The sequence below is a fragment of the Flavobacterium microcysteis genome (assembly GCF_006385255.1).
GTDB classification, from domain to species: domain Bacteria; phylum Bacteroidota; class Bacteroidia; order Flavobacteriales; family Flavobacteriaceae; genus Flavobacterium; species Flavobacterium microcysteis.
Genome location: NZ_VFJE01000055.1, coordinates 461374 through 547989, shown reverse-complemented (window position 1 = coordinate 547989; position 86616 = coordinate 461374). Strand labels below are relative to the sequence as shown.

The window sequence follows — 86616 nt, the reverse complement described above, 5'->3', positions numbered from 1 at the left end:
GTGCAAAAGTAAAAAACCTTTTTGATTCTCGCAAATTTATTTTTGGAAATTTTTATCCCCCTTCAAAATCCGCTTCCTGTCAGTATTTACCTATGAACTTCGCCTTTATTGCGGGTGCAAAAGTAGCACCTTTTTCCGCTTTCGCAAACTTTATCATAACTTTTTTTTGAAGTTTTTCGCAAGACGCTGGAAAACAAGCTTATGCAGGCGAACTTTTTTGAGCCTTTTTGATGGCTCAATCTCCGAAGCCTGTAAAATCAAGGAAAAGATATTGATGGGTGGGCCAATTCTAATAGAAAACCACATGAATTTACATACATATATATAGGTATATGGGCGAAATCTGGATAAATTTTATCAGGGAACAATAAAAAAGGCAGCTTTAAACAGCTGCCTTCTTCTATTCTTGGTTATAAGAAACCTATTATGTTTTAGATTTTGCTACTTTCTCATTCCATGATTTGGCTAATTCCTGATAATTGATACTGATGCCTGGGTTTTGTTTTGGAAGTCGGCCCTCTTCAAAAGCCCTTACTAATATAGTTTCAATTAAAAAATCTTCTGGTACACTATAAGGACTGTATTGTGTTTTTAAATTTATGCTAAAAACACGAGCGGTCTTATTGGCCCAAAATGCCTTCCACCCGCTTTTTTGCTCTTTAATAAGGTCAAAGGTTGTTGAACCCGTTTGTCTATGGATAAGCTTTACCAGAATTTGACCGTCTCTTCTTGATAATTTCTTGAGTTGTCCTTCAAATTCATTCTCGAGATATTTCTCTACAATCTTAAAGTACTTCTTCTTTTCTTTCTCCGTCTTTAATTTTGCCATTCCTTTTTCCAGCGCAACTAATCTATCCGCTGCTGCTTTTGCAAAAGGATATACTCTTTGCACTCTTCTTTGCAAAACCAAGAAGTTCTTTTTGCTTTCCTCATCAATCTCTCCTTTTAATATAAGTACTTCATCAAGCTGAACAACTTTTATTGTATCAGGCTCGTTTAAGTACTCATCATTTTTATCAACCTGCGCTTGTAACGCATTTGACAAAAGAAACAGGAGGAAGAAATAGTTTATAGCTTTCATTAAGTTTGATTTGTTGTGTAAAATTATATAATATATGGATAACTGTAATTTCAAATTTATATTTTAGCAAAAAATAATCATATGGCATCAAAATCTATACTAAAGAAGTCTTCTCTTGACTTTTTGGAAAACTACCTTAATAATGCATCGCCTACCGGATATGAATCCAGCGGTCAAAAAATCTGGATGGACTATCTAAAACCATACGTTGATACTTTTATTACGGATACCTATGGAACTGCTGTCGGAATCATCAACCCTGAAGCAGACTATAAGGTCGTAATCGAAGGTCATGCTGATGAAATTTCATGGTATGTCAATTATATTACTGATAACGGTTTAATTTATGTAATTCGCAATGGTGGTTCTGACCACATGATTGCTCCTTCAAAACGTGTCAATATTCATACCAAAAACGGAATTGTTAAAGGCGTTTTTGGCTGGCCGGCAATCCATACCCGAAATCGCGGGAAAGAAGAAGGCGCAAGAATCGACAATATTTTCATTGACTGCGGATGCGAAACAAAAGAAGAGGTTGAAAAGCTTGGCGTTCATGTTGGCTGTGTCATTACCTATCCTGATGATTTTATGGTATTGAACGAAAACAAATTTGTTTGTCGGGCGATTGACAATCGAATTGGCGGCTTTATGATTGCTGAAGTAGCACGACTGCTTCATGAAAACAAAAAGAAACTGCCTTTCGGATTGTATATTACTAATTCTGTTCAGGAAGAAGTAGGCTTACGTGGTGCAGAAATGATTACCAAAACAATCCGACCTAATGTTGCAATTGTTACCGATGTTTGCCACGATTCGACTACACCAATGATTGACAAAAAAATTGAAGGTGATACTCAAATAGGAAAAGGGCCTGTTGTAACTTATGCTCCAGCTGTTCAAAACAATCTTAGAGAATTAATCCTGGATACGGCTGAAGAAAAGAAAATCCCTTTCCAAAGATTAGCTTCTTCAAGAGTTACCGGAACTGATACGGATGCTTTTGCATACAGTAACGGTGGTGTTGCTTCTGCATTAATTTCTTTACCACTCCGTTATATGCATACTACTGTAGAAATGGTTCATCGTGATGACGTAGAAAATGTAATAAAGCTTATTTATGAATCCTTGCTTAAAATTAAGGACAAAGAAACGTTTACCTACTTCAGCAAATAACACCTTTATATTATATAAAACAAAAAGTCCCGCTATTGATGAGATAGCGGGACTTTATTTTGATTGATGATTTCTTAAGCTTTTTTATGGGCTTTTATAGCTTCTGCAGCGTCTGTAGCATTTGAAAGCTCAGCATGTTTTAATGCTGTAAATCCTTTTTCATCTTTTGTGTTTACTTTCGCTCCGCTTTCTAAAAGCAATTTCACGATTTCAACCTTGTTGTAACGTGCAGCAAACATTAATGGAGTCATTCCGTTTGAAGTAGCGTTTACGTCTGTACCGAACTCTATCATTCTTTTTACAGTTTCAACGTCACCTTTAGCGATAGCCTGACATAAAGGACTTACGTTTTTAGCTTTTACAACAACAGTGTTTTCTGTTAGGGAATTAGTGTTAGCTGCGATAGCAACATTTCCAAATGCAAGTAATGCAATTCCTAAATAAACGATTGATTTTTTCATGATGATTGTGTTTTAAATTATTTTTTGATTTGATTGTTAATTAATAGACGACCGATTTTTTCTTTTGTTACAGTATTTTATTTTTCTAACATAACTTTAACATTTAAAGGCTGATACACTTGTCATTTTACACACTACAAAGAACAAAAAAACCACGCAAAGCGTGGTTATCAGAGAATTATGATTATGTTAGATTATTTACTTAAAAATTCGAGTACATTTTTTTCGATACGCTCGTTAATGTTGGATATGTCTGCTTTAAAAAATTCCTCTCTTAAAATATTCTCATAAAGTTCGATATATCTTTCTGAAACCGATTCCACATATTCTTCTGTCATTTCAGGAATCTGCTGTCCTTCTTTGCCTTGAAAACCATTTGCAATAAGCCATTGTCTTACGAATTCTTTTGACAGCTGTTTTTGTGACTCGCCTCTCTCTTGTCTTTCTTCGTAACCCTCTTTATAAAAATATCTTGAAGAATCTGGTGTATTAATTTCATCAATCAGGACAATTTTCCCTTCTTTGGTTTTACCAAACTCATATTTAGTATCCACCAGAATCAAACCTCTATCTGCAGCAATCTCAGTACCTTTATTATAAAGTACTCTGGTATAATTTTCCAATACTTCATAATCTTCTTTAGATACAATTCCATTTTCTAAAATTGCCTCTCTGGAAATATCTTCATCGTGTTCTCCATTATCCGCCTTAGTTGTTGGCGTAATAATCGGTTCCGGGAATTTATCATTCTCTTTCATACCATCAGGCATTGCAACCCCACAGATTTCTCTTTTGCCAGCAGCATATTCTCTTGCAGCATGACCAGACAAATAACCACGAATGACCATTTCGACTTTAAATGGTTCACAAAGATGGCCAATTGCTACATTTGGATCTGGTGATGCAATCAACCAGTTTGGTACAAGATGTGAAGTCATTTCCATAAATCGGGTTGCAATCTGGTTTAGGATTTGCCCTTTGTATGGAATTCCTTTTGGTAATACCACATCAAAAGCCGAAAGCCTATCAGTAGCAATCATTACCAAAAGCTCGTCATTAATATTGTATACTTCACGGACTTTTCCTCTGTAGACGGATTTTTGCTTCGGAAAATTAAAATTGGTAGTCGTTATTGTGTTGTTCATTTTATGGTTGTTGTGTTGTTGTTTGTAAAGATGCAAAAGTAATTCGTTTGGCAGAGATACACAAAAGAAAAGGCTCGAAATAATACCTATAATTGGTACTTCCGAGCCTTACTCATTTTATTGTTTTGTTTTAAAACTGCGATCTTATTTTTTTATAATCTTATAGGTTTCGGTAGTAATATCTGTATTTATCTTAACTAAATAGGTTCCCGGAGCAAGGTCAGAAACATCAACTTGTTCTTTTTCTAATTTGCTTTGTTTAATTACTTCTTGTCCTAGCATATTATAAATAGCAACATTAGAAACATCTTTTAGCCCTGATATGTTTAGCATATCAGCAACTGGGTTAGGAAATAATTTTATCTCATCCTGTTGCAAATTATCAACTCCTAATGCCGGAGGTGTAACCGTGAAGTTTGTAACATCAAAATCTAAATTATCAGGAAGTGACCAAACTCCCACTCCTATATATATGGTCTGGTTGGCCTGAAGATTAGTAGCAGAAACAGAAAGTGTCGCCGGATTGGTAATGCCGGCTGCGTAAGCCCCTGAAAGACAACCTGAAATAGAGGTACCGTTACAATCTGTAAATGCCATTATCCCCATATAGCTTTGTCTGATACGGATTTCAAAAAAAATAGATTCTCCCGCCGTTGCTCCCGTCGTATACGAAAATAAATAATCGTCACCAGCTGAATCAAATACTTGATTCCAACAGGTAGAATTGGTCCCTAAAGTACTGCTAATTCCTCCTGTTCCCTGACAATCAATTGACTGAGTAACCCACGCCGCAGGGCTACCGGCACCGGCACCAGGCGTTGTAACATTTGAAACAGTATAACCATTCGTAATTGCTACAGCATTGGTACAGGAGTGTTGCGCATAAGAAGCCAACGCTCCCAGAAAAAACATAAAAAGTAATAAAGTAATTTTTTTCATAATATGAGGGTTTAAATATTATGTATCAAATGTAACAAATTATGCTTTACCGTAATAAAAAACAAAAAAGCAATACACTTATTTGCGTATTGCTTTGCTTTTTTGTTAAAATATCACTCTTATATCTTAATCGTGATTTTCAATTTTCTTATAGGCATCAATTACTTTCTTAACTAATCTGTGACGAACAATATCTTTATCATCAAGATAAATGATTCCTATACCGTCGACATCTTTTAATATCAACAAGGCTTCTTTTAATCCGGAAATTGTTCTTCTTGGCAAATCGACCTGTCCTGGATCACCCGTAATCATGAATTTGGCATTTTTCCCCATACGTGTCAGGAACATCTTCATCTGTGAATGTGTCGTATTCTGAGCTTCATCGAGAATTACAAATGCATTGTCAAGTGTACGCCCACGCATAAAAGCCAAAGGCGCAATTTGTATGATTCCTTTTGTGATATAGTCTTCCAGTTTTTCATTTGGTAGCATATCCCGAAGCGCATCATACAAAGGCTGCATGTAAGGATCCAGCTTTTCTTTCATATCGCCAGGAAGGAATCCTAAGTTCTCGCCAGCTTCTACAGCCGGACGCGTAAGGATAATTCTTTTGACCTGTTTCTCTTTTAATGCCTTTACTGCCATTGCTACACCTGTATAGGTTTTTCCTGTTCCGGCAGGACCTACGGCAAAAACCATATCGTTTTTGTTTACGTTATCTACAAGCAGCTGCTGATTTGGCGTCATTGCCTTGATTATCTTTCCGCCAACGCCATGCACAAGAATTTTATCATGGTCACCCATTCTTTCAATCTGTTGGACGCCACCTTCAATAACTCTTTCAATAACGTTATCATCAATATTGTTATATCGGGAGAAATGGAGCATCAGACGCTGGAAGCGATTTTCGAACTCGTCTAAAACTTCTTTTTCTCCAAAAGCTTTAATCGTAGTTCCTCTGGCAACAATTTTTAATTTAGGGTAGTATTTCCTAATAGTTTCAAGATGAGAGTCTTGAGCGCCCCAAAAATCTTTTGGAGCAATATCTACTAATTCGATGGTTCTTTCGTTCAAAAGCTATAGTATTAAATTAAAAATTATCTGGCTATTTTGTTAGCTTTGCATATCTCAAATTTAATAAAAATTTAGGCGCACTGGCGTTAATGTTATAAACAATTTTATGTCAATAATTACCCTCACGACCGATTTTGGATACAAAGACCACTTTGTCGGTTCTTTAAAGGGTAAAATTTATTCTGAATATCCTGAAGCCAGGATTGTGGACATCTCACATGAAATTGACTTGTTTAATGTTTCCGAGGCCAGTTATATGATTGGCTCCTCCTATCAGAGCTTTCCAAAAGGTACTGTACATATTATAGGTGTAGATTCAGAACTGCATCCCGAAACGCAGCATATTGCAATGCAATGGAACGACCAGTACTTTATTTGTGCTGATAATGGCATATTGAGCCTGTTGATTCAAAAAATCATTCCACAGAAAATTGTTTCGATTAATATACACGACCGACTGGGTATCAATGCTACGGCTATGGACGTTTTTGTAACCGTGGCCTGCCACCTGGCAAGAGGCGGATTGCTTAATGTTATCGGAAAAGAGATTACTAAAATAAAAGAAGTCACAGAACTGCAAGCTGTGGTCAGTCAAGATAACAGTAGCATAAAAGGCTATGCTATCTATATTGATCATTTTGGCAATGTGGTAACCAATATTTCCAAGCAGCTTTTCACTAAAGTTGGGAAAGGAAGAAAATATGAAGTAAACTTTAAGAATTATAAGTTACGAACTATACTTCCTAATTATTCTTCGATTGTTAATTTTGAGCAGAATTCCATCAAATTTTACGAAGGAAAAGAATTGGCTCTTTTCAACGAAGCTGGTTTTTTGGAAATTGCGATATACCGCAGCAACCCTAATTCTGTTGGTGGCGCTTCGAGTTTATTGGGTTTAAAGTACCGTGATTTTGTCAGTATTAATTTTATTTAGCTTTATATGTGGCTTTATGCTGTAGGCAGTAAGCTTTACGCACTAGAAAAATCATAAATCATAAATCTTAAATCTTAAATCACATATCACAAAACTATGTTTGTACGAATTGTAAAATTGTCTTTCCACGAAGAAAACATTCCCGCTTTTTTAGAAAATTTCGAATTAATGAAAGAAAAAATACGAAATGCGCCTGGAAATCGTTTTCTAGAATTGTACCAGGACAAAAACAACAAGAGTATTTTTTTTACTTATAGTTATTGGGAAACCGAAGAGGATTTAGAAAACTATAGAAAATCTGCCCTTTTTGATAGCATCTGGACATTTACCAAAAAATTATTTAATGACAAGCCTGAGGCTTGGAGTGTGGATAAGCTTGCGACGCTTGAATGATTTGGGATCTATGATTTAGGATTTTAGATTTTAGATCTATGATTTTAGATTTGGGATTTTAGATCTTTATTTGGATTTTAGAATTTTGGAGTTATGATTTAAGATTTTAGATTTTTGGTGTAACTTGCCCCGTTATCGAAGAATCAGAAATCAGAAATCAGAAATCAGAAATCAGAAATCAGAAATCAGAAATCAGAAATCAGAAATCAGAAATCAGAAATCAGAAATCAGAAATCAGAAATCAGAAATCAACTATCCACTAAACACTATCAACTATAAACTATTAGATGAAATCAATTTTACTACGAGAAATCAAATCCTTTTTCGGTTCGCCGATTGGTTATTTGGTGATTGCAATTTTTCTGTTGCTCAACGGACTTTTCCTTTGGGTTTTTGAAGGCGATTTTAATATTCCTAATTCGGGATTTGCTGATTTGAGTCCGTTTTTCACATTAGCTCCCTGGATTTTGATTTTCCTTATTCCAGCTGTAACGATGAGAAGCTTTTCGGATGAGAAAAAACAAGGAACGATTGAATTGCTTTTTACAAAGCCATTGGGTATCTGGGAAATCATTAATGGCAAGTTCTTGGGTGCTTTCCTTTTGATCGTAATAGCTATCATTCCTACTCTTATATATGTAATGGTTATTTCCAATCTTGGAAATCCGGAAGGAAATTTAGATTTTGGAAGTACATTAGGTTCGTATTTTGGATTGCTATTCCTGATTGCTTCGTATACTGCTATAGGAATTTTTACTTCGACTCTTTCTGAAAACCAAATTGTGGCATTTATACTTTCGGTGCTTTTATGCTTTGTATTTTACTTTGGTTTTGACGGTATTTCAACCTATGCGGGTGAATTTGACCTTATCGTTTCTTCTATAGGTATGGACTATCATTTTAAAAGTATGAGCCGTGGTGTTTTGGACACACGAGACATTCTTTATTTTATAAGTATTACGGTGTTGTTTTTATCTCTTACAGCTTTTAAGCTTAAATCTTTAAAATCCTAATGAAAGCCTCTAAGAAAAAAAGTCCGAAACAGCTAGGCATTATTATCCTTGCCTTAATTGCAGTAAACATTGCCGGAAATTTCTTTTTTAAGCGTTTCGACCTTACAAAAGATAAACGTTATACTTTGTCGAAGAGTACGCTTGACATGATCAAGAAAGTCGACAAGCCACTTTATATTGACGTATTTCTTGATGGACAGTTTCCGCCTGAATTCAAACGTCTTCAGGGAGAAACCAGACAGATGCTTGAAGAATTCAGAGCCTATAACTCCAACATCATCTTTAATTTTACGGATCCGTTAGCCGATGAATCCAAAGCAGAGCAATTTGTATCTGAATTGGCAGGACTTGGCTTCACTCCTACTAACATCCAAAGCAATAAAAACGGAAAAAAATCCATGATACAGGTTTTTCCGTGGGCCATTGCAAATTATGGTACCAAATCGGTACGTGTTCCTTTATTGGTTAATAATTTTGGAAACAATGCCGATGAAAATATTAGCAAGTCTGTACAATTGCTTGAATTTGCATTTACAGATGCGCTTACAAAACTAGCCGTAACCGAAAAGAAAAAGATTGCCGTATTGAAAGGAAACGGTGAGCTTAATGACAAATACCTGGCTGATTATGTTCTTAATTTAAAAGAGTATTATCTGATTGGAGAATTCAATCTGGATTCGCTTGCCAACGACCCAAACAAAACCATGCAGAATCTGGCTCATTTTGATGCGGCGATTATTGCGAAACCAACTGAAGCTTTTACTGATTCTGAAAAGTATATTCTTGACCAATATATTATGAATGGCGGCAAGACGCTATGGCTTATTGATAAGGTAGCGGCCGATATTGACAACCTTCAAAATGAATCGCAGTCGGCTATGGCTTTACCAATGGAACTGAATCTTGATGATATGTTCTTTAAATATGGTATCCGAATCAATTATAATCTTGTAGAAGATTTACTGTCGACACCTATTACGGCCCGTTCTGAAAAAGGCGACTTCCCTATTGACTGGCTGTATTCCCCAATCATAAAATCAGGTGAAAACCATCCAATTAATAAAAACATCAACTTGGTTAAGCTAGAATTTGCCAACCAGATTGATACCTTAAAGAACAACATCAAAAAAACAGTACTTCTTAAAAGCTCGCCTCAATCTAAAGTTGTGGGAACTCCTATAGAAATTAGCCTGCATCAGTTTATGGACGAGCTGAATGAAGCTGAATATTCCAAAGGAAACCAAACATTAGGCGTGTTGCTGGAAGGTAAATTTACATCTGCTTTTAAAAACCGTGTGAAGCCATTTAAAGCGAATCAAGCTACTGACGAAGGAAAAGACAACAAAATGATTGTGATTGCTGATGGCGATATTATCAATTATACGTATGTCAACAAAAAACCTTTACAGAACGGAATAGACCAATGGACACAGCAAGTATATGGTAATAAAGATTTCCTGATGAATTCGATGAACTACTTGTTGGATGATACAGGACTTATCAACATAAGAGGTAAAAATGTAGAGCTTCCATTACTAAATGAGAAAAAGGTTTCTGAGAATTATACCTTTACCCAATTCCTAACTGTTGGATTACCAATCCTCATTCTCGCTATTTTCGGATTAGTGTTTACCTACCTTAGAAAGCGGGCTTATAGCAAATAATGTTAATAAATTGGTTTTGTTTTAGAATTAGTTTAAGATATATTTGTGCAATGTAAAATATTTGTAGTTTTACAATCCTTATTAAATAAAAGACGAAAATGAAGTTTATAGTATCGAGTTCCTACTTATTAAAACAACTGCAAGTTTTAGGAAGCGTTATCAATAGCAGCAATACTTTGCCAATTCTGGATAATTTCCTTTTTGAATTGGACAACAAACAATTGACCGTTTCTGCATCCGATTTGGAAACCACAATGTCTGCTACTTTAGAAATTGATTCTACAAGTACCGGAAGCGTTGCTGTTCCTGCAAAACTGCTTTTGGAAATCTTAAAGACTTTCCCGGAGCAACCGCTTACTTTTACTGTAGAGGAAAACAGTACTATTGAAATCAGTTCTAATTCTGGGAAATATGCATTAGCATACGCACCAGGCGAAGAATTCCCGAAATCTGTAAATCTTGATGATCCGTCTTCTACTATAGTTCCTGCCGGAGTTTTGGCTACTGCTGTAAGCAAAACTATTTTTGCTGCCGGAAATGACGATTTACGTCCTGTAATGTCTGGAGTATTTTTCCAATTCTCACCAGAAGGACTTACGTTTGTGGCTACTGATGCTCACAAATTGGTAAAATATGCCAGAACCGATGTAAAAGCATCTCAGGTAGCTGATTTTATCATGCCAAAGAAACCTTTGACTATTTTAAAGAATATCCTGGGAACTTCTGAAGCTGAAGTTAAGATTGAATACAACGACTCAAACGCTACGTTTTCTTTTGACAACTACGTTTTGACATGCCGATTGATTGACGGGAAATATCCTAATTATGAAGCTGTAATTCCAAAAGAAAATCCAAACAAGCTAATGATTGACCGTTCACAATTCCAGAGTTCGGTTCGTCGTGTTGCTATTTTCTCGAATAAGACAACTCACCAGATCCGTTTAAAAATTGCCGGAGCTGAATTGAATATTTCTGCTGAAGATATTGATTACTCAAACAAGGCAGAAGAACGTTTGACGTGCGATTATCAAGGAGATGATATGCAGATTGGCTTTAACTCACGTTTCTTAACTGAAATGTTGACCAATCTTCAATCAGACGAAATCATGCTGGAAATGTCATTACCAAACAGAGCAGGTATCCTGACTCCTGTTGACGGGCTTGAAGATGGCGAGACAGTTACGATGCTTGTTATGCCGGTAATGCTTAATAATTAAAACTTTTTCCATGGGTCGCTCTATCATCAAAATATTTCCTTTCCTGGCTATATTCCTATTGCTGTCTTGTTCTAATGACGATGGCAGAAAATTGGGCGAAAATGGTTTTACTTTTAATGGCGGATTCCACGTATTGAATAACTCTTTTGTTACAGATGAGAATATTGTGGATGAAACTCCAAGTCCGATTTCTATCGTGCTTTCCAATGTAAATCTAAACGATTCTACTGCAGTATCTAACATCAGCAAGATTTATTTTGATTTCAATGGTGTAAATCTGGAAGCCGGAACAATTACAGATATTCCTAATTATTCTATACAAACTGGCGGTGCCTATGTACAGAATGCAGATGATGAGAATTATACCTATGTTGATGGTACTTTCTTGCTAAAAAGCTCTGAAGCGGGACTTACCGCTACTGAAAAAACGGTTACAATTAATTCTGTAACAGAAAACAAAGTCGATTTGACTTTCCAATTTACCCGAGCAGATGGGCAAATTTTCAGCGGAAAGTATAACGGATTATTTACTGACTTGAGCAGTACTGAATAAGCTATAACCAACCCTTTATACCAAAGTGCCGTAGTCTCTCTCTGAGCTACGGCTTTTTTTATAATTTATAGTTGATAATGGTTAGTTGATAGTGGTTTGACTATATAGTTGATAGTTTATAATGGTTAGTAGATAGTTGTAAGTGACTAATATGAAATTTTTGCACTAAATAAAAAGTTTACAAAAGTTTACTTTCAATGACTTACTCTCTTACATACAAAATATATAAACTTAGCACCTCTATAATGGATAGTTGATAATGGTTAGTGGCTAGTTGTAAGTGACTAAATATAAAGTTTTGCACTAAATAAAAAATTTACTTTCAATGACTTACTCTCTTACATACAAAAAGCATAAACTTAGCGCCTTAGAACCTTAGCAACTTAGTACCTTTTTGAATAAACTTAGCACCTCAGAACCTTAGTACCTTAGCAACTTTACTTATTACTAATCCTAATCAATTTCTTATTCACAAATTCTTCAATTCCCAGTTCCGAAAGTTCCCGACCATAACCGGAACGTTTAGTTCCGCCAAAAGGTAGATCTGGGCGTGATGCTACATGTTCGTTTATAAAAATCATTCCTGTTTCGATTTGACTTGCTACTTCAACGGCTCTTTCGATATTTTCGCTGAAAACAGAACCGCCTAATCCAAATGTGGAATCATTTGCCAAGGCTATTGCTTCTTTTTCGTCTTTTACTTTATAGAATGAGGCGACAGGTCCAAAGATCTCTTCGTGATAGGCAACCATACCAGGTTTGATATCTGTTAGTATAGTCGGTTCATAAAAAGCACCTTCCCTATCGATTCTTTTACCACCAAGCACTACTTTAGCTCCTGACTTTACGGTATCGTTTACCTGTTTTTCGATTTTCTGTGCTGCGTCTTCGCTGCTTAATGGTCCGACTTCGGTTTCCCTTTCCATAGGGTCACCTACTTTTAGTCCGGTGATTTTTTCTTTGAATTTTTCAAGAAATTCATCTGCAATTTTTCCAACAGCTATAATCCTTTTAGAGGAAGTACAGGCTTGCCCCATATTACCGAATCGTCCTTTTACAGCACTTTTTACCGCTTTTTCTATATCGGCGTCTTCCAAGATGATAAACGGATCACTACCTCCCAATTCCAAAACTGATTTTTTTAAATTTTTTCCGGCTGCTTCAGCGAGGCTTGCTCCTGCCTTTTCACTTCCGGTAAGAGACAATCCTACAATTCTTGGGTCCTCTGCTAACTTGGCTATTCTTGAACTAGAAAGAAATAAGTTTGTATAAATTCCATCTTCTGCTCCTGCTTCTCTAAAAATTTCTTCAATGGCAGCGGCACATTGTGGTACGTTAGAAGCATGTTTGACCATAATTACATTACCAGCCATAATATTTGGTGCAGCAACTCTTGCTACTTGATTGTATGGGTAATTCCAGGGTTCAACAGCAAGTATGATTCCTATTGGCGTATAACGCACAAAGGCTTTTCCGTCTTTTATTTCTATGGGTTTGTCTTCTAGAAAGTCTGCGGCATTTTTCGCATAATATTCATAAACCGAAGCACACATTTCAACTTCCGCTTCACTTTGGGCAATCAGTTTTCCCATTTCAAGCGTAATCAGCCTTGCCAGTTCTTCTTTTCTTTTTCTGTAGAGAGCAGCAACTTTCATTAGAAGTTCCGCTCGTTCTTTTATAGCAACAGTTTTCCATTTCTGATAGGTCTTATCTGCCTGAGCAATTTTCTTCTCCACCGTTTCTACGGAAAACTCTTCAAAGGATTTGATTTCTTTATTATTATAGGGATTGATTGTCTTAATAGCCATTTTAAAATATTTTAGGAGTATATGGTTTATGCTTTACAAGCCGTTTTCGTGAAGTGCCAACATTGGGATTTCAATTTTATAGGAGATTTTTTGGGTAAGGCTGGATGTAAAAAGATCTTCCCAGAATCCTCTTTTTTCAGTAAGCATGGTCAATAGGTCGATATGCTGGTTATTAATAAAGTCCTGGATGGTTTCTTTGACATCGTCATGAGGAATAACAAAAAACTGAACCGGCCAGGCGCTGCATCTTTGCTCCCATGTTTTTATTTCTTCATCTGATAGCGAAGTAAATGATTTTTTGACATACAAGCTTTTTATCGTAGCATCAAATTTCAAAGCAATTTCGACCAAGCGCTCTAAGGCTTCAAAATCCTTTTCTCTATACAAGTTAGTAAAAGCAATCGTTTTGATTTTTTTGTATTTAGCTTCTATAGGAATGCTTAATACAGGAGCGGTCAACGAAGTAATCGCCTCTCCAGCCTGCGAACCAAAAATTGAATCAAACCAACCTGAAACGCCGCTTGTTCCCATGACCACCAAACTGATATTGTGCTCCTGCACTACATCTTGCATCGCATACGTCAGGTCGCCTGATTTGAGCAAATGCGATATTTGGATATGTCCCATTCCGTTATTCGCAGCAATCTCTTTTAAATGCGGAATATAGTCCTTGAAATGCGACATCTGCTGTATTTCGAGCGTATCGTACATTTCTTTAAAATTAATCGGGATTTCAGCTCCGTCAATAATTGGCATATCAAAAGTGTGAAGCAGTATAATTTCTGCTTCCAGCGAATCTGCCATTTTCAGCGCATATAGAAAAGCGTTGTCTGCGATTTCGGAAAAGTCGGTTGGAAAAAGGATTCGTTTCATTTTTCAGTTGTTTTGTACATATAAAGTTACAAAAAAGTACCGCCTAAAGAAAATCGCAGAAGTAAGTTTGCTTTTATTTAACATACGCCTTGCCTTTTTGCTCATAGGAACTTTACTCCTATCTTTGCACAAAATATACATTATGGTTTCACAAGATACTATCGTTGCCTTAGCTACTCCATCTGGAGCTGGAGCAATTGCAATTATCAGGGTTTCAGGAAAAGATGCCTTAACTATTGCTGCATCCGTGTTTGAGTCGGTTTCAGGAAAAGATCTCCTGAAACAGAAGACGCATACCATCCATTTGGGACATATAGTCGATGGTGCGAAAGTATACGACCAGGTATTGCTTTCTATTTTTAAAGGCCCAAATTCTTATACAGGTGAAAACGTGGTGGAGATTTCATGTCACGGCTCGACTTACATCCAACAGCAAATTATCCAGCTATTGCTTCGCAAAGGATGCAAAATGGCGGAGCCAGGCGAATTTACGCTTAGGGCTTTTATCAATGGTAAACTGGATCTTTCGCAAGCAGAGGCTGTAGCCGATTTGATCGCTTCAGAAAACGAGGCTTCACACCAGATTGCCATGCAACAAATGAGAGGCGGCTTTTCTAATGAAATTGCCAAACTTCGTGAAGAGCTGTTGAATTTTGCTTCTCTTATCGAATTGGAATTGGATTTTGCCGAAGAAGATGTGGAATTTGCAGATAGGACACAGTTTTATGATTTACTGGAGCGTATCGAATTTGTATTAAAAAGACTGATTGATTCGTTTGCCGTGGGCAATGTTATCAAAAACGGAATTCCTGTTGCTATTGTGGGCGAGCCAAACGTTGGGAAATCTACGCTTCTGAATGCTTTATTGAATGAAGAACGTGCTATCGTTTCAGAAATAGCTGGAACAACCCGTGATACGATTGAAGATGAGTTGGTTATTAACGGTATCAGCTTCCGATTCATAGATACTGCCGGAATCCGTGAGACTAAAGATGTTGTAGAAAGTATCGGTATCAAAAAGACCTTTGAAAAAATAGAACAGGCGCAGGTTGTTGTTTATCTTTTGGACAGCTCTCAGATTTCTGATTTAAGATTTGAGATTTCTGATAAGCTGCAAAATGTGAAAGTTGAAGTTGAAAAAATAAGAAATCAGTTTCCGCTAAAGCCTTTGATTATTATTGGGAATAAAGCCGATACACTTAGTGAGACTCAAATCCAAAATCTCAAATCAGAAATCCCTGAAATCCTTTTAATTTCAGCTAAAGAAAACACCAATATCGAAGCGTTAAAAAACCAGCTTCTTTCTTTTGTAAATACGGGTGCTTTGCGAAACAATGAAACGATTGTGACTAATACAAGGCATTATGATTCGTTATTAAAAGCGTTGGAAGAAATACAGAAAGTAAAATTTGGACTTCAATCCAGTATTTCAAGTGATTTAATGGCTATTGATATTCGACAGGCTTTGTATTATTTTGGTGAGATAACTGGCCAGGTCACTAATGATGAATTATTGGGGAATATTTTTGCGAATTTTTGTATCGGGAAGTAACTATTTTAGCATATTTAAAATAGTGTGAATAGTATTGCAAAAGTGAATTAATATCTTAAATTATTTGGTAAAACTAAATACAAAATATCTGATAAATAATTATAGACTTCAAATAATAATGAAATGAGAGATACAAATACACCTTTATTTTCTTTATTAAAAGAAAAGTCAGAACTGAAAAGACAAATTAAAATTGTAAAGCAGAGAATTGATAGTCAAAAAAATCAAATAGAAATACAGACCGAAAGAGCAAAAAATGGTTTAACAAATACGTTAGCATTTGAACAAACGGAACTTCCAAAGTTTTTATCTGAATTATTAAATCTTGAAAAACAATTAGAAGATTTAAAAATTGATATTAATAAAACAGAAACCCAATCAAATAAAACATCTCAACAATCTGACAAAACCACAAGTGAATTAGTTCCACATAATACTAATGATAAAGACGAAGATGGTTTTCCAATCAATGCGCTTGGCTCACAAATCTGTTTACTTGACGGTAATGGAAATATATTTATACCCTTACATAGCAACTTTTTTATTACAATTCAAGAAAACGCTGGAATCAAATTTAGCCCCAAAGATAAATTAGAAGTGAATTTTGCAGTTGATACTTTAGTAAATATATTAACTCGTGATTTTTACAAAAAACTCGAAGGCTACTCTACATTAGACTTAACAGACGAATACAAAAAAGCAAACAATGTAAGGACCAAAGAGCCATTAAAAATACTGCATGTTCAAATGTATTTTGATTGGATTAACAAATGGTTAAAATACTTTGGTAATGTTTTTAATTTTGAATTTAAACTATTATTCTACTCAAAATATAAAGAGAAAATCAAAAATGACATCTTGTCTTTAGAAACTGGTTTAAAGGAAATTAACGCTCCAAAAAGTCATATTGATTTTACAAAAAGATGGATTGAAGAAACTGAGAAAAACATTGAATTAGAAACTAAAGCGAAAGAAAGAAGAGTTGAAGCAACAAAACAGATACATGACGAAAATGCTAACAATGGACACCAAACTAACATTATTATAAAAAATGATCATCTGATTAATTTAATTGATTTAAGTAATCACATAACAAAAAAAGAAGATTGCCCTGAATTTGACAGATTCTTGATGCATTTTCAAGAAAATAAATATTTAATAATTAATACTGATTACAAAATATACTCTCCTGGTATTTCCTACCTATTCTCTACAAAAAACATAAAAGCAAAAAATCTTGAAATAAAAGAAGATTTTTTATTAGATAGTAAACCATACTTTGAAACATTTATCAATGCATTCAAAGAAGGAGAAAAGTATTTTCAAGATAAATTTGAAGTTTCAAAAGAAATACTCTACGGTAATAATTCAAAAACTTTTGTTGCCGATATTCATCAAAACTATTATCATATAACACATTCCAACAGCTTTATTGGTTGGGCTGGAGTTATTCATTCAAACCCAACATTAATTTCCCATAAAATAATAAAAAAATATGGCTACTATTCAGGGATTTTGAGTAGAGCCGATGTTTTTATTTCAGAATATCCAAATGTTTTTTCAGATTTTCATAAATGCGATGATAAAGAGGAAAGTATTAATCAACCTACTATTTCAAAACCAACAAGAGAAGAAGATATTCAAACAATTAAAGAAATTTTAAAACCTTTAAGCGGTTACTGGAAAAGAAACCTGATTTTAAATCAAAATGATTTTTCAAATTTAATTGAATATTCATTGCATATTATGAAAAATAATTGCCTACCAAATAAAACTAAACAATTTCCAAATACTGGTACTTCAATAGAATTTATTCGAAAAACAATACATCTTGTTTATTTACATTTAGGAAAAAAAAACAAACCTTGCTTTGTTTCTTTAATACATCTTTTCAAGCAATTAGATAAAACAGATGAAAAAACAACCAATAGTAAATTTTCCGCATACACTGGGAACTATGAAGCCGATGTGCAGACCATGATTACTTATTAAATGGTTATTTTGGTTATTATTAGTAACCTACTACTTACCTATCAATAACCAAATTCTTTTGCGATATAATTTTAAAATATATCACAATGGAAACATCAAAGCTTACGCAATCACAAAACGTAATTGCAGATCTAAAAAACGAAGCTCAAATAACAAAAAAACTTTTAGTTCAAAAAAAGGGGGCTCAACCAGAAACAGGCATTGCTTTAAAGACAAAAAATGTTATAGAACTAATAGCATTTGTAAAACAATCAAAATATATTGATGTAAAAGAACATCCAAATATTTGCAAAAACTTTGGTTTGCCTTACTTGAAATATATTTTTCAAAATGAGTACAGGAATAGGTTTTTTGAGTACTTGAAAGAAAATACTACCACTATTGCAACCGTTTCAAAAGCAACTGAAATACCACATAAGTATTTATGTGAATGTAAAGCATATTACGAGAAAAAAGGGATGCTAAAAGTAGTTGCTTTTGGAAAATGTCCAACCACAGGTTCAAAAAATGTTCAATTTGTTTCTACAAATTCTTTAATGTTTTACAGTTATATTCATAAATATGAATCAAATCAATTAATGTTATTTCAACAAAACGAATATTGAAATAGTTAGAATGTAAAAGCAATTAGTAATTTTCTTTAGGTCTAATCATTGTATTGATTATAATTTTTAATCGTTTAATCAAACGTAAAAAAAATCATACATCTGAAAATCGTATTTTTTTATTGATTATCTTTATTGGTATCGAAGAACTTTGAATACTAATTCTTGGTTAGTAGTAATCTAAACTGAAAAGTATGCTTTCAACTTTATCTCGAAAAATGTTACTATGCCTTACAGGGCTTTTCTTAAGCTTCTTTCTCCTCATTCATTTTCTGGGTAACCTCCAACTGTTTTTACCACAGGAACAGGCGCATCTTCAATTCAATGCCTATTCCCACTTTCTGTCAGGAAATATCCTTATTAAATTAGTTTCCTACGTACTGTATGTAAGTATTATCCTCCATGCAGTCGACGGACTGATTATTACCTTAAAAAACAAAAAGGCAGGCGGAAACTACCAAAAGGAAAATCGAGGTAGGGCGAGCAAATGGTATTCAAGAAATATGGGAGTTTTAGGTACACTGATTTTAATTTTCCTTGTCATCCATTTTCAAAATTTCTGGTATGTCTACAAATTTGGAAATCCGCCTTTGGATGCCAATGGAAATAAAGACTTATATATAATAGTAGTGACTGTTTTCCAGGAATGGTGGTATGTCCTTATTTATGCCGTCTCGATGATTGCTTTATGTTATCATTTGATTCACGGGATTCACAGTGCCATCCGGACTTTGGGATTGTATCATCCGAAGTTTGTAAGATGGTTCCAAAGAGTCGGTATCGCCTATTCCGTTATCATCAGTATAGGATTTGCGTTGATGCCTATTTACATATTCTTCACTTACCGCTAAATTGAAATCCTATGGTTTTAAATTCAAAAATACCCGAAGGCCCTTTAGAAAAAAAATGGGAGAACTATAAAAAAACAGCAAAACTTGTAAATCCTGCCAACCGAAAAAAACTGGATGTCATCGTTGTTGGTACAGGACTAGCTGGAAGTTCCATTGCCGCCTCATTGGGAGAAATGGGTTATAATGTAAAATCATTTTGCTTTCAGGACAGTCCGAGAAGGGCGCATTCTGTTGCCGCACAAGGTGGCGTGAATGCTGCAAAAAACTACAAAAACGACGGTGACAGTGTGTACCGAATGTTTGTTGACACGTTGAAAGGCGGAGATTTCAGAGCACGGGAAGCCAATGTGTATCGAATGGCGGAGTGTTCTCTGAACCTGATTGATCAGGCGGTTGCACAAGGTGTTCCTTTTGGACGAGAATACGGCGGTTATCTCAACAACCGTTCTTTTGGTGGTGTTCAGGTAAGCCGTACTTTTTATGCCAGAGGACAAACCGGACAACAATTGCTATTGGGGGCTTACCAGGCTTTGATGAGACAAGTGGGTAAGAAAAGCGTCCAGCTGTTTTCAAGACACGAAATGCTTGATCTGGTTGTTATTGACGGAAAAGCAAGAGGAATTATTGTCAGGAATCTGGATACAGGAGAAATTGAACGACATGCCGCACACGCCGTAGTTTTGGCTACCGGTGGTTATGGCAAAATATATTATTTGTCAACTCTGGCTATGGGATGCAATGGCTCTGCTATCTGGAGAGCACATAAAAAAGGTGCACTAATGGCATCACCAAGCTGGATACAGGTACACCCTACTTCCCTGCCCCAGTCTGGCGATTATCAGTCAAAATTAACGCTGATGTCTGAATCGTTACGAAATGACGGACGGATATGGGTTCCTGCCAATGAAAACGAAAACAGAAAAGCAAATGATATTCCTGATGAGGAAAGAGATTATTATCTGGAAAGAAGATATCCGGCGTTTGGAAATTTAGCACCAAGAGATATTTCTTCAAGAGCAGCGAAGGAAAGAATTGATGCGGGTTTCGGAATCGGCCCGTTAAAAAATGCGGTTTATCTTGATTTTTCCAAGGCCATTAGAGAACAGGGGAAAGAAAAGATTCAGGAGAAATATGGAAATCTTTTTGATATGTATCTTAAGATTACCGGATATGATGCGTATCAGGAACCGATGATGATCTCTCCTTCTGCGCACTTTTCAATGGGCGGACTTTGGGTGGATTATGAATTGATGACGACCATTCCGGGGCTATTTGCCTTGGGAGAAGCCAATTTTGCAGACCATGGAGCCAATCGACTGGGTGCCAACTCATTATTACAGGCTTCTGTCGATGGCTATTTTATCGCTCCTTACACCATAGCAAATTATCTATCCAACGAAATTCATACCGGAAAAATAGCTACCGCGAATTCAGAATTTGAAAAAGCTGAAAATCATGTGAAGCAGCAAATTGAAAACTTTATCACTATCAAAGGGACAAAGACGGTAGATTACTTCCACAAAACTTTGGGAAAATTGCTTTATGATTATTGTGGACTGGCACGGAATGAAGAAGGATTAAAATATGCTATCCAAGAAATCAGGAAACTGAAACAGGAATTTTATAAAGATGTGAAAGTTTCGGGACAAGGAGATGCAATGAATAGCGAGCTCGAAAAGGCTGGCCGTGTTGCAGACTACTTTGAAATTGGCGAACTGATGTGTTACGATGCATTAACCCGGAATGAATCCTGTGGCGCCCATTTTCGTGAGGAATTTCAAACTCCTGATGGAGAAGCATTACGGAACGATGAAGAATTTCAATTTATTTCTGCCTGGAATTGGACGGGTGAAAATAAGGAACCGGAGCTCGTCAAAGAACCATTGATTTTTGAAGAAATAAAGCCTACGGTAAGAAGTTACAAATAAGAAAAAACACAGAAATTATGGATTTACACCTGAAAATATGGAGACAGAAAGACCATCAAAGTGAAGGGAAACTGATAAATTATGATCTTACTGAACTTAATCCCCATATGTCATTTCTGGAAATGCTGGATACTTTGAATGAAAAACTGATTCTTGAAGGCGATGAACCCGTAGAATTTGATCACGATTGCCGTGAGGGAATTTGTGGGCAATGTGGGATGATGATTAACGGTATCGCACACGGTCCTTTGAAGCAGACAACCACCTGCCAGCTTCACCTACGTTCTTTTAAAGACGGTGAAACGATTTTAATAGAACCTTTTCGGGCAGAGGCTTTTCCTGTCAAAAAAGACCTTAAGGTTGACCGATCGGCATTTGACCGAATTATTTCTTCCGGTGGGTTTGTATCCATAAACACAGGTCAGGCTCCAGATGCTACTGCCGTTGCTGTTACTCACCAGACTGCGGAAGAAGCATTTGATGCCGCAGCATGCATTGGTTGTGGGGCTTGCGTAGCTACCTGTAAAAATGCAAGCGCAGCCTTATTTACATCTGCAAAAATTTCTCATATGGTTACGCTTCCGCAAGGGAAAGAAGAACGTAACGAACGTGTTTTGAATATGGTACGTCAAATGGATGCTGAGCACTTCGGACACTGCTCTAATACAGAAGCTTGTGAAGTCGAATGTCCGCAGGGTATCTCTATTTTGAATATTGCAAGAATGAATTATGAATATAACAGAGCTTTGTTTTTCAAGAAAAAATAAATGTTGATACTAATTTTAGAAATATTAAAATTCTGGCACAAATTGTGTAATTGAATATTTACCTAATCAATTACTTTATGAAGCTCCTTTACCTCTTTTCTGCACTTTTGTGCCTTAATTTATCAACTGCCCAAACTATTAAAACCCTAAATAAGGGCAAGGTTGTCCAAAAGAATTATAATGTCAGCGTTCCTTACAAAGATATTAATGGTCTTGTAATAGTGGAGGCTGTTATTAAAGGTAAAACCTATAATTTTATTGTTGATACCGGAGCCCTGAGTGCCATTTCGCAAGAACTGTATAATGAATTGGGACTACAATCGGATAATAATGGGCTGGATGTTGGCGATTCCAGCAACCTAAGACAGAATATGAAGCTCGTAACACTGCCACCTGTTCAGGTAGGCGATATTACCTTTACAGATGTCCCTGCTGTGGTTACCGATAGCAGTTTCTTTTTAGAATGCCTTGGAATTGACGGATTTATTGGCAGCAATATGATGCGCAACAGCATTGTGAAATTTTCATATAAGGATAAGACGGTAAGTTTTACAGATAAACTAAAAAACTTTAGTACTGATAAAAAGAAAAATGCCCATTTATTAAAGGACAAAACACAAAGTAATCCTTACTTAAAGATTGGCATAAAAAATAATAATATTGACGCAAGTGAAACCATCTTGTTCGATTCTGGAATGGTTGGGCTATATGATTTGTCATTAGCTGTTTATGAAAATGCTTTGTCTCAAAAGCTTGATCTTTTTTCTGTAGTATATCAGGCTAAGGGAGCCTTTTCACTAGGCATACATGGTGTTGAAAGTCAAAAAGAACATTTCATGCTATCGATGCCTGAACTAAATTTTGCAGGAGTTAGCTTTAAAAATATTACCGCAACAACTACCAGCGACACAAAATCAAGAATAGGAAGCAAAATATTATCCTATGGAGATGTTGTAGTTGATTATCCTGGCAGGCAACTCTATTTCAATCCTTACCAGGATGACGCAATAGATCTGACCGAAAAGAACTGGCCTGTGCAACCTGTAATCAAAGACGATAAATTTGTTGTTGGTATAGTCTGGGATGCTGCATTGAATGACAGAATTAATGAAGGAGATGAAATACTACAATTTGGGGAATTTAATTTTTCAGATATGAATCCCTGCGAATCATTCAAATTGAATAGGAAACCTCAGACGGATACCGCTGTAATGGTGCTGAAAGACATAAAAACCGGTGAAATTAAAAACGTAGAGCTGGTTAAAAAATAAGTTTATCAGCTTCTTTATTTTGTAAATAATTATGAAAACAAAAACCAACCCATTAGAGGTTGGTTTTTTTATATTAACTATCATAGATTTATTGCACCGTTCTTAAATCAATGTCAATTCGCAATTAAACTCCTTGAATTTTAATTCCGTATTTCTGATTTCTTCTTCATTTTCCGAACTTTTTAAAAACAGCGGTTTGTAAATGACATATTTATCGTCAATTTTTTCATAAGATTCGTCCATTTTCTTTTTAACGGTATGAAGGTATTTTACAGCTTCCTCCTTATCTATGTTTTTTAGTTGCTGAATCAAATCAATAACTGCTTCTTCATCATTCCCTCTAGTTTCAAGAAACAACGAATAGTTTTTTCGGTTTCCAATAGATACATTTTGAGAGGCAAGAAATGTACGTACTTCATCATTCGATGCTAAGTTCATTGGAGTAGCTCCGCCGAATGTTTTGGTTTCGTAATGAGGAACATCTAACGTTTGGTTTAAAAACGCACCTTTGTCAGCCAACAGTTTCAGACATTCGAGATTTCCCTTCAAGCTTGCCTCGAAAACAGCCGACCATTTGTGGTAATTGGGATTGAATTCAGGCGCATTTTTAACCGATTTCTGTTTTAGCAGGTGCTTCAACATGTTCGGATCTTCCGCAAACTTGGAAAGTTCAGTAGCTTCATGAATTAAAATTTCTGTTCCAAAAATAGCACCAGCATCCAACAACAGGTCGATAGTTTTCTTAATTTTAGGTTGATAATCTTTAGCATAATTATTACCATACCAGCCATGGTATCCATCCAACATTTTTGTCAATGGGGAATAACCATTTTTGTTTTTGGTATTTACATTCGCACCTCGATTGATTAATAAGTTGCAATTTTCCGGAAGATTATTGGTTTCAAAAATGGGTGTATTGTCATAATTATCTTTGATTTCGACATCCATTCCTTGATCGAGTAAAAATTCAATGAATTCAATATTATTGCCTTGCCCTGCAGCTTTGTGAAGGACAGAATCGTGATATTTATCCCTGAAATTCAAGTCAGCCCCATGATTGATGAGTAGCTTACAAATCTCAATTTTTTTAGCACTGTTAGACAGATAAACCAATTCAAGCAATGGCACAAATCCGTATTCACAAGCTTGATTGACAGTATTCAGGTTTTTTAAAATTTTCTTAACTGTTGAAACATTGCCGCTTTTGATAGCATCATTTAAATCACCAATCAATGCTGATTCGTCTTTTTCATTATTTTTAAAAACAACCTCTTTAATTGACTCTTGAAAATCTGCATTGCCCCAATTTGCTTCTGCATATTGAACAATCAATGCTTCCACACTTGGATCTATGGTGTAATATTCATCACTCAATTCATTGTGTAATTTTTTTAGCTTTTTATCAAAACCACTCACATAAGCGTAATCACCATAAAATGAGGTTTTGTGCTTATCCGTTTGATGAATAAAATCAATGAATTTTTGGACGATTTCCCTACCCTTTTCACTTTTGATATTTTGAAGAACTTCTATCATATAATCAGTATTGAACCCTTCTCCAAAGTTGGAAAAAAGCTGTTCAATACCTCCGTTTTTAATTTCTCCATCAATTCGCATGGCCAACCAGATTGTACGGGCAATTTCATTCTGTTCTATAAACCGGCTGGAAGAAAGGCCAATTTGATTGTGCATGTATTCAAACAACGGAAAAATGTCCGAAATTGAATAGATAGCTAATTTTTGATTGGAAGTAGAATTCATTTAATTCTTGTTTTATTTGTTAGTTTTAAGGTTTGTCCTAAGCTTAGAAGGCACATTATTTCGTACACCCTATCTTTTTCAATTAAGATAATTGCATTTACTTATCTGCGAAAACAATTTCAATATCCAACCGCTCGAATATAAAACCTGTCAGCTTGTTTTCTTCAATGGCATTTTTTACGTTTTCGTTACAGATTAAACCAATACCAAAAGCAGGAGTCATATCAAAGTATTCCTTTATTTTTAAAACCGTTGGCGTTAAATCCCAACCAACCTCACCTTTCTCATCTTTTTCATCGTATAGCTTTCTAAACTTAACTTTGTAATCTTCAGAGTCATCTATCGGTATTATTTCACCCGTTTTTTCAATGATATCATTATATTCAATAAATGTCGATTTTTTAAAGTCGATTTTACTTTTTGCTCCATATTCATACCAAAGAAAACTATATGGATGAGGCGTTCCTTTTCTAAAAATAGTCATGGGATGAAAATTGCCATTTATCGTAAAGGGGTTCAAAATCTGATGGCATTTTTCACTGATGAACAGGCCGCTCGAAACAATAACAAAATTGTTAGAAACTAAATCTGAAAGTCTCGAATTATAATGCAATACAAACTGATTGAGCTCTGGAACGTCGTCTTCCGTTTTCCACTGGCTTATTTTTCCCCATTGTGACGCTCTTGCTTCATGGAAAGGAATTTTTAATTCTTTTACCTGAGGATATCGACCAATTACCTTTGAATCGGTTTCTTGCGTTATTCTAAAATATTTCATTCTGTGCCTTACTAATGGTAAATCATTTTATTTTTCTTTTGTTGTATCTAAACATATACTTCTATTTCTCTTTATTAAACCAATGACTCCCTATCTCCAGGAATTCATTTCATAATTTGAAAAGTTTATTTTCATATCTTCTATCCGGTTTTCAAGGGATTTAATTCCTGTACTTAAATATTTTTCCTTTTCAGACTCGCTCAACGTATACAGTATATCAAATCCCGGATTTGGTTTAGGAATTGGAACAGATAATGTGATACTATTGTTTTCTTCATAAACATAATAATGCCAATCTTTTTTTTCTATTAGTTTCTTAGTGTTCATTATAAAACAATTACTTTTTATTCATACTATTGATACTCTTTGTAAACAACTTCTATAACTTTTTGTTTTTCAAAATCATTGCATTCATAAATGACACTTTCAGGTCTTAGTGTGTGTTGTTTATTTTCATTTATTTCTCTATATGTTTTCTTGTGGCTTATACATCCAGTTAAAATTAAAGGCTCCACATTTAGGACAGTTTATATACTCTCCTTTCAAATTATCAAAATTGCAACGATTGCAATGTCCAGTTTTTTCGTTTATATGCAATACAATATATTTTGCATCATGTAGACTAAGCATATGCTGTTCTCTTAGATACATCATGCCCTTCATAGGATTGTTTTTTACCATTTCAGAGAGTTTGTCTTTTTCTGAGGTACTAAAATCCGGGCGTTCGATTCCTTCTTTTGGAAGGCATTTTGGGCATTGTATTTTCATTGGGGAATTATTTTCTATCTTAAAAATTGTTCTATAAATTGTTTTATTTTGTTCATACTATTTTAGTCTTCCCAAAATTCTTGTCCTTTTTTATCAATATATCCCCATTTTGAGTTTCCCGGAATATAATAGTCAACGCCCCATCGTTCATGAACAAATGGATTAACATCCGGCATGTCGGTTACTACTTTTGCAATATCATATTCATAATTAAATCCGAAGTAGTATTCTTTGTTGTAGAGTCTTTGTCCGCTACTATCAATATGATAAAACGCTTTGGAGTTTTTTGCAACCATAGATGTTCCTTCATCAAACTCGCTGGCAGAAAAATAACTGGCTTCAAAAATTACATTTCCATCCCTGTCTTTAAATCCAAAGTACCTGTCTTTTTCAAATTTTATCAGTTCTTGATTTTTCTTAAGCTTTCGGTTTCTATCATCAGAATAAGGGCGCCCTATTTCATTCCAAACCGCATTAAGATCGTCAAATTTGGGTTCAACAACAATTTCGCCTTTTGAATTTATAGCGCCATAACAATGGTTTGGAAAACAAACAATACACTTGTCATCTTGAAAACCATTTGCTGTTAGTGCCTGAAGTGTAAAGACACTTTCGCCAAAGCGATTTATAAATAAACAATTATCCGTTGATTGTCTTTCTTCCCCATTTTTATCATCAATAATCAGTACCGATATTTCTTTTTTGGTAAATGGAAATACGCTGTCTGCAAGTGGTGATATCTGTTTTCCGTTTGTGTTGATCCAACAGCGTTTATCAGCAATTTTCACTAGAGCCAGATCAAAATTTTCTTCGCTAAATGGATAGATTACATCATCATAAATACAGTCAATAAGTATAGCCTTCTCAGCATTTGAAAAGCCCCATTTGTCGATTTTTCTATAAGGTATAGGATATTTCATTATTCGTTACTATCGATTGTTTTACAAACTGATAATTATGTGCGGGTATTCGTAAACACATAGCACAATACAGCTATTTATGATCTCCAATAATTTCAGCCAACAGATCTATTTTACGCCACTTTTTCAGGGCTTTCTTCGAAATATTTTGTGGTACTGGAGTACGGTCGTTGCTGAAATGGGTGAAATTTGAGATAAAATCTTCCAAACTGTCAATTTCATCCTCAAAAGTTTCGAGAAAAGATTCGGAACTTAAAAGATCTATGATCGCAATATAAGCTTCATCGTTAAGTCGGTATTCGTCGGTAATGTCGATAATTGCATCAAGTAGTTCCTGATTGTTGTCAAAGTCATCGTCAGCGGTAGCGATAAGCCTTAACACTTCTGTAGATGGTGATTTATAGTCTTTATTTTCTACCATTTGTTTAATTTCCAATACGCAGGAAAGTTCAAAAGGCACATTGTTATTGTATTCGCCTTCAAAGCCCAATTCTTCAATTATGCCTCTCCAGTGTACATAGACTTTGTTGTTTTCAATTTTTTCAAAGGTGATTTCATTGTCCTTGATACCGTTGTGTCTAAACATATAAAAGGTAAACAGATGTTCATCGGTCACATAGTCATAGGCGTCTTTTATATGGATTGTTTTACCAACAAGCGATTGCAAATTGCCCTGCGTAGCCATCATCTGCTCGCAACGAATATTCCCGCTATGATTCCCTTCTATAAAAGGAGCCTCATCACTTTGTATCCAAATATCCCAGACGGTACAAACGGGTTCTAAATCTTCTTGGTTGTATTCTTTTATGAACGATTTCTCAGTATTGATAGGAAATATATAGTCTTTGATTTTTAGGGTATTCATTGGATTGGTTTTTTCAAATGTAGAGAAAAATCGGTTCGGATGACTAAATGAAAGATTTTTTCTACAGAATTATATATTCAAAAAGTAGTTATTAATCGATACTATTTTACCTGAGTTACTGTCTTATCAATTATAGCTATAAAAAACAACAAACAAAAATGATACTTGTTAACAGTTTGAACAATTTACTACAAAAATTATCCTATTTTTGATTTTCTAAAAACGTAACAACCAAAAAAAACTACCACCTTACTGATGTTTACTATCAAATCTTCTCAATTTATAAAACGAATTTTTCTTATACTCTTTTTAGCCAACCTATCCAATGGTTTTTCACAAAACAAAGCAGTAGACAGCTTACAGACCTATACAAAAAAAGATACGATAAGGGTTAAATTATTAAATGCAGCAGCTCTTAAAATAATGAGGACTGATGCTGATAAAGCATTACAGTTATATAAAGAATCGGAACAACTCTCTGAAGCCTTACAGTATAAAAAAGGAAAAGCCTATAGCTTACTGATGTCGGGTAGAACCTATTCAGGAAAAGGAGATTATCAAACTGCCATTAGTTATTTTAAGAATTCCATGGAGGTTTACGAGGATTTAAAGATTAAAGTAAGTGTTGCCAATTGTAATTTGAACATTGGTATGGCTTATTACGATCTGACTGATTATCCAAAAGCTTTGGAATATCTTAAAACTGCCACAGAACTTAGTGAACAATCCGGTAAATTAAAAGTGGCCTCAAACGCTTTGATGATTATTGCCATGATTCATAATACTCAGGGAGATTATGACAAAAGCCTTGACTATTATAAAAAAACAATAGTAATTGATGAAAAGTTAGGAGATCGAAAAGGACTTGCTATTACTTATATCAATTTGGCAAATCTTTATAAACAGCAAAACCAACCCACTCTTGCTTTAGAATACTATAATAAGTCCATAGAAATCAGCAAACAATTTAATGATGAATATAGCATTGCTTCCAATTTAAACAACATTGGTACGATGTATCAGGAAATGGAAAATAATAAAGTCGCTCTTTCTTATTTATATAAATCATTAGCCATCTTTGAAAAGCTAAAAAAAGAGAAACAGGTTATGGGTTGCTTAAGCAACATCGGTATTATCCTTATGACGGAAAAAAATCCTAAAGCCTTAGCAATATTTAAGAAAGGATTAAAACTAAGCCAGGAAGCAAATGAAACCTTTGCCGTTGCTTTTTTCAATAACAATATTGGAGCTTATTACTTTATGGTTGAAAACTATGATGAATCGCTCCGTCATTATGAAAAAGCAATAAAAACATATAAGCAGATCGGAGCTCAGCGGGAACTGTCTAACAGTTATTTGAATATGGGCAGGATTTATTTTGCTAAAAAGGAATATGATAAAGCAATGCAGTTTGCCAAAGAAGGAAGTGATATTGCCAATGAACTCAAACTCCTGAGCTTGCAAACGGATTACTCTCTTTTATTTTCAAAAATCTATTATGCTATCAAAGAGTATAAGTTGGCCTATGAAAGCGGACAAGAACATAAAGAACTAAACGACAGCCTGTACAAAAAAGAAACTTTTGATAAGCTCGCAGAAATCAAATACGAATATGCTTATAAAGACACCTTAACTACGGCAAAGAAAAGTGTGAACACCTTAAAGAAAACAGTAGCCGTTTCTCAATTACAAAAAAAATGGCTGATTGCCGGCTTTATAGGTCTTCTGATTGTTTTGGGTTTCCTAGTTGCTTTATTAAAAATCAGACGAGTAAAAATGCAGAACCAACAACTACTGTTAGAACAGAAGTTACTAATCACACAAATGAACCCGCATTTTATATTCAATTCCATACAAAACATCAGAAGTTTGATTAACAACAGACAAAATGATGAAGCAGTAAATTATCTGGGTAAGTTTTCTAAACTAACCCGACAAATTCTTGAACACTCCAATCAGAATTATATTTCATTAGCTGAAGAGGTTGAAATGCTTGAAAACTATCTCACTATACAGCAACTTTTGTATGAAAACAAATTCATTTTCAATATCCGTATAGAAGATAGCATGGATACCGAATCCATATTTTTACCACCTATGTTGGCGCAGCCTTATATTGAAAACGCCATCAAACACGGGTTAAGCAATACAACAGAAAACGGAAAAATTGATGTCCATTATTATTTAAAGGATGAAAAACTCTATTTTGAAGTAACCGATAACGGTAAAGGATTTGGTTCTGATGAGAAAGTCAGCAATCACAAATCACTGGCCATGACCATCACAAAAGAGCGTTTGACGTTCTATACTAAAAACAAAGATTTCGTGGTGCAAACTAATAATGTAATCGCTTCTGATGGAAGTATCGAAGGCGCCAAAGTCGCTTTTGAAGTTCCTTACATTTATGAAAGCTAAAGTGATACTTACTATAAACTGCTAAAAAGGTAATATAAAAAACCAGTTAAAGTATTTTAACTGGTTTTTTATTTTTGTTGGTTGGGCTATATGTATCTATCAATTGATTATTTTTACTTCCGTTTTTTAATCACATCCCTCAAATTTATGTTAAATTACAAGCATTTAGCACCTTTTCTACTCCTTCTCTTTATCGGCTTTCCTGTTTATTCTCAGAATAAAACAATTGATTCTTTAGAAACGATATTGGCTAATCCCAAAATTAGTGATACAACACGTATTAATACCATTATTGCGGGTATGGATAACACAATTATGTTGAGTAAAGCACATGTGGCCTACTTCAATCAGTTACCTCCTGTTTTTACTAAAGGATTGGCAATGCCCAAACTTCACCCAAAAGTAAAGCGAAAATACCAATTTGCTGCAGGTGTGTATTACTACAATACCGCAAAAAAAGAAACAAGTGAGGGCAACAAAAATGCGCCAATGCACTTTGATGAAGCTATAAAGTATTGGAAAGAATCCAAAGACTATAAGCCTATGGCATTAGCGATAGTTGGTAAAGGTGCGTACTACCGCCATATTGCTGACTGGCCCAATACGTTCAAATACTTTTTTGAAGCCTTAAAATTCTACGAGAGCATTAATAATGAAAGCGGAATATCAACCGTAAATATGGAAATAGGAACCGCTTGTATAGCTCAGCAGGACTGGAATAAAGCTATTGTTCATCTAAAAAAAGCATTGCCCTATTATGATGTCCCAGAGTCAGAATTAAGAAAATCAGACCGCCATAGTTTAGCGGTAATTCATAATAATATAGGCACATCTTATACCCGTCTTAAAAACTTTACCGAAGCCCATAACAGTTTTTTAAAAGCATACTACTATATCAAAAAGAATAAAGATCCTCAGGCAGAATCGATAATTTTAGTACAATTGGCCCAATCCTCCAGTGAATTGGGAAAACTAGCTGAGTCGGAAGATTATTTAAAAAGAGCCTTAGATTTATGTAATGATGATATTTCAAAACAAGGAGTATATGGGAGTGCTGCACGCATTAATTACAAAAATAAAAACTATGATAAGGCTGCGGAGTATGGTGAATTGAGCTACAGCCTGGCAAAAAAAAATAAAAACATCAATTCGCAGTCCGGTATCACCTCCTTGCTATACAAAATTTATAAAGAAAGCGGACAGTATGAAAAAGCATTAAAAATGCATGAAGCCAATATTGTAATAAAAGATTCTACAAATTTAGAAGCCTCAAAAAACGAATTGGCGCAACAAGAACTCAAATACCAGTTTGAGAAAAAAGAACTGCAACAAAAAATAATCCAGCAAAAGAAAGTAACAGCCGTCGAGCTCGAAGCCCAAAAGAAAATGGCACTGGAAACCTCAAAAAACACATTAGCCCGACAACAGTTAGTATATGATTTTGAAAAAAAACAGCTAAACCAGAAACTCGCTCAGGAAAAAAATGTAGCTGCCATCAAACTAAGTTCTGAAAAGAAAACAGCCGCCATCAAACTAAGTTCAGAAAAGAAAACGGCCGTTAAAAATAACTGGCTGATTGCCGTTTCTTCTGTATTCCTTCTTTCGTTGCTGGGTGCTTATTTCTACTACCGAAACAATAAACAGAAACAAGCCATTACGGTTCTGGAAAAAAACCAAATCAAACAAAAGCTACTTATCACTCAGATGAACCCGCATTTTATATTCAATTCGATTCAGAACATCAGAAGCCTGATTAATAACAGACAAAATGATGAAGCAGTGAACTATTTGGGCAAGTTTTCTAAACTGACAAGACAAATACTTGAAAACTCCAACCAGAACTATATTTCATTGGCTGAAGAAGTTGAAATGCTTGAGAATTACCTCGCCATACAGCAACTTTTATATGAAAACAAATTCAATTTCAATATCCGTATAGAAGAAAGCATTGATACTGAATCCATATTTTTACCACCAATGCTGGCTCAGCCCTACATTGAAAACGCCATCAAACATGGATTAAGTAACACAACAGAAAATGGCAAAATTGATATTCACTATTATCTGAAAGAAGAAAAACTCTATTTTGAAGTAACCGATAACGGTAAAGGATTTGGCACAGATGAGAAAGTCAGCAATCACAAATCACTAGCCATGACTATTACCAAAGAACGCTTGGTTTCTTACACAAAAAATAAAGATTTTATAGTGCAAACCAATAATGTAATCGCTTCAGACGGAAGTATTGAAGGAGCTAAAGTTGCTTTTGAGGTTCCTTATATTTATGAGAGTTAAGATAATATAAACTCCTAAGTAGGATAATTTAAAAAACCAGTTAAACTATTTTAACTGGTTTTTATTTTTTTTGATGGTTTTGATTATGTGAAAATTGGAAAATATATTCAATTACGACTAGCCTTTATAATTATATTAATTTAATGAATTTAATACCTCATTGCATTTTATAATACTTAACTACATATTGTAGCTTTTGAGATAAAAAAGTCGATTTTGTCAAATAAATGATAACGAAAAAAATCATAAAATAGATCTATTAAAAACCTCATATTGTCAGAAGAGTTATAAATATATTTTTAAAATTATAAGATTTGAGTTACATTAGCACAAACATTTGTACTAATGTAATTTTATATTAGACCTAAAATACAAAAAATCAATTAGATTGATTATAAAATGAATAAACTAAAAGCAGTTGATTTTTTTTGTTCTGGAGGAGGAATGAGCCACGGAATGAAAAGTGCTGGCATTGATATTTTAGCCGGCATCGATTTTGACGAAACTTGTAAAGAAACGTATGAAACCAATATTGAAGGAGCTAAATTCATACATAAAGATGTTTTTAAATATCAACCAAAAGAGCTTCAAAAAGAGCTTAATCTAAAAAAAAACGATAATGATTTAATTTTGATAGGATGTAGTCCCTGTCAATTTTGGAGTATTATAAACACAAAGAAACAAAAAGCCGAAAAGTCTAAAGATTTATTAAAAGAGTTTAGAAGATTTGTGGAATATTTCAAACCTGGTTATGTGGTTGTTGAAAATGTTCCAGGCGTTTTTAGAAAAAAAGAGGAAAGTGGCCTTCAAGATTTTATTAATTGGTTAAAAGAAGACAATAAATATAAAGTACACTGTAAAGTTCACGAAGTAAGTAACTATGGAGTTCCACAATTTCGTAAACGTTTTACACTTATCGCAAATCGTATTACTGATAAAGAGTTAGCCCCAATTCGTGTTTCTGGTGAAAAAATAAAAGTAAGTGATGTCATAGGTGAACATAATGGGTTTCCAAAAATAAAACCTGGGAATAATGACTCTAGTGATTTTATGCATACAACATCTGGATTATCAGAAATCAACTTAAAAAGGCTTGCTATTACTCCTAAAAATGGAGGCACAAGGATGGCATATGTTTATGATAAAAATTTAGCACCAAAATGTCATTATGGAAATACGACTGGTTTCAAAGATATTTATGGACGGATGTGGTGGAATAGGCCATCTCCAACGATAACAACAAAGTTTTTCAGCTTTTCAAATGGAAGATTTGCACATCCAGAAGAAGATCGCGCTATATCCTTAAGAGAAGGTGCTGTTTTACAATCCTTTCCAAAAGACTATATTTTTAAAGCAACCAGTATTGCTAACATCGCACGTATGATTGGTAATGCTGTACCTCCTAAATATGCTGAAGCAATAGGCAAGTCAATAATCCAAAATCACTCAAATGCAGTTTAGAACAAAAGCAAGAGCAGTTGATTTATTAGGTAAAGGACAAATCGCAGATTTACCTACAGCTATTACTGAATTATGGAAAAATGGATATGATGCTTATGCAGATAATTTAACTGCAGAAATTTTTAAAGTAAAATTTAGAGATTTGCCTTCCTCGTTGTTCCTAATTTCCGATGATGGAAAAGGAATGTCTAAAAAAGATATTTTAGAAAAATGGCTGGTATTAGGAACGGATTCAAAAAGTCGAGCTGAGTTAGAACAACTAGAAGATCAGGAAACACTTTGGAAAAAACCGAGAATTAAAGCCGGTGAAAAAGGTATAGGACGACTGTCTGTTGCATACTTAGGATATCCGATGCTAATGGTTACTAAAAAGATTGGGCATCCTGTTCAGTTATTGTTTTTTGATTGGAGGTTATTGGAAAACTTTAATTTATTTTTAGATGATATATATATTCCTGTTGAAGATTTAGCTTCTATTTCAAAAGTAAGAGATACTTTTTACAAACTAAAAATCTCCTTTCTGCAAAACTTCAAAAAGAAAAAAGATAGTGAAGGAAATCCGATCTGGGAAGATAAACAACTGAATCTTAAGTATGAAATATTAAAATCCGTTATAAATGCACGTTTAACAAATGAAATGATTAATACATTATTTTCTAGTTTTCTTGACATAAAAGAAAACCACGGTACAAAATTTTTAATATTTGAACCTATCGACCAAATTTTAGAACTGGCTGAAGAAAATAAAGATGAAGATAATAGTGAGGGACGAGAATTTACAATATCCAGTTTATCCGGATTCGTAAACCCATTTAAAGAAAATAACCAACTTGTTAATACTTTTTTTTATATACACGAAGTTTTAGGTCAAGACAAAGAGCTTATAAACGGAGAGGGGAATTTTTTTAACGCAGATGATTATCATTTAGCTGATGTTTTAATTGACGGGAAATTTGACGGTAATGGAAATTTCAAAGGGAATTTAAAAATTTATGATAAAATAGTTCCGTATGAATATATAACTACACGTAGAAAATTTGCAAAAAAATTCTATGGAGAAATACCTATTAGATTAGGTTACAGTCAAGGTGACAGAAAAGATTCTATGCTTGGTGATAATGCCTTTAAAAAAATAAATGATAAAGTGTCCAAAAACGGCGGTCTGTATATTTTTAGGGATGAGTTCCGAGTTTTGCCATACGGTAGACCTAATGCAGATTTTTTAAAGTTTGAAGAACGTAGAAATAAAAGAATTGGTACCTATTATTTTTCCTACCGGAGAATGTTTGGTTATTTAGAATTGAGTAGAAGAGAAAACCCTGACCTGAAAGACAAATCTAGCCGTGAAGGGTTGATTTCTAATGATCCGTATAGAGCATTCGAAGCAGATTTAATTGCGTTCTTTATTCAAGTGGCTAAGGATTTTTTCTCGGATAAGGCTCAACAATCGATTTTTTTAGATCAGAAAAAAATATTAAATGAACGAAATAAAGCTATAGAATCAGATAGTAAGCGAGAAACTGAAGAGAAAAAAGCATTTAGTAGATCGTTAAATGCTTATCCAAATAAATTTAAAGAATATGAAAAAGAATATTCTTCCTTATTAGAGCTATTAGCCCAAAAAATTGAAGACACCAATGTTGCTTTTTCAGAAATAGAAAGTATTTTGGAAAGGTTACACAGATTAGATGTTGAATTTGAGAACCTTCTTCCTTCTATTCCTAAAAGATATGAACCTACTGATTTGCAGTTGGATCGATTAAATAAATATGAAGATCAGATTCATTCCTTTAATAACAATATTAAAAAGAATAGTATTGTTTTAATGGTTAAAGTTGCTGAAAAAGCAGAATTAAGGGATTTGAAAATAAATTTCACAAAAAATATTGATATTTATAAGGGAGAATTGGAGACACTTATTTCTGATAATTTTGAAATTTTAAAATCAAAAGTAAACTCGTTAATAGCGGAATATAATAATCGTTCCGAATCAATATTGAATGAGTTTGGAGATGCAAAAAAAGCCGCCTTAGATTCTATTTTTTCAAAGAACGAGATTCAGAAACAATCTGAAGAAATTAAGAAGAAGTTTGAGGAATTAAAGAAGACATTAAATGAAACATTAATTCCTTTAGTAAATCACGTTAATAGAATGAGTTTTGATATTGATGAAGAGTTACTACAGGGTGCCTATAAAGCAGAGTATGATAGAATGAGAAATCAATGGAATCAAGTTCAGGATACCGCACAATTAGGAATTGCTGTTGAGATTATTGATCACGAATTTAATGTATTATACTCCAGAATTAATCGGCTACTTCAAAAATTAGACGAAGAAATTGGAATAGTCGAAAATTCCGATTACCAACTTTTGGAAAAAACCTTTAGAAATCTTGAAGATAAGTATGATTTATTGTCTCCTTTATACAGAATTAATTCCGCTATAAGTAAGGATATTAAATGTTCTGAAATTATAACGTATATAAAGGACTTTTTTGACCGAAAACTAACGGAAGAAAAAATAAATATTGTAGTAAGTGATTCTTTTGAGAATCATATCATTCGTATTAAAGAACCTGTATTATATACCGTTATAATAAATATAGTTAATAATGCAGTTTTTTGGATGAAAAATGCAGAAATTAAAGAAATACACTTTGATTATCTGGAAGAGAAAAAAGAAATACTCATTCTTAATTCTGGACAAAAAATAGAGGAACACAGACTGCCTAAAATTTTTGATTTATTTTATTCAAATCGTCCTAGCGGCAGAGGCATCGGATTATATCTGGCTAAAGAAAGTTTAAATGAGTCTGGATTCCGTATTTATGCAACCAATAAAAATTCTTATAATAGATTGGATGGTGCTTGCTTTGTTATAACCCCTAATTCATAATATCATGACCTTTGAAGAACGAGCGGATGCGATTTTAAAAGATGCAATAAAATCAGCTATATATATTGATGATAAAGCGAAAGCCTTTTATCAAAATGTTTCAATTCCGGAAAATCTTACCGAGGAAGAATTATCACAAAACTTGTATAAAAACTTCAAAGAGAATGGAATTTCATTAGAAGTATATAAATTTAATATTGGTTCAGAAAATGAGCTAACAGAATTACAATTTATTACTAATAATCGAGATTTTGTAATATTAGACTGGAAGTTAGCAGGCGAAAGCGGGGAATTATTATCATTAAAATTATTAAAGGAAGTAGTAAGAGCAAAACATATAAATTTTTGCTCTATATATACATCTGATAATAATTTAGATGACGTTTTATTTAATTTAATTTCATTTTTTTCTAACAAAACCAGAGATTATTACGAAAAAGTAAAAGAAGAAATAGAGCTTGAAGAATATCCCCCGTCATTAAATGATATTTTCCATCAAGTCAATATTAATAGATCAAATTTAACAGAAGTTAAGAGATTAAGAGGGGAAATATATAAACAAGATAAAGAAATTATAAATAAGCTTATTGAAATTACAGGAGAAAAAGATCAAACCTGCGCTATAATCAAATCTTCAATATCTCTCTTATCCACTCATAAATCAGAAACAGCATTATGTTGTCCAAGTTACATCAACTATAAAAGTAAAATAATAGTTATTAATGACACCATCATTACCATATTAAATAAAACTGAAAATAAAGCTAATGTGCTTTTAGAAAATTTTAAGAACCATATAATTAATGATGTTGAAAGTTATAATCAATTATTAGGAATTGAACTATACAATCATCTTTTCAGAACAAGTGCAATAACTAATGATTCTATTATGAGCTTTTCGAAGGATGCTTTAATTCATCATCGAAGAAAATTAAAAAAGGAAAAAATTGGACATTTTTTCAAGAGCTTTATCGACGAGATTTTGCTAGAAAAAATTTCGATGTCGCTTCGTGATAGACAATCATTATTGTTAGATGATCAATTACTGGATGAATTTGAATCTAGGATTGAAAAAGAGTATACTGATTTAGGTGCATTGCATAAAATGAATGTTTTTTATAATTCCTTTTACTTAGATAAGATTGGTCAAACAATTAATTTTGGAGATGTATTTTTAATGGAAGAAAACGAAAATCATAAAGAAAGACCTAAGTATCTTATATGCTTAACTGCTCTTTGTGATTGTTTAAGACCACACGATAAGATTAAAAGTAATTATTATTTTGCCGAAGGAAAGCCTATAAACATTAATAAAGCACTTGATTTAGGCGAAACTGCATTTATTAGTTATCTCCCTAATGATATTACTATTATATGGTCAGATATAGCCCAAGATGAAAATCAACAAAAATATAGCCCTATATATATCAAACCAATACAGTATAAAGTATTTGAAAAAATAAATAAGATAGATGAGAATAGTCAAATAAATGTACATTACCTGGATAAAGAAGGAAATACAAAAAGTGAAAAGTTGACTTATTTAGGAACAATAAGACCTAATTATACTCAAAGAATAGCAAATCATGCATTTTCTTATCCAATCAGAGTCGGAGTTGATTTTGTTAAACTTTAGCAAATTATGAAAATCGATTTTACACAGGGAGAATTAATTAAAGCTATTAAACAAATAGATAGCAATCCTGATCTAAAGAGGGGAAGGCATTCCTCTAGGTATGACTTGATTTATAAAGGAGCAAAATATCCTCCTATTCTGGTACTTTCAGTGGCAAATGAATTTAAAGGAGGAAAAGAAATAACCTTATCTGATTTTAAAAATAATATCGAAATTCCTTTTAAAATTCTTCGTGATAAAGGATTTGAGGTAAAGGAAAAATCTTTAAATAATCAAAAAGACTATATTGAATGGAGTAAAAGAGCTTTGAGTATTCAAACCAGCACTAAGCAACAATATGTCACTTCTATTGAAAATTTATCTAAGATTGTAGGTTACAATATTTTTGAACGTAATAATCTTAATGAAATAATTGATTTATATGAAGATTTGTTAAAAGAACAAAAAAATAAAGGCGGAAAGTATTATGAAGAAGAAAGACCGTCAGCTTCACTGAAAGGGTGGTATTCAGCTTCTGTAAAGACCTATGTGGATTTTTTGAAAGCAAGAAAAGAAGATACCAATATCGGAAACAATTTAAATTATTTATTATTTAATCAGCAAGAATTTATACAATCAATTCGTAATTCAGGACTTAACTTTGACCCAACAATTGTCATTCGTTTTATCGCTTCCCTATTGACCAAGCCCTTTGTATTATTAACAGGTCTTTCAGGCTCGGGTAAAACGAAAATTGCACAGAGTTTTGTACAATGGATTTGTGAAGACGACAGCCAATATAAAATTATTCCCGTAGGAGCTGACTGGACAAACAGAGAACCATTACTTGGATACCCAAATGGTCTTAGTCCAGAAGAATATATCTTGCCTGATTCCGGGGTTTTGAATATCATCATTGAAGCTTCAAAAGATGAAAACCAACACAAACCATATTTTCTTATCTTAGATGAGATGAATCTTAGCCATGTAGAACGTTATTTTGCAGATTTTCTCAGTGTGATGGAATCGGAAGATAAAATAATGCTGTATTGCGGAACAAACAGAAAAAGTCCCGAAGGAGTTTATGTTCCTCCATTTGTCGACATATCAAAAAATCTTTTTATAATAGGTACTGTAAATATTGATGAAACAACTTATATGTTTAGTCCTAAAGTGTTAGACAGAGCCAATACTATTGAGTTTAGGATTGATGAGGCTAGTATCAAAAGCTTCTTTCGTCAACCGTCAACAATTGATTTATCTGTTTTGAAAAGCAAAGGAGCTTCAACATCTGAAAATTTTTTAAAACTTGCTTCTGACAATCATATTGTGCCAAATGATATTTATGCGGATATCTTTGTAAAATTCTTCAATGAATTAAAGAAAACTGGAGCGGAATTCGGATATCGAACAGCATTTGAAATGTTATTATTGATGAAAAAACTTAGCTATATCGGAACATTTTCAGATAATGAATGTATTGATATTGCAGTAATGCAGAAATTGCTTCCTAAGTTACATGGTTCAAGAAGTAAAATTGCTAAAGTATTAGACGCTCTGATTCTCCTATGCCTAAAAGACGGACAATCTTTTTCTATTGCCAAAAACGAAGAAATATCTTCTGAAAATATATTATATCCGATTACTTTTGAAAAATTAGTACGGATGTACAAAAATGCTTTGGACAATGGTTTTACAAGTTATGCAGAAGCTTAACATGTATGAAAAATGAATGCCTTAAGATATTGTTAGATGAGATTGAATCTGGATTGATACTTTCCGTTTTTCCGGAGGGTAGATCTGACTTCCGTATCATTGACAGCCAGGATGCGTTGCTATATTCCGAAAGTATTTATCAGGTTTTAGAAGGTAATTCTTACGAATACAGTTTCAATAAAAATACTTATCAATTAAAGGCCTCCGTTCCGGGAATAATAATTCCTTCCAAAACACACATCTCATCTGGCAGGATGGTACCGAATATCTATGTAGGCACATTAACATTAGAGATAGAAGAAATAGCATTAGGAAAACCTGTTTATAATTTAGATATAGAAGTATTAGCTACCAAATTTAATCGAGAACTCGACAAAAGCTACCGTGAAAATTACAGATTTATGCTGGAAAGTATCACAGATAAATGCACGGAACTATTGATGCAGATCAATACACCCATTTATCAAACTTTTGATATTAATTTTGATTGCGATTGCGGAACGATTTATCAAAGATTTTGTTTTGTACAATCTATTATCGATAACTCTATATTTACTGAATCTATTGAAAGAATCATCATTAACCCAAAAACAAATTGGGAAACAGAATCGGAGACAGCCGATATACGGAAAATCAGAAGAATAAATAATCACTCACTTCGTCAGATTATTTCAGGTTCGAACCGAATTCTTCTGTCCGAACAGCATCTGATGCAGAAGTTTAAAATATATTCTGTACCATTGAAAATAAATAGCTTTCGTAAAATTGAAAATTCGGATACTCCTGAAAACCGATTTATAAAATACGTTCTGGAAACTTTTAAACAATTTTGTGATGAATGTCTGCGTGTTTTTCAAAAATTCAAAATGACCAAACCGTCTACAGAAGCAACTTATCTGTCAAAGAAACTGGATTTTTTTTTAAATCATACTTTTTTTAAAGATATCAATCCACCGACATCATTAAAACTCAACAGCCCTGTTCTGCAAAAAAGAAGCGGATACAGAGAAGTTCTGAATCGATGGTTACAATTTGATTTTGCTTCAAAATTGATTTGGAAAGGAGGAGACGATGTGTATAAAGCTGGAAAAAAAGATATTGCTACACTTTATGAATATTGGTTGTTTTTTACTTTATATGATTTAATAAAAGAAAAGTTTGAAATTGAGAGCATCATCTTTGATGAGAAAGTTTACAAACATTTAATCACAGAAACCAATGATGGTTTGAATGTGATGTTAAAATCAGGAAAACATACTGCTTTGGAGGGAAACCTTACCAAAAGAAATCGGGATTTAAATATAAAATTTTCATACAACCGCACGTTCAAAGGCGGAATACCCTATCAGAATAAAGTTAGCGGAAGCTGGACAACTCCGATGAGACCAGATTTTACTCTGAGTGCCTGGCCCAAAATGTTTTCGGAAGAACAAGCTGAAGCTAATGAATCTATCGTTCATATCCATTTTGACGGAAAATATAAGGTTGATAATTTTTATCGGACAGCACAGCTTGATTTAGAGGGAATCGATTTAGAACAAGAATTAAGCAAAGTATCTATCGACGAAAGAAAGGGAAACTATAAAAATATTGATTTATTAAAAATGCATGCATATAAAGATGCTATTCGTCGTTCAGGTGGTGCTTATATTTTATATCCAGATATAAATGAAAAACCTTTCAGAGGTTTCCACGAAATTATTCCTGGTTTGGGAGCCTTTTCCGTGAATCCATCACCTGATTCGGATGTAAGAGAGTTATCCAATTTTCTCGATTTAATTATTGATCATTTACTGGACAAAACTTCACAACGTGAACAACTTTCTGATGAAATCAATAAAATATTCAAAAAAACTAAATCTGATGCAGATTTTTTACACGACAGAATACCTGAATTTTCAGGTACAGACAGGCTCATTATTGATAAAATATCTGTAATTATAGGATTTTATAAAAATATAGAACAACTAAATTGGATATTGAAAAACAATCTTTACAATCTGAGAACTAGCACATACAGAGGCTCTTTTAGATTAACAAAAGAAAATATTGATGCCAAATATCTGATTCTTCACGGAAAAAATGAGCTCAAAACGAATAAAATTTACAAATTAAAATCTGCTGGACCAAAAGTATACTCAAAAAATGACTTAATCAAAAAACACTATCCCGAACCAAAAGGGCAACTGTATTTTATCTATGAAATAGAAGGTGAAGTGTCTGATGATTTCGGGAGTGCCAGTTTTGATTTAAGACAACTTACCCAATTTGAAAATTTCAGAAATTCAGCCACCCCTTTCACTGTAAAATTAACAGAACTTTTGAAAACAAAGTTGGATAAATAGCTAAATACAAAATAATCAATTCCATTAAACACTTAATATACAAAAACTTATAACACTATTTATATATTTTGTAGTAGTTAATCTTAATATCTCCCTTAAAAAAACAAAAAAACTAGCCAAGGAATAAACCCCCCTTGACTAGTTCTCCAATCAACCTAACAAATCAACCTATTTCCAGCCTCCTCCTAAATTTTTATACACATGAACTACAGCGTTCAGTTGTTCTTTTTTGGTTTCTATTAGTTCAAGTTTAGATTCCAAAGCATCTCTTTGGGTCATCAGTACCTCGAAATAATCGACTCTTGCCGATTTAAATAAATCGTTTGAAATATCAATAGATCTATTCAATGCGTCAACCTGTTGCGATTTTAAATCGTAGCCTTTTTGAAGGTTTTCGATTTTAGAAAGCTGTGTAGATACTTCCAGATATGCATTTAAAACCGTACGGTCGTAATTGTACAATGCCTGAAGTTGTCTTGCATTAGCACTTTTAAATTCTGCTTTGATCGCATTTCTGTTAATCAGCGGTGCTGCCAGATCACCTGCCACAGAATACAAAAGCGATTCCGGGAATGTAAACAAATATGCCGGTTTGAAAGCACGTACGCCAAACGCCGCAGAAATATCAAGTGACGGATAAAACTCGGCACGGGCAACTTTTACATCCAATTTTGCAGCTACCAATTCTAATTCTGCCTGCTTGATATCCGGGCGGTTGCTCAACAATTGTGATGGAATACCTGAATTTACAGTAGCCGGCAATAAGTCGGTAAAATTGGTTTTGTCTCTTTTGATTTCCTCTGGATAACGGGCTAGCAAAAAGTTAATCTTATTCTCCGTTTCCTTGATTTTTTGCAGGATTTCAAACTCCAAACTTTTTGAGGTCAACACTTCGGCTTGAAACTTCTGAACCGCCAACTCTGTTGCGCGTGCCGCCTGCTTCTGGATTTTTACAATTTCTAAAGCATTGGACTGCAAAGCAATGGTCTGTTTAACGATATCCAACTGGCTGTCTAAAGCCAACAATTCATAATACGAATCGGCTACTTCAGCAATAAGGTTTGTAATCACAAAGTTCTTTCCTTCAACGGTTGCCAAATATCTGTTGACAGCTGCTTTTTTAGAATTGCGCAGCTTTTTCCAAATATCAACTTCCCAATTGGCATAAGCACCAATCGTATAATCTGGTAACGGATCTGGTGTTTCAACTCCGGGTTTGATTTCGGTTGAGGCATCACCTGCACCCTGGCTTGTGTACCTTCCCACTTTTTCGAGTCCGGCTCCGGCACGAAGTCCAACCGTTGGTAACAATAATCCTTTTTTAACACGGACATCATTTTTAGCAATTTCAATTTCCTGTAAAGTGATATTCAGCTCCTGGTTGTTTTTCAACGCAGTATCAATCAACTCCACAAGATTCGGGTCTTTAAAAAATACATTCCATTTAACGGTCGACATATTGGTCGTATCCTTGCTGGTTCCGAAAGATTCCGGAACAGGCTTGCTTGGAGTCTCAGCTATTGTCTGTGGCGCCTTACAGCCAATTACGGCAAGGCAAAGCGCTACGACAATACTATATTGGTATATTTTGGATTTAAACATGATTGTTATCGATTTCTTCTGTTAATGGGTTTTCTTCTTCATTTTTCACCAATTTGTGCTTTTCGGCAATTCGGGCAAATATGTAATACAATCCAGGTATTACAAATACACCGCAAATTGTTCCAAGAAGCATCCCTCCTGCTGCGGCTGTACCAATGGTTCTGTTACCAATTTTTCCAGGTCCGGTTGCAAAAACCAACGGAATCAAACCTGCAATAAAGGCAAACGAAGTCATCAAAATAGGACGGAATCTCGCTTTTGCTCCTTCCATAGCCGATTCTAAAACCGACTTACCGGCAGCATGCCTTTGGATGGCAAATTCTACAATCAACACGGCATTTTTACCGAGCAAACCAATCAACATTACCATAGCAACCTGAGCATAAATGTTATTTTCAAGTCCCATGATTTTCAGTAATAAGAAAGCTCCAAAAATACCCGCCGGTAGTGAAAGGATAACCGACAATGGCAAAATAAAACTTTCGTATTGTGCAGCCAGTACCAGATAAACGAAGCCTAAACAGATAAGGAAAACCCAGATAGCCTGATTTCCTTGTGCTACTTCATCAGCAGAAATACCGGCCCAGTCAATTCCATAACCTCTTGGCAATTTTTTCTCAGCTACTTCTTTAATCGCCTTAATCGCCGTACCACTACTATATCCTCCCGCAGCTGCTCCACTGATTTCAGCAGAAGTATACATATTATGTCTTGTAATTTCAGACAGTCCGTACACTTTTTCCATTTTCATAAAAGCAGAAAAAGGTACCATTTCGTCTTTATTATTCTTGACATACAGTTTTAAAATGTCATCTGGCAAAGCTCTGTATTGTGGCGCTGCCTGAACGATTACTTTATAGTTGAATCCGTATTTAATAAAGCTAATTTCGTAATTACTACCAACCAGTGTTGACAGCGTGTTCATGGCGTTTTCAATAGAAACTCCTTTTTGCTGTGCCAAGTCGTTGTCTACTTTTAGCATGAACTGAGGGAAACTCGCACTGTAAAAACTGAATACCGAAGAAAGTTCAGGACGTTTGTTTAATTCTTTTACAAAATCCTGAGTAACGGTTTCCATTTTCTTATAGTCACCAGAACCTGTTTTATCTAACAGACGCAATTCGAATCCACCTGCTGCTCCATAACCCGGAACGGCTGGCGGTTGAAAAAACTCGATATTCGCACCCGGAATTTCTTTTGATTTTTCTTCTAATTCCTCCATTACTTCCTGTACAGAATGTTTTCTTTCGTTCCAGTCTTTCAGGTTAATCAAACAGGTTCCTGAGTTAGCACCCGTACCTTCTGTAAGGATTTCATATCCCGCCAATGCTGAAACCGATTGAACGCCTTCTACTGTTTCTGCCATTTTCTGTAGTCTTTCCGCAACATTGTTTGTTCTTTCCAAAGAAGAACCCGGCGGTGTCTGGATAATGGCATAAAACATTCCCTGATCCTCATTCGGAATAAATCCAGAAGGAACTGTGCTGCTTATTAGCCAGGTTCCGGCACAGAAGCCAATCAATGCAGCAAAGGTTACTGTTCTTCTGTTTACAATTTTCCCTAATACATTCTGGTATTTATCAGAAGCAATGTTGAACGTTTTATTGAAACCGTCGATAAAGATTTTTACAGGAGTTCTCTTTTTTGGTTTACCATGATGATTTTTCAACATGATAGCACAAAGTGCCGGCGTTAGCGTCAAGGCCACAATACCCGAAAGGATAATCGCTGTTGCCATAGTAATAGAGAACTGACGGTAGAAAATACCTACTGGTCCTGACATAAAGGCTACCGGAATAAATACCGCTGCCATCAAAAATGTAATCGCAATAATGGCTCCTGCAATTTCATGCATCGCTTGTTTAGTCGCCTTCCGCGCTGAAAGATGTTCTTCTTCCATCTTCGCATGGACGGCTTCGATGACGACAATGGCATCATCGACGACGACCCCAATTGCCAATACCAAGGCAAATAATGTAATAAGGTTTAGGGTAATTCCGAAGAACTGCATAAACACAAACGTTCCGATAAGAGAAACCGGTACCGCTATTGCCGGAATAACCGTCGACCTCCAGTCGCCTAAGAAGATAAATACTACTATACCAACCAGGATAAAGGCTTCAACCAACGTATGGATTACTTTTTCAATAGAAGCATCCAGGAATTTAGAAACGTCATAACTGATTTCATAGTTCATTCCTTTTGGGAAAGAGCTTTTCTTGATTTCTTCCAGTTTAGCTTTAACGTCTTTAATAACCTGACTTGCGTTACTTCCGTACGATTGCTTTAATACGATTGCTGCTGAAGGCTTTCCGTTTAGGTTGGAATAGATATCATACATCGAACTTCCTAGCTCAATATCGGCCACATCTTTTAGTCGTAATAACTCTCCATTTGGATTGGATCGTAAGACTACGTTTCCGTATTGTTCTTTTGTCGTAAAACGACCGGAATATTTTAATACATATTCAAACGCCTGAGATCTTTTTCCGGAACTTTCACCTGTTTTTCCTGGTGACGCTTCCAAACTCTGGCTTGCCAAGGCTTCCATAACTTCATCGGCAGAAATTTTGTAAGCCAGCATTCGGTCTGGTTTTAACCAGATTCTCATGGCATATTCACGGGTTCCAAGAATATCGGCAACACCCACACCATTTACCCTTTTTAATTCGGATAGGATATTAATATCGGCAAAGTTATATAGGAACTTCTGGTCGGTGTTTTTATCATCACTATAAAGGTTGACATACATCAGCATGCTCGATTCTTCACGTGTGATCTTCACTCCTTCTCTTACTACCAATGGCGGTAGTTTGTTTACTACTGAAGCTACACGGTTTTGAACGTTTACTGCTGCTAAGTTCGGGTCTGTCCCCAAATTAAATACGACTTGGATACTTGCTTCACCATCGTTACCGGCATCTGAAGTCATGTATTTCATTCCAGGTACTCCGTTCAGTGCTCTTTCCAAAGGAATGATTACAGATTTGATCATCAGTTCACCGTTAGAACCCGGATAATCTGCTGTTATATTTACTTTTGGAGGCGAGATCGATGGGAATTGAGTCACTGGCAGGTTGAGTACTGACAAGGCTCCTAAAAAGACAATTATAAGCGATATCACTATCGACAATACAGGTCTTTGTATAAATTTATTAAACATTTACTTTGATTTTTTATGATTAAAGAAGAATGAGATTTTGGATTTGGGATTTGTGATTTGTGATTTTGGATTTTTGATTTTGGACAATAGAGAATAGATGATAGATGAATAGACTAATAACTATACACTATCAATTGTCAACTATCCACTAAAAACTATCCACTATCAACTAATCACTATCGATTATCCCCTATCAACTATAAACTAATTCGTTTATTCTGCTTTTAATCGTAGATTACTCATTACCTTTTTAGGAGCTACATATCCGTAAGCGATTCTGTCATCGTCTTTTACTTTCTGAACACCATCCAATAAGATTTTATCATTTTCGTTAATGCCTTTATTGACTACATATAAGTCTGGCATTTCACCACCAACAGTGATTTCTTTTGAGCTCAGTACGTTGTTTTTGCCTACAACAAAAACATACTTTTTGTCTTGGATTTCATACGTAGCTTTTTGTGGAATTACGATTGCATTTTTAAGAGGTACTAGCATTTGTACTTGTCCTGTTTCCCCATTTCTTAGAAGTTTGGTCGAATTTGGGAATCGGGCTCTGAAAGCAATATTTCCGGTTTCGTTATTAAATTCACTTTCGATTACTTCTACGTCTCCTTTGAATTTAAATGGCTGACCATCGGCTAAAATCAAGTTTACTTTAGTTTCTGCACGGTCTTTTACGTTAGTCTGATATTGTATGTATTCCGGTTCAGATACGTTGAAATACGCAAACATCTGGCTGTTGTCTGAAAGAGTAGTCAGTAATTCGCCTTCATCGATAAGGCTTCCTAGTTTTAATGGAATACGGTCGATGGTTCCGTCAAACGGAGCTCTGATTTCTGTGAATGACAAATGAAGTTTTGCTAACGATACTTCTGCTTTTGCTGCCTGAAGTTTTGCCTGGGCTGCTGCCAGTTCATTCTTTGAAACTACGTTTTTATCTGCTAAAATTTTGGTGTTCTGTAATTCTATTTCGGCCGATTTTTGTTCTGCCTGAGCTTTAAGCAATTCTGCCTCATACATTTTAGGCATAATCTTAAATAACAATTGTCCTGCTTTTACGAATTGGCCTTCATCAACATAAATGTTTTGTAAGAATCCTTTCTCCTGAGCACGGATTTCTATGTTACGTACCGATCTGATTTGCGATACATACTCTTTAGTAAAAGTAGTGTCGATTTTTACAGGGCTGGTAACTGTAAATTTATCGGCTTCTTCTTTTTCTACTTTTTTAGTTGTGCAACTAGCAAGGCACAACAAGGCAATGATGCCTGTTAGGATGATTTTCTTCATTAGGTGAAAAATGGAAATTAAGCGATTGAATGCTTGGAATGCGATGATTCCGTTAGGTGTAATAAAACATCAGTAACCATGGTTACGCATGAACAGCCATTCTGAAGAAGTGAGTAAATAACAACTACAAAATATAATGATCACACTTTAGGCGACCGATATATTGGAGTTAATCAAATACGTAATACCCTATGGGTAATGTAAATAGGATTTGATTGGCCACAAAATGGCGCGAAGGTTTTAAAATTCTTTTGATAACGGTCTAGTATAGGTTGACAGTAGATTGTCTCGTACCAGTTATCAGATAAGCTATAATTTCCTATGAAAAGTTTATTCCAAATTCCGTCTTTGAGATCGTCTCCTCCGGGATGACCTTCATCAAGATCTAGGTCAGCATCTTCAATTAAAGTATTGCTTGTGTCTTGATTGGTAAATTTTACCCTGTGTTTTTTCTGAAAAGTATGAGACGAATGTGAAGTTGGTTGCGTCGCAGCATTAAGGTATTGCCCTCCGCTTAGCAGAAGTAAAGAGACATATACGAATAATGCAAATAGCTTTTTCATTTGCCGCCAAAAGTAAACAAAGTATTGAAACAAAAAAAGAATTTTCACTACGCTTTAACAAGTAAATGTTTCGAAAACGTTATCATTGATTCCAAAAATGTTTTTTTCAGTGTAATTTATTCTGAACCAATACATAAAAAGTGATCAAAAGTGAATGGCTAGCTATTAGCTTTTCTCAATATATTCTGCATTGAAAAGATGATTTGGCTTCAAGTAGATAACATTATTTTGGAAGTCAAGAAAAGTGTCAAATCTTTTTAATACTTCATTTCCAAGAATGTGGATATTGGCTCCGTGTAATGGCTTATTTGATGTGATTTGCTGTACAGGAACATCTTTTAATTCATATTTTCCAATTTTCAGCAGCTGTAAATCAGATGTAATCACTGGAACCTCGTTTCCTTGTGCGCCTCTCATGATTACTTTTTTTATCACTTTCATCTTGTCAGTAGGAAAATTGCCTTCTTTGAGCAAATCATTGTCAAGCATCGCTGTTCTTTGATATCCTGAGTCAAATAAAAATAAAGCCGTATTGTCTACTCCATCGTGCGAAATTTTGCTTTCTACAAAAACAAGTCCCTTAAAAAAAGTAATTCCAAGTTTTGAAAATGCATTGTCTTTCAAAACATACTTAGGCAATTGAGAATACACCACCATGATATTCTTACTATAATTCAACTCTACGAATTTACCTTTGAATAAATCCCAGCCAAATCTTCCATCAGTACCATGCCCGGTCAATTCAGCATCATACACTTTTGTAGCGTAATCATGCTTGCCTATTCTAACATCGTAAAATGTATTATAAAGCTCAGGCGCGACTTTCAACTTGTTTTTCATGACATCGTTTGTCAGTACTAATTCTGTCGTGCCTGTATCAAAATTCAGATTTAAAGTATCGGTTTTATTAAAAACGGCCTTGACATAGATTGTATTTTGGCTATTGATAACTAAAGGAATGGTATCGCTTGATGAATTATTAGTTTGTCCGACAGCACTTACAGATGCGAAAGCAAATAGTGCAAACAAGATTTTCTTCATGGAGTATTTTTTTCGGTCTTCGTTGCCAAATATAAGAGTTCCTTCAACAAACTTATAAAGTTTTATAACAAATTCGCAAAAATCCTGACAACTCGTTATTCTGCCTTGCAATTTTGTAATTTTGCCTACGCAAACGCAATCTTCCTATGAGACTCAGAAACATCAACATACCTCCTATTCCTGCTGTACTTTTTGCTATAATCAGCGTACAATCGGGAGCAGCGATAGCCAAAACACTTTTCCCATCCATAGGTGCTGCGGGAACAGCATCGCTACGTATTGGTATATCGGCGTTGATCTTAATGGCGGTTTACAGACCAAATTTGACAAAATTCACCAAAGAGCAATGGAAGTTTGTAATTCCTTACGGTCTTTGCCTCGGCGCCATGAACCTGGTGTTTTATTTTGCAATTGAAAGGATTCCCATAGGATTAGCCGTAACATTAGAATTCATAGGCCCTTTAATGGTAGCTGTATTGGGTTCCAAGCGTGCCGTTGATTTTTTATGGGTATTGCTTGCTGCTGCAGGTATTGTGTTGATTGCTCCCTGGACAACAAACGGAGTGGATATTCTGGGTGCGGCTTTAGCTACATTAGCTGGTGTTTTTTGGGCGGCCTATATTGTTATTGGAGGAAAAGTTTCAAAAAGGATGGATGGCAATCAAGCTGTTGCAACGGGTATGCTTATAGCCGCTTGCCTTGTTGTGCCTTTTGGAATTTTTGGAGATGGACTGAACAGTCTTACTCCTAAGTTTTTAGGTATGGGAATCGCTTTGGCGCTTTTATCAAGCGCTATTCCGTTTACTTTAGAGATGAAAGCTTTGGGCAGGCTTCCTGCACGAACGTTTAGTATTTTGATGAGTTTAGAACCGGCAGCCGCTGCCATTTGTGCTTTTATATTTTTACAGGAATACCTTTCCTTCAACGAAATCTTAGCTGTAGTTTTTGTCGTTGCTGCATCAGCGGGGTCAACAATTACTTCCAGGCGATAACTATTTGAGGATGGAATAATGTTCCATGAATTTTTCGTTGAACCTCATCGGTATTCTATTGCCAGACAAAGGTTTCTCTGTCTACGACCGATGTCAGGATCATCTTTCTTTAGATTAATCTACTTGTCAAAAACAATAACCTTTGCGGCTCTGCGCCTTTACGAATAATTATTTCACGCAAAGTCGCAGAGCCGCAAAGCATAACAATGTATATTATTCCGGATAATCAATCTTTTTTATGCTCGCAGTATTCGTCCCACCATTCGTTTAAAACTTTTAGGATAGGAACCAACTTGATTCCATGTTCTGATAGTTTATATTCAACCCGAGGAGGCGATTCGGCATAGACCTTTCTACAGATGATTCCGTCACGTTCCAATTCTCTTAATTGTAGAGTTAATGTCGTCTGAGTTACATCTTCCATCTTTCGCTTCAATTCTCCAAAGCGTTTTGGACATTCCTGACTGATGGCATTTATGAGTGGGACTTTCCATTTTCCGCCAATTACTTTGAATACATTTTTGATAGGACAATTATTTTCAGAAAAATCAAAATTTTCTTTATTTTCAACCGACTGAGAATCAGTATTAGTATTATTTTTCATACTAGGTATCATTTTATAAACTACTTGTGGACGCTAGTAAAGCGCCCTAATTTTAACCCATAAATGTACTAAAAATTGCGTTATGGGCAGGAGTATTTCGAAGTGGTCACTTCTTGTATTGGTATCAACCGCTGTATTTTTATCAGTGATTGATATTTTTGTGGTTAATGTTGCCATACCTTCTATAAAAATTGGAATTAAAGGAACAGATACAGACATGCAATGGGTTATTGTGCTGTATGTTTTGGGTTATGCTTCCTTTTTAATTGCCGGCGGTAGAGCTGGCGATTATTTCGGGAAAAAGCCTGTTTTTATTATTGGTATGGCTGCTTTTACACTTTCTTCTTTTTTGTGCGGACTGGCTCAAAATACGATTCAGCTTAATATAGGCCGGACGATTCAGGGAATAAGCGCTGCATTTATGGTACCGCAAGGCATATCCTATATCCAGGTTCTTTTCCAAGACCAAAAATCCCGTACAAAAGCGTTGGGTATTTATGGTAGTATAGCGGGAGCTGCTTCAGTTATTGGTCAATTTTTAGGCGGCGTACTTCCTGAAATTCATAGCTTTATAGATGGATGGCGTTTGTTGTTTTTAATCAATGTACCAATTGGCATAGTTGCCATTTTTTTATCCATCAAATATCTGGAAAACACAGCCATAGTCCGAACTCAAAAATTTGACAGCCTGGGAGCCGCATTGCTCGTTTTGACTTTGGCTTGTTTTATTTATCCAATCGTACAGGGAAGAGAACTCGGTTGGCCGTTATGGATATTTGCTCTTTTTGGACTGTCACTCCTAATATCATTGCTATTTTTCTGGCAACAACGCATCAGACAGAACAAAGGAAAACTTACTCTTATAGACATACGGATTTTCAAGCATCGGGATTTTACAGTCGGGCTTTTTGCTTCCATCTTTTATTTTATGGTTCAGGATTCCTATTTCCTGATTAATGTAGTATTGCTGCAAACCGGATTTGGCATCAGTTCCTTTAATACCGGACTGTATTTTGTTTTTCAGGGAGTTGGATATGTCATTGCCTCATTAGTGTCAATACGACTGATTCCTTTGTATGGAAAGTTCGTTCTTATTTTTGGCGTTATACTTATGATTGTATCACTGCTCTTTCACATATTCCTTCTGGACGGCTCAGTAACCGCACGACCTTTCTTTCCTGTAATCTTTTTTGTGTACGGAATCGGATGTGGTACAGTACTTCCTTCTTTATTGACCGTTTCTTTACGAAGCCTTCCTTCTTCTTTAGCAGGAATGGCTTCTGGAACCTATTCAACCTTTCAGCAAACAGCAATTGCTTTAGGTGTGGGAATTGTTGGAGGTATATTTTTTTATAACTTAAAAGATCCAGACAGAAATGTCGAAACCTATCTGGAGGCTTATAGAGCGGCTACAATTCTGAATATTGTATTGTTGCTGATTGTTAGTGTCTTTTTATTTTTTATTTCACATAGAAATGAAAAACTTTCTCCAAAAGCTAACTAACTACAAAGCATTTTCTTTTGCGAATTTTAAAAGCTCAGCGACATTTTTAACCTGACACTTACTTAGCAGATTCCTTCTGTGTGTCTGTACGGTCAGATAGCTCAAAAACAAAGCGTCTGATATTTCCTGAGTCGATTTTCCATCCGCTAAAAGCAACAGTATTTCCTTCTCCCTACGTGTTAGCCTTGGAATAGCTTTAAGGTCATGAATATTGGTTTTTTGTACAATTCCCTTCACTTCATTACTAAAGGCCAATTCGCCTTCAATAGCTTTATGAATACAGCTCTTAAATTCATCCAATGAAGCACTTTTAAGCAGATAACCATTGGCACCATTCTTAATCATTTGTAGAACAATGCTTCTTTCCGACTGGCTGCTCATAGCCAGAATGATAATTTTCGGGTAGCTTTTTTTGATTTTCAGACACAAATCGATTCCGTTGATATCCGGAAGGAAAATATCCAATAAAATAATATCAACTTTTCCCAGGCTTCCATAGTCCAGCAATGCAGCTCCGGTCTTAAAACTCCTGATTATTTCTACTTCTTTAGACTGCGAAAAAAGCACTTGTAATCCCTCACTTACTATAGGATGATCGTCAACGATTACTGTTTTATAAGGTTTTATCATGGTCATGTCTGATTAAATAGATAACTCAATATTAAATGCCGTTCCTCTTTCGTGTGAAGAATCAATTTCTATTTTTCCGTTAAGAAGCTCCACCCTATTTTTCAAATTCTTAAGACCCTGGCCATTAAACTCGTTCATTTTTTCAAGATCGAACCCTATGCCGTTATCTTCAATTGTGATAAAAAATACAGATTGATTCTGGCTACAATCCACTAAAATCTCACTGCTCTTAGAATGTTTCAGGGCATTGTTAAGAAGTTCCTGCACGATTCTGTAAATAGTAATCTGAATACTTTCCGGAATATCTTCTTTAATGTTGTTGGCATGAAAGTCAATATGAATATCGTCAGTCTTTAGCATATGGCACAAATCGCTGAGTGCATGTTCAAGCCCTAATTTAAGAAGCGATTCCGGAATGAGATTATAGGAAACTTGTCGCAATTCAGTAATCGAATTATTGAGCAGCGTGTTCATACTTTCAATTTCATTAAGGTTAACCGTTTCTGAAGCACTGTTCACTTTCATGAATCTCATTTTTAGTGACGAAAGCATACTTCCTATTCCGTCATGAAGGTCTCTGGCAATTCTTTTTCGTTCTTCTTCTTCACCTTTAATCATGGCCTGCATCACTTCAATCTCTTTCTGGTCTTTAAGGCTTTGCAAATTCTGTGCATAATTTTTAGCATGCTCAACCGCTATTTTTTTCTGGTTTTTTGAATTGTTCCAAAGGAAGATTACCAATAATAGCAATACAACTGAAATAGCAACCAGTAAACCATAATACAATTTATTATTTTCTGCGATAAGTTTATCTCGTTCTCGCTGAGCTTCTAATTGGGCAATTTTTGCCTCGTTTTCAACCTTATTAAATTTTGCTTCCAGTGCGGTTATCTTGTCCTTGGAAGCTTCTTCATTTAGGCTGTCACTAAGAACAATATATCTTGATTTGTATTTATATGCATTTTTAATATCTCCCAACTTTTCATATGCATCAGCCAACTCCAGACTATATCTTTTTTCATCAATAGCAAAAGAACTTTTATCCTCAATCAGGTTAACCAATATATTTTTAACATCTTCATATCTATTCATTGCTTTTAGCACAGGATACTTAGCAAATTTCAGACGATTTGCTGAATATATATCCTGAAAGAGCGTGGTGTTAGCTATTCCCTTATCATAACTTTTTAATGCATTTTCATATTGCTTTACCTTATAGAAATAATAACCCTCAGAAAAATAATACCCACCGTTCATATTAGACTTTGGATAGTTTTTTAATATCGCATAGGCCGCATCAAGTGATTTTTTCGCTTCAGTCAGTCTTCCAATATGGCATAGGTTTTCCGCATCTATAATATAGATTTCTGCCTTAGTCTCTTTATAAGTATAGGATGATCGGGATGCTTTTTCAATATATTCTTTTGCGGATTTAAGGTAATCATCTGCCTTTTCCCTTTCTTCATTATTCATAAAAATGATACCAACTGACTTATACAGTCCGCTTAGTACTTCATAGTCTCCGCTTTTTTTGGCTAATGGCATCGCTTCTTCTATGAGCATACGCATCGCCTCTTTTTCGTTGTTATGAATCTGTTGAATGATTGACAGGTTTCTTACTATATAGGCTCGCAAGGCATACGCCTCTTTTGTGGTGTATTTCTTGAGCGTGGTGTTGGCAAGACTTAGTTGCTTTTCAAAGTTTTCAATATCTCCTTTACTTAGATATTTAGTGGAATTATAATAAACACCCACATCTTTTAAAAAAGGATATTTTGGAGCAATTTTATTCGCAATAGCTAGCTGTTCGTCTGCCAATTCGTTTTTTTTACTTCTTCTGTACAAATCGGCAAGTCTAAAACCAGTAATGCCTTTAACACTGTCAATTCGTGTTGTTTTAATAAGTTGTATCAGACTATCGGTATAGGTCTGATCATCTTCAAGCGTATATACCCTTTGAGAATATAATGCCTGCGATATCAATAAGATAAGCGGGAGTAATAATTTGTTTTTCATAGCCTCACAAAAATATTAACTTAAATGACACCTTATGTTAAATTTTTAAATTTTCGATTAAAAAATACCTGAAAACAGGTAGAAAAATATACTCGTTTTAAGGTATAGGATGCCAAATACCACCCCTATAACTTTGTATTCACAAATCCTAAAAAAAAATTAAAACAATGAGAAAGTCAATTTTAAAAACAGCAGGAATTATTGCAATTGCATTATTTGGTTTAGCATCATGCAGTAGTGATGATAGTAATAATGGACCAGGTGGTGGCGGAAGTATAGATACTGCTGTAGGTACATACAAAGGAACTTTAGATCCACTTGGAGGAGATGCACCAACCTATTTTGATGCAATTTTAATCGTTACTAAAGTTGATGGTACTCATTTAAAAATTACTCCAAAAAGCGGAGAGCCCTATTCAAACTATACTTCAAAAACAATGAAAGTATACAATGCTAGTAATCAAGCTATCTTTGGTGATGGTAATATTCCTGAGGGTACATTTAGCTACACTATTAGCAGCAAAACATTATTAGTACAAACACAGGAGCAATCTGCTACAGATCTCACCTACACTTTTCAGGGTACTAAGCAATAAGTAGTTCATATTTTTACTAGTTTATACACCGGCTCCTGAATTATTATTGGGTTATAATATCAGGAGCCAATTTTTTTCCAAAAAAAACAATACCCTAAGACCTTAAAATAAGAGGGGGTTATTTTGAGAGTTAGTAAATGTCCTTCACCTTTTGGAGGGCATTTCTTTTTTTAATCTCTTTGCGGCTCTGCGTCTTTGCGTGAAAATAATTACTCGCAAAGTCGCAGAGCCACTATATTTCTAGCTTAATAAAAACTTTATTCAAAAAATTCACCATCCACATAAAACCACCTTTCATTTTCTTTTTTGAAAAATGATTTTTCATGGTGCATTTGCGCTTTAAGACGACTGTCTAAAAAATAGGCTTTAAACTCTACTGTATTCTCTGTTGCATCCAATACTTCCAGTTTCAGCCATTGGTTGGATTTAGACCATTCCAATATATCTGATTTTGAATGATTCTTTCTTGTTGAACTATACGTAGTTGCGATAAGATAATCTACAGCCTGCACAGCATAGGCGCTGTAACGGGAACGCATCAGTTTTTCTGCAGTTGGAGGATTCTGGGTTCCGTTGATGAAAGGTTCGCAACATTGGGCAAATAGCAAACCCGAACCACATGGGCAGATTAATTGCTGGCCCATCTTATTAGGCATTAATTTTTTGGTGCAGCTGATTCAGCAATACCATATAACGACCTAGCTCTACAAGCTCTTCATCTTCTTCGGCATGGTCTAATAATTCATCAAGATTTTCGCTTACTTCAACCAGTTTGTTATTGGCTTCTTTATTTTGTTTACTTGCTAACAGGTCAATGATTTCCTGTACGTCTTTCTTTAATTCTTCGAAGGCTTTGCTATCCATTTTATTCTGTTTGTGCTTCATTAGAAGCATTATTCTTTTTGATAATTTCTTTCAGCTTATTCTTTCTTTGCTTCTCAGCCTCCTGCTCCCGCTTCTTTTTATGGTCTGTTTTCTTTTTATGTTCCAGCCTATTGGCTTCATTGCGTCGTCCCATACATAAAGGTTTTCTATCACTGTACAAAGATAACGAATTCGGGAAAACGACAGCTTGTCGCAATCTCCCCTCCCTATTGTCTTTTTTACACAGCATAAAATTGCTACGGCCAACCTAATTTTGGATAAAAATAACAAACAATAAAACCTATGACTAATAACTTTGATACTGCCGCGCTTATTGGAACAACCAATGCAACTTATGACGGCTTTGAAAAACTGCTTTTATCTGTTGATAACAGCTTATGGGATAAAAACCCTGCAGAAAATAGCTGGTCTGTGGGCCAGGTAATGGAACATATTCTGAAAGCAAATTCGGGACTCAAAAACCTACTTCCAGAAAATGTAGGCGAAACGGATAGAGCGATAGACGAAAAAATACCTCTTATGAAATCGATCTTTTTAGATTTCAGCACCAAATTGGATGCACCGGAATTTATTATTCCAGTGGAAACCCTACATGACAAACAGCAGCAACTCGACAAATTAAAAGCTATTAAAAAAGACACCCTACAGCTCATTGACTCATTAGATTTGTCAAAAACCTGCATGGGTTTTGAATTGCCTGTTTTTGGTCACCTAACCCGTCTGGAATGGATCAACTTCTCGCTATTTCATGCGCAACGACATACAGAACAAGTCAGAAAAATTATTGCTGTTATAGCTAAATAAAACTAACAATCAATTAAAACTACCATGAAAAAACATCGAATTATCTTTTGGGTTACTACCATCCTGATCTTTTTATTTGAAGGTGTGATGCCAGCTCTGACATCACAAACCGAATTAGCCAAAGAAGGTATCCGTCATTTGGGATATCCTGAATATTTTGGAGTTATTATTACCGTTTTTAAAGTATTGGGAGCACTTGTCTTAATTATTCCCGCTGTACCACATCGTTTGAAAGAATGGGCCTATGCCGGATTTACTTTCGATTTTCTTGGTGCATCCGCAAGCCATGCAGCAGTAGATGGTTTTGGCTTTCAGGCTATCTTCCCGCTTATAGTTTTAGGAGTACTCATGCTTTCTTATGTGAGTTATCACAAACTAAAACAGGCAGCATAAAACAGGCTACTCTTTATTGGCAGTTTATAAATATATTTTCAAAAAAAATGGCGCATCCGTTTCGATGCGCTATTTTTGTATCAAAGAAAAAACTTATGGATAATCCATTTTCGTTACGAACAGTCAATGTCACCCGATACATTTCTCCATTGAGAGAAGGAGGCTCGCTTCCGGCTCTTGCAGATGCAGACGACGGTTTTAAATATGTGTTGAAATTCAAAGGTGCCGGTCATGGCGTAAAGGCACTAATAGCCGAATTAATAGGAGGCGAAATTGCCCGTGCACTAGGATTAGCAGTACCAGAACTAGTATTCGCAAATCTTGATGAAGCTTTTGGAAGAACCGAAGGCGATGAGGAAATTCAGGACTTATTACAAGGAAGCCAGGGACTAAATCTTGCCCTCCACTTTCTTTCCGGAGCCATCACTTTTGACCCCATAGTTACCGAAACTGATGCGGAACTTGCTTCAAAAATTGTATGGCTGGATGCTTTTATAACCAATGTAGACCGTACATTCAGGAATACAAACATGCTTATCTGGCATAAAGAGTTATGGTTGATTGATCATGGCGCTTGTTTGTATTTTCATCATTCATGGAGCAATTGGGAAAATAGCGCCAAGAGTCCGTTTGCTTTAATTAAGGATCACGTTTTACTGCCAAAAGCATCCCGATTGGAAGAAACAAACAAAGAATTTAAGTCTTTACTTACAGAAGATAAAATTCGTTCAATTGTAGGCCTGATTCCTGAAGAATGGCTGCAATGGGAAGGTTCAGAAGAAACGCCGGAGCAGATACGAAATACCTACTCCAGCTTTTTAATTACACGTTTAGCCAATTCAGAAATTTTTATAAAAGCTGCTCAAGATGCAAGACAAACACTTATATGAATATGCCGTGATTCGTATCGTGCCAAAAGTTGAGCGCGAAGAATTTGTCAATACGGGAATCATCGTCTTCTGTAAAAAAGAGCAGTACATCAAAGTTCTTTATAAAATAGATGTAGCGAAGCTTGAACTTTTTTCAGATGAACTCGATTATGAACAGCTCGAACAAAATCTGCAGGCCTTTGTAAAAATTGCACAAGGCGCTAAAGATGGAGGCCCGATTGCGGCCTTTGATGTGCCTTCTCGCTTCCGATGGATGACTGCTGTAAGAAGTTCCGTAGTACAAACTTCAAGACCACACCCTGGCCTATGCAATAATTTGGAAGAAATTTCTGAACGTTTGTTTTCTGAGCTGGTTTTATAAAAAAAGCTAATCTTCTTATTAACAAATAACTACAAAAAAATAGCCAGAAGGCTATTTTTTTTTGTCTTTCCCTTTAACGGAATTCCTGCTAATCGCTTCAAAATTAAATATTAATTTATATTTTAGTCTCCAGAATAAACAGATTCCAGCCCAGATGAAAATAGAGAACAAATGGTCAAAAATAACTGGCTGGTTTATATCAAAGCCCAGGTTAAGCACCCTTATAGTTTTTCTCCTACTACTTGCCTTAATTAGTCCTATCGTTTTAAAACGTTTTGAAGTTGTCAAGGAAAATAGACACAGAGAAATGTCAAATATTCTCCATGTTGTACAACAAAATCTGAGTTATTCCCTTAAAAACTGCCATACTACAACAGTTTCTTTGGCCATGATTGTCAATGAAGATGGTGAACCTGAAAATTTTGATGCTCTGGCAAAAGTACTGGTCGATTCCAATCCCAATATTGATGCCGTACAATTAGTTCCAAATGGAATAATCAAATATACGTATCCTAACAATCCTGACCTGATTAATTTTGATATATTAAATGCCAATTCTGTCAAAGAGGAAGCCATGGAAACCATCCAAAAAGGGAAAATCCATTTTGCAGGCCCTTTAGAATTAAAACAAGGCGGACTCGGAGTAATAGGCCGGTTTCCTATCTACAGAAAAGGTAAATTCTGGGGATTCTCTGCAGTGATAGTAAAGCTCGAAACATTACTTAAATCTTCCGGAATAAATTCCATCAAAGACTCCCAATATTACTTTCAGTTTTCAAAAGTAAACCCAAAAACAGGCGAAACGGAATTTTTCCTTCCCAACAAAGAAGACTTTCACGATAAATACTTCCAGGTACTGTCAATTCCAGACGGAAATTGGAAAATATATCTTATAAGCAAAAGCAAATATGGACTTTTTATCGAAATACGTCCTGCATTAGTACTCGCAATATTATGCTGTTTTATCTTTTCTCTTTTTTTAACCAATGTTTTAAAAAAACCGGCAGAGCTGCAACTTCTGGTACGGGAACAGAAAAACAAGATTCTTAATGACGAAATAAAATTCAAATCTATTTTTGACCAGGCTGCTGTTGGGATTGCGCATGTTGACTCTGTAGCCGGGTGCCTTATTGAAGTAAACGACCAATATTCGCGGATGCTCGGATATACGTTTGAGGAAATGAGAAATATGACTTTCAAGGACATTACTTATAAAGACGATCTCGAAGACAATCTCAAGCAACTCGAAAGACTTAAAAATGGTGAGATTCGAGAACTTAATATAGAAAAAAGATACATCCATAAAAGTGGCAAGCTTATTTGGGTAAACATTACCTATTCACCTCTTTGGCAAGAAGGAGAAAAGCCAAGTTCCCATATTTCGATTGTAGAGGATATTACCTCAAAAAAAGAAGCGGAAGATGCTATCCGAAAAAGCGAAATACGTTTTAAAAGCCTTTTTGAAGATTCGCCTATTGCATTATGGGAAGAGGATTTCTCTTATCTGAAAAATTATCTGGAAGAATTAGGGCTGACTGGAAAAAGCAGAGAAGAAATAAAAGTCTTTTTTGACACACATCCGGAAGTTATCCAAAAATGCATCTCGCTTGTAAAAATAATCAATGTAAACAACGAATGTCTGACATTGCATTATCCTAAAACAAAGGAAGACCTCATGCAACGATTGGGAGACGTGCTGAATAACGATGCTATGGATTCGTTCAAGGCGCAGCTGCTTGCCATTACTCAGGGCGAAACACGACTTACTATCGATTCAAAAGTAAGGAAAATTGATGGGGAATACCGCGACATCAGTCTTCGTTGGAGCGTTATGCCAGGTTATGAGGAAACGCTTGAACGGATAATCATATCAACAGAAGATATCACGGCACGAAAGATTTCTGAAGAAATAGTGATACAATCGCAGAAAAAAATGGAATCGTTAATCAATACGATTGATGGAATTGTCTGGGAGTGTGATTATAATACTTATCTCTTTACCTATGTCAATAAAAAAGCCGAAGAAATCACAGGCTATACCCAAGAAGAATGGTATAGTGACGGTAATTTCTGGGCCAATACGATACATCCGGACGATAAGCATTGGGCCATAAATTATTGTGCCATAGAATCTCAAAAAAGCCTGCAATATGACTTCGAATATAGGATGATTGCCAAAAATGGTTCTATACTCTGGATTCGTGATATTGTGAATGTGATTTACGAAAATGGCATCCCAGTTGCACTAAAAGGTATTATGCTTGATATTACTAAGAGTAAGGAAGCAGAAAAAGATTTGAATAACTCTCTGGATTTGGTTACCGAACAAAATAAAAGGCTACTGAACTTTTCTTATATCGTTTCTCACAACCTTCGTTCGCATACCAGCAACATTCAGTCCATTTCTACACTTATTGAAACAGCAGAAACGGAAGAAGAACGTAACGAACTTGTCAAAATGTTGCAAAATGTTTCCAACACACTAAACGAAACCATGCTCAATCTGAATGAGGTCATTAACATTCAGACCAATATCAACCTGATTCTCGAAAACCTGAATATAAAAGATAATATTGACAGGATAGTCAATATTATTTCGGAGCAGATTGCATTCAAAAAAGCGGTTATAAAAAATAATGTGTCGCCAGAAATCTTTGTAAACTACAATCCGGCCTATCTGGAAAGCATACTGCTCAATTTTATATCCAACGCCATTCGCTATTGTCATCCTATGCGAAATCCTGTCATTATCCTAAACAGTTATATCGAAAACGACAGAACCGTTTTGGAGATTTCTGACAATGGACTTGGAATTGACCTGAAAAAATATGGTGACAAGCTATTCGGGATGTACAAAACATTTCACGAAAATCCCGACTCTAAAGGAATAGGGCTTTTCATTACCAAAAACCAAATCGATGCTATGGGCGGAACTGTAACCGTTGAAAGCGAACCCAACATAGGAACTACCTTCAAAATCTACTTTAAATGAATCAGATAATATGTCTTATCGATGATGACCCTATTTATCAAACAATAACCAAAAAAATCATCCACAAATCAGAAACCGCAAGTAAAATACTGTCTTTTCCAAATGGCGCTGAAGCCATCAACGGATTAACGGGATTAGTCCATCAGCCTGAAGAGTTTCCGGACATTATTATGCTCGATATTGAAATGCCAGTAATGGATGGATGGAATTTCATGGAACAGTTCCAGAAAGTAAAAAATCTGTTTCCTAAAGAAGTATCCATTTATATTGTGAGTTCCTCTATTGCCTGTTCAGACAAAGAAAGATCCCAAAACTGCAACGGAATTCTTGGTTATTTTACAAAACCTGTTACGCTTCAGAATGTTTTAGAAATAGCAAAGAGCTAATAAAATTAATCATTAGCTCTTTGTAAACTTTTTTATTATTACTTACTGGATTACTATCTTTCGGATAGCTGTTTTTCCTTCTGAAAGGATTTTGGCTATATACAATCCTGAAGCCAGATTAATCTGCAAGGTTGATGTTCCTGAAAAATCAGCAGAAAACAATTTTTGTCCTGAAATAGAAAACAGCTCTAAAGTTGCCGGATTATTTAAACCTGCAATCGTAATATGGCTTTTTGCCGGGTTAGGATATATCGACACTTTAAGATTTGAAAAATCAGGAGCGGAAAGAGAAAAAGCTTCTCCTGCCCTGCTTCCCCAGATATAATCAGCCAAATAAGGATAATCAATAAACGGGTTTCTGTTTTGCTGCCAGGTATAGATATAATTGTTTCTGTTCATTTCGAAATCATCAGCAGGATCATTCACATTCCATTGAAGCAATGTGGCAAGATCTCCCAACTGTCCTACAGTTGAATCGGGCGGATTTCCATTTACTACATTTAGTCCGTTATATCGAACACTCATGTAAAACACGGCACGGGCAACGTCGCCTTTCCAACTTCCTGCATTTCCTGCAAATCCGTTATAGTCTGTCAGCCCATAATCTTTATTGTTTCGGGAACTGTTTTCCGGGCCATCTTCGGCTCTTAAATGGTGGGCATCTGCGTGTCCGTGGCTTAACATATTGGCATCAGACGGCACCCAAACATTAATTCCATCAGGAGTATCAGAAGTTCCATTTGAAAATCCACCTCTTGATTGCGGATAAATATGTTCTCTGTTCCATCTTCCTACTCCACTTCCGGTATCCTGAAACAGAAATTTAGAACGGCTCACTTCTTTATACATTAACCAAACTTCGTTGCTGTTTAATGGATTTTGGTCTGCTGTTTTCAAAATAGTAATAATATCACCATAATTATGGGCTCTTACTACAGCTGGATTAGCAATAATATCTTGAACAGCCTGCTTTAATACGGCTCCAGATTTTCCTTCAAGTGAAGCATAATATCCTGCCGGTGCTGTGCTTGCTACCACTCCATGCGTCGGATTCAAAGGTGTTCCCCAAGGCGAAACCGAAAAATCGTTATCTATTATTCTGACTTCAATATTGTCATTCATTCTTACATAACCAGCCGGTAAGGTTCCCAACTTGATTTTCATAACCTCGTCACCTTCATCTATCGCATCGTCAACAAGCTGGACAGTAGTTGTAAATGTAGTCGACCCAGCAGGAATCAGCACATTGGTATTAGCTGTAAAATCGGCAGCATTAAAGCTTCCGTTTGTCAATGTATTGGTAAAGGTCAAATCACTGGTTACCGCTGTTTGTGTTGAAAATGTAATTGGAAAACTTTCACCTTCGGTATATACCAGCGATGGAACGCTTATAGATATTCCGTTAAAAGCAATACCGCTTCCGTCATTATTCGCTCCCGGAGTAGGCGCTTTTACTTCATAAGTTCCGTCAGGTTTTCTTTGTATGGATTGGGTTGCTCCTTGCCCGTTTTCATCTTCATTAATCTGAATTGTCAATCCAAGCAATGCCATAAGCTGGGTTGCATCCGGATCACTAGTATCATAGGCCAAAGCATCAATCAGGTTTGTCGTAGTCGCCAAAGTACCATCAGGAAAATCTGTTGCAGAACCCAGATACACTGCAACGGCATCTGCTCCGTTCTGGATCAGGTTGTCGGCAATAATTCGTTGAGGAACCGGAGAAACTCCATTACTTCCTATCAATACTAATCCGTTGGCATCTGTCGTAAGACCATTTAGAGAAATTGTCAGATAGCTTTTATTTCCTGTACTTGCCGATTCAGCATTTCCATTAAAAAAGACAAGTACATATCCGTCGAGCGAAAAATTAGGCGTTGCTGATTTAAGCTCAACAAATTCTTTATCATCAATGCTTGGCGTATCAGAATCGAGCTCGTTTATAACTACTTGTCCATAAGAAAAGTAAACAGAAAAGAGTAAAAATAAAACAGTAAAATAATTTTTTATCATGTGTAATTTTGATTAAGCTTTCAAAATTAAGCATTTAATGTTTGCTAAGCACCTATTTAACATTAAATGGAACTGGCTGAAGCCAGGCAAAACAACTTAAAATCTATAATCAACAAGAAAGGATGGGATAGTTTTAATACATTTACTGGATAGTTTCAATCTTTTATAATGGAAGTATTTTTTGGTTATTTAGGAGCACTCGCTATCGGGCTGGTTCTAGGTCTGACCGGTGGAGGCGGCTCTATCCTCACAGTTCCTGTACTCGTTTATCTTTTGGGAATCCATCCTGTCACTGCTACTGCATATTCGTTATTTATTGTTGGGACTACTTCGGCTTTTGGTACAGTGCAGAATTATAGGAAGGGATTTGTAGAAGTAAAAACCGGATTGAAATTTGCTCTTCCTTCTTTAACTGCCATCTACCTGACCCGAAAATTCATTGTCCCGAATATTCCCGAAGTTTTATTTTCGATCGGAGAAATTTCCATTACAAAAAATCTATTTATCATGATATTGTTTGCCATCATAATGCTGATGGCTGCGCTTTCCATGATTCGAAATAATAAATCAGAAAAATCAACCGTTCCTCCAAACCCGATTATAACCGTAGTTCAGATTTTTATGGTAGGCGTTCTCATAGGTCTTGTAGGTGCCGGCGGAGGTTTTTTAATCATTCCAGCATTGGTTTATCTTGCCAAATTGCCAATGAAGAAAGCAGTAGGAACCTCTATATTTATTATTGCTATCAATTCACTTATAGGATTTACAGGTGATATAGGCAATATCGATATTGATTGGAGCTTCCTATTTATTTTCTCTTTTATTTCTATTTTAGGTATCTTTGCAGGGATATACCTCAATAAGTTCATCAACGAAAAAAATCTGAAAAAAGGCTTTGGGTGGTTTGTACTGACCATGTCAATACTAATTCTAGCCAAAGAGCTACTCCTTTAGGTTCTCAAATATAAAAATTATGAAATTAGAACAAATTTATACCGGCTGTATCGCCCAAGCAGCCTATTATCTGGAAAGCAATGGCGAAGCGGCTATTTTTGATCCTTTGCGTGAAGTACAGCCGTATATTGACCGTGCGGCAAAAGACAATGCCAAAATAAAATACATTTTTGAAACGCATTTCCATGCTGATTTTGTTTCGGGACATTTGGATCTTGCAAAAAAATCAGGAGGACAGATTGTGTATGGTCCAACAGCTAATCCAAATTTTGAAGCCATTATAGCCGAAGACGGTCAGGAGTTCAAAGTGGGTGCTTATACTATAAAAGCAATCCACACGCCAGGACATACGATGGAAAGTACGTGTTATCTTCTTACGGATGAAAGCGGAAAACAACACGGAATCATTACGGGTGACACTTTGTTTATTGGAGATGTTGGACGTCCTGATTTGGCACAAAAAATGTCAAGTGACTTGACACAGGAAAAGCTGGCGTCTCATTTATACGATTCGCTCAGAAACAAAATTATGGTACTTGCAGATGAATTGATTGTTTATCCGAGCCATGGTGCTGGTAGCGCCTGCGGAAAAAACATGAGCAAGGAGACAACAGATACATTGGGCAACCAGAAAAAAACAAATTATGCCTTAAGAGCTGACATGACCCGTGAAGAATTTACGGCAGAGCTTCTTGACGGCCTGGGACTACCGCCTGCTTATTTCCCACAAAATGTGATGATGAATATTCAAGGATATGAAAGCCTTGACAACATATTAGAAAAATCATTCAAGCCATTAACTCCAAGAGAATTTGAAGCTATTGCAAACCAATCAGAAGCCCTGATATTGGATGTTCGTCATGAAGATGATTTTGTAAAAAGCCATATTCCGGGTTCTATATTCATTGGTATTCAAGGAGGATTTGCACCATGGGTTGGTGCTTTGATCCGAGATGTAAAACAGCCTTTGCTGTTAATCACTCCTGAAGGAAGAGAAGAAGAAACGATTACCCGACTTTCCAGAGTTGGTTTTGATAATTCATTAGGGTATTTGAAAGGCGGCATTGCAGCCTGGAAAGAAGCCGGTTTTGAAACGGACAGTATCGAATCGATTTCTCCGGAACAATTTGAATCGGAAGCAAACGAGAATAGCATTATTGTCGATGCCCGAAAACCGGGAGAATTTAATGCGGAACATGTTGAAAATGCGTTAAACATCCCATTAGATTTTGTTAACGAGCAATTATCAGAAGTTCCAAAAGAAGAAAACTTCTACTTGCATTGTGCTGGTGGCTATCGTTCTGTGATCATGGCATCCATATTAAAATCGAGAGGCTACCATAATATGATTAACGTAGAAAAAGGCATGGCGGGCATCCGAAAAACCAGTGCTAAACTGACTGCATTTGTTTGTCCTTCAACCAATAAATAATTCTTAAAATTTAGGCGGTTTACCTCCATCAGATTATAATTTTAAATACTTTTGCTAAACTAAATTCAAAAATGAAATTAAAAATGAAAAAAATCCTTTTATTGCTTTCTGTTACGGCATTAATGGTTTCATGCAACAAAACAGGTGATAACGAGTATACTATTACAGGTACTGTAACCGGTGTCGAAAATGGAAAAACTGTAATCCTTCAAAAACAGGATGAAGAAATCATGGGAAAAATGATTCCTGTTGATACTGTAAAAGTCGAAAACGGAAAATTTGAGATTAAAGGTACAGCTACAGAACCATCAATCCACTTCCTAAAAATTGAATCAAAACAAGGACAAATTGATTTCGTTCTTGAAAACGGTGATATCAAAATTGCTGTTGATAAAGATACGCTTGGAAAATCAAAAGTTACGGGAACGTATAACAACGAAGAATTGAACAAATTCAAAACTGAAACTCAAGCTATCCAGAAAGACATTCAGAAAAAAGCTATGGCTTTCGAACAGTCAAATATGGAGAAAATGACTATGGCACAACAAGCTAAAGATACTGCCGTAATCAACCAGTTGATGAAAGAATATGCAAAAATTCAGGATCCAATTATAGAAAAGTATTACAGCTATTCAGAACAAAATCCAAAATCATTCGTAAGTGCGTTAATCACACTAAGCCTTTTCAATACGCCTAAGCCTGATTTCGTAAAAATCCAGAAAATATACGATGGTCTTACTTCTGAACTGAAAAATACTAAGCCAGGAAAAGCAATCAAAGAAAAACTAGACAATCGTTTAGCAGTTGAAATTGGAAAAAAAGCTCCTGATTTTTCAGCTAAAAATCCAGAAGGTAAAACCGTTTCACTAAAAGAATCTTTAGGAAAAGTAACAATCATTGATTTCTGGGCTTCATGGTGTGGACCTTGCCGTCAGGAAAATCCAAACGTTGTGGCATTATACAATGAATTCCACGATAAAGGACTAAACATTGTTGGAGTATCTTTAGACAGAGAAGGTGAAGCAGAAAGCTGGAAAAAGGCTATTGAAGCTGATAAATTGACTTGGACACACGTTTCAAATTTGAAATTCTGGCAAGATCCAATTGCTAAGAAATACAACATCACTTCAATTCCTGCAACTTTCATCTTAGATGCATCAGGAAAAATTGTAGCAAAAGACCTTCGTGGAGAAGAATTGAAAGCAAAAGTAAAAGAGCTTTTGGGCGCTTAATTCCGTATTCCGAATTAAATCATAAAAATCTCCCTTGTGGAGATTTTTTTATTTTATTCATTACCAATACATTAAAATTTTGTTGTAAAATATCTACAAAAAAGACTTGCATAAACTAAAAACAGTGCTATATTTGCAACCGCAATAAGCAAGGCGGGGGGATACTCAAGCGGCCAACGAGGACGGACTGTAAATCCGTTGGGAAACCTTCGCAGGTTCGAATCCTGCTCCCCCCACAACAAACAAAAAACCTGTAAATTTAGATTTACAGGTTTTTTTGTTTTAGAATAATATAAAATTATTCTATCAAAATTGTTGCACATTCACTTATCCAAAAAAACATAGACCGGGATCAAATCTAACTTTCTATGTAAACCAAGCATTTCACTTATAACTAATCCTATTTCATAGGATTTTCGTAAGAATAAATATCTAAATCATATTTTCTCTTTTGGATACTATGAAAAATCCCTCTCGCTGTCGGATTTAAATAACCGCTAACATACAGAAAAGGAGCTAGATTATTATCTTCATGGTTTCTTGTTCTAATTCTTCTCAACCGTGAAGGCTGTAATTCATGTACAAGTCCTATAAAACTTGCAACTAATTCCGCAAAAGCAGACATATGTTTTACTTCACCAAAACTTATTAGTTGCCCATTTGGCAATGCATCATCCGTTGAATAAAAATCTAAATCATTATTATCTTCAATAATTGAAATATCACAGCAAATATTAGCACTATGAGATAGTCTAGAATTATCAGATTTCGTCGAAATACGTAACTGGTGGCGTACTTGGAATTTATAATCATCAAATTCAACCAATGCATATGAATATTTACTTGGCGCACCTCTTGTAGAAAACTTCAATTTAAAAACTGACTCACCATTTACTTTAGGGTTAATTATCTTTACCTTACATCCTAATTCTTTATAATGCTCGATAACTTTAGCAAAGACATATGCTTCGAAGGTCTGATTTACAGCACTACCAAAATCATTAAGTTTTGCTTTCTCCGTTTTAAAAAAAACACGAAGTTCATCCTTCGTCTTCTTTTGGTCAAAAAGATAGTCTGCCATTATTTCTCTTCAATAAACTTTCTGTATCGTTCAACAATCTGATTAGCATATTTAGAATTATTTATCAACTTCAATAATTCTTGATCATCAATACTTTCCATTAATGTTACAGCTAATTTTTGTCCAGCTAATACATTTTCATTTCTTCCAGAAAAATATTTTGATCCGATTTGAAAACCTTCAATTCCAAAATCAAAAAAAGTATCTACAGCCTTTATAGCTGCTTCTGTTCCTTCTATAAAAAATTTTTTAAGATAAAAGATCATCACGGCTATTGAAGCTTCATTTATGATTTTTTTTAACCTCCGAAGCTCTAATTGCCTTTGTTTTTGTGTCTCAAGCCTTCGCAAATGCTTATTTAAAGTGCTACCAGGAAAAAAAACGTTCCAAACGTAGCTATTTATCGCAGCAAATCTTTGCGATATAAATTTAGGAGCATCTTTAAAAATTGATTCTTCCATTATCTTACAATTTTATCAATTGAAATTTAAGTCAATAAATTGACATTTATGTGTTTTCTCTAAAAAATATCAAAAATTCCTCTTAATATATTAGCTAAATAATCAAAATTTACAATAATTTATTCCCTCATCTATTATCATATCCTCTTGTTTTCATAATCTCTAACTTTAATTCTTTCTGAGATATATTATTAACTTTCACAAATTCTATCCATAAATACAATAAGACTCATCACTCCTTAACTTATAAAGAATATTCATAATTTTTAAAATTGGTTATCATTGATCATAAAATCTTATTTTTTCGTAGTTTTTTGTTTACATAACAAAAAAGCCCAAGGAAAATCCTCAGGCTTTTTTTATTATTCTTTTTCAGTTATTATTCCAAAGAGAAGCTTATCGTTACGTTAGCCGTAATATCAATTTCTCCAATTGCTAATGTTTCTCTTGGCATAGAATCCTCTGCAGCACCAGCCTTCATAGCATACATTACCGGAACCGGATAGTGTGTTTGAGAGTTGTCAGAAACCATGATAGCCTTGCCTACTTTTTGGTTCAGTGCAGAAGCATAATCCATAGCTTTGTTTTTTGCATCAGCTACAGCAGCTCTTCTGGCTTCAGATTCATACTGTGCTACTTTAGTAGATTTGAATTCCACTCCGTTAATGTTGTTGATTCCTGTATCAACCAACCCCATCATTAAAGTATCATACTTAGACAGATCCTTAAGAGTTACAGTAATTTGCTGTGATGCAACATAAGTGTTTTTCTTTTTGTTGTAATCGTAGCTTTTTTGCAAGTACACCTGTTTTGTCTGGTAGTCAGATGCAGGCAATTTAAAGCCTTTTAAGTATTTGATTACTGCATCAACAGTTACATCATTTTTCTTTTTAACTTCTGCCGCATCAGCTCCTGTGTTTTCAACACCAATAGAGATGATCGCATAATCTGGCGTTACTTTGATTTTTCCTTCTCCAGATACATTGATCTGTGGAACTTGTTTAATTTCCTGTGCCTGTGCGGCTGTTGCAAAAATGGTCATCAAGATTAAAATTGTTTTTTTCATAGTGTTTTGTGTTTATTTTTTCTGAGTATTTTCAAATTACGTGCCAATATCAGAATTGCCTTCAGATTTTAGTCTTAAATTTTACAATACCACTATAAAAATACAGGTTTTAAAAATAAATAACTAATTATTTTTTATCATAAAACACTGAAAGTTAAGCGCTATAAAATTCAGAAGACAACAAAACAAAATTTTAGAAAAAAATTACAATTTTCCCATTTTTGCCATAATAAATAATATGACAATCGGAATTGCCAGTATAATTACAGTAGAAGTATTTTCAGTAATAATAACAGGCGCTCTTGACAAAGTAATGATATAACCGCCTATGGCGCCTCCAAAATGTGCCGTATGCCCAATATTATCACTTTTGGATTTCATTCCGTAAATCGAATACAAAAGATAAATAATACCAAAAATATAACCCGGCATAAAATAAATTTCCAAAGCAGGCTGAACCAAAATAGCAGCATAGACCACTCCTATTACCGCTCCCGAAGCTCCAACAGCTCTATAGCTGTAATCATCTTTATGCAAGGCCATGGTCAATAAGTTACCTAAGATAAGGCTACCGGCATAAATCATAAGAAAGGTAAACGAACCCAATCCTGAAATCACATAAGGAGCAAAAAGGTAAAGCGTTAGCATATTAAAAGCCAAATGGGCAATATCTACATGGAGAAATCCTGACGAAAACATACGGACTTGTTCTCCGGCTCGTATGCTGCCAACATGAAACTCATATTTTCTAAAAAAAGACAAATCGTTGAATCCTTTGAAACTAACAATCAAATTAAGGGCAATGATAACGATAAGAAAAATATTCATAAGTGGTAATTTGAGCGTAAAAATACAAACCCTTTCTTTATCAATTGTAAAAGCACTATACTATTTAACAGCTTTAGCCTTATATTTGCATAAAATATTCCTCGAATGCAATTACTACTTTTTATTTTCCTCTACCCGTTCTTGTGGCTGATGTCTATATTGCCTTTTAGAGTGCTTTATTTTTTCTCTGACTGTATCTATCTTTTGGTTTATTATATTATTGGCTACAGAAAGAAAACGGTTCGAGAAAATCTTGATATTGCACTTCCTCATCTTTCTAAACAAGAAAAACGTATCATAGAAAAAAAATTCTATCATCATTTCTGCGATAACTTTGTCGAAATGATAAAAACCATGACTATTTCAGATTCGGAGATTGAAAAACGTTTCAAGTTCACCAATCTTGATGTATATCTGGATATGGAAAAAAGAGGAAAGAGCATCGCCCTATTCTGTTCTCATTATGGAAGCTATGAATGGCTGATTTCGATGAACCGAAAAATCACTTTTAAAGGGTATGCCATCTACAAAACAATACGCAACAAATATTTTGACAAACTGGTAAGAAACATACGTGCCAAATTTCATGCGCATCTTATCGATACAAAAGAAACCATCAATGTCATTCATGAAAATCAGAAAAATGATATAAAGGGCGTCTATGGTTTTGCTAGCGATCAATCTCCTAAAGCCTCTAAAGCTTTTCATTGGGGAGATTTTTTTGGCGTAAACGTACCTATGCATACAGGCGCTGAAATGATTGCCAAAAGAATGGACCTAAATGTAATTTTTGTGGATGTGACCAAAACCAGACGTGGTTATTATGAAGCCACTTTTGCTGAATTGGTCGATAATCCTAAGGAAGTTCCAAACTACCAGATTTCCGATATGTTTCTTCGTATGGTTGAACAGCAAATCTTAAAAGCTCCAGAATATTACCTGTGGACACACAAACGTTGGAAATTCCGCAATAAATCTCCTAAATAGCAAACCACTGTTTCACCAAATCCTTTTCAGGGTTTGAAGCGTTCTTGTGAGTAAACTCGTTTGAATTTTTATGGTATTCATAGTCTTTAGACCACTCCTGGTGGTTTTCAGCTACTGCTTTGATGCTTTCGCACACAAATTGAATCTCTGCATTTGTAGTTGTAGGGTGAATTGACATTCTAATCCATCCCGGCTTTCTGATTAAGTCTCCGGCAGTAATCAAGTTGGTAAGGTCGTGTGATGTTTCTTCATCAACATGAAGCAAGTAATGTCCGTAAGTTCCGGCACAACTGCAACCACCTCGGGTCTGAATCCCAAATTTGTCATTTAACAACTTAACTCCTAAGTTGAAATGCAATCCGTCTATATAAAAAGAAATCACCCCTAGCCTGTCCTTATGCTGGTCTGCCAAAATATTTATATTGGAAACAGCGCCGAGTTCAGAAAAAACATAGTCAATTATTTCATGCTCTCTTTTTAATATGTTCTTCACGCCCATTTTTTCTTTGAGCTGAACCGCCAAAGCTGTCTTGATGGCCTGAAGGAAACCAGGAGTTCCACCATCTTCACGCTCTTCAATATTATCAAGATATTTATGCTCACCCCAAGGATTTGTCCATGACACGGTTCCTCCACCCGGATGATCCGGAATCATGTTTTTATACAATTTCTTATTAAAAATCAGAATTCCTGAAGTACCAGGTCCGCCAAGAAATTTATGCGGAGAAAAGAAAATAGCGTCCAAATAAGCTTCTTTATCTTCCGGATGCATATTAATATCAACATAAGGAGCCGAACAGGCAAAATCTACAAAACAGACACCGTTGTTCTGATGCATTAATTTTGCCACTTCATAATAAGGCGTCCTGATGCCTGTAACGTTCGAACATGAAGTAATAGAAGCAATCTTTAGGGTATGGTTTTTATACTTTTCTAAAAGTGCCTTAAAACTGTCCATACACAGCAATCCTTTTTCGCAAGCCGGAATAACTTCTACTTTAGCAATGGTTTCCAACCATGAAGTCTGGTTGGAATGGTGCTCCATGTGCGAAACAAAAACAACTGGTCGCTTCTCTTCTGGAATAGCTGTAAACTCACGAAGGTTTTCAGGAATCTTCAATCCCAGAATTCTTTGGAATTTATTAATAACGCCCGTCATACCCGTTCCGTCTGCAATCAGGATATCATCTTCATTTGCATTGACATGCTTTTTGATAATATGTCGTGCCTCATGATAAGCCATTGTCATTGCTGTTCCGGAAACAGTTGTTTCAGTATGGGTATTTGCTACAAACGGCCCAAAATCATTCATAAGCTTTTCCTCTATCGGGCGATAAAGGCGGCCACTCGCCGTCCAATCCGTATAAATGATTTTCTTTTTTCCAAAAGGAGAAATAAATTCCTGCTCAATACCTATAATATTGCTTCGGAATTGTTGAAAATACTGTTCAAGTTCGGTGGACATTTCGGTTGTGGTCATTATGCTATTTATTTGCTCCAAAGATACTATTTTTTGCTGATTCCAAATCATGTCAAAAAACAGAAATATCAAAATTTGTTATTTTTCACTTAACCTAAAAACGCTAAAACCTTTCATAAAATTGGCTCTTTTATGATTTTTTTGATACGAACTGTTTTTTTCTCCCCTATTCTATTTCAAAGCTGTTTTTTTGTTAAAAATCCTATTTAATTCTGCTTACTTTTTTTTACATAAAATCTTTATTTTAAAGCAATTTAAGCTAGAAAAAACAAGGATTCTTGCCTTTTCTGAACTATCTTTGTTAGGCTAAATTGAAACTCTCATGGATAATTTAGATGCTGCTAGAATGCAGATGGCATTTACCCTTATTTTCCATATCGTCTTTGCTTGTATTGGAATGGTGATGCCCTTCTTTATGGTAATTTCACATTACAAATGGTTAAAGACAAGAAAGCCTGTCTTTCTTAAACTGACAAAATCCTGGCAAAAAGGTGTCGCTATTTTCTTTGTGACGGGTGCTGTTTCGGGCACAGCCTTATCTTTTGAGCTGGGATTATTATGGCCTGAATTCATGAAACATGCCGGCCCCATTATCGGGATGCCTTTTTCTCTCGAAGGAGCCGCCTTTTTTGTTGAAGCGTTAGCCTTAGGTTTTTATCTGTATGGATGGAACAAACTCCCTGAAAAATTTCATTGGCTGACAGGAATTATCGTTGGATTTTCCGGTGTTGCTTCAGGAATTTTAGTGGTTTCTGCTAACAGCTGGATGAATGCACCTTCCGGTTTTGACTATATAAATGGTGAATTCCTCAATATCGATCCGCTAAAAGCTTTTCTTAATCCGGCCTGGTTTACACAAGCATTACACATGACACTTGCTGCTTTTGTTGCCACATCTTTTGCGGTAGCAGGAATACACGCCTGGCAGATTTATAAAAACAGAAATAGGGAGCTTCACCTTGAAGCTTTTAAGATAGCCATTGTTTTTGGAGCTGTCGCAGCCTTGCTTCAGCCTTTGAGCGGCGACCTATCCGCCAAAGATATTGCCAAGAGACAACCTGTGAAACTGGCAGCCTTAGAAGCCCATTATGAAACCGAAAAAGGAGCACCACTGTATATTGGCGGAATTGTAGACGAAGAAAACCAAACCGTGAGTTATAAGATAGAAATCCCTAAAGCGCTTTCATTTTTATCTTTCGGAGATTTTAATGCAGAAGTAAAAGGATTGAACGATTTTCCAAAAGAAGATCATCCTCCGGTTGCTATCACCCATTATGCATTCCAGATTATGGTCGGTTTGGGAACACTGCTCATGTTTTCGGGTCTGCTTTATTTTATAAGCCTTAAAAAGAAAAAGTGGCAGTCTTCTAAAAAATACTGGTTGTATTTTGCTTGTCTGGCACCAGTAGGCTTTTTGGCACTGGAAGCTGGATGGATCGTTACGGAAGTAGGTAGACAGCCCTGGATAATCCATAATGTGATGCGTACAAAAGATGCCGTGACACCTATGCCTGGAATGATCTATAGCTTTTACCTGTATGTAATCCTATATGCTATCCTATCTGTTGCAGTGACCTGGCTGATGATACGCCAGATTAAAGTACTTAATAACTCTGAAAACTAAAGATTATGTTATACGTTGTCTTATTTTTTACATTGTTTTCGTTTTTCCTTTATGTTTTGTTGGGTGGAGCTGATTTCGGTGCCGGAATACTGGAATTGTTTTCGTCGAAAGACCATCAAGATTCCATCAAAAAAAGAGTGTATAGCGTCATGGGCCCGGTATGGGAAGCCAATCACATCTGGATTATCATCCTAATCGTAATCCTTTGGATTGCCTTTCCTGGGTTTTACAATATCATTATCATTTACCTTCACATTCCGCTGACCTTAATTTTATTAGGAATTACACTTCGTGGTGTTGCCTTTGTCTTCCGCCATTATGATGCCGTAAAAGACAAATCGCAGTTACTGTACGACCGTATGTTTGAATTTTCATGTCTCGTTACACCAATCTTCTTAGGCATGACGTATGGAGCCCTGATTAGCGGCAAAATCATTCTTCTTGAAAATCATCCCAATGCCGATTTTGCTTCGGTCTATATAAAACCCTGGCTGCAACCATTTCCTATCCTGACAGGTTTCTTTTTCAGCGCTTTATGCGTGTTCCTTTCTGCCACGTTCCTAATTGGAGAGGCTAAAGAATACGAAAGAAGAATGTATATCCGTAAAGCCGGAATAGCCACTTGGGTTGTTGTTATCTTGGGCTTTATAACGCTTGCTGTGGCTTATTTTGAAGAAAACAAATTTGTCCTCGATGTACTTAAAAATTATTATGCAGTTGGCGCAGTAGTACTATCCGCATTATTGATTGTTCCGTTATGGAAAAGCATCCGTAAAGGAAAAATCGTGTGGTGCCGATTTTTAGCAGGATTACAGGTTTTACTGATTCTTACTGCAGCAGTAGGAGCCCATTTTCCAAACCTTATCATTACAGAGTCAGGACAAATTAGTTTATTGGATAATATGGCACCTGAAAGCACCATAACCATTTTGGGCATTTCATTAATAATTGGTGGGTTGATAATCCTTCCAGGACTATTCCATTTACTGAAATCATTCAAGATGATCAAGATTCTTGAAAATGAAGAAAATTAAAAAGGCCCACCCCAAGGCAGACCTTTTCAACTATAGACTTTCGACTATCAACTATCCACTATCAACTATCCACTATAAGCTAAAAGATAAATTTAGTGCTTAGGAAATTAGATTTATCTGAATTCACAATCTCATTAATCAATTCCTTATTCGCGTCATTCATTTTAAATGCTACTAATGAACGGATCGAAAACGAACGAATGGCATCCGGAATAGACAAAGTACCTTCCGCACTGTCTTTTCTTCCTGTAAACGGAAAAATATCCGGTCCACGTTGCGACTGACTGTTGATATTGACACGGCTAACCTGATTGACCAACGGATCAATAAGCGAACCTACTTCAGAAGCATCCATACTAAAAATACTTACCTGCTGTCCGTATTGAGCATCTATCAGATACTGGATTACTTCTTCTACATCATCAAAAGGAACAACCGGAATAATAGGCCCGAATTGCTCTTCATGATAGAGTTTCATTTTTTCATTTACAGGATAAACTACAGCCGGATAGAAAAAAGAAGCTTTCGAAACACCTCCGTTTTCATTCACGACTTTAGCACCATGCTCTTCAGCATCCTTAATGCAATCATTTAAATAATCTATTTTATAAGGCTCAGGAAGTGGCGTCAAAGACACTCCATCTTCCCAAGGAAGTCCAAATTTCAAATTGCTTACAGCCTTGCTAAATTCGCTTAAAAACTGGTCGGCTACACTTCGATGTACCCATACAATTTTCAAAGCCGTACAGCGTTGTCCGTTGAATGATAGTGAACCTGTAATAGTTTCTTTAACAGCCAAGCCGATATCTGCTTTTGAAGTAATAATTGAAGCATTTTTTGCATCAAGACCTAACACTGCGCGAAGACGGTTTACTTTAGGATGTTGCTTTTTTAACTCATTAGCAACCTTACTGGAACCTATGAGTGTCAACACATTAATTTTTCCAGAGTGCATTAATCCAGGGATAATATCGCTTCCTCTACCATAAATCACATTGATAACGCCTTTTGGAAAACTTTCCTGAAAAGCTTCCTGTAAAGGATAGTGCAGCAAGGTTCCAAACTTAGGTGGTTTGAACAGAATAGTATTCCCCATAATCAGCGCAGGAATTAAAGTTGTAAAAGTTTCATTTAACGGATAATTAAATGGTCCCATACAAAGTACTACTCCAAGTGGAGAACGGCGAATTTGTGCCGCTATACCTTCTGCAATTTCAAAGCGTGAAGAATCCCTATCAAGGTTTTTCAGCGAGTCGATTGTCGCATAAATATATTCTACTGTTCTGTCAAATTCTTTTACTGAATCGGCATATGATTTTCCAATTTCCCACATAATCAGCCTGACAACCATTTCTTTTTTGGCTATCATCTTACCTGTAAACAACTCCACGTGATGTATTCTTTCTGATACGCTCATCGTCGGCCATTCCCCACGTCCATCATTATACGCTTCAACAGCAGCTTCAAGCGATGCCTGTGCTTCTTTTTCCGTTCCTACGGGATAACTACCTATTAGTTTGGGCTGTAGCCCATTGGCTGTTTTTGTATAGATTGGCGAATAAACTTCATGGACTTCTCCAGCCCATTTCTTCATTTCTCCGTTGCTCAGATATTCTTTTTGGTGGATTTCTTCAATTCGGAATTGTTCCGGAATAGCACTTTCTTCAATAAAAAGGCTCTCCAGAGATTCCTCAAAAGATCTTTTGTTATTATCCATAAATTCTAATTTTAAAGGAATTAATGATACTATTTTCTTTACGTAAATATACTCAGATTTCATGAGACGTAAGATTAACTCAGTATTATAATTTGCTATGATACTATAGCAATTCCCATTAGTGAGCAGTTCAATTTCTTTTTAAGTCGTTACAATTCACATTTTTATTTTATCTAAACACAATACACATTTAGTATATTTGTGTGAATCAATTAAGACGGAAGCAGCCATGAATTTTAATTCCATAGCTCCAACATTACAGCTATCGGCATTTGTAAAACATATCGAGGTAATCACCTCGGGCGATTCTTTACAGTCTGAAAGCTACTTGCGTTTTTTTGCCGATGGTTGTCCCGGTATTATATTCAGCCAATCTGACCGTGGCTTTTTCACAAATGCCTGTAATGAAAAGCTTTGTAGTTTTTACCTTTACGGACAGACAATAAAACCAATTAATCTTTTTTCTTTCGGACAATTCACTAAGATTATCTTTTACCTAAAGCCTCATGTACTAAATTCGCTTTTTAAGATTAATGCCAGCGAAATCACAGAAACCTGTTTGGACATTTCATTGTTGCAGCCAAAGGCAACTCCTATTTTGCTGGAAAAATTATCTGAAACAACTTCCATTGAAAGTCAAATCAGACTTATCTCAGATTTCCTTACTTCGATTGCATCAAAAGATAATCCTAACACAATCTTGCAACACGCCACAGAAGCAATCATCCGCTATAACGGCAAAGTCCTTTTAACTGATTTGCACAAAAAATTCGATATGTCGGAACGCACGTTCGAAAGAAAATTTGAAAACTCTATTGGTGTATCTCCCCGCCTCTTTGCAAGAGTTTGTCAATTTCGTTCTGCGTTAACACAACTTCATTCGTATGATTTCACCAAACTTTCTGACATTGCTTATGAAAATGGTTTTTCAGACCAGTCGCATTTCATACGCACTTTTAAGGAATTTACAGGTGTAACCCCGAAATTATACCTGTCAGAATTTGAAAATAATTTCGCCATACAACCTGTCGTGTCGGTTTGATTCTATTTTCTTTATGCGATTCTCAGCAACTTTGCTGAAAAAACATGAAAACACTCGCATACACCTGTCTCTTGATTCTGAGTACCTGTGTGACCAAAGCTCAAAACAATACCTCAGAAAATGGTAAAGCTATTTTTGAACATAAATGCCAGAGATGTCACGGAAGCGACGGTACAAAAGGACTATTTGGAGCAAAAAACCTTCAAATCAGCCGTCTGGAAAACACGGAACTGGTTTCAGTAATTTCTAAAGGCAGAAGAGGTATGCCTCGTTGGGAAAGAAAACTATCATCAACAGAAATAGAATCTGTTGCAACCTACATAAAATCATTACGAAAATAAAAACGAAAATCATGAAAAAAACGACTATGGCAGATCTTACCTTAATCATTTCGACTATGATGCTGGCCCTAATAGCAGGGTTATTTTACAGCTACTCCTGTTCCGTAAATCCGGGGTTAAATCAGTTAGGAGATTCCGAATATATTGCAGCAATGCAAGCCATTAACAAGGCCATCTTAAACCCTTTGTTCTTTTTGAGTTTTATGGGAACGCTATTATTTTTCCCTGTTAGCCTATTCTTTAATTTTACGGCTTGGGATTCACCAAAATTTCTGCTTTTACTTGCTGCTTTTATCCTATATGCCTGCGGTACTTTTGGCGTCACCATTTTCGGGAACGTGCCATTGAACGATACGCTCGCTGCATTTCCTTTAAAAAACGCATCAATAGAGGAAATTAGCCTTGCCCGTAAAAATTTCGAAATTCCCTGGAATAATCTCCATACTATCCGAACCATCGCTTCAGTAATTTCTTTACTTTTGGTAATCATAAGTCTTACGATACAATCAAAAACTACAGAATTAATTACACCATAAATAACCAACTTCCATGAGTGCCCTAAAAGACATTTATTCTCCTATTTTTTATGACAGGCTTGCCGATATTTTAGTAAAAACCGTTCCTGCTTTTGAAAAACAGCTCTTTATTGCTCAAATTTTCGACGATTCGTTTTCGCAAAAAGAACTTAAAGACCGTATGCGCCATACAACAAAAATAATGCGCAATTTTATGCCAGATGATTTTGGCAAGGCTTCTGATATTTTAGAAAAGACCATTCATCAGCTTCGTAAAAACCATCATGGAGAAGACAGCCTGGCTTACATATTTCTTCCGGATTATATCGAAACCTATGGACTGGATGATTATAATAATGCCGTAAAATCTATCGAATTTGTAACTCAATTTATAAGCTGTGAGTTTGCCGTAAGACCTTTTATTATTAAGTACGGCAACCAAATGATCCAACAAATGGAAAAGTGGTCGTTACACGAAAGTCATAAAGTACGAAGATTGGCCAGCGAAGGAAGCCGTCCGAGACTTCCATGGGCAATGGCTTTGCCGGAACTAAAAAAGAATCCGGAAGCCATATTGCCGCTTTTAGAAAATCTAAAAAATGATCCGTCAGAATATGTACGCCGTAGCGTAGCTAACAATCTTAATGATATTGCTAAAGATCATCCGCATATTGTACTGACTATAGCCCAAAAATGGAAAGGCCACAGCAAAGAAACCGATGCCATCATAAAACATGGTAGCCGCACATTACTCAAACAAGGACATCCTGAAATACTCAACCATTACGGACTGGACAGCAAAGGCCTTGAGATTTCCGGCTTTAGGATTATTACACCAAACGTAAAATTACCGGAAAGTCTTGAGTTTGAATTTTCCGTTGCAAACACTAATCCCGAATCCAAACACATTCGTCTGGAATATGCCGTATATTATAATAAAGCCAATGGTCAACTATCTAAGAAAGTATTCAAAATAAGTGAAAGAACCTACCTTTCAGGACAGAAAGAAATCATCAAAAGAAAGCAGCCGTTCAAACCTATCACGACACGTAAATTTTACCCTGGTCTTCATAAGCTTTCTCTCATTGTAAATGGTGTAGAAAATAGCCCCGAAGTATTCCATCTTTTTGACTAAAAGCAATCTTATTATAATTTTCCGAAAGGCCCTTAATGGGTCTTTTTTATTCATCTTATTTTTCGCATTAAAAGATTAAATATTTTATAAAAATCACTAAACGAGAATTCATCTTTTTATCAGCAAAACCAGCATATATAGCAATATTCATTTGTTAATTATTCATTTTGTAATAATTTTTCAATAATTTTTATTTAAATTTGAGATACCTACAAATCTATTGCTATGACCATAACTACTAAAACCATTCCGATGGTGCTTTTGCTATTGCTAAGCATGACCGGATATTCGCAAATTGGGATTGGAACTGTCTCGCCAGATCCAACTGCCGCACTTCATATCGAATCTACCACACAGGGATTCATAACTCCAAGAATGACAACAGCCCAAAGGACGGCAATTACAACTCCTGCTAATGGGATGATGGTGTATGATACTACATTAGGATCATTTTATTTCTATGACACTCCCAATACTACATGGGTAAAGATTAATAACGGTAAAGACGGCAGACTGAAATACAAACTCATCAGGTCTACAGATGTGTTGGCTACCGTACTCGCAGCTGAAAAAACAGCAGGTTCAAATACAAAATACCTACTGGATGCTACTACATTATATGAAATTAACGGAACAATTAATGTAGACCTGCCTATAGAATTAAATAATGCTTATATTGCAGGTGAAGATTCTTCAGAAGACAAACTTGTTAAGGCTTCTGGTGACCTCTTTACAGGAACAACAGGCGGTTCAATGCGTGTAGTGACACTGCAGGCAACCACAGGAAACGTATTTAATATTACCGGAACCGGATCCATCGGAGCTGGAACCCAAACTCAAAGTATGATTGTCAGAGATTGTATCATAAGCTCGTCTGCCAACGTAGGAAAATTAGAAAACTTTGCACTGGTGTTTGCCAGCATCGTACAATATATCAACAATACGACCGGAATCGTTTATAAAGATATCAGCCGTTTGCTGATTAGCAATGCCGGATGGTTTTCGAACAATTCCGGAACTTATGAAACCTTGCAGGGAACTTTCGGGTTAGTCGCAAAACAAGGCGGTTTTAGCGAGGTAACCGGAACAAAAATAGGACTTGACGTTTCTGCTAATCCAACCATTACAGGCGATGCTGTAATGGAAACCGTTGTCTTTACCGGAACACTGACAACCGGAAAATATATCAATCCTTATACGGTGGGAACTTATACCGGATTTAATTTCAATAATAGCTGGTCAGTGCGATGCACAGGTATTCCTAATGAAGGTGATTCGCAAGCAAGTGGAACCGTTTATCTCGACAGAACCGGAACAGCACAAAGCCAGACTCCTGTAGGAACATTGGCAACCAATGTAAAACTTACCATTGCAGCAGGATTGAGTTCTAATCTTTATAGAGCCACCTCTGCTCAAACCAATCGGATTACCTACTCCGGTAAAAAAGGCAGAGTGTTTCAGGTAACTTGTTCCCTATCTTTTGGAAATATTGTGGGAGTAACCAATACAGAATACGCCTTTTTTATCATGAGAATACCGGCTGCCGGAGGAACCGATCCACAAGTAGCCACAGAAACTATAATTGATACCAATGCAGGTTATATTCAGTCTTTTCCAGTACAAGGCTCTGTTTATCTCAATACGGGAGACTCTGTAGAATTATGGATCAGAAGACTTAATCAAGGTACTGGTACCACAGCGCAAACCTTTATGGTAAGATCATTCAATATGAGTGTCAAATAACCCAAATCCCAAAATCATGAAAAAGCTCCTATACCTACTACCCTTACTGTTATCATCGGCAGTACAGGCACAGCTCTATGTCAGTACAAACAGTTATATGTATGCCAAAGATCAGGTTTTGTATGTAAAACAAGACATTAATCTCCAGAACAACGGAAATATCTATCTGAGAAATGAGTCCCAACTGTTGCAAGGAACAACAACCGCTTCTACAAACAAAGGGCAAGGAAAAGTTTCTGTTTTCCAGGAAGGAACCTCAGATAATTTCGATTATAACTATTGGTGTTCTCCTGTAGGCAATGCTTCGGCCTCTACAGGAAATGAAAATTTTGGAATTACAATGATACACAGGCCAACAACTTCAACAGCAAGTACTCCGGCAACTATACTTCCATCAAGCAATTCTAACGGTACGGCCAATCCATTGGCTATATCTTCCCGATGGATTTATAAGTTTTTGTCTTCCATTTCCTATTCGCAATGGATATACGTTGGTGCCGCTTCTACCTTAGCTCCAGGAGAAGGATTTTCTATGAAAGGAACTTCGGGTAGCGATGCAATTATTGTCGAAGCCAATGGCATACAAAACAATCCCGGCGGAACTGGGGCACAACGTTATGATTTCAGAGGTAAACCTAACGATGGGACCATCCCGGTAACCGTTGCTGCTAACAACCTGACACTTACTGGAAATCCATATCCGTCTGCCCTAAATGTCAATGCATTTCTTCTTGATGCAACAAATAATGCTGCTACAGGAATTGCCTACTATTGGGAACAGGACAAAACCGTCAATTCACACAACGTTGGACTTTACAAAGGCGGCTATGGTGCCTATTCCCCTATTAGTCTTGGCTCAAATGGAATCTATGTACCCGCTACTTTTAACTCGTATAATTCTGATGGCTCACTAAATGGTGTAGGAACATCATCCGGTTTGGTTATCGAAAGAAAATACGCTCCCGTTGGGCAAGGCTTCATGATCAAAGGCGCTTCGAATGGTACGGTAAACCTAAAAAATTCGCACCGCTCGTATTATAAAGAAAGTGGCCCACTATCACAGTTTGAACGCCCGGACAAACCAAAACCTAAAAACCTTAGTCAAACAACAAACTCGACTGAAAGCGAAACAGTAATTACCGAAGCACAATTCAAACTCAACATCATCCTGAATAACGAATTTACCCGACAAATCGCTTTGGTATTCCTCCCTGAAGCCACAGATGGTGTCGATATGGGCATTGACGCCTTAAGCATCGCTCAGGACGATCTCCCAAATGACGCTTATTTCTTCTTGGACAACAACAAATATGTAATTCAAGGAACGAGTTTTGATATCGGCAAAAGAATTCCTGTAGGAGTAAAAGCAACCAATAATGCAACAATCAAATTTTATGTGCCAGAAGTGACAAGTTTTGATCCGGATCAAATGATTTATATGTATGATGCAGCAAACGATTCTTATCACGATATAAAAAACAGCAGTTATCAAGTAACCCTGCCAACAGGAATTTATAATGACCGCTTCTTCGTAACTTTCGTAAATGCTGTTTTAGGTGTAGGCGAAGTGACCAAGAGCAATTTTGGGATCACTCAAGATAACGCAGCACAAACTTTTACGCTACAAAATCCAAATCTGGCAGACATACGTTCAGTCACTTTGTTTGATATTACAGGAAAAAGCATTTTCAAGAAAAACAATCTGGGTGCTCACGACAAATATCCATTTTCAACCGGCGGCCTGAGTAAAGGCGTATATATTGTGGATCTTGTAACTTCCGACAATCAGAAGTTCAGCCAGAAAATAATCGTCAACAATCACAAAGAATAAGCCTTTTTTAAAGGCTTTTCTTTTTTTCAGACATTTTTCATAGCTTAGGGCTCAAGAAAATCATCATCAAAAAATCATGAAATTAAAATTATTAGCGGTCTTCTTCATCAGCTGCCCGCTTACCACATTTGGACAAAATGTCTACAAAGACATTACGGAACAGCTGTTGTCTATAGATGAATTAGACCAGAAATATCGGAACCAGATTGACGAAACAATCAGCCGTTTTGGAAACAATTCAAAGGAAGCAAAAGAG

General features: G+C 35.6%; 74 protein-coding genes and 1 tRNA gene (1 of these 75 only partly in view). 44 read left to right on the top strand and 31 right to left on the bottom strand.

Annotation, left to right across the window (positions count from 1 at the left end; all coding sequences use genetic code 11):
- Positions 1-424 precede the first annotated feature (424 nt).
- Complete coding sequence (locus FJA49_RS13780) at positions 425-1081, bottom strand: DUF4294 domain-containing protein (protein WP_140001497.1); 657 nt, start codon at positions 1079-1081, stop codon at positions 425-427.
- An 81-nt stretch (positions 1082-1162) separates the two neighbouring features.
- Here FJA49_RS13780 and FJA49_RS13775 point away from each other — a divergent pair, with 81 nt between their 5' ends.
- Positions 1163-2254, top strand: a complete 1092-nt coding sequence (locus tag FJA49_RS13775; protein ID WP_140001496.1) for a M42 family metallopeptidase — start codon at positions 1163-1165, stop codon at positions 2252-2254.
- Positions 2255-2328: 74 nt separating this feature from the next.
- On the opposite strand, the gene FJA49_RS13770 is transcribed toward FJA49_RS13775, so the two are convergent.
- The 4 genes from FJA49_RS13770 to FJA49_RS13755 all read right to left on the bottom strand — a co-directional run bounded on the left by FJA49_RS13770 (position 2329) and on the right by FJA49_RS13755 (position 5876).
- Positions 2329-2715 carry an ankyrin repeat domain-containing protein gene (locus FJA49_RS13770; RefSeq protein WP_140001495.1) on the bottom strand — a complete coding sequence of 129 codons (387 nt, stop codon included), beginning with the start codon at positions 2713-2715 and terminating at the stop codon, positions 2329-2331.
- Between the two features lie 194 nt (positions 2716-2909).
- A complete protein-coding gene (locus tag FJA49_RS13765; RefSeq protein ID WP_140001494.1) occupies positions 2910-3860 on the bottom strand; it encodes a phosphoribosylaminoimidazolesuccinocarboxamide synthase in 951 nt (316 codons plus the stop codon).
- A 144-nt stretch (positions 3861-4004) separates the two neighbouring features.
- Entirely contained in the window at positions 4005-4799 is a 795-nt protein-coding gene (locus FJA49_RS13760; RefSeq protein WP_140001493.1) for a T9SS type A sorting domain-containing protein, read from the bottom strand.
- 126 nt (positions 4800-4925) lie between these two features.
- Positions 4926-5876, bottom strand: a complete 951-nt coding sequence (locus FJA49_RS13755; protein WP_140001492.1) for a PhoH family protein — start codon at positions 5874-5876, stop codon at positions 4926-4928.
- A gap of 106 nt (positions 5877-5982) precedes the next feature.
- Here FJA49_RS13755 and FJA49_RS13750 point away from each other — a divergent pair, with 106 nt between their 5' ends.
- The 6 genes from FJA49_RS13750 (at position 5983) to FJA49_RS13720 (ending at position 11650) form a co-directional block, all read left to right on the top strand.
- A complete protein-coding gene (locus FJA49_RS13750) occupies positions 5983-6810 on the top strand; it encodes an SAM hydrolase/SAM-dependent halogenase family protein (protein WP_140001491.1) in 828 nt (275 codons plus the stop codon).
- A 96-nt stretch (positions 6811-6906) separates the two neighbouring features.
- On the top strand, positions 6907-7203 hold the full coding sequence (locus tag FJA49_RS13745; protein ID WP_140001490.1) for a putative quinol monooxygenase: 297 nt from the start codon (positions 6907-6909) through the stop codon (positions 7201-7203).
- 287 nt (positions 7204-7490) lie between these two features.
- The gene (gene gldF / locus FJA49_RS13735) at positions 7491-8216 is read left to right on the top strand and encodes a gliding motility-associated ABC transporter permease subunit GldF (protein WP_140001488.1); all 726 of its coding nucleotides are present in this window, start codon (positions 7491-7493) and stop codon (positions 8214-8216) included.
- Positions 8216-9880, top strand: coding sequence for a gliding motility-associated ABC transporter substrate-binding protein GldG (gene gldG, locus FJA49_RS13730; protein ID WP_140001487.1), 1665 nt, complete (start codon positions 8216-8218; stop codon positions 9878-9880). Before gldF ends, gldG begins: the two co-directional genes overlap by 1 nt.
- Positions 9881-9978: 98 nt before the next feature.
- Positions 9979-11097: a DNA polymerase III subunit beta gene (gene dnaN / locus FJA49_RS13725; RefSeq protein WP_140001486.1), complete on the top strand. Its 1119-nt coding sequence runs from the start codon at positions 9979-9981 to the stop codon at positions 11095-11097.
- A 10-nt stretch (positions 11098-11107) separates the two neighbouring features.
- Positions 11108-11650, top strand: a complete 543-nt coding sequence (locus FJA49_RS13720) for a hypothetical protein (protein ID WP_140001485.1) — start codon at positions 11108-11110, stop codon at positions 11648-11650.
- Positions 11651-12087: 437 nt separating this feature from the next.
- On the opposite strand, the gene FJA49_RS13715 is transcribed toward FJA49_RS13720, so the two are convergent.
- On the bottom strand, positions 12088-13458 hold the full coding sequence (locus tag FJA49_RS13715) for an NAD-dependent succinate-semialdehyde dehydrogenase (protein WP_140001484.1): 1371 nt from the start codon (positions 13456-13458) through the stop codon (positions 12088-12090).
- A 33-nt stretch (positions 13459-13491) separates the two neighbouring features.
- On the bottom strand, positions 13492-14331 hold the full coding sequence (locus FJA49_RS13710; RefSeq protein WP_140001483.1) for a universal stress protein: 840 nt from the start codon (positions 14329-14331) through the stop codon (positions 13492-13494).
- Positions 14332-14473: 142 nt separating this feature from the next.
- Between FJA49_RS13710 and mnmE the strand changes: the two genes are divergently transcribed.
- From mnmE to FJA49_RS13675, 7 genes are all read left to right on the top strand, one after another.
- Positions 14474-15883, top strand: a complete 1410-nt coding sequence (mnmE, locus tag FJA49_RS13705; protein WP_140001482.1) for a tRNA uridine-5-carboxymethylaminomethyl(34) synthesis GTPase MnmE — start codon at positions 14474-14476, stop codon at positions 15881-15883.
- Positions 15884-16006: 123 nt separating this feature from the next.
- Positions 16007-17875: a hypothetical protein gene (locus FJA49_RS13700; RefSeq protein WP_140001481.1), complete on the top strand. Its 1869-nt coding sequence runs from the start codon at positions 16007-16009 to the stop codon at positions 17873-17875.
- Positions 17876-17961: 86 nt separating this feature from the next.
- Positions 17962-18480 (top strand): hypothetical protein, encoded by a 519-nt coding sequence (locus tag FJA49_RS13695; RefSeq protein WP_140001480.1) that lies wholly within the window; start codon positions 17962-17964, stop codon positions 18478-18480.
- A 194-nt stretch (positions 18481-18674) separates the two neighbouring features.
- Entirely contained in the window at positions 18675-19331 is a 657-nt protein-coding gene (locus FJA49_RS13690; protein ID WP_140001479.1) for a succinate dehydrogenase cytochrome b subunit, read from the top strand.
- A gap of 11 nt (positions 19332-19342) precedes the next feature.
- The gene (locus FJA49_RS13685) at positions 19343-21259 is read left to right on the top strand and encodes a fumarate reductase/succinate dehydrogenase flavoprotein subunit (protein ID WP_140001478.1); all 1917 of its coding nucleotides are present in this window, start codon (positions 19343-19345) and stop codon (positions 21257-21259) included.
- 17 nt (positions 21260-21276) lie between these two features.
- Complete coding sequence (locus tag FJA49_RS13680; protein WP_140001477.1) at positions 21277-22026, top strand: succinate dehydrogenase/fumarate reductase iron-sulfur subunit; 750 nt, start codon at positions 21277-21279, stop codon at positions 22024-22026.
- Between the two features lie 77 nt (positions 22027-22103).
- Positions 22104-23297: a retropepsin-like aspartic protease gene (locus FJA49_RS13675; RefSeq protein ID WP_140001476.1), complete on the top strand. Its 1194-nt coding sequence runs from the start codon at positions 22104-22106 to the stop codon at positions 23295-23297.
- A gap of 102 nt (positions 23298-23399) precedes the next feature.
- Here FJA49_RS13675 and FJA49_RS13670 read toward each other — a convergent pair whose 3' ends face one another.
- The 6 genes from FJA49_RS13670 to FJA49_RS13645 all read right to left on the bottom strand — a co-directional run bounded on the left by FJA49_RS13670 (position 23400) and on the right by FJA49_RS13645 (position 28389).
- The gene (locus FJA49_RS13670) at positions 23400-25058 is read right to left on the bottom strand and encodes an ankyrin repeat domain-containing protein (RefSeq protein ID WP_140001475.1); all 1659 of its coding nucleotides are present in this window, start codon (positions 25056-25058) and stop codon (positions 23400-23402) included.
- A gap of 97 nt (positions 25059-25155) precedes the next feature.
- Positions 25156-25836, bottom strand: coding sequence for a hypothetical protein (locus FJA49_RS13665; protein WP_140001474.1), 681 nt, complete (start codon positions 25834-25836; stop codon positions 25156-25158).
- A 90-nt stretch (positions 25837-25926) separates the two neighbouring features.
- Positions 25927-26163: a hypothetical protein gene (locus FJA49_RS13660; RefSeq protein WP_140001473.1), complete on the bottom strand. Its 237-nt coding sequence runs from the start codon at positions 26161-26163 to the stop codon at positions 25927-25929.
- Positions 26164-26301: 138 nt separating this feature from the next.
- The gene (locus FJA49_RS13655) at positions 26302-26604 is read right to left on the bottom strand and encodes a hypothetical protein (protein WP_140001472.1); all 303 of its coding nucleotides are present in this window, start codon (positions 26602-26604) and stop codon (positions 26302-26304) included.
- Between the two features lie 62 nt (positions 26605-26666).
- Complete coding sequence (locus FJA49_RS13650; RefSeq protein ID WP_140001471.1) at positions 26667-27524, bottom strand: WG repeat-containing protein; 858 nt, start codon at positions 27522-27524, stop codon at positions 26667-26669.
- Positions 27525-27597: 73 nt separating this feature from the next.
- Positions 27598-28389, bottom strand: coding sequence for a hypothetical protein (locus tag FJA49_RS13645; protein WP_140001470.1), 792 nt, complete (start codon positions 28387-28389; stop codon positions 27598-27600).
- A gap of 255 nt (positions 28390-28644) precedes the next feature.
- Here FJA49_RS13645 and FJA49_RS13640 point away from each other — a divergent pair, with 255 nt between their 5' ends.
- From FJA49_RS13640 to FJA49_RS13610, 7 genes are all read left to right on the top strand, one after another.
- Entirely contained in the window at positions 28645-30804 is a 2160-nt protein-coding gene (locus FJA49_RS13640; protein WP_140001469.1) for a tetratricopeptide repeat-containing sensor histidine kinase, read from the top strand.
- A 300-nt stretch (positions 30805-31104) separates the two neighbouring features.
- Positions 31105-33099: a tetratricopeptide repeat-containing sensor histidine kinase gene (locus FJA49_RS13635; RefSeq protein WP_158629491.1), complete on the top strand. Its 1995-nt coding sequence runs from the start codon at positions 31105-31107 to the stop codon at positions 33097-33099.
- A gap of 399 nt (positions 33100-33498) precedes the next feature.
- Positions 33499-34560, top strand: a complete 1062-nt coding sequence (locus tag FJA49_RS13630) for a DNA cytosine methyltransferase (protein WP_140001467.1) — start codon at positions 33499-33501, stop codon at positions 34558-34560.
- Positions 34550-37456, top strand: a complete 2907-nt coding sequence (locus FJA49_RS13625) for an ATP-binding protein (RefSeq protein WP_140001466.1) — start codon at positions 34550-34552, stop codon at positions 37454-37456. The genes FJA49_RS13630 and FJA49_RS13625 overlap by 11 nt, the downstream gene beginning before the upstream one ends.
- A 4-nt stretch (positions 37457-37460) precedes the next feature.
- On the top strand, positions 37461-39092 hold the full coding sequence (locus FJA49_RS13620) for a response regulator receiver domain (RefSeq protein ID WP_140001465.1): 1632 nt from the start codon (positions 37461-37463) through the stop codon (positions 39090-39092).
- A 6-nt stretch (positions 39093-39098) separates the two neighbouring features.
- Entirely contained in the window at positions 39099-40787 is a 1689-nt protein-coding gene (locus tag FJA49_RS13615; RefSeq protein ID WP_140001464.1) for an McrB family protein, read from the top strand.
- Between the two features lie 5 nt (positions 40788-40792).
- On the top strand, positions 40793-43132 hold the full coding sequence (locus FJA49_RS13610; RefSeq protein ID WP_140001463.1) for a DUF2357 domain-containing protein: 2340 nt from the start codon (positions 40793-40795) through the stop codon (positions 43130-43132).
- 168 nt (positions 43133-43300) lie between these two features.
- Here FJA49_RS13610 and FJA49_RS13605 read toward each other — a convergent pair whose 3' ends face one another.
- From FJA49_RS13605 to FJA49_RS13585, 5 genes are all read right to left on the bottom strand, one after another.
- A complete protein-coding gene (locus FJA49_RS13605) occupies positions 43301-44734 on the bottom strand; it encodes a TolC family protein (RefSeq protein ID WP_140001462.1) in 1434 nt (477 codons plus the stop codon).
- A complete protein-coding gene (locus FJA49_RS13600) occupies positions 44727-47897 on the bottom strand; it encodes an efflux RND transporter permease subunit (RefSeq protein ID WP_140001461.1) in 3171 nt (1056 codons plus the stop codon). The genes FJA49_RS13605 and FJA49_RS13600 overlap by 8 nt, the downstream gene beginning before the upstream one ends.
- Positions 47898-48110: 213 nt before the next feature.
- On the bottom strand, positions 48111-49190 hold the full coding sequence (locus FJA49_RS13595) for an efflux RND transporter periplasmic adaptor subunit (RefSeq protein WP_140001460.1): 1080 nt from the start codon (positions 49188-49190) through the stop codon (positions 48111-48113).
- Positions 49191-49363: 173 nt separating this feature from the next.
- Entirely contained in the window at positions 49364-49753 is a 390-nt protein-coding gene (locus tag FJA49_RS13590) for a hypothetical protein (protein WP_140001459.1), read from the bottom strand.
- Between the two features lie 165 nt (positions 49754-49918).
- Complete coding sequence (locus FJA49_RS13585; protein ID WP_140001458.1) at positions 49919-50794, bottom strand: clan AA aspartic protease; 876 nt, start codon at positions 50792-50794, stop codon at positions 49919-49921.
- A 146-nt stretch (positions 50795-50940) separates the two neighbouring features.
- On the opposite strand from FJA49_RS13585, the gene FJA49_RS13580 reads away from it, so the two are divergent.
- The gene (locus FJA49_RS13580; RefSeq protein ID WP_140001457.1) at positions 50941-51786 is read left to right on the top strand and encodes an EamA family transporter; all 846 of its coding nucleotides are present in this window, start codon (positions 50941-50943) and stop codon (positions 51784-51786) included.
- A gap of 226 nt (positions 51787-52012) precedes the next feature.
- Here the strand turns inward: FJA49_RS13580 and FJA49_RS13575 are convergent, their stop codons facing one another.
- Positions 52013-52390 (bottom strand): winged helix-turn-helix transcriptional regulator, encoded by a 378-nt coding sequence (locus tag FJA49_RS13575; protein WP_140001456.1) that lies wholly within the window; start codon positions 52388-52390, stop codon positions 52013-52015.
- An 82-nt stretch (positions 52391-52472) separates the two neighbouring features.
- Between FJA49_RS13575 and FJA49_RS13570 the strand changes: the two genes are divergently transcribed.
- Positions 52473-53894 (top strand): MFS transporter, encoded by a 1422-nt coding sequence (locus FJA49_RS13570; protein ID WP_140001455.1) that lies wholly within the window; start codon positions 52473-52475, stop codon positions 53892-53894.
- On the opposite strand, the gene FJA49_RS13565 is transcribed toward FJA49_RS13570, so the two are convergent.
- Positions 53895-54524, bottom strand: a complete 630-nt coding sequence (locus FJA49_RS13565; protein ID WP_140001454.1) for a response regulator — start codon at positions 54522-54524, stop codon at positions 53895-53897.
- A 12-nt stretch (positions 54525-54536) separates the two neighbouring features.
- Positions 54537-56540, bottom strand: coding sequence for a sensor histidine kinase (locus FJA49_RS13560; RefSeq protein ID WP_140001453.1), 2004 nt, complete (start codon positions 56538-56540; stop codon positions 54537-54539).
- Between the two features lie 167 nt (positions 56541-56707).
- Between FJA49_RS13560 and FJA49_RS13555 the strand changes: the two genes are divergently transcribed.
- Complete coding sequence (locus tag FJA49_RS13555; RefSeq protein WP_140001452.1) at positions 56708-57136, top strand: hypothetical protein; 429 nt, start codon at positions 56708-56710, stop codon at positions 57134-57136.
- 257 nt (positions 57137-57393) lie between these two features.
- Here FJA49_RS13555 and FJA49_RS13550 read toward each other — a convergent pair whose 3' ends face one another.
- The 3 genes from FJA49_RS13550 to FJA49_RS18500 are packed head-to-tail and all read right to left on the bottom strand — an operon-like array spanning position 57394 to position 58154.
- On the bottom strand, positions 57394-57780 hold the full coding sequence (locus tag FJA49_RS13550; protein WP_140001451.1) for a YchJ family protein: 387 nt from the start codon (positions 57778-57780) through the stop codon (positions 57394-57396).
- A 4-nt stretch (positions 57781-57784) separates the two neighbouring features.
- Entirely contained in the window at positions 57785-58000 is a 216-nt protein-coding gene (locus tag FJA49_RS13545) for a hypothetical protein (RefSeq protein WP_140001450.1), read from the bottom strand.
- 1 nt (position 58001) lies between these two features.
- On the bottom strand, positions 58002-58154 hold the full coding sequence (locus tag FJA49_RS18500; protein WP_199758389.1) for a hypothetical protein: 153 nt from the start codon (positions 58152-58154) through the stop codon (positions 58002-58004).
- A gap of 149 nt (positions 58155-58303) precedes the next feature.
- On the opposite strand from FJA49_RS18500, the gene FJA49_RS13540 reads away from it, so the two are divergent.
- The 6 genes from FJA49_RS13540 to FJA49_RS13515 all read left to right on the top strand — a co-directional run bounded on the left by FJA49_RS13540 (position 58304) and on the right by FJA49_RS13515 (position 63847).
- The gene (locus FJA49_RS13540) at positions 58304-58825 is read left to right on the top strand and encodes a DinB family protein (protein ID WP_140001449.1); all 522 of its coding nucleotides are present in this window, start codon (positions 58304-58306) and stop codon (positions 58823-58825) included.
- Positions 58826-58849: 24 nt separating this feature from the next.
- Complete coding sequence (locus FJA49_RS13535; RefSeq protein WP_140001448.1) at positions 58850-59218, top strand: DoxX family protein; 369 nt, start codon at positions 58850-58852, stop codon at positions 59216-59218.
- Between the two features lie 95 nt (positions 59219-59313).
- On the top strand, positions 59314-60108 hold the full coding sequence (locus FJA49_RS13530; protein WP_140001447.1) for a HipA family kinase: 795 nt from the start codon (positions 59314-59316) through the stop codon (positions 60106-60108).
- A complete protein-coding gene (locus tag FJA49_RS13525) occupies positions 60086-60469 on the top strand; it encodes a DUF3037 domain-containing protein (RefSeq protein ID WP_140001446.1) in 384 nt (127 codons plus the stop codon). Before FJA49_RS13530 ends, FJA49_RS13525 begins: the two co-directional genes overlap by 23 nt.
- 307 nt (positions 60470-60776) lie before the next feature.
- A complete protein-coding gene (locus tag FJA49_RS13520) occupies positions 60777-63461 on the top strand; it encodes a PAS domain S-box protein (protein ID WP_158629490.1) in 2685 nt (894 codons plus the stop codon).
- Entirely contained in the window at positions 63458-63847 is a 390-nt protein-coding gene (locus FJA49_RS13515; RefSeq protein ID WP_140001444.1) for a response regulator, read from the top strand. Before FJA49_RS13520 ends, FJA49_RS13515 begins: the two co-directional genes overlap by 4 nt.
- Before the next feature lie 42 nt (positions 63848-63889).
- On the opposite strand, the gene FJA49_RS13510 is transcribed toward FJA49_RS13515, so the two are convergent.
- Entirely contained in the window at positions 63890-65857 is a 1968-nt protein-coding gene (locus FJA49_RS13510) for an endonuclease (protein ID WP_140001443.1), read from the bottom strand.
- Between the two features lie 168 nt (positions 65858-66025).
- On the opposite strand from FJA49_RS13510, the gene FJA49_RS13505 reads away from it, so the two are divergent.
- The 4 genes from FJA49_RS13505 (at position 66026) to FJA49_RS13490 (ending at position 69711) form a co-directional block, all read left to right on the top strand.
- Entirely contained in the window at positions 66026-66811 is a 786-nt protein-coding gene (locus FJA49_RS13505; protein ID WP_140001442.1) for a sulfite exporter TauE/SafE family protein, read from the top strand.
- 19 nt (positions 66812-66830) lie between these two features.
- On the top strand, positions 66831-68243 hold the full coding sequence (locus tag FJA49_RS13500) for an MBL fold metallo-hydrolase (RefSeq protein WP_140001441.1): 1413 nt from the start codon (positions 66831-66833) through the stop codon (positions 68241-68243).
- A gap of 83 nt (positions 68244-68326) precedes the next feature.
- Complete coding sequence (locus tag FJA49_RS13495; RefSeq protein WP_158629489.1) at positions 68327-69475, top strand: TlpA disulfide reductase family protein; 1149 nt, start codon at positions 68327-68329, stop codon at positions 69473-69475.
- 155 nt (positions 69476-69630) lie between these two features.
- Positions 69631-69711 (top strand) — tRNA-Tyr (locus FJA49_RS13490).
- Positions 69712-69875: 164 nt separating this feature from the next.
- Here FJA49_RS13490 and FJA49_RS13485 read toward each other — a convergent pair.
- The 4 genes from FJA49_RS13485 to FJA49_RS13470 all read right to left on the bottom strand — a co-directional run bounded on the left by FJA49_RS13485 (position 69876) and on the right by FJA49_RS13470 (position 72911).
- On the bottom strand, positions 69876-70556 hold the full coding sequence (locus tag FJA49_RS13485) for a hypothetical protein (RefSeq protein ID WP_140001439.1): 681 nt from the start codon (positions 70554-70556) through the stop codon (positions 69876-69878).
- The gene (locus FJA49_RS13480) at positions 70556-71017 is read right to left on the bottom strand and encodes a hypothetical protein (RefSeq protein WP_140001438.1); all 462 of its coding nucleotides are present in this window, start codon (positions 71015-71017) and stop codon (positions 70556-70558) included. Before FJA49_RS13480 ends, FJA49_RS13485 begins: the two co-directional genes overlap by 1 nt.
- A 379-nt stretch (positions 71018-71396) precedes the next feature.
- Positions 71397-72083, bottom strand: coding sequence for an SIMPL domain-containing protein (locus tag FJA49_RS13475; protein ID WP_140001437.1), 687 nt, complete (start codon positions 72081-72083; stop codon positions 71397-71399).
- A 204-nt stretch (positions 72084-72287) separates the two neighbouring features.
- Positions 72288-72911 (bottom strand): rhomboid family intramembrane serine protease, encoded by a 624-nt coding sequence (locus FJA49_RS13470; RefSeq protein WP_140001436.1) that lies wholly within the window; start codon positions 72909-72911, stop codon positions 72288-72290.
- A gap of 105 nt (positions 72912-73016) precedes the next feature.
- On the opposite strand from FJA49_RS13470, the gene FJA49_RS13465 reads away from it, so the two are divergent.
- Positions 73017-73898 carry a lysophospholipid acyltransferase family protein gene (locus FJA49_RS13465; protein ID WP_140001435.1) on the top strand — a complete coding sequence of 294 codons (882 nt, stop codon included), beginning with the start codon at positions 73017-73019 and terminating at the stop codon, positions 73896-73898.
- On the opposite strand, the gene FJA49_RS13460 is transcribed toward FJA49_RS13465, so the two are convergent.
- Positions 73891-75378: an aminotransferase class V-fold PLP-dependent enzyme gene (locus FJA49_RS13460; protein WP_140001434.1), complete on the bottom strand. Its 1488-nt coding sequence runs from the start codon at positions 75376-75378 to the stop codon at positions 73891-73893. The two genes, FJA49_RS13465 and FJA49_RS13460, sit on opposite strands and share 8 nt — an antisense overlap.
- Positions 75379-75700: 322 nt before the next feature.
- Between FJA49_RS13460 and FJA49_RS13455 the strand changes: the two genes are divergently transcribed.
- Both FJA49_RS13455 and FJA49_RS13450 read left to right on the top strand, forming a co-directional pair.
- Positions 75701-77002: a cytochrome ubiquinol oxidase subunit I gene (locus FJA49_RS13455; protein ID WP_140001433.1), complete on the top strand. Its 1302-nt coding sequence runs from the start codon at positions 75701-75703 to the stop codon at positions 77000-77002.
- A gap of 5 nt (positions 77003-77007) precedes the next feature.
- Positions 77008-78036 (top strand): cytochrome d ubiquinol oxidase subunit II, encoded by a 1029-nt coding sequence (locus FJA49_RS13450; protein WP_140001432.1) that lies wholly within the window; start codon positions 77008-77010, stop codon positions 78034-78036.
- Positions 78037-78115: 79 nt separating this feature from the next.
- On the opposite strand, the gene FJA49_RS13445 is transcribed toward FJA49_RS13450, so the two are convergent.
- Positions 78116-79753 carry an NADP-dependent glyceraldehyde-3-phosphate dehydrogenase gene (locus FJA49_RS13445; protein ID WP_140001431.1) on the bottom strand — a complete coding sequence of 546 codons (1638 nt, stop codon included), beginning with the start codon at positions 79751-79753 and terminating at the stop codon, positions 78116-78118.
- A gap of 229 nt (positions 79754-79982) precedes the next feature.
- Between FJA49_RS13445 and FJA49_RS13440 the strand changes: the two genes are divergently transcribed.
- From FJA49_RS13440 to FJA49_RS13410, 7 genes are all read left to right on the top strand, one after another.
- Positions 79983-80795 carry a helix-turn-helix transcriptional regulator gene (locus tag FJA49_RS13440; protein ID WP_140001430.1) on the top strand — a complete coding sequence of 271 codons (813 nt, stop codon included), beginning with the start codon at positions 79983-79985 and terminating at the stop codon, positions 80793-80795.
- A 44-nt stretch (positions 80796-80839) separates the two neighbouring features.
- Complete coding sequence (locus tag FJA49_RS13435) at positions 80840-81136, top strand: c-type cytochrome (protein WP_140001429.1); 297 nt, start codon at positions 80840-80842, stop codon at positions 81134-81136.
- 11 nt (positions 81137-81147) lie between these two features.
- On the top strand, positions 81148-81672 hold the full coding sequence (locus FJA49_RS13430; RefSeq protein ID WP_140001428.1) for an anthrone oxygenase family protein: 525 nt from the start codon (positions 81148-81150) through the stop codon (positions 81670-81672).
- Between the two features lie 13 nt (positions 81673-81685).
- Entirely contained in the window at positions 81686-82786 is a 1101-nt protein-coding gene (locus FJA49_RS13425; protein WP_140001427.1) for a DNA alkylation repair protein, read from the top strand.
- A gap of 225 nt (positions 82787-83011) precedes the next feature.
- Positions 83012-84529, top strand: coding sequence for a hypothetical protein (locus FJA49_RS13420; protein WP_199758388.1), 1518 nt, complete (start codon positions 83012-83014; stop codon positions 84527-84529).
- Between the two features lie 16 nt (positions 84530-84545).
- Positions 84546-86360, top strand: a complete 1815-nt coding sequence (locus FJA49_RS13415) for a T9SS sorting signal type C domain-containing protein (RefSeq protein ID WP_233590161.1) — start codon at positions 84546-84548, stop codon at positions 86358-86360.
- Positions 86361-86436: 76 nt separating this feature from the next.
- On the top strand, positions 86437-86616 hold the beginning of the coding sequence (locus FJA49_RS13410; RefSeq protein ID WP_140001426.1) for a DUF6624 domain-containing protein. It continues 471 nt past the right edge of the window; only the first 180 of its 651 coding nucleotides appear in the window; it begins with the start codon at positions 86437-86439; its stop codon lies beyond the right edge, outside the window.

What these genes read in the sequence shown, in the direction of transcription:
- FJA49_RS13780 (WP_140001497.1), bottom strand. Translation starts at nt 1,081, where the DNA reads ATGAAAGCTATAAACTATTTCTTCCTCCTGTTTCTTTTGTCAAATGCG.
- FJA49_RS13775 (WP_140001496.1), top strand. Translation starts at nt 1,163, where the DNA reads ATGGCATCAAAATCTATACTAAAGAAGTCTTCTCTTGACTTTTTGGAA.
- FJA49_RS13770 (WP_140001495.1), bottom strand. Translation starts at nt 2,715, where the DNA reads ATGAAAAAATCAATCGTTTATTTAGGAATTGCATTACTTGCATTTGGA.
- FJA49_RS13765 (WP_140001494.1), bottom strand. Translation starts at nt 3,860, where the DNA reads ATGAACAACACAATAACGACTACCAATTTTAATTTTCCGAAGCAAAAA.
- FJA49_RS13760 (WP_140001493.1), bottom strand. Translation starts at nt 4,799, where the DNA reads ATGAAAAAAATTACTTTATTACTTTTTATGTTTTTTCTGGGAGCGTTG.
- FJA49_RS13750 (WP_140001491.1), top strand. Translation starts at nt 5,983, where the DNA reads ATGTCAATAATTACCCTCACGACCGATTTTGGATACAAAGACCACTTT.
- FJA49_RS13745 (WP_140001490.1), top strand. Translation starts at nt 6,907, where the DNA reads ATGTTTGTACGAATTGTAAAATTGTCTTTCCACGAAGAAAACATTCCC.
- gldF (WP_140001488.1), top strand. Translation starts at nt 7,491, where the DNA reads ATGAAATCAATTTTACTACGAGAAATCAAATCCTTTTTCGGTTCGCCG.
- gldG (WP_140001487.1), top strand. Translation starts at nt 8,216, where the DNA reads ATGAAAGCCTCTAAGAAAAAAAGTCCGAAACAGCTAGGCATTATTATC.
- dnaN (WP_140001486.1), top strand. Translation starts at nt 9,979, where the DNA reads ATGAAGTTTATAGTATCGAGTTCCTACTTATTAAAACAACTGCAAGTT.
- FJA49_RS13720 (WP_140001485.1), top strand. Translation starts at nt 11,108, where the DNA reads ATGGGTCGCTCTATCATCAAAATATTTCCTTTCCTGGCTATATTCCTA.
- FJA49_RS13715 (WP_140001484.1), bottom strand. Translation starts at nt 13,458, where the DNA reads ATGGCTATTAAGACAATCAATCCCTATAATAATAAAGAAATCAAATCC.
- FJA49_RS13710 (WP_140001483.1), bottom strand. Translation starts at nt 14,331, where the DNA reads ATGAAACGAATCCTTTTTCCAACCGACTTTTCCGAAATCGCAGACAAC.
- mnmE (WP_140001482.1), top strand. Translation starts at nt 14,474, where the DNA reads ATGGTTTCACAAGATACTATCGTTGCCTTAGCTACTCCATCTGGAGCT.
- FJA49_RS13700 (WP_140001481.1), top strand. Translation starts at nt 16,007, where the DNA reads ATGAGAGATACAAATACACCTTTATTTTCTTTATTAAAAGAAAAGTCA.
- FJA49_RS13695 (WP_140001480.1), top strand. Translation starts at nt 17,962, where the DNA reads ATGGAAACATCAAAGCTTACGCAATCACAAAACGTAATTGCAGATCTA.
- FJA49_RS13690 (WP_140001479.1), top strand. Translation starts at nt 18,675, where the DNA reads ATGCTTTCAACTTTATCTCGAAAAATGTTACTATGCCTTACAGGGCTT.
- FJA49_RS13685 (WP_140001478.1), top strand. Translation starts at nt 19,343, where the DNA reads ATGGTTTTAAATTCAAAAATACCCGAAGGCCCTTTAGAAAAAAAATGG.
- FJA49_RS13680 (WP_140001477.1), top strand. Translation starts at nt 21,277, where the DNA reads ATGGATTTACACCTGAAAATATGGAGACAGAAAGACCATCAAAGTGAA.
- FJA49_RS13675 (WP_140001476.1), top strand. Translation starts at nt 22,104, where the DNA reads ATGAAGCTCCTTTACCTCTTTTCTGCACTTTTGTGCCTTAATTTATCA.
- FJA49_RS13670 (WP_140001475.1), bottom strand. Translation starts at nt 25,058, where the DNA reads ATGAATTCTACTTCCAATCAAAAATTAGCTATCTATTCAATTTCGGAC.
- FJA49_RS13665 (WP_140001474.1), bottom strand. Translation starts at nt 25,836, where the DNA reads ATGAAATATTTTAGAATAACGCAAGAAACCGATTCAAAGGTAATTGGT.
- FJA49_RS13660 (WP_140001473.1), bottom strand. Translation starts at nt 26,163, where the DNA reads ATGAACACTAAGAAACTAATAGAAAAAAAAGATTGGCATTATTATGTT.
- FJA49_RS13655 (WP_140001472.1), bottom strand. Translation starts at nt 26,604, where the DNA reads ATGAAAATACAATGCCCAAAATGCCTTCCAAAAGAAGGAATCGAACGC.
- FJA49_RS13650 (WP_140001471.1), bottom strand. Translation starts at nt 27,524, where the DNA reads ATGAAATATCCTATACCTTATAGAAAAATCGACAAATGGGGCTTTTCA.
- FJA49_RS13645 (WP_140001470.1), bottom strand. Translation starts at nt 28,389, where the DNA reads ATGAATACCCTAAAAATCAAAGACTATATATTTCCTATCAATACTGAG.
- FJA49_RS13640 (WP_140001469.1), top strand. Translation starts at nt 28,645, where the DNA reads ATGTTTACTATCAAATCTTCTCAATTTATAAAACGAATTTTTCTTATA.
- FJA49_RS13635 (WP_158629491.1), top strand. Translation starts at nt 31,105, where the DNA reads ATGGATAACACAATTATGTTGAGTAAAGCACATGTGGCCTACTTCAAT.
- FJA49_RS13630 (WP_140001467.1), top strand. Translation starts at nt 33,499, where the DNA reads ATGAATAAACTAAAAGCAGTTGATTTTTTTTGTTCTGGAGGAGGAATG.
- FJA49_RS13625 (WP_140001466.1), top strand. Translation starts at nt 34,550, where the DNA reads ATGCAGTTTAGAACAAAAGCAAGAGCAGTTGATTTATTAGGTAAAGGA.
- FJA49_RS13620 (WP_140001465.1), top strand. Translation starts at nt 37,461, where the DNA reads ATGACCTTTGAAGAACGAGCGGATGCGATTTTAAAAGATGCAATAAAA.
- FJA49_RS13615 (WP_140001464.1), top strand. Translation starts at nt 39,099, where the DNA reads ATGAAAATCGATTTTACACAGGGAGAATTAATTAAAGCTATTAAACAA.
- FJA49_RS13610 (WP_140001463.1), top strand. Translation starts at nt 40,793, where the DNA reads ATGAAAAATGAATGCCTTAAGATATTGTTAGATGAGATTGAATCTGGA.
- FJA49_RS13605 (WP_140001462.1), bottom strand. Translation starts at nt 44,734, where the DNA reads ATGTTTAAATCCAAAATATACCAATATAGTATTGTCGTAGCGCTTTGC.
- FJA49_RS13600 (WP_140001461.1), bottom strand. Translation starts at nt 47,897, where the DNA reads ATGTTTAATAAATTTATACAAAGACCTGTATTGTCGATAGTGATATCG.
- FJA49_RS13595 (WP_140001460.1), bottom strand. Translation starts at nt 49,190, where the DNA reads ATGAAGAAAATCATCCTAACAGGCATCATTGCCTTGTTGTGCCTTGCT.
- FJA49_RS13590 (WP_140001459.1), bottom strand. Translation starts at nt 49,753, where the DNA reads ATGAAAAAGCTATTTGCATTATTCGTATATGTCTCTTTACTTCTGCTA.
- FJA49_RS13585 (WP_140001458.1), bottom strand. Translation starts at nt 50,794, where the DNA reads ATGAAGAAAATCTTGTTTGCACTATTTGCTTTCGCATCTGTAAGTGCT.
- FJA49_RS13580 (WP_140001457.1), top strand. Translation starts at nt 50,941, where the DNA reads ATGAGACTCAGAAACATCAACATACCTCCTATTCCTGCTGTACTTTTT.
- FJA49_RS13575 (WP_140001456.1), bottom strand. Translation starts at nt 52,390, where the DNA reads ATGAAAAATAATACTAATACTGATTCTCAGTCGGTTGAAAATAAAGAA.
- FJA49_RS13570 (WP_140001455.1), top strand. Translation starts at nt 52,473, where the DNA reads ATGGGCAGGAGTATTTCGAAGTGGTCACTTCTTGTATTGGTATCAACC.
- FJA49_RS13565 (WP_140001454.1), bottom strand. Translation starts at nt 54,524, where the DNA reads ATGATAAAACCTTATAAAACAGTAATCGTTGACGATCATCCTATAGTA.
- FJA49_RS13560 (WP_140001453.1), bottom strand. Translation starts at nt 56,540, where the DNA reads ATGAAAAACAAATTATTACTCCCGCTTATCTTATTGATATCGCAGGCA.
- FJA49_RS13555 (WP_140001452.1), top strand. Translation starts at nt 56,708, where the DNA reads ATGAGAAAGTCAATTTTAAAAACAGCAGGAATTATTGCAATTGCATTA.
- FJA49_RS13550 (WP_140001451.1), bottom strand. Translation starts at nt 57,780, where the DNA reads ATGGGCCAGCAATTAATCTGCCCATGTGGTTCGGGTTTGCTATTTGCC.
- FJA49_RS13545 (WP_140001450.1), bottom strand. Translation starts at nt 58,000, where the DNA reads ATGGATAGCAAAGCCTTCGAAGAATTAAAGAAAGACGTACAGGAAATC.
- FJA49_RS18500 (WP_199758389.1), bottom strand. Translation starts at nt 58,154, where the DNA reads ATGGGACGACGCAATGAAGCCAATAGGCTGGAACATAAAAAGAAAACA.
- FJA49_RS13540 (WP_140001449.1), top strand. Translation starts at nt 58,304, where the DNA reads ATGACTAATAACTTTGATACTGCCGCGCTTATTGGAACAACCAATGCA.
- FJA49_RS13535 (WP_140001448.1), top strand. Translation starts at nt 58,850, where the DNA reads ATGAAAAAACATCGAATTATCTTTTGGGTTACTACCATCCTGATCTTT.
- FJA49_RS13530 (WP_140001447.1), top strand. Translation starts at nt 59,314, where the DNA reads ATGGATAATCCATTTTCGTTACGAACAGTCAATGTCACCCGATACATT.
- FJA49_RS13525 (WP_140001446.1), top strand. Translation starts at nt 60,086, where the DNA reads ATGCAAGACAAACACTTATATGAATATGCCGTGATTCGTATCGTGCCA.
- FJA49_RS13520 (WP_158629490.1), top strand. Translation starts at nt 60,777, where the DNA reads ATGTCAAATATTCTCCATGTTGTACAACAAAATCTGAGTTATTCCCTT.
- FJA49_RS13515 (WP_140001444.1), top strand. Translation starts at nt 63,458, where the DNA reads ATGAATCAGATAATATGTCTTATCGATGATGACCCTATTTATCAAACA.
- FJA49_RS13510 (WP_140001443.1), bottom strand. Translation starts at nt 65,857, where the DNA reads ATGATAAAAAATTATTTTACTGTTTTATTTTTACTCTTTTCTGTTTAC.
- FJA49_RS13505 (WP_140001442.1), top strand. Translation starts at nt 66,026, where the DNA reads ATGGAAGTATTTTTTGGTTATTTAGGAGCACTCGCTATCGGGCTGGTT.
- FJA49_RS13500 (WP_140001441.1), top strand. Translation starts at nt 66,831, where the DNA reads ATGAAATTAGAACAAATTTATACCGGCTGTATCGCCCAAGCAGCCTAT.
- FJA49_RS13495 (WP_158629489.1), top strand. Translation starts at nt 68,327, where the DNA reads ATGAAAAAAATCCTTTTATTGCTTTCTGTTACGGCATTAATGGTTTCA.
- FJA49_RS13485 (WP_140001439.1), bottom strand. Translation starts at nt 70,556, where the DNA reads ATGGCAGACTATCTTTTTGACCAAAAGAAGACGAAGGATGAACTTCGT.
- FJA49_RS13480 (WP_140001438.1), bottom strand. Translation starts at nt 71,017, where the DNA reads ATGGAAGAATCAATTTTTAAAGATGCTCCTAAATTTATATCGCAAAGA.
- FJA49_RS13475 (WP_140001437.1), bottom strand. Translation starts at nt 72,083, where the DNA reads ATGAAAAAAACAATTTTAATCTTGATGACCATTTTTGCAACAGCCGCA.
- FJA49_RS13470 (WP_140001436.1), bottom strand. Translation starts at nt 72,911, where the DNA reads ATGAATATTTTTCTTATCGTTATCATTGCCCTTAATTTGATTGTTAGT.
- FJA49_RS13465 (WP_140001435.1), top strand. Translation starts at nt 73,017, where the DNA reads ATGCAATTACTACTTTTTATTTTCCTCTACCCGTTCTTGTGGCTGATG.
- FJA49_RS13460 (WP_140001434.1), bottom strand. Translation starts at nt 75,378, where the DNA reads ATGACCACAACCGAAATGTCCACCGAACTTGAACAGTATTTTCAACAA.
- FJA49_RS13455 (WP_140001433.1), top strand. Translation starts at nt 75,701, where the DNA reads ATGGATAATTTAGATGCTGCTAGAATGCAGATGGCATTTACCCTTATT.
- FJA49_RS13450 (WP_140001432.1), top strand. Translation starts at nt 77,008, where the DNA reads ATGTTATACGTTGTCTTATTTTTTACATTGTTTTCGTTTTTCCTTTAT.
- FJA49_RS13445 (WP_140001431.1), bottom strand. Translation starts at nt 79,753, where the DNA reads ATGGATAATAACAAAAGATCTTTTGAGGAATCTCTGGAGAGCCTTTTT.
- FJA49_RS13440 (WP_140001430.1), top strand. Translation starts at nt 79,983, where the DNA reads ATGAATTTTAATTCCATAGCTCCAACATTACAGCTATCGGCATTTGTA.
- FJA49_RS13435 (WP_140001429.1), top strand. Translation starts at nt 80,840, where the DNA reads ATGAAAACACTCGCATACACCTGTCTCTTGATTCTGAGTACCTGTGTG.
- FJA49_RS13430 (WP_140001428.1), top strand. Translation starts at nt 81,148, where the DNA reads ATGAAAAAAACGACTATGGCAGATCTTACCTTAATCATTTCGACTATG.
- FJA49_RS13425 (WP_140001427.1), top strand. Translation starts at nt 81,686, where the DNA reads ATGAGTGCCCTAAAAGACATTTATTCTCCTATTTTTTATGACAGGCTT.
- FJA49_RS13420 (WP_199758388.1), top strand. Translation starts at nt 83,012, where the DNA reads ATGACCATAACTACTAAAACCATTCCGATGGTGCTTTTGCTATTGCTA.
- FJA49_RS13415 (WP_233590161.1), top strand. Translation starts at nt 84,546, where the DNA reads ATGAAAAAGCTCCTATACCTACTACCCTTACTGTTATCATCGGCAGTA.